General features: G+C 59.4%; 112 protein-coding genes (2 of these 112 only partly in view). 41 read left to right on the forward strand and 71 right to left on the reverse strand.

The features are described 5' to 3' along the window. From AAEO81_RS22320 to AAEO81_RS22330, 3 genes are all read left to right on the forward strand, one after another. A protein-coding gene (locus AAEO81_RS22320) for a MurR/RpiR family transcriptional regulator (RefSeq protein WP_341959061.1) crosses the window boundary here: on the forward strand, positions 1-330 show its 3' portion. The gene continues 594 nt to the left of window position 1, outside the view; only the last 330 of its 924 coding nucleotides appear in the window; the start codon falls outside the window, past its left edge; it ends in the stop codon at positions 328-330. Between the two features lie 1,062 nt (positions 331-1,392). Beyond that, complete coding sequence (locus AAEO81_RS22325) at positions 1,393-2,706, forward strand: PAS domain-containing methyl-accepting chemotaxis protein (RefSeq protein WP_341959063.1); 1,314 nt, start codon at positions 1,393-1,395, stop codon at positions 2,704-2,706. Positions 2,707-3,023: 317 nt separating this feature from the next. Further along, on the forward strand, positions 3,024-3,986 hold the full coding sequence (locus AAEO81_RS22330) for an IS110 family transposase (RefSeq protein WP_341958274.1): 963 nt from the start codon (positions 3,024-3,026) through the stop codon (positions 3,984-3,986). A gap of 42 nt (positions 3,987-4,028) precedes the next feature. Here AAEO81_RS22330 and AAEO81_RS22335 read toward each other — a convergent pair whose 3' ends face one another. From AAEO81_RS22335 to AAEO81_RS22385, 11 genes are all read right to left on the reverse strand, one after another. Next, complete coding sequence (locus AAEO81_RS22335; RefSeq protein ID WP_341959064.1) at positions 4,029-5,036, reverse strand: lysylphosphatidylglycerol synthase domain-containing protein; 1,008 nt, start codon at positions 5,034-5,036, stop codon at positions 4,029-4,031. Beyond that, the gene (gene clsB, locus AAEO81_RS22340) at positions 5,033-6,283 is read right to left on the reverse strand and encodes a cardiolipin synthase ClsB (protein ID WP_341959065.1); all 1,251 of its coding nucleotides are present in this window, start codon (positions 6,281-6,283) and stop codon (positions 5,033-5,035) included. Before clsB ends, AAEO81_RS22335 begins: the two co-directional genes overlap by 4 nt. Continuing rightward, positions 6,280-6,993, reverse strand: coding sequence for an endonuclease/exonuclease/phosphatase family protein (locus AAEO81_RS22345; protein WP_341964599.1), 714 nt, complete (start codon positions 6,991-6,993; stop codon positions 6,280-6,282). The genes clsB and AAEO81_RS22345 overlap by 4 nt, the downstream gene beginning before the upstream one ends. 77 nt (positions 6,994-7,070) lie before the next feature. Further along, on the reverse strand, positions 7,071-7,988 hold the full coding sequence (locus AAEO81_RS22350; RefSeq protein ID WP_341959066.1) for a DUF72 domain-containing protein: 918 nt from the start codon (positions 7,986-7,988) through the stop codon (positions 7,071-7,073). A 230-nt stretch (positions 7,989-8,218) separates the two neighbouring features. After that, a complete protein-coding gene (locus AAEO81_RS22355) occupies positions 8,219-8,854 on the reverse strand; it encodes a CGNR zinc finger domain-containing protein (protein ID WP_341959068.1) in 636 nt (211 codons plus the stop codon). A 125-nt stretch (positions 8,855-8,979) separates the two neighbouring features. Further along, the gene (gene cysC, locus AAEO81_RS22360) at positions 8,980-9,606 is read right to left on the reverse strand and encodes an adenylyl-sulfate kinase (RefSeq protein WP_341959069.1); all 627 of its coding nucleotides are present in this window, start codon (positions 9,604-9,606) and stop codon (positions 8,980-8,982) included. Between the two features lie 20 nt (positions 9,607-9,626). Beyond that, positions 9,627-10,421, reverse strand: a complete 795-nt coding sequence (locus AAEO81_RS22365) for a class I SAM-dependent methyltransferase (protein WP_341959070.1) — start codon at positions 10,419-10,421, stop codon at positions 9,627-9,629. After that, a complete protein-coding gene (locus AAEO81_RS22370; protein WP_341959071.1) occupies positions 10,381-11,568 on the reverse strand; it encodes a hypothetical protein in 1,188 nt (395 codons plus the stop codon). The genes AAEO81_RS22365 and AAEO81_RS22370 overlap by 41 nt, the downstream gene beginning before the upstream one ends. Before the next feature lie 35 nt (positions 11,569-11,603). Continuing rightward, positions 11,604-12,335 carry an SDR family oxidoreductase gene (locus AAEO81_RS22375; RefSeq protein ID WP_341959073.1) on the reverse strand — a complete coding sequence of 244 codons (732 nt, stop codon included), beginning with the start codon at positions 12,333-12,335 and terminating at the stop codon, positions 11,604-11,606. Then, positions 12,332-13,069 carry a sulfotransferase family protein gene (locus AAEO81_RS22380; protein WP_341959075.1) on the reverse strand — a complete coding sequence of 246 codons (738 nt, stop codon included), beginning with the start codon at positions 13,067-13,069 and terminating at the stop codon, positions 12,332-12,334. Before AAEO81_RS22380 ends, AAEO81_RS22375 begins: the two co-directional genes overlap by 4 nt. Beyond that, positions 13,066-14,175 carry a transaldolase family protein gene (locus tag AAEO81_RS22385; protein WP_341959076.1) on the reverse strand — a complete coding sequence of 370 codons (1,110 nt, stop codon included), beginning with the start codon at positions 14,173-14,175 and terminating at the stop codon, positions 13,066-13,068. The genes AAEO81_RS22380 and AAEO81_RS22385 overlap by 4 nt, the downstream gene beginning before the upstream one ends. A gap of 730 nt (positions 14,176-14,905) precedes the next feature. Here AAEO81_RS22385 and AAEO81_RS22390 point away from each other — a divergent pair. Continuing rightward, positions 14,906-15,448 carry a cytochrome b gene (locus AAEO81_RS22390; RefSeq protein ID WP_341959078.1) on the forward strand — a complete coding sequence of 181 codons (543 nt, stop codon included), beginning with the start codon at positions 14,906-14,908 and terminating at the stop codon, positions 15,446-15,448. A 511-nt stretch (positions 15,449-15,959) separates the two neighbouring features. Here AAEO81_RS22390 and AAEO81_RS22395 read toward each other — a convergent pair. Both AAEO81_RS22395 and AAEO81_RS22400 read right to left on the reverse strand, forming a co-directional pair. Then, positions 15,960-17,144 carry an HlyD family secretion protein gene (locus tag AAEO81_RS22395; protein ID WP_341959079.1) on the reverse strand — a complete coding sequence of 395 codons (1,185 nt, stop codon included), beginning with the start codon at positions 17,142-17,144 and terminating at the stop codon, positions 15,960-15,962. Next, positions 17,141-18,811, reverse strand: a complete 1,671-nt coding sequence (locus AAEO81_RS22400; protein WP_341959080.1) for an MFS transporter — start codon at positions 18,809-18,811, stop codon at positions 17,141-17,143. The genes AAEO81_RS22395 and AAEO81_RS22400 overlap by 4 nt, the downstream gene beginning before the upstream one ends. Positions 18,812-19,123: 312 nt before the next feature. On the opposite strand from AAEO81_RS22400, the gene AAEO81_RS22405 reads away from it, so the two are divergent. The 4 genes from AAEO81_RS22405 to AAEO81_RS22420 all read left to right on the forward strand — a co-directional run bounded on the left by AAEO81_RS22405 (position 19,124) and on the right by AAEO81_RS22420 (position 24,295). Then, a complete protein-coding gene (locus AAEO81_RS22405) occupies positions 19,124-19,480 on the forward strand; it encodes a DUF427 domain-containing protein (protein ID WP_166593200.1) in 357 nt (118 codons plus the stop codon). A 56-nt stretch (positions 19,481-19,536) separates the two neighbouring features. Continuing rightward, complete coding sequence (egtB, locus tag AAEO81_RS22410; RefSeq protein ID WP_341959082.1) at positions 19,537-21,681, forward strand: ergothioneine biosynthesis protein EgtB; 2,145 nt, start codon at positions 19,537-19,539, stop codon at positions 21,679-21,681. Between the two features lie 361 nt (positions 21,682-22,042). After that, positions 22,043-23,140, forward strand: a complete 1,098-nt coding sequence (locus tag AAEO81_RS22415) for an enoyl-CoA hydratase/isomerase family protein (RefSeq protein ID WP_341959083.1) — start codon at positions 22,043-22,045, stop codon at positions 23,138-23,140. A 3-nt stretch (positions 23,141-23,143) separates the two neighbouring features. Beyond that, positions 23,144-24,295, forward strand: coding sequence for an acyl-CoA dehydrogenase family protein (locus AAEO81_RS22420; protein ID WP_341959084.1), 1,152 nt, complete (start codon positions 23,144-23,146; stop codon positions 24,293-24,295). Positions 24,296-24,319: 24 nt separating this feature from the next. Here the strand turns inward: AAEO81_RS22420 and AAEO81_RS22425 are convergent, their stop codons facing one another. From AAEO81_RS22425 to AAEO81_RS22435, 3 genes are all read right to left on the reverse strand, one after another. Beyond that, a complete protein-coding gene (locus AAEO81_RS22425) occupies positions 24,320-29,344 on the reverse strand; it encodes a DUF6543 domain-containing protein (protein WP_341959085.1) in 5,025 nt (1,674 codons plus the stop codon). A gap of 180 nt (positions 29,345-29,524) precedes the next feature. After that, a complete protein-coding gene (locus AAEO81_RS22430; protein WP_341959086.1) occupies positions 29,525-34,900 on the reverse strand; it encodes a DUF6543 domain-containing protein in 5,376 nt (1,791 codons plus the stop codon). A 202-nt stretch (positions 34,901-35,102) separates the two neighbouring features. Next, the gene (locus tag AAEO81_RS22435) at positions 35,103-35,957 is read right to left on the reverse strand and encodes a LysR family transcriptional regulator (RefSeq protein WP_341959088.1); all 855 of its coding nucleotides are present in this window, start codon (positions 35,955-35,957) and stop codon (positions 35,103-35,105) included. A gap of 101 nt (positions 35,958-36,058) precedes the next feature. Between AAEO81_RS22435 and AAEO81_RS22440 the strand changes: the two genes are divergently transcribed. Beyond that, positions 36,059-37,168, forward strand: a complete 1,110-nt coding sequence (locus tag AAEO81_RS22440; protein ID WP_341959090.1) for a 2-aminoethylphosphonate--pyruvate transaminase — start codon at positions 36,059-36,061, stop codon at positions 37,166-37,168. Positions 37,169-37,219: 51 nt separating this feature from the next. Then, positions 37,220-38,047 carry a phosphonoacetaldehyde hydrolase gene (gene phnX, locus AAEO81_RS22445; RefSeq protein ID WP_341959091.1) on the forward strand — a complete coding sequence of 276 codons (828 nt, stop codon included), beginning with the start codon at positions 37,220-37,222 and terminating at the stop codon, positions 38,045-38,047. A 117-nt stretch (positions 38,048-38,164) separates the two neighbouring features. Here phnX and AAEO81_RS22450 read toward each other — a convergent pair whose 3' ends face one another. Continuing rightward, positions 38,165-38,728 (reverse strand): NAD(P)H-dependent oxidoreductase, encoded by a 564-nt coding sequence (locus AAEO81_RS22450; RefSeq protein WP_341959092.1) that lies wholly within the window; start codon positions 38,726-38,728, stop codon positions 38,165-38,167. A gap of 316 nt (positions 38,729-39,044) precedes the next feature. Here AAEO81_RS22450 and AAEO81_RS22455 point away from each other — a divergent pair, with 316 nt between their 5' ends. Further along, positions 39,045-39,257 carry a hypothetical protein gene (locus AAEO81_RS22455; RefSeq protein ID WP_341959093.1) on the forward strand — a complete coding sequence of 71 codons (213 nt, stop codon included), beginning with the start codon at positions 39,045-39,047 and terminating at the stop codon, positions 39,255-39,257. Positions 39,258-39,368: 111 nt separating this feature from the next. Here the strand turns inward: AAEO81_RS22455 and AAEO81_RS22460 are convergent, their stop codons facing one another. The 4 genes from AAEO81_RS22460 to AAEO81_RS22475 all read right to left on the reverse strand — a co-directional run bounded on the left by AAEO81_RS22460 (position 39,369) and on the right by AAEO81_RS22475 (position 42,343). Continuing rightward, positions 39,369-39,941: a GNAT family N-acetyltransferase gene (locus AAEO81_RS22460; protein ID WP_341959095.1), complete on the reverse strand. Its 573-nt coding sequence runs from the start codon at positions 39,939-39,941 to the stop codon at positions 39,369-39,371. A gap of 49 nt (positions 39,942-39,990) precedes the next feature. Beyond that, positions 39,991-40,734, reverse strand: coding sequence for a DNA polymerase III subunit epsilon (gene dnaQ, locus AAEO81_RS22465; RefSeq protein WP_341964600.1), 744 nt, complete (start codon positions 40,732-40,734; stop codon positions 39,991-39,993). 344 nt (positions 40,735-41,078) lie between these two features. Beyond that, positions 41,079-41,537, reverse strand: coding sequence for a ribonuclease HI (gene rnhA / locus AAEO81_RS22470; RefSeq protein ID WP_341959097.1), 459 nt, complete (start codon positions 41,535-41,537; stop codon positions 41,079-41,081). A 47-nt stretch (positions 41,538-41,584) separates the two neighbouring features. Further along, the gene (locus AAEO81_RS22475) at positions 41,585-42,343 is read right to left on the reverse strand and encodes a methyltransferase domain-containing protein (protein WP_166593213.1); all 759 of its coding nucleotides are present in this window, start codon (positions 42,341-42,343) and stop codon (positions 41,585-41,587) included. Between the two features lie 97 nt (positions 42,344-42,440). Between AAEO81_RS22475 and gloB the strand changes: the two genes are divergently transcribed. From gloB to fabI, 8 genes are all read left to right on the forward strand, one after another. Further along, positions 42,441-43,220, forward strand: coding sequence for a hydroxyacylglutathione hydrolase (gloB, locus tag AAEO81_RS22480; RefSeq protein ID WP_341959102.1), 780 nt, complete (start codon positions 42,441-42,443; stop codon positions 43,218-43,220). Positions 43,221-43,319: 99 nt separating this feature from the next. After that, on the forward strand, positions 43,320-44,960 hold the full coding sequence (locus AAEO81_RS22485) for a LysM peptidoglycan-binding domain-containing protein (protein ID WP_341959104.1): 1,641 nt from the start codon (positions 43,320-43,322) through the stop codon (positions 44,958-44,960). A gap of 248 nt (positions 44,961-45,208) precedes the next feature. Beyond that, positions 45,209-47,038, forward strand: coding sequence for an extracellular solute-binding protein (locus AAEO81_RS22490; protein ID WP_341959105.1), 1,830 nt, complete (start codon positions 45,209-45,211; stop codon positions 47,036-47,038). Beyond that, positions 47,035-48,927 carry an extracellular solute-binding protein gene (locus tag AAEO81_RS22495; protein WP_341959106.1) on the forward strand — a complete coding sequence of 631 codons (1,893 nt, stop codon included), beginning with the start codon at positions 47,035-47,037 and terminating at the stop codon, positions 48,925-48,927. Before AAEO81_RS22490 ends, AAEO81_RS22495 begins: the two co-directional genes overlap by 4 nt. A gap of 1 nt (position 48,928) precedes the next feature. Continuing rightward, entirely contained in the window at positions 48,929-50,002 is a 1,074-nt protein-coding gene (locus tag AAEO81_RS22500; protein ID WP_166593218.1) for a microcin C ABC transporter permease YejB, read from the forward strand. A 1-nt stretch (position 50,003) separates the two neighbouring features. Continuing rightward, positions 50,004-51,023 (forward strand): ABC transporter permease, encoded by a 1,020-nt coding sequence (locus tag AAEO81_RS22505; protein WP_166593219.1) that lies wholly within the window; start codon positions 50,004-50,006, stop codon positions 51,021-51,023. A gap of 1 nt (position 51,024) precedes the next feature. After that, a complete protein-coding gene (locus AAEO81_RS22510; protein WP_341959109.1) occupies positions 51,025-52,635 on the forward strand; it encodes an ABC transporter ATP-binding protein in 1,611 nt (536 codons plus the stop codon). Positions 52,636-52,653: 18 nt separating this feature from the next. Then, positions 52,654-53,448 (forward strand): enoyl-ACP reductase FabI, encoded by a 795-nt coding sequence (fabI, locus tag AAEO81_RS22515; protein ID WP_166593221.1) that lies wholly within the window; start codon positions 52,654-52,656, stop codon positions 53,446-53,448. Between the two features lie 633 nt (positions 53,449-54,081). Here fabI and AAEO81_RS22520 read toward each other — a convergent pair. The 6 genes from AAEO81_RS22520 to tig form a co-directional block, all read right to left on the reverse strand. Further along, entirely contained in the window at positions 54,082-55,956 is a 1,875-nt protein-coding gene (locus AAEO81_RS22520) for a SurA N-terminal domain-containing protein (RefSeq protein WP_341959110.1), read from the reverse strand. A gap of 259 nt (positions 55,957-56,215) precedes the next feature. Then, positions 56,216-56,488: an HU family DNA-binding protein gene (locus tag AAEO81_RS22525; RefSeq protein WP_003174819.1), complete on the reverse strand. Its 273-nt coding sequence runs from the start codon at positions 56,486-56,488 to the stop codon at positions 56,216-56,218. 157 nt (positions 56,489-56,645) lie between these two features. Then, positions 56,646-59,042: an endopeptidase La gene (gene lon, locus AAEO81_RS22530; protein WP_166593223.1), complete on the reverse strand. Its 2,397-nt coding sequence runs from the start codon at positions 59,040-59,042 to the stop codon at positions 56,646-56,648. 183 nt (positions 59,043-59,225) lie between these two features. Then, positions 59,226-60,509 carry an ATP-dependent Clp protease ATP-binding subunit ClpX gene (clpX, locus tag AAEO81_RS22535; protein ID WP_341959144.1) on the reverse strand — a complete coding sequence of 428 codons (1,284 nt, stop codon included), beginning with the start codon at positions 60,507-60,509 and terminating at the stop codon, positions 59,226-59,228. 115 nt (positions 60,510-60,624) lie between these two features. Next, entirely contained in the window at positions 60,625-61,266 is a 642-nt protein-coding gene (gene clpP / locus AAEO81_RS22540; RefSeq protein ID WP_133751554.1) for an ATP-dependent Clp endopeptidase proteolytic subunit ClpP, read from the reverse strand. 91 nt (positions 61,267-61,357) lie between these two features. Beyond that, a complete protein-coding gene (gene tig, locus AAEO81_RS22545) occupies positions 61,358-62,668 on the reverse strand; it encodes a trigger factor (RefSeq protein ID WP_341959147.1) in 1,311 nt (436 codons plus the stop codon). A gap of 658 nt (positions 62,669-63,326) precedes the next feature. Here tig and AAEO81_RS22550 point away from each other — a divergent pair. Then, on the forward strand, positions 63,327-63,635 hold the full coding sequence (locus AAEO81_RS22550) for a hypothetical protein (RefSeq protein WP_341959149.1): 309 nt from the start codon (positions 63,327-63,329) through the stop codon (positions 63,633-63,635). Between the two features lie 6 nt (positions 63,636-63,641). Here the strand turns inward: AAEO81_RS22550 and umuC are convergent, their stop codons facing one another. Both umuC and AAEO81_RS22560 read right to left on the reverse strand, forming a co-directional pair. Next, on the reverse strand, positions 63,642-64,922 hold the full coding sequence (umuC, locus tag AAEO81_RS22555) for a translesion error-prone DNA polymerase V subunit UmuC (RefSeq protein WP_341959150.1): 1,281 nt from the start codon (positions 64,920-64,922) through the stop codon (positions 63,642-63,644). Then, complete coding sequence (locus AAEO81_RS22560) at positions 64,909-65,340, reverse strand: S24 family peptidase (protein WP_341959151.1); 432 nt, start codon at positions 65,338-65,340, stop codon at positions 64,909-64,911. The genes umuC and AAEO81_RS22560 overlap by 14 nt, the downstream gene beginning before the upstream one ends. A 99-nt stretch (positions 65,341-65,439) precedes the next feature. Here AAEO81_RS22560 and AAEO81_RS22565 point away from each other — a divergent pair, with 99 nt between their 5' ends. Beyond that, positions 65,440-66,147, forward strand: a complete 708-nt coding sequence (locus AAEO81_RS22565) for an SOS response-associated peptidase family protein (protein ID WP_341964601.1) — start codon at positions 65,440-65,442, stop codon at positions 66,145-66,147. On the opposite strand, the gene AAEO81_RS22570 is transcribed toward AAEO81_RS22565, so the two are convergent. Next, positions 66,148-66,738, reverse strand: a complete 591-nt coding sequence (locus AAEO81_RS22570) for a hypothetical protein (protein ID WP_341959153.1) — start codon at positions 66,736-66,738, stop codon at positions 66,148-66,150. After that, entirely contained in the window at positions 66,735-67,229 is a 495-nt protein-coding gene (locus tag AAEO81_RS22575; RefSeq protein WP_341959155.1) for a glycoside hydrolase family 104 protein, read from the reverse strand. Before AAEO81_RS22575 ends, AAEO81_RS22570 begins: the two co-directional genes overlap by 4 nt. Positions 67,230-67,319: 90 nt before the next feature. Here AAEO81_RS22575 and AAEO81_RS22580 point away from each other — a divergent pair, with 90 nt between their 5' ends. Next, positions 67,320-67,835 carry a helix-turn-helix domain-containing protein gene (locus tag AAEO81_RS22580; protein WP_341959157.1) on the forward strand — a complete coding sequence of 172 codons (516 nt, stop codon included), beginning with the start codon at positions 67,320-67,322 and terminating at the stop codon, positions 67,833-67,835. A gap of 7 nt (positions 67,836-67,842) precedes the next feature. On the opposite strand, the gene AAEO81_RS22585 is transcribed toward AAEO81_RS22580, so the two are convergent. The 10 genes from AAEO81_RS22585 to AAEO81_RS22630 all read right to left on the reverse strand — a co-directional run bounded on the left by AAEO81_RS22585 (position 67,843) and on the right by AAEO81_RS22630 (position 78,972). Continuing rightward, positions 67,843-68,340 carry a hypothetical protein gene (locus AAEO81_RS22585; protein WP_341959158.1) on the reverse strand — a complete coding sequence of 166 codons (498 nt, stop codon included), beginning with the start codon at positions 68,338-68,340 and terminating at the stop codon, positions 67,843-67,845. After that, positions 68,337-68,909, reverse strand: coding sequence for a hypothetical protein (locus AAEO81_RS22590; protein WP_341959160.1), 573 nt, complete (start codon positions 68,907-68,909; stop codon positions 68,337-68,339). The genes AAEO81_RS22585 and AAEO81_RS22590 overlap by 4 nt, the downstream gene beginning before the upstream one ends. Before the next feature lie 722 nt (positions 68,910-69,631). Beyond that, complete coding sequence (locus AAEO81_RS22595; RefSeq protein ID WP_341959162.1) at positions 69,632-70,051, reverse strand: hypothetical protein; 420 nt, start codon at positions 70,049-70,051, stop codon at positions 69,632-69,634. Between the two features lie 9 nt (positions 70,052-70,060). Beyond that, on the reverse strand, positions 70,061-70,378 hold the full coding sequence (locus tag AAEO81_RS22600; RefSeq protein ID WP_341959164.1) for a hypothetical protein: 318 nt from the start codon (positions 70,376-70,378) through the stop codon (positions 70,061-70,063). Next, positions 70,378-71,277: a hypothetical protein gene (locus tag AAEO81_RS22605; protein WP_341959166.1), complete on the reverse strand. Its 900-nt coding sequence runs from the start codon at positions 71,275-71,277 to the stop codon at positions 70,378-70,380. Before AAEO81_RS22605 ends, AAEO81_RS22600 begins: the two co-directional genes overlap by 1 nt. Beyond that, a complete protein-coding gene (locus tag AAEO81_RS22610) occupies positions 71,277-76,916 on the reverse strand; it encodes a phage tail tape measure protein (RefSeq protein ID WP_341959168.1) in 5,640 nt (1,879 codons plus the stop codon). Before AAEO81_RS22610 ends, AAEO81_RS22605 begins: the two co-directional genes overlap by 1 nt. 56 nt (positions 76,917-76,972) lie before the next feature. After that, positions 76,973-77,323, reverse strand: coding sequence for a hypothetical protein (locus tag AAEO81_RS22615; protein WP_341959169.1), 351 nt, complete (start codon positions 77,321-77,323; stop codon positions 76,973-76,975). A 55-nt stretch (positions 77,324-77,378) separates the two neighbouring features. Then, a complete protein-coding gene (locus tag AAEO81_RS22620; RefSeq protein WP_341959171.1) occupies positions 77,379-77,768 on the reverse strand; it encodes a hypothetical protein in 390 nt (129 codons plus the stop codon). Beyond that, positions 77,755-78,552 (reverse strand): hypothetical protein, encoded by a 798-nt coding sequence (locus tag AAEO81_RS22625; RefSeq protein ID WP_341959173.1) that lies wholly within the window; start codon positions 78,550-78,552, stop codon positions 77,755-77,757. Before AAEO81_RS22625 ends, AAEO81_RS22620 begins: the two co-directional genes overlap by 14 nt. 57 nt (positions 78,553-78,609) lie before the next feature. Continuing rightward, complete coding sequence (locus tag AAEO81_RS22630) at positions 78,610-78,972, reverse strand: DUF2513 domain-containing protein (protein WP_341959174.1); 363 nt, start codon at positions 78,970-78,972, stop codon at positions 78,610-78,612. Positions 78,973-79,698: 726 nt separating this feature from the next. Between AAEO81_RS22630 and AAEO81_RS22635 the strand changes: the two genes are divergently transcribed. Then, positions 79,699-79,932 (forward strand): hypothetical protein, encoded by a 234-nt coding sequence (locus AAEO81_RS22635; RefSeq protein ID WP_341959175.1) that lies wholly within the window; start codon positions 79,699-79,701, stop codon positions 79,930-79,932. Here the strand turns inward: AAEO81_RS22635 and AAEO81_RS22640 are convergent. From AAEO81_RS22640 to AAEO81_RS22770, 27 genes are all read right to left on the reverse strand, one after another. Continuing rightward, positions 79,921-80,106, reverse strand: coding sequence for a hypothetical protein (locus AAEO81_RS22640; RefSeq protein WP_341959177.1), 186 nt, complete (start codon positions 80,104-80,106; stop codon positions 79,921-79,923). The genes AAEO81_RS22635 and AAEO81_RS22640 overlap by 12 nt on opposite strands. 247 nt (positions 80,107-80,353) lie before the next feature. Next, positions 80,354-80,839, reverse strand: a complete 486-nt coding sequence (locus AAEO81_RS22645; protein ID WP_341959179.1) for a hypothetical protein — start codon at positions 80,837-80,839, stop codon at positions 80,354-80,356. A gap of 79 nt (positions 80,840-80,918) precedes the next feature. Then, positions 80,919-82,079 (reverse strand): phage tail tube protein, encoded by a 1,161-nt coding sequence (locus AAEO81_RS22650; protein WP_341959181.1) that lies wholly within the window; start codon positions 82,077-82,079, stop codon positions 80,919-80,921. Between the two features lie 67 nt (positions 82,080-82,146). After that, positions 82,147-82,566, reverse strand: a complete 420-nt coding sequence (locus AAEO81_RS22655; RefSeq protein ID WP_341959182.1) for a hypothetical protein — start codon at positions 82,564-82,566, stop codon at positions 82,147-82,149. After that, on the reverse strand, positions 82,563-82,979 hold the full coding sequence (locus AAEO81_RS22660) for an HK97 gp10 family phage protein (RefSeq protein ID WP_341959184.1): 417 nt from the start codon (positions 82,977-82,979) through the stop codon (positions 82,563-82,565). The genes AAEO81_RS22655 and AAEO81_RS22660 overlap by 4 nt, the downstream gene beginning before the upstream one ends. After that, on the reverse strand, positions 82,976-83,329 hold the full coding sequence (locus tag AAEO81_RS22665) for a hypothetical protein (RefSeq protein ID WP_341959186.1): 354 nt from the start codon (positions 83,327-83,329) through the stop codon (positions 82,976-82,978). The genes AAEO81_RS22660 and AAEO81_RS22665 overlap by 4 nt, the downstream gene beginning before the upstream one ends. Continuing rightward, on the reverse strand, positions 83,326-84,327 hold the full coding sequence (locus tag AAEO81_RS22670; RefSeq protein WP_341959187.1) for a hypothetical protein: 1,002 nt from the start codon (positions 84,325-84,327) through the stop codon (positions 83,326-83,328). Before AAEO81_RS22670 ends, AAEO81_RS22665 begins: the two co-directional genes overlap by 4 nt. Continuing rightward, positions 84,324-84,848, reverse strand: a complete 525-nt coding sequence (locus AAEO81_RS22675; RefSeq protein ID WP_341959189.1) for a DnaT-like ssDNA-binding protein — start codon at positions 84,846-84,848, stop codon at positions 84,324-84,326. The genes AAEO81_RS22670 and AAEO81_RS22675 overlap by 4 nt, the downstream gene beginning before the upstream one ends. Positions 84,849-84,902: 54 nt before the next feature. After that, positions 84,903-85,316 carry a hypothetical protein gene (locus tag AAEO81_RS22680; protein WP_341959191.1) on the reverse strand — a complete coding sequence of 138 codons (414 nt, stop codon included), beginning with the start codon at positions 85,314-85,316 and terminating at the stop codon, positions 84,903-84,905. 11 nt (positions 85,317-85,327) lie between these two features. Beyond that, entirely contained in the window at positions 85,328-86,287 is a 960-nt protein-coding gene (locus AAEO81_RS22685) for a DUF2184 domain-containing protein (protein ID WP_341959193.1), read from the reverse strand. Position 86,288: 1 nt separating this feature from the next. After that, positions 86,289-86,768, reverse strand: a complete 480-nt coding sequence (locus AAEO81_RS22690; RefSeq protein WP_341959195.1) for a hypothetical protein — start codon at positions 86,766-86,768, stop codon at positions 86,289-86,291. A 9-nt stretch (positions 86,769-86,777) separates the two neighbouring features. Then, the gene (locus AAEO81_RS22695; RefSeq protein ID WP_341959199.1) at positions 86,778-87,902 is read right to left on the reverse strand and encodes a DUF2213 domain-containing protein; all 1,125 of its coding nucleotides are present in this window, start codon (positions 87,900-87,902) and stop codon (positions 86,778-86,780) included. After that, positions 87,899-89,680, reverse strand: coding sequence for a phage portal protein (locus tag AAEO81_RS22700; RefSeq protein WP_341959201.1), 1,782 nt, complete (start codon positions 89,678-89,680; stop codon positions 87,899-87,901). Before AAEO81_RS22700 ends, AAEO81_RS22695 begins: the two co-directional genes overlap by 4 nt. Then, on the reverse strand, positions 89,680-91,005 hold the full coding sequence (locus AAEO81_RS22705; RefSeq protein WP_341959203.1) for a terminase family protein: 1,326 nt from the start codon (positions 91,003-91,005) through the stop codon (positions 89,680-89,682). The genes AAEO81_RS22700 and AAEO81_RS22705 overlap by 1 nt, the downstream gene beginning before the upstream one ends. Further along, entirely contained in the window at positions 91,002-91,826 is an 825-nt protein-coding gene (locus AAEO81_RS22710) for a terminase small subunit (protein WP_341959205.1), read from the reverse strand. Before AAEO81_RS22710 ends, AAEO81_RS22705 begins: the two co-directional genes overlap by 4 nt. Continuing rightward, a complete protein-coding gene (locus tag AAEO81_RS22715; RefSeq protein WP_341959207.1) occupies positions 91,823-92,137 on the reverse strand; it encodes a hypothetical protein in 315 nt (104 codons plus the stop codon). The genes AAEO81_RS22710 and AAEO81_RS22715 overlap by 4 nt, the downstream gene beginning before the upstream one ends. A gap of 119 nt (positions 92,138-92,256) precedes the next feature. Next, positions 92,257-92,589, reverse strand: a complete 333-nt coding sequence (locus AAEO81_RS22720) for a hypothetical protein (protein WP_341959208.1) — start codon at positions 92,587-92,589, stop codon at positions 92,257-92,259. Next, entirely contained in the window at positions 92,586-92,930 is a 345-nt protein-coding gene (locus AAEO81_RS22725) for a hypothetical protein (protein ID WP_341959210.1), read from the reverse strand. Before AAEO81_RS22725 ends, AAEO81_RS22720 begins: the two co-directional genes overlap by 4 nt. Before the next feature lie 139 nt (positions 92,931-93,069). After that, complete coding sequence (locus AAEO81_RS22730; protein ID WP_341959212.1) at positions 93,070-94,437, reverse strand: glycosyl hydrolase family 28-related protein; 1,368 nt, start codon at positions 94,435-94,437, stop codon at positions 93,070-93,072. Between the two features lie 167 nt (positions 94,438-94,604). Next, a complete protein-coding gene (locus tag AAEO81_RS22735) occupies positions 94,605-95,483 on the reverse strand; it encodes a putidacin L1 family lectin-like bacteriocin (protein ID WP_341959213.1) in 879 nt (292 codons plus the stop codon). Between the two features lie 9 nt (positions 95,484-95,492). After that, positions 95,493-95,681, reverse strand: a complete 189-nt coding sequence (locus tag AAEO81_RS22740) for a Com family DNA-binding transcriptional regulator (protein WP_341964602.1) — start codon at positions 95,679-95,681, stop codon at positions 95,493-95,495. A gap of 275 nt (positions 95,682-95,956) precedes the next feature. After that, a complete protein-coding gene (locus AAEO81_RS22745) occupies positions 95,957-96,547 on the reverse strand; it encodes a hypothetical protein (protein WP_341959216.1) in 591 nt (196 codons plus the stop codon). A gap of 31 nt (positions 96,548-96,578) precedes the next feature. Next, positions 96,579-97,034, reverse strand: coding sequence for a RusA family crossover junction endodeoxyribonuclease (locus AAEO81_RS22750; protein ID WP_341959217.1), 456 nt, complete (start codon positions 97,032-97,034; stop codon positions 96,579-96,581). An 81-nt stretch (positions 97,035-97,115) separates the two neighbouring features. Continuing rightward, a complete protein-coding gene (locus tag AAEO81_RS22755) occupies positions 97,116-97,790 on the reverse strand; it encodes a replication protein P (RefSeq protein WP_341959219.1) in 675 nt (224 codons plus the stop codon). Further along, a complete protein-coding gene (locus AAEO81_RS22760) occupies positions 97,762-98,793 on the reverse strand; it encodes a DUF1376 domain-containing protein (protein WP_341959220.1) in 1,032 nt (343 codons plus the stop codon). The genes AAEO81_RS22755 and AAEO81_RS22760 overlap by 29 nt, the downstream gene beginning before the upstream one ends. 2 nt (positions 98,794-98,795) lie before the next feature. Continuing rightward, positions 98,796-99,107: a CII family transcriptional regulator gene (locus AAEO81_RS22765; RefSeq protein ID WP_341959222.1), complete on the reverse strand. Its 312-nt coding sequence runs from the start codon at positions 99,105-99,107 to the stop codon at positions 98,796-98,798. Positions 99,108-99,109: 2 nt separating this feature from the next. After that, complete coding sequence (locus AAEO81_RS22770; protein WP_341959225.1) at positions 99,110-99,346, reverse strand: helix-turn-helix transcriptional regulator; 237 nt, start codon at positions 99,344-99,346, stop codon at positions 99,110-99,112. 112 nt (positions 99,347-99,458) lie between these two features. Between AAEO81_RS22770 and AAEO81_RS22775 the strand changes: the two genes are divergently transcribed. The 15 genes from AAEO81_RS22775 (at position 99,459) to AAEO81_RS22845 (ending at position 109,112) form a co-directional block, all read left to right on the forward strand. Further along, the gene (locus tag AAEO81_RS22775) at positions 99,459-100,097 is read left to right on the forward strand and encodes an XRE family transcriptional regulator (RefSeq protein ID WP_341959227.1); all 639 of its coding nucleotides are present in this window, start codon (positions 99,459-99,461) and stop codon (positions 100,095-100,097) included. Between the two features lie 145 nt (positions 100,098-100,242). After that, positions 100,243-100,488 (forward strand): DUF1654 domain-containing protein, encoded by a 246-nt coding sequence (locus AAEO81_RS22780; RefSeq protein WP_341959229.1) that lies wholly within the window; start codon positions 100,243-100,245, stop codon positions 100,486-100,488. A gap of 1,160 nt (positions 100,489-101,648) precedes the next feature. Continuing rightward, entirely contained in the window at positions 101,649-101,930 is a 282-nt protein-coding gene (locus tag AAEO81_RS22785; RefSeq protein WP_341959231.1) for a hypothetical protein, read from the forward strand. After that, positions 101,927-102,187 (forward strand): hypothetical protein, encoded by a 261-nt coding sequence (locus AAEO81_RS22790; protein WP_341959233.1) that lies wholly within the window; start codon positions 101,927-101,929, stop codon positions 102,185-102,187. Before AAEO81_RS22785 ends, AAEO81_RS22790 begins: the two co-directional genes overlap by 4 nt. Continuing rightward, positions 102,184-102,318, forward strand: a complete 135-nt coding sequence (locus tag AAEO81_RS22795) for a hypothetical protein (RefSeq protein ID WP_341959235.1) — start codon at positions 102,184-102,186, stop codon at positions 102,316-102,318. The genes AAEO81_RS22790 and AAEO81_RS22795 overlap by 4 nt, the downstream gene beginning before the upstream one ends. Before the next feature lie 124 nt (positions 102,319-102,442). Continuing rightward, a complete protein-coding gene (locus AAEO81_RS22800) occupies positions 102,443-102,928 on the forward strand; it encodes a zinc-finger-containing protein (RefSeq protein WP_341959237.1) in 486 nt (161 codons plus the stop codon). Continuing rightward, complete coding sequence (locus AAEO81_RS22805; protein ID WP_341959239.1) at positions 102,925-103,206, forward strand: hypothetical protein; 282 nt, start codon at positions 102,925-102,927, stop codon at positions 103,204-103,206. Before AAEO81_RS22800 ends, AAEO81_RS22805 begins: the two co-directional genes overlap by 4 nt. Further along, on the forward strand, positions 103,203-103,520 hold the full coding sequence (locus AAEO81_RS22810; protein WP_341959241.1) for a hypothetical protein: 318 nt from the start codon (positions 103,203-103,205) through the stop codon (positions 103,518-103,520). The genes AAEO81_RS22805 and AAEO81_RS22810 overlap by 4 nt, the downstream gene beginning before the upstream one ends. After that, positions 103,517-104,323 carry a PD-(D/E)XK nuclease family protein gene (locus tag AAEO81_RS22815; protein ID WP_341959243.1) on the forward strand — a complete coding sequence of 269 codons (807 nt, stop codon included), beginning with the start codon at positions 103,517-103,519 and terminating at the stop codon, positions 104,321-104,323. The genes AAEO81_RS22810 and AAEO81_RS22815 overlap by 4 nt, the downstream gene beginning before the upstream one ends. Positions 104,324-104,334: 11 nt before the next feature. Continuing rightward, the gene (locus tag AAEO81_RS22820; protein WP_341959245.1) at positions 104,335-104,544 is read left to right on the forward strand and encodes a hypothetical protein; all 210 of its coding nucleotides are present in this window, start codon (positions 104,335-104,337) and stop codon (positions 104,542-104,544) included. Next, positions 104,541-105,389 (forward strand): hypothetical protein, encoded by an 849-nt coding sequence (locus tag AAEO81_RS22825; protein ID WP_341959247.1) that lies wholly within the window; start codon positions 104,541-104,543, stop codon positions 105,387-105,389. Before AAEO81_RS22820 ends, AAEO81_RS22825 begins: the two co-directional genes overlap by 4 nt. A gap of 5 nt (positions 105,390-105,394) precedes the next feature. Next, on the forward strand, positions 105,395-105,595 hold the full coding sequence (locus tag AAEO81_RS22830; RefSeq protein WP_341959249.1) for a hypothetical protein: 201 nt from the start codon (positions 105,395-105,397) through the stop codon (positions 105,593-105,595). A 9-nt stretch (positions 105,596-105,604) separates the two neighbouring features. Next, entirely contained in the window at positions 105,605-106,663 is a 1,059-nt protein-coding gene (locus AAEO81_RS22835) for a DNA translocase FtsK (RefSeq protein ID WP_341959250.1), read from the forward strand. 6 nt (positions 106,664-106,669) lie between these two features. Next, entirely contained in the window at positions 106,670-108,424 is a 1,755-nt protein-coding gene (locus AAEO81_RS22840) for an AAA family ATPase (RefSeq protein ID WP_341959252.1), read from the forward strand. Between the two features lie 76 nt (positions 108,425-108,500). After that, positions 108,501-109,112, forward strand: a complete 612-nt coding sequence (locus AAEO81_RS22845; RefSeq protein ID WP_341959253.1) for a 3'-5' exonuclease — start codon at positions 108,501-108,503, stop codon at positions 109,110-109,112. A gap of 42 nt (positions 109,113-109,154) precedes the next feature. Here the strand turns inward: AAEO81_RS22845 and AAEO81_RS22850 are convergent, their stop codons facing one another. Beyond that, entirely contained in the window at positions 109,155-109,364 is a 210-nt protein-coding gene (locus AAEO81_RS22850) for a hypothetical protein (protein ID WP_341959255.1), read from the reverse strand. A 103-nt stretch (positions 109,365-109,467) separates the two neighbouring features. Here AAEO81_RS22850 and AAEO81_RS22855 point away from each other — a divergent pair, with 103 nt between their 5' ends. Further along, positions 109,468-111,141: a DNA cytosine methyltransferase gene (locus AAEO81_RS22855; RefSeq protein ID WP_341959256.1), complete on the forward strand. Its 1,674-nt coding sequence runs from the start codon at positions 109,468-109,470 to the stop codon at positions 111,139-111,141. A gap of 9 nt (positions 111,142-111,150) precedes the next feature. On the opposite strand, the gene AAEO81_RS22860 is transcribed toward AAEO81_RS22855, so the two are convergent. Next, positions 111,151-111,720 carry a hypothetical protein gene (locus tag AAEO81_RS22860; RefSeq protein WP_341959258.1) on the reverse strand — a complete coding sequence of 190 codons (570 nt, stop codon included), beginning with the start codon at positions 111,718-111,720 and terminating at the stop codon, positions 111,151-111,153. Positions 111,721-111,799: 79 nt separating this feature from the next. Here AAEO81_RS22860 and AAEO81_RS22865 point away from each other — a divergent pair, with 79 nt between their 5' ends. Next, complete coding sequence (locus tag AAEO81_RS22865) at positions 111,800-112,171, forward strand: hypothetical protein (RefSeq protein ID WP_341959259.1); 372 nt, start codon at positions 111,800-111,802, stop codon at positions 112,169-112,171. Further along, a complete protein-coding gene (locus tag AAEO81_RS22870) occupies positions 112,168-112,710 on the forward strand; it encodes a hypothetical protein (RefSeq protein ID WP_341959261.1) in 543 nt (180 codons plus the stop codon). Before AAEO81_RS22865 ends, AAEO81_RS22870 begins: the two co-directional genes overlap by 4 nt. 182 nt (positions 112,711-112,892) lie before the next feature. On the opposite strand, the gene AAEO81_RS22875 is transcribed toward AAEO81_RS22870, so the two are convergent. After that, a protein-coding gene (locus tag AAEO81_RS22875; RefSeq protein ID WP_341959263.1) for a hypothetical protein crosses the window boundary here: on the reverse strand, positions 112,893-112,913 show its 3' end. Its footprint extends 480 nt past the window's final position; only the last 21 of its 501 coding nucleotides appear in the window; its start codon lies off the right edge, out of view; it ends in the stop codon at positions 112,893-112,895.

The raw sequence follows: 112,913 nt of genomic DNA on the forward strand, positions 1-112,913 counted from the left end.
CTTGGCGGCAGCTATCGCGAGCAGATGCGCAGCGTGCGGGCGAACGATCTGGTGATCGCCATCAGCTTCACGCCGTATGGCAAGGAGACGCAGCATTGCCTGCGGATTGCGCAGCATCATCAGGCCAAGACGTTGATCATTACCGACAGCAACCTGTCGCCGCTGGCCAAGCGGGCGAATTCGGTGTTGTTGGTGAATGAGGGGAGTTCGTTTGCGTTCCGGTCGTTGAGTGCGACGTTGTGTTTGTGTCAGGCGCTTTTTATCGCGGTGGCGTACCGGTTGGAGTTGAAGGTGGATGAGATGTCGGAGCAGGTGGGGTTTGAGGATTAGGTTTTTGGGTTTGGGTTTGGGTTCTGTGTGAATATCCATTGCTGCGGTCACGGCTACTTAGGGTTCCGCCCTTACGGCGGGTCACTTTTTCCAAGAGCCGAAAAAGTAACCAAAAAGGCCCTGCTCCTGGTTTGGCCCTGACTTCGTCAGGGTCCCTCACTCCGGCGACGCTTCGTGGGCCCGCCGCGAAGGGCCATCCATGGCCCAGCGCGGCTCTCGCGGCATCCATGCCGCTCGACCCACTCCGCGCCGCCTGCGTTCGGCCTGCACCCAAGTCGCGTTCGGCGGTGTCTGGAATTTTTCGGTACAAGATCAAAAGCCAAAGCCAAAGCCAAAGCCAAAGCCAAGCGACGCCTCTGGCTCTTTTAGGTTTAGCGCAAACCTGTGCCGCTCCGCCATTCCCCTGTGGGAGCGAATTCATTCGCGAGGGGTCGGTACATCCGACACATCTCCATCGCCTGAGCGCCTTTTCGCGAATGAATTCGCTCCCACAGTTAAGACCCGTGTACGGATTGAAGCTTTGCGCAGGTCATTACACCGCGAAGAGCGTTAGCTCCAGCCAGAAAAGCTTTTTACCGCGACAGTCCAGACACCGCGAAACGCGACTTGGGTGCAGGCTGAACGCAGGCGACGCGGAGTGGGTCGAGCGGCATGGATGCCGCGAGAGCGCCGCAAGGACATGGATGTCCGTTCGGCGCGGGCCCACGGAGCGTCGCCGGAGTGAGGGAACCCTGACGCAGTCAGGGCCAAACTAGGAGCAGGCACCCTTGGTTACTTGGGGTGCTTTTCCAAGTAACTCGCCGAAGGCGAAACGCTTCTGCCGTTAGGCAGAACCCGCCGTAAGGGCGGAACCGTAATCAGCCATTACCGCAGCATCGGATCTACACACCACTCAAAAATCCTGTACAAACCCGACGAGCTGTACAACACAAACTGTAGCTTTTTGATATCACGTTTGTGATGATCTCTGCACTGCAAAAGGAAACCGCAGCTGAGCATTGACCCATGCTCCATGGCCAAGGAAAGGAGCCCCTCGTTGTTCCATTTGCCTGAGCCGCCATCATGTTTTTCGACTCGTCCAAGAACAAGACCATCCAGGACCTGCAACTGACCGTCGCTCACCAGGCCAGTCTGCTGGAAGCCATCAGCCGCTCCATGGCAAGCATCGAATTCGACCTCAATGGCGTCGTGCTCAGTGCCAACGACAACTTCTACAAAGCGATGCGCTATCGCCCCGAGCAGGTGATCGGCAAAGAACACCGCATGTTCTGCACCCCCGACTACGCCCGCAGCGCGGAATATAGCCAGCTGTGGTCACGCCTGCGCAGTGGTGAATTCGTCTCGGCGACGTTCCAGCGTGTGGCGGGAGACGGCAGCACGGTGTGGCTGGAAGCCAGTTACAACCCGGTGCGTGACGCCAGCGGCAAGGTGGTGAAGGTCGTCAAATATGCGATGGACGTGACTGCACGCATACAGGCCGAAAACGAATCCCGCAACAAACTGCAAGCCATTGACCGCGCCATGGCGGTGATCGAATTCGATCTGGACGGGCGCATTCTGTCGGCCAACGACAACCTGCTGCGCCTCATGGGCTACAGCCGTCAGGAGTTGATCGGGAAGAACCACAAGCAGCTCTGCCCTCCGGACCTGGTCAACAGTTCCGAGTATCAGGACTTCTGGCGCCGGCTGAATAAGGGCGAGTTTTTCAGCGATCAGTTTAAGCGCGTCGGCAAGCACGGCCAGACCCTGTGGCTCGAAGCTTCGTACAACCCGCTGTACGACGCCAGCGGCAAGTTGTGCAAGATCGTCAAGTTTGCCTCGGACGTCACGGCGCGCATTGAGAAGCACGAACAGGACGCCCACAGTGCCGCGCAGGCCTATCACATTTCGGTCCAGACCCAGAAAGTCGCCGAGCAAGGCACGCAGGTGATCCAGCAGGCGGCCGGGGAAATGCGCCAGATCTCACAAAACATCGAGGACTCGTCGCGGATTATCGGCCAGTTGGGCGAACGCTCCGAGCAGATCACGGCCATCGTCAACACCATCCACAGCATCGCCGATCAGACCAACCTCCTCGCGTTGAACGCCGCCATTGAAGCGGCGCGGGCCGGTGATCAGGGCCGTGGATTTGCGGTCGTGGCCGATGAAGTGCGGCAACTGGCGGGGCGCACCAGTCGTTCGACGCAGGAGATTTCGGAGATGATCCAGTTGATTCAGACCGAAACCCGACAGGCCATCGTCAGCATGGACAACACCCGCAGCAATGCTGCCAAGGGCGTGGACCTGGCGGATCAGGCGGGGTCGGCCATCGTGCAGATCAGCAATGGGACGAATGAAGCGGTGGATGCAGTGAGGATGTTTGCGGGGCGGGATTGATCGCGAAACTTCAGGGCTGACTCGGTCTATTGTGGGAGCCGGCTTGCTGGCGAAAGCGGAGTGTCAGTCACCTCATCCTTGACTGGCCCGCCGCTTTCGCCAGCAAGCCGGCTTGTATGTTTAGACTTGATGGGGTGGGAGGGACGGAAAGCCGAATCTGACTCTAGCCAGTACAGACCGTTGGGAGACTTCCAGCCCCACCCTGTCACCTACAAGCGCCGATATGGAATGCATCGGCCTGGACCGACGATAGAAGCAAGCCAGCGCTTACGGTGAACCCCCAGCAAGCTCTTCAACCCTAACTCGGAGGGTGTGACATGGCAATCCTTGATGCAGCGGCGATTGTGGGTGTCGATGTGGCGATGGCGGAACTTGTCACCGCTCAGCGTGGTGTGGATAAAACTCATTGTTTGGTCAATGAGCGAACTTCGATTCACCACTGGCTCAAGACATTGCCTCAAGGCAGTGCCATCGCCCTCGAGGCGACCAATACCTACCATCTGGACCTAGTGGAAATGGCCCATGACATGGGGCACCTGGTGTTTGTCGTCGATGCGGCACGCGTAAGCAAATATCGAGAAAGTCTGGGCAAGCGCGCCAAAACAGATGCGTGCGATGCACATCTGCTGGCTCGCTATCTGGAAAAGGAAGGTGACGAGCTGCGTCAGTGGAGCCCGCCACCCCAGTTGCACACCCAGCTCAAGCATCTGCTGCATCGCAGGGCCTCGCTGGTCAATAGCCAGACGTCACTGCGCCAAGGCTGGAAGGATGAAAAAGACCTCAGGAAGGGGTTCGAGAAGTTGATGCGTCGCTTCAGCCATCTGATCAAAGATATCGAGAAACAGCTCAAGCAAGTGCTGATCAAGTCCGGTGAAATGGATCAGGTCAAACGTTGCCAGGGCATCGAAGGCGTCGGGTTCCTGACCGCCACAGCGCTGTTTGCGGCATTCCTTCGAGGCGAATTCAAAAACGTAGATGCGTACATCGCCTATCTGGGGCTGGATTTGCGGGTGTCGGATTCCGGGAACAAATCCGGTCGCCGCCGGCTAAGCAAGAAAGGCGACCCCGAGGTACGCCGGCTAGGCTACAACGCTTCAATGGCCGCCTGCCGATCGGCGACATGGAAACCGTATTACGAGAAGAAAATAGGCGAGGGGAAAGCCAGAACTGAAGCGTTGACGATATTGAGCAGGAAGCTCGCAGGGGTGGCCTTCTCGCTGATGAAGAAACGGGAAGAGTACGACTCTACGAAACGTTTGGGGGTTGCCCCCCAAACATAGAATCTCCCACAGTTCTAACCGCAGCGTCCCAGACGTATCGCATCAACCCGCCCTGCGCGCCTCGTTCTTGCTGCGCATCGCCTTGGCGCGCTTTTCCAGCACCAGGTACACGACAAGCGCCAGCATCAACGGAATCAGGAAGTAGATCACCCGATACCCGATCAGCGCGGCCAGCAGTTGCCCTTTGCTGAACTGGTGCTGCATCAGGGTGATGAACACCGTCTCCAGCACTCCGAGCCCCGCCGGGATATGGGCGATGACCCCGGCGATGCTGCTGATCAGCAGAATCCCCAGCACGGCCGGGTAGAAGGCTTTTTCCGGCAGCAAAATGTAAATCAGCAGCGCCATCAGCCCCCAATTCAACGCGCCTAACAGCGCCTGTCGCAACGCCTGATTCAGCGACGGCAGCACCAGTTGTTGCTTGCGAATGGTGAAGGTGCGCTTCCTGGAAAACCGGCACGCGGTGAAATAACCGAAGCACACCACCAGCAATACACAGCCGATCAGCTGCAGCGTGGTGTCGCCGATTTTCCAGCCGTCGGGCAGGTCGATGAAACCGCCCGCGAAGACGAACCCCGCCAGCAGCATGTAGCCCAGCCAGTTCGTGATCAGGCTCAGGCTGAGAATCCGGGTGATCGTCGGCACGTCCAGCCCCAATCGTGAATACAGACGATAGCGCAAGGCGATCCCGCCGACCCACGAGCTCAGGTTGAGGTTGAACGCATAGCAGACGAAAGTTACCGGCACGATCTGCGCCACCGACAGTTTGTGCTCGGTGTAGCGCCGGGCGAGTACGTCGAAGCCGCAATAGGTCAGGTAACTCCCCGTCGCCACCAGAAACCCCAACGCCAGGGTGCTGAGCTTGTACGACTCCAGCGCGTGGGCGACTTCGTTCCAGTCCAGGTTCTTCATCAACAGGAACAGCATCACCGGCACGGCGATGAAGAAGAACAGCGTGAACCCGCGCTTGGCCCACGTCAGCCACGCCTTGTGTTTCCCAGCTGCCGCTGGCTTCTCGGCATGGGTCGATGCTTGCGTTACCCCGCTCATGACAATTTCTCCTGATCAGGCGACAGCTCGCCTTTGAGCACTTCGGCTTCGGGCAAGGCATCCGGCGCGCGCACCGGTTTCAGGCGCGGCCCGTGGACCGGGAACAAGCCGGCGATGGCCGGAAAGTGCCGCAGAAAGTGAAAACTGAAGAAGATCATCGGCGCCCGCCACCACTGCCCTTTCGCCAGGCCCTTGAGGTTGGCCTGCTTGCTGTGAGTCGCCGCCAGTTCCTGCAAGTGTTCGTGCAGTTGGTGATTGAGCGCGGGATCGCGGATGAACAGGTTGGCTTCCAGATTCAGGGCCAGGCTCAGCGGGTCGAGGTTGCTGGAGCCGACGGTGGACCACTCCTGATCGATCAGCGCGACCTTGCCGTGCAGCGCCCGCTGTTTGTATTCGTGAATCACCACACCTTCACGCAGCAGCCAGGTGTAGGTCAGGCGCGAACACATGCGCACGAACGGCATGTCCGGCTGGCCTTGCAGCACCAGCGTGACCTTCACGCCGCGCCGGGCCGCGTTGCGCAGTTCGCGCAGAAACCGATAGCTGGGGAAGAAATACGCGTTGGCGATGGTGATGCGCTGGGTCGCACTGCGCATGGCCAGCAGGTATTGCTCTTCGATGTCCGTGGTGTGGCGCGCGTTGTCCCGTTCAGCCATCAACATCCGTGCGCTGCCCGCCCGACGCGTCACCACCTTCAGCGGGGTGAAGGTTTTGCGCACGACAGGGCCGAGCATGTTCAGGGTCGAGCGATAGATGTCGGCGACGATAGGGCCGCGCACCAATACGGCGTAATCCTGCTTGGCGGTGATGCCGGTGTCGGCCATGTGATCGACGCTGTAATTGATACCGCCCATGAACGCCAGTTCGGCGTCGATCACCACCACCTTGCGGTGCAGGCGACGAAACAGATTGGTGCGCATGCCCATGAGTTTCGGGCGCGGGTCGAACAGCTGGATTTGCACGCCTGCCGAGATCATCGCCTGGACGAACGCCGTGCTCAGATCGCTGGTGCCGTAGTCATCGACGGTGATCACCACCCGCACGCCTCGACTGGCCGCTTCGATCACCGCCTGCTGCAAGCCCTCGCCCACCCGGTCTTCGAAGATGATGAAGGTCTCGATCAGCACCTCTTTCTGCGCGGCACGAATGCACTCGAAAACCCGGCCGAAAAAGTCTTCGCCGTTGATCAACAACTCGGCAGAGTTACCGTCCTGCCACACACCACATCGGTCACTGAATGGCTTCACAACGTCACCTCCACCGCCAGCGGCGCGTGATCGGAAAGGTGCGACCAGGGCCGATTCGACAGCACCCTGGGCGCGCGAATCTGCGCATTGCGCACGTAAATGCGGTCCAGCCGCAGCAGCGGAAAACGCGCCGGAAAACTTTTCGCCGGGGCGCCGAACGATTCGACGAACACTTCGCGCAGTCCGGTCGGGAGCAGCGCGGCATCGGCCTTTTGTCGCCAGTCGTTGAAGTCGCCGGCGATGATCACGGGGTCGTCTGGCGGCAGCCGTGTCACCAGATCGGCCAGCAGTTTGAGTTGCTGCTGTCGGTGCCCTTCCTTGAGGCCCAAGTGCACGCAAATTGCGTGGACTTCGCCGAAACGCGGAACGTCCAGCACGCAATGCAGCAGGCCGCGCTCTTCGGTGCCGAGGATCGATATGTCGAGGTTTTCGTGGCGGATGATCGGGTATTTCGACAGCAGCGCATTGCCGTGATGGCCGTGGGGATAGACCGCGTTGCGCCCGTAGGCGAAGTCGTTCCACATGCTGTCGGCGAGGAATTCATACTGCGAGGTGGTCGGCCAGTTCTTGACCTTCTGCGCGTGGTTTTGCTGCTCGCCGTGGACTTCCTGCAGGAACACCACGTCCGCCGACACGCTGCGCACGGCATCCCGCAACTCGGGCAGGATGAAGCGGCGATTGAGAAAGCCAAAGCCCATGTGCATGTTCATGGTCAGCACGTTCAACGTGATCTCGGCCGACGCGGCCTGGCGTCGGCTGGCGATGTCTTCAGGGGTCAGGGCGCGGGTCAAAACGTCACTCCTTGCAGATCGCCGGGGGCGACTTCCAGATCGGCGGTCAGCTCGAAACGTTCCAGCAAACTGCGGGCGTCATAGGGCGCGCGCACTTTGATGTCGTTATCGAAGTAGCAATAAATATCCCGAGACTTGCGTGCCCGAGGGGCCTTGGTTTCGGCGAGGTGCGCGTCCTTGGGTTGCGAGCCGTGCTGCCACAGGTCGATCCGGTCGCCCCAGCGTTTCAGTGCCTTGGGGGTGTAGCCGCTGGCGTACAGCTGTTTGTCCCCGTGCAGCCTCAGGTAGACGAAATCGCAGGTCAGGTCTTCCAGATAGGGCCACTTGCCTGCGGTATCGGCGACCACCAGCGCCACTTTGTAGGTGCGCAGGAGCTTGATGAATTCAGGGACAGCGAAGCTTTCATGGCGGATTTCCACGGCGTGGCGCAGGCGGGCTTTGGCGGGGATGACGAGGTAACCGGGCTTCTCCATCCGCGCGGCACAGCCTTTGGCACAGGCCTTGGCGGCCTTTCCATCGTGGGGCAACTGCTTGAGGAAGGCTTCGAATTTCTCGGCGTCGAATTTGAAACTGGGTGGGAATTGCCAGAGGATCGGGCCGAGTTTTTCCTTGAGCTGGAAAATGCCCGAGGCAAAGAAGTTAGCAAGCGCTTCGTCGATGTCGTTCAGGCGTTTGACGTGGGTGATGTAACGCGGCGCCTTGAGGCTGAACACAAAGCCCTTGGGAGCGTCGGCGTACCAGCGGGCATAGAGGTCCGGCGACTGCAGAGAGTAGAACGAGCCATTGATTTCAATGCTGTTCACCGCTCTGGAGGCGAATTTGAGTTCGTTTTTCTGGGCCAGACCTACCGGGTAGAAATCCCCACGCCACGGCACATAGCGCCAGCCCGATATGCCGATGCGGATATCGCTCATGCAAGTGCTCTCTGTGCTCGACCTCACGGCGGGTGCCGCGACGGCTCTGAACAAGAGATATGAAGCTTGAGAACGGGGCAGGTTCCGTGGTTTTTGTATCAGCTAGGCCGGTTCGCACATCACGGGTGCCCTGGCACCGCCTCCGCCCGATGAGCGGAGGAACGGGCATGCCTTCTCCTTCGGCCTTCGGGCAGAAGCAGAAGGCGTCGGCCTCCAAGACTGTCAGCGCTTCAAACTGCCCCTACCGCCCGCTTCGCCTTTTCCTTGGCCCCGCAGACGTTCATCTGGCACCACCGCCGACGCCCGTTTTTGGAGGTATCCAGAAACAGCCAGTCACAATCCGGGGTCGCGCACACTTTCAATCGCGCCAGATCCGGCGACGTCAATAATCCCGCCGCCTGCACCGCCAGACGCCCGGTAAAGCCCGCGACCATGTCATCCAGGGTTTCGAGCCCACGCCAGCGCCAAAGCACGCCCATCGGCGTTGACACCAGCGTCCGTTGCGCCGCTGTCTCGACCAGCATGGCATTCAGGGTCTCCAGCGCCGAGACATCCGCCGCGCGCCCCAACGCCAAGCCGAGGAACAAGCGATACAGCGACTCGCGGACCGCGATCAGGCCCTTGAAGGCGGTGACCGTATGCCAGGACGACTCCCCCACCACCTCCAGCAATCGCTGATGCTCATCCGGCTCGATCAGACCCGCGTGCCTGAACCAGTGCACGATGTCTTCGAGGTTCGACAGTTTGTCTACCACCTCCGTCAATGAGCTGCCAGGGCGCCGACCGTCGCAACTGTTCAGGTAGTCGAGCACACTCACGCCGCCGACCAACCGGATGGCGTTGATTTTCAACTGACCGATGGACATCGCCCGCCCCTGCCATTGATTGAGCAATCAATAATGGCAGAGATGGCCGCAGTCGCTGACTTTTCTGACGGCCGTGACAGCAACGTCGCGCGTACGCCCGTTTTCGGGCGTCGAGACCCGGAGGGCTATAAACCGGAGGCTACAGCCCTTTCAGGCGCCCCTAACCACTCATCAATCACAGCCGCCGCTTCGCACACCCCAAGCTGGTCGCTGCGAATGTGCACCTCTGGCCACACCGGCGCCTCGTACGCCGAATCGATCCCCGTAAAGCCACGAATCTCACCCTGCCTCGCCCGTCGGTACAGGCCTTTTGGGTCACGTGCCTCTGCCACCGCCAACGGCACATCGACGAACACCTCGACGAAACGTTCGTTGCCGATGATCGAACGGGCGTGATGCCGAGACGCGCGGGAAGGCGAAATCAGCGCCACCAACACCGTCAGCCCTGCATCTGCCATCAGCGCCGCGACTTCCGCGACCCGACGCACGTTTTCCTCCCGATCAAGGTCGGAAAAACCCAAGTCCCGACACAGCCCTGTGCGTACGCTATCGCCATCGAGAATGCAGGTGTTTAACCCGCGCGCCCGCAAGATCGGATTCAGATGGTCAGCCAGGGTGGATTTCCCCGCCGCCGACAGCCCGGTGAACCAGATCACACGCGGGCACGAGACGCCCGGGGTGATCGCGAACGAGCGAAACGGATAGGCGACCAAATGCGTGGCCGCAGGGAAAAAATGCTGGGGACTGTTCATGAGCTCGCCTCCCTGGCGTTTCAGGCGATGGCCTGGTGAATGATGAAGTCCGCGTGCATCGGGTCGTAGACCCGCTTGAAATCACCGAAACTTTGCTGGATCGAGAAGCCTGCCGCCCTGAGTTCGCTGCGCAACTGCGCCGGAAGAAGGGGAAACACCCGCAACTGATAGCGGGCGCCGTCGGCGAAGGTGTAGACAAACTCACACAGCGAGTCATGCAGCGCGCCAATGGTGACCTTCGCCGTCTTGCCGCAGTAGTAATACTGGCCGGATGACGTGAAGTGCCCGGCAAGAATGGCCTGAAAGTTTCGTTGATCGATCAGCAACATCCCCCCCGGCTTCAGCAGGCCGCGAAAGCGGCGCAGCGCCTCGATCCGTTGCTCACGGTCGAAGAGATGGCAGAGCGAGCTGCCCAGGCACACCACGGCATCGAATGATCCAAGCCGATGCCTTCGTTGCAGACGATTGAGATCGGCCCAATCGCTCTGGTAGATCGGAATATGAATGTCGAGCCGTCCCAGGTTGGCCCGCGCCTGCTGAACCATGGTCGGGCTGCCGTCGCAGGCTGTGACCTCGAAACAGGCTTTGCGCAACTGGGCGGCGTGATAGCCGCTGCCCGTGGACGCGTCGAACACCCGGCAGGCCCCGGCGGCGAGCAATAGATCGGTGAAAAAATGCCCCTCACCTGCAGCGCGTTTGTCCCAATCGATCAATTCGTCCCAGCGGCTGACGAAATCGGCGTTGTATTGACGGGCGTAATCAGCGTCGGCCGTATCAGCCAACCTGACGGGTGAAGAGGCTTGGTTGAGTAACATGGCTGGCTCCCTGTTGGCGGATTTTATCGGCGAACGCCTGGTATTTACGGCCCAGTTCGCAGGCATGAGCCGCTGCGTCCTGCACCTTCATTTCGTGCGTGAAGTAGCCCAGCATCGTTTCCATGACGTGCATCTGCTCCCGGCCAAACTCGACGGAGCCATCCGCGTGGATGATGTCGATGCCGTCCTGTTGCTGACCGATCTCGTTGAGTTTGATCGCGACCTCACGCTTGAGGCCGTACGGCAGGCCCAGCAAGACACGCCCCATGCCCACCTTCACCGGATAACCGCCCGGCAATCCGTCCGGACCTGGCGCATGAAGATGGGCCTCGGTGTCGGAAAACAGATGTTCGATCACCGAAACCGCCGACATGGCTGTGAGGTATTGCCCGTCGATCCCGCCGAGTCGCCGGAAGGTGTCGCACACGCAGCCGAAAATATCCCGGTTGCGGAAGTAACCGGTGTATTCCTTGTCGCCAATCCAGTACGTCAGGTCGAAACTGGCGTTCGGTGGCAGCCCGCGCCGTGGCACGTAATGGCTGAAATAATGCTGACCCACGAGTTTGATCTTCACTTCCTGCGGCTCGCACCGGGCCAGCCGTGCAATGGCGCTGCGGGTCGCCGGGACGAGGTTGGCAATGTTGCCAATCCCCACTGTTGGCGCCATGCCCACCTTGTACAGCACGGCGTTGACCGCATCGGGAAACGCCGCGTTGACGACCAGACTTTTCGGACACGCATGTTTCACGGCCCGCATCAAGGCGTAGGCCGGTGCAAGGTGCATGGGCAGCCAAGGCCCGAGTTGAGCCTGATCGAGGGCTTCGAACGTGGCCCTCGGCAATTGCGTGATGATCCGCCAGGACTGGAGCGACGCGCAGTTGAGGATGATGTCCGGCCTGATGCGCGCCAGGGTTTCTGCATTGCGCTCGATGTCCGATTCGATGAGGTCCATCTTCCAGCACTGAACGTGCGCCTGCACGTCCAGTTGCAGTGCGGCCAAACGGACCAGATTGCTCAGTCGTGCGACGTTTTCCGGGTCGCGACTGGCGACGTGAAATTCGAACTGATCGCGGGGCACGAGGATTTGCAGAATCTGCAGGCACAGATTCCCGCCACCGACGATAAGCAGCCTTTTTTTGCGTTGCATGATGAATCTCCAGAAGCGATTACGTTGCGCCGGGACTAGCGCGGGTAGGCCCCGTTATCCACTGCGATGACTTTTCCCGTGAGATGGCGGCTGTGATCGGAAAGCAGAAACATGATCACGTCAGCGACCCCTTCGGGCTCGATGGGGTCCTTGAGAACTTCCTGACGCTCGTACTCTTTGCGGCGATGCTCAGGAATGCGGTCGTGAATCGAGGTATTGCGGATCAGCGCGGGCGACACGGCGTTCACCCGAATCCGAGGGGCGAAATTCCAGGCATTGGCTTTCGTCAGCCCGATGACGCCCGCCTTGGTGGCGCCGTACAGCGCATCCATGCTGCCGACTTCACCGGCCACCGAGGTGATGTTGATGATGTTGCGGGTGTGTGGGGCGTTCAGCTCTTGCTGAGCGAAATCTCTGGACAAGTAGACCAGCGACTTGAGGTTGACCTTCCATATTTCGTCGATCTCACGGTCGCTGTATTCGTTGACGCTTTTGCCGTGGTAAATCCCCGCGTTGTTGATCAGGCCGTGCAAGGCGCGGTGGTTGTATACCCCATACAGTCGGCTGATGAACTCCTTGTAAACGGATGGCCGGGAGAAGTCGGCAACGTGGGTTTCCAGTTGATGGACGGCTATTTTGCTCTGCAAATCCCGCAGACCGGCCTTGTCCTTGTCGGCGGCAATCACGTAATACCCCGCCTCCACGCAGGCCTTGGCGGTGGCTTTGCCGATGCCGTTCCCTGCGCCGGTGATGACGATCTTCTTCATGAAGGCTCCTGCTGCACGAACTGGTTCATGCGCTCATAAAACGGTCGGTGAATGCGGTAGTACGCCATCAGGTGCGGGTGGGTCTGGAGGGGGAGATCGTCGAACGTGTCAGGTGAAGCAACGATGCCACTGCTACGCTCAGCGGCCCGGTGCCAGCTACGCCACGCCATCCATTGCGGCGGGCAGGAGGGTTCCCAACTCAGGGCGTGCGGCAGAAATTCCAGCTGCAAGTGATCGCAGAGTTTGCGCACGGTGTGTTCCGGACGTTTCGCCAGATCATCGCCATTGACGACGTAGGGAATTTTTCCGGTGATCTTGGTTACGCGGCAGAAGATGTCGTAGAGCGCACGATGACCGATGGCGTCCATGGGCATCTGCTCGAACATCGCGAAGTGCGACACGATGCTCCGGGCGGTCTCGCGGATGATGAACACGTGCTGCTGTTCCAACAGAAATTCGGCGTCGGCGCCCAACTCGTCCGGGCAGTGGTAGCACATGTCTTTGTGAAACACATGGCGCCGCTGGCGGGTCGAGCGCAGCAGTGCCTTGACGCCCTCATACGTGCGCGGTAATCCGCAGTTCAGATCGTCATGAGGGATGGCGGACCGTTCATCGAAGGCGACTGAGGCGAAGGGTTCGTGAAACACCTCGAAATCCCCCCGTTCGATAAACACCCGCTCCAACGCCGTTGAACGAGAGCGAGGGTGCGCCCAGAGCGCGATCATGCGATTCATGATGCACGCTCCATGGGCAATCGCATCGGGGCGCTGATTGACCGGGCACGAGGGGTGTACCCTGCAGCAATCCCTTTGACGAAAGCGAGCAACGTGTCCTCCCCGTCAGAAGCATATTGGCTCGCCGTGCGGAACGCCGGATGCGCGGCGAACTGCCAGGGCGCGAGATCGCCTTCAAAGTACGCTTGATTGAAATAAGGAATCGCGATGAGTCGTTGCAACACGCGCTTGGGCATCTGCACCCATCCACCCGCCGGGGTAATCGGCTGCTTCTGCAGTTGACGGCGAATCAGGAACGCGATGATCTGCGGGGTCAGGGTGTAGAGGGTCGTATCGGCTCCCGTGCGTTGCAGGTGCCAGCAGTGTTCCCGGCCGCAGGCATCAATGTCGATTTTCAGGCTGCACAGCAGCAGGCGGGCGGGTGTCTGATGACGCCGCATCAAGGCCTGTATGGCTTGATAGACCGCGATTTCCGCCCAGCGTCGGTCCGATGCAGTCAGCCGCAACCGTCGCCGCTCGGCCTGGTGCTCGAACTCGCTTTCAGCGCCGAGTCGACCGATCATGAAGCTGATCACGTACTGCGCGGAATCGGTGTTGACGCCCCGAAGCCTGGCGCGCAGTTGACCCGCGTTAATGGCCTTGAGGCACGCCGCGACTTGAGAGACCGTGAAGCAGAACGTGTTGTTGATGGAACATCCCTGCGCCACCAAATCTTCAATGGCCTGATAGCCCTCCTCACTGCCAGGCACTTTGATCATGACGTTGGGTGCCAGAGCGGCCAATTGCAGCCCTCGTGCGACCATCGCATCAGCGGTCATCCCCTGCGCACCGGGGATCTGCGCGGACAACCAGCCCTGGCGACGACGTGACGCGACCCAAAGCGGCTCCATTGTCGCGGCACCGAGGGTGATCACGTGGTCGTAGAGTTGGCGTGCCTTGTCGGCATCGCTGAAACTGGCCGGTAATCCGGACAGAAAATCACGCCACCGCCGTGGCTCGCTCAAGACAGCCTGAGTTATTAAACAAGGATTGGTAGTTGCGCCACTGATGCCGTTCAAGCCTGTAGCGAGCGCGTCCGGCATCCACTGTTCAATGACGGCGGACATGCTCGGGTATTTCATGAGCAGTGTGTGTTTAAACGCGATGTATACGGTTGGAGAAGCGTCCCACCACACTTCGGAATCCATATTTCTTAGTTTTAAAAGGCGAACGAATTCTGGGACATCCATGATGTAGAGTCCTTTCTGCGATTTTTTGTGAGTCAACAAAAGGTCCCAAAGAATTCTGGGCAAAATGCCAGTCTATTCAGACTGATAGTCCGGGGCTTTGAACCGTCGGACCTAAAGATGGATCCATGATAATGCCCTGTCAAATCCGTTTTGATGGTTTTTTAATCACGAATAGTTATAAGAAAAAGATAAGACCTCATTAACAATTCAAAACTATTCAACCCCGATTTTTATATTCATTTGAATATCCCCGAACGAGGATGAAACTAAATGGCGTCAGGGTATTGACGATACTTATCAGGACAATCTCAACAAGTCTTACTATTTATTGACATTCTTAATGATGTGAAACCACTCAGTTAAAGATGACGCTCACTTAACGACAGGGCAAAGTTTCACAAGGGCTCTCGACGTATCGGTTTTAACGTTAATCCTGCCCGTCATGATGTTGCCTCAATCAACCCCGACTCGCGATATGCACCCCGGCGCGGCACGCAAATCGCAGACAGTGCTTGAGGTGGAGCGAAACCTGCTGCCATCCTCGCGTTCATAACGCCAAGCCCGGCAAAAGCGGGGCAAAAAACGACCTGAACCAAGGAGACTGGCCGTGAGCACACCTGCAAACACCGAGCGCTACAGCTACAAAGCCCGCTGGTTTCATTGGGTGATGGCCATTCTGATCGTGCTGGCTTACGCGCTGATCCTTAGCCGCAGTCAGTTCGCCCGAGGCAGCGACCTGCGAACCTTTGTGGTGCAAACGCATTTCTGGGTGGGAATCGTGTTGCTGATCATGGCGTTCTTCAGGATCGCTGAACGTCATCGCCACACGCCGCCGGGCATTACGCCGCCGCTCGAAGGTGCCCTTCGTCTGGCGGCCACGCTGTCCCATTACGCGCTGTATGCGTTTCTGTTCATTCAACCGCTGCTGGGGCTCTTCACGGTGTTGCTGGAGCGCGGCGCCCTGCCCGTCCCGCTGACCTCGCTGGCCATCCCGGCACCGTTCGCCATTTCCAAGGAGACCGCCGAGACCCTCGAACACTTTCACGTCCTGCTGGGCACGATTTTCTACTACGTGATCGGCCTGCATGTCGTCGCCGCGATCTGGCACCACGTCGTGCGCAAGGACAACACCGTACGGCGGATGGTGTAAGCCTGACTCACTCCCATCACCGAGGCGCTGTCGTCCCCTGTAGGCGCGAATTCATTCGCGAGACGGAGGTTCAGGCGACACATGCATGTCGCCTGTTCGGGCCTCTCGCGAATGAATTCGCTCCCACAGTTAAAACCGCGTTCGCCGCGATCGGCAGGGTGCCGCTGAACCCTGTGGGAGCGAATTCATTCGCGAGACGGAGGTTGAGGCGATACATGCATGTCGCCTGCTCGGGCCTCTCGCGAATGAATTCGCTCCTACCGTTAAAACCGCGTTCGCCGCTATCGGCAGGGCGCCGCCGAACCCTGTGGGAGCGAATTCATTCGCGAGACGGAGGTTCAGGCGATGCATGCATGTCGCCTGTTCGGGCCTCTCGCGAACGAATTCGCTCCTACGGTTCAAATCGCGTTCGCCCCTCTCTACGGGGCGCCGCTGAACCCTGTGGGAGCGAATTCATTCGCGAAGAAGCCGTTAGGCTCGCACTCATCGTCAGCGTACATCGTCGCCAACGTCACCGGCCCTGATCCACCGTCCCGTCCACCGGGTCAGGCGGCACGGGGCCGTCCTGGCTGGTGTCGATGCTGACCACGACCGACATGCCCGGACGCAAGTGATCGACAGCGTCCTGATCGTTGTCCACCGTGATGCGCACGGGTATCCGTTGGGCGATCTTCACGAAGTTGCCGGTGGCGTTGTCGGCCGGCAACAGGCTGAACTCAGACCCGGCAGCCGGCGAAATGCGCTGCACGCGGCCGCGCATTTTGCGGTTTTCCAATGCATCGACGGTGAAGCTCACCGGTTGTCCCAGGCGCACGTTGGCCATCTGTGTTTCTTTCATGTTGGCAATGATCCAGCGCGGACGCGGCACCAGCGCCATCAGTTGCGCCCCGGCGTTCACATAAGCCCCCAGACGCGTACCAATCTGCCCCAACTGTCCGTCGCGGGGCGCCGTGATGCGCGTGTTGGTCAGGTCGATACGCGCCAGCTCGATGCTCGCTTCCGCGTTTTTCACCGAAGCCTCCAGCGAGCCTCGGTTGACGATCACCGTTTGCAGGTCCTGTCGCGAAATCTCCAGCGACGCCTTGGCCTCGGCCAGCGCGGCACGGGCCTGGGCGTCGGCGGCGCGGGTCACGTCCAGTTCGCTTTTCGACACCGAACCGTCGCTGACCAGTGCCGAGTTGCGGCGCAGGTCGGCGGCCGCCTTGTCGCTCTGGGCCTGGGCACTCACCACGCCGGCCTGACGCTGCAGGATCGTCGCTTCGGCACTGCGACGCTGTTGCAGGTTGTTGTCCAGCGCGGCCTTCTGAATCCCCAGCTGCGCCAGCCCTTGATCGAGATGCTGCTGATAAATGCGATCGTCGATGCGCACCAGCAAGTCGCCCTGCTTCACCCACTGAAAGTCCTGCACCGGCACTTCGTAGACGTAGCCACTCAACTGCGGCCCGATGATCGTGGTCTGCCCGCGCACCTGAGCATTTTCGGTGCTTTCAATAGGGCTGCTGAACGGCGGCAATTGCCAGGCGTACAGCACGATCAGCACGCCTGCCAGTGCGATGCCGCCAAACAGAATGGACGACACCAGCCTGATCCTCGCTGACCGGGGCTGGCTGGTCGCGGGCATGACCGCGGGCGCCGGAGCAGGCCCGGGGGTTTGAGAGGAAGAGGCAGGGCCGGGAGACTTTTCAGATTCTGTCATGAAGGTTGAACGCCGGAAGGTTGTGCTGAAGGTTGTGCAGGGGTGAACGGTGCGACCGGCTCGGTGGTGATCCACAGCCAGGTCGCCCGCGCCGTGATCCAGATCGCCGTGAGGATGGCGATCAGTGCGATCAGCATGAACACGTCGTTATAGGCTAGGGTATTCGCCTCGCGTGTGGCGGCCGTGGCCAGTGCACGAATGCCTTGATTGGTGCGCGCCGAGGGATCGGCAATCGCTGAGAGATAGGCCCCGCTGGAGCTTTGCAGGCGCGATTGCACCTGAGGATTGAGCAGCGTGACGTGCTCGACGATGTGCGCCGAATGAAACTTCTCACGCCACACCTGAAACGTTCCCAGGAGCGCCGAGCCGATCAGGCTGCCGACGTTCTGACAGATCCCGAACATCACCGAAAAACTGACCATGTTGCGCGGGTTGCTGATCACCCCGCTGATCCCCAGCACCAGCGTCGGGCCAAGAAAAAAGGTGCCGCCGAACGCCAGCAGGAACTGGCTGAAATACATCTGCGGGCCTCGGGTCAAGCTCGTGGAAAAGCTGTCCATGATCGAGCCGACCGCCATCAGCGCCAGGGAGATGATCAGTGGCTTGAACAGGTGCTGCGGGTTAATGGTGAGGGCGCTGACCAACAGACCGGCAATGCTGCCGAGCAACATGAACAGGTACAGCGTGTGCAATTGCTCAGTGCCCTGATTCATCCCTTGCAGGAAACCCACGGCGCCGGTGGCCTGTTCAGATAACACGATGCGGGTCAGCAACACACCCAGGGCGAATCGGATCATCCGCCCGCTCCCCAGCCAGCGGGTGATCAGCAAAGGGCGGGTGCGGTTATGTTCGATGCACAATCCCGCCATGATGCTGGCGATGGAAAACGCCAGGGCCAGGCCGATCCAGGGTTCTTCCAGCCACCACTCGATACGCCCCAGCGACAGCGCCGCACACAGCGCGGCAAAGCCGGACGCGAGCAAGGCGAAGGTCAGAAAGTCGAGTTTTTCGAAGGTCTTGAAGCGATCCCCCGGCGGCAATTTGAGGATCAAGACGCAGCCCAGCGCCAACAGGCACATCCCCAGTTCGAACAGGTACAGCCCCCGCCATTCGGCGATCTGCAACAGGTCTTCCGAAACGAGACGCGCCAGCGGCGTCGCCAGTTGTGCCGTGCCGAGGCCGAGCACCAACGCCTTCATCCGCCATTTCTGCGGGAAGGCCTGGATCATGTAATACAGCCCCAACGAACTGAGCGCCGCGCCCACCATACCGTGGGCCGCACGCACAGCGACGGCGGACTCGATGTCGTTGACGAACAAATGGGCAAAGGTGACGAGCGCGTACAGCACCAGAAACACTTCGGTGAACGCTCGCAGGCCGAACTGTTGACGAAACTTCACCAGCAGCAGGTTCATCGAGACATTGGTCATGACGTACGCCGCAGGCAGCCAGGCAATTTCCGCCTGCGTCGCTCCCAGCGAACCCTGGAGGTATTGCAGGTTGGCGACCACCAATGCGTTCCCCAGCCCCCCGGTCAGCGCCACAATCACACCGACGATGGCGTACGCCCATCGCTTGGGATTCGAATGCAAAGGCGTGGACGGCGAGCCCGGTATTGTCGGCCGCTCATGGGGCGCCCAGTCGTGGGGGGTGTACTTGTCGTTCATCGAGCAGACCTGGTGAATGCAGTCCTGTGACCGTGGGCAGAACGATATTACTCACTCATGGACCGGATGCTGTGACGATCAGGTTGTTTTGCAGGTTTTTCGCGGCCGGGGTGAGTGGGAGGAGAGTCTAGTTCCGAGGCGTCTCCTGCGCGCGGCAGAACCAAGACCGCACGCCCTTGGTATCAACGCCACAAAAATCCGACCAACATACGGTTGCCCCTGGTTTTATGCTATTACACTCCCCATCTTCCTCGGCACCCGACCTTCCGACATTCGGGCTGCCGTTTAATCGGTCCAACAGGAGTCATTGCCATGAAAATCCCGGGTCCCGATCACCCCATCACCATCGCCCCGCTGCAAGGCCGCGTCACGGTTCAATTCAAAGGCGTGCGCGTGGCGCAAAGCGACAAGGCGCTGGAGCTGAAAGAAGCCAAATATCCGCCGGTGATTTATATCCCCCGTTCGGATATTTCGATTGAACATTACGTTAGAACCGAACATCGAACGCATTGCCCCTACAAGGGCGACGCCAACTATTTCAGCCTCAGCGCCAACGGCGAAACCGCGGAAAACGCCGTCTGGACCTATGAAGAGGCCTACCCATCGGTCAAGGAAATCGAGGGCCACGTCGCGTTCTATCCCGACAAGGTGACCCTGGAAATTCACTGAAACCGACGCCACTCTGCTCGAAGCGCTTGCGCTACACGACACCCGGAGAGAAACCGATGCGTCACTCACGCCAGCTACGCGAAACCCCCACCACGGACCCGCTGTGCAAGCGCTATCAGAGCGTTCGTGGTCGCACCGAACAGTTGGTCGCGCCGCTCAGTCCCGAAGACATGGTGGTGCAGTCGATGCCCGACGCCAGCCCGGCGAAATGGCACATGGCGCACACCACGTGGTTCTTCGAGACGTTTTTGCTCATTCCCAACGTGCCCGACTACACGCCGTTCGATCCGACGTTTGGTTATCTCTTCAACTCTTATTACGAAGCCGTGGGGCCGCGCCATCCGCGTCCGCAACGAGGTCTGATGACCCGGCCGGGCGTCGATCAGGTCAAGGCCTACCGCAAATACGTCGATGAGCACATGTCCACGCTGTTAATGGGCGGCCTGTCCGATGAGCTGTCGAGCCTGATCGAATTGGGCCTGGCCCACGAAGAGCAGCACCAGGAACTGTTGCTGATCGACATCCTGCACCTGTTCAGCCTCTCGTCACTCAAGCCCGCTTACGACCCAACCTGGCCGAAAGATGCCACGGGCCGTCGCGGCCAGTTCAAGCCGCTGAGCGCGGGGCTGACGCAGATTGGCCATAGCGGCGAGGGCTTTGCGTTCGATCACGAAGGTCCCCGCCATACCACCTATTTGCAGTCCTTTGAAATCAGCGATCGGCTGGTCACCAACGGCGAATGGATGAGTTTCATCGCCGACGGCGGCTATCAAACCGCTGCGCTGTGGCTGTCCGAGGGCTGGACGCTGATTCAGGAACACGGCTGGACCGCGCCCTTCTATTGGCAACATGACGAAAACGGCTGGAAGCGCATGAGCCTGCGCGGCCTGGAAGACATCGACCCGGCCGCCCCGGTCACCCACATCAGCTATTACGAAGCCGCGGCGTTCGCGACCTGGGCCGACGCTCGCCTGCCCACCGAAGCGGAGTGGGAAGCCGCCGCGCGCGCCGGTCTGCTGGAGCAAGTGGATGACGTCGCCTGGCAGTGGACCCAGAGTGCCTACAGCGCCTACCCCGGCTTCAAGCCGTCGGCCGGTGCGGTGGGCGAGTACAACGGCAAATTCATGGTCAATCAGATGGTGTTGCGCGGCGGTGCCAGCGTCACCTCCCCCGATCATTGCCGCCTGACTTATCGCAACTTTTTCCCGACCGACAAACGCTGGGTCATCACCGGGTTGCGCCTGGCCCGCGACAGCCGCCAGCCGGGGGTGGTTAATCCGCAAGACAGCGAATTCGCCCATGACGTGATCGCCGGGTTGTCAGCGCCGAGCAAGATGCTTTCACCCAAATACTTCTACGACGCGAAAGGCTCCGACCTGTTCGAGGCCATCTGCGAGACCGACGAGTACTACCCCACCAACGCCGAAACCGGCCTGTTGAAAGGGATTGCGGGCGAGATTGCAGCGTCGATTCCCGAGGGCGCGGCGTTGGTGGAGTTTGGCAGTGGCGCCAGCGAGAAAACCCGGCTGGTGCTGGACGCAGCACCACAGTTGGCGGTCTACGTGCCCATCGACATCAGCGCCACGGCGTTAAAAAAAGCCGCCAAGGCGCTACGCCAAACCTACCCCAATCTGGTGGTCGCGCCGCAGGTGGATGACTTCACCCGCGTCGTTAAACTGCCGCAGGAAGTCGAGGGCCTGACCCGCGTCGGTTTCTTTCCCGGCTCCACCATCGGCAATTTCACGCACGACGAAGCGGTAGCGTTTTTGCGCGGCGCCCATCAGGTGCTAGGTGAACATGCGCAGTTCATCGTCGGCGTGGACATGGTCAAGGACATCGACACGCTGGTGGCGGCTTACGACGATGCCAAGGGTGTGACGGCACGTTTCAACCTGAATCTGCTGACCCGCATCAACCGCGAGCTGGGGGCTGATTTCGACGTCACTGCCTTCAAACACCTCGCGCTGTGGAACGCCGAGCGTTCTCGAATGGAAATGCATTTGGTGAGTCAGGTCGAGCAAGACGTGACAGTGGCGGGCCATCGCTTTCACTTCGCGGCGGGTGAGCGGCTGCACACCGAGAATTCACACAAGTTCACGGTGGAGTCGTTTACCGGGCTGGCGGCGCGGGCGGGATGGGCGGTGAGTCAATACTGGATCAGCAACGCGCCGGAAATGGCGCTGTTCCGTTTGCACGCGTGATGCGGCACGGCTTGCCGGCGGTGGCGGTGTCGCTGCCGCCGGCACGCCGGACTGCTACAGAACCTGCGCAAGTCTTGAAGCCGTGCAAGGTCTCAACTGTGGGAGCGAATTCATTCGCGAAGGCGGCTGCACATCCGACACATTTCTATCGCCTGCCCCTCCGTCCGCGAATGAACTCGCTCCCGTCCCGCACTTGGCTCTTCGCCGGAGGCGGAATTGTCTGTTCTGCCCTCCCCCGTCTTCGATTCTTCATTTCAATTGCAAAATGTGGCTGTTAGCATCCGGGTTGATTTTCACGGAGTGCGGCCTTCATCGGGTCGCTTGAACGAGCAAGAAGAACAAGAGCCACAGGGAGTCAGCGATGACGGCACAGGTAGTATCGGCCACGTCTTCAGGGCAGGAACCCGCCTGCTACACCGTTCTGTCCGAAGTACGCAATCACATCGGCCACATCACCCTCAACCGCCCGCAAGGGTTGAATGCCATCGATCTGGACATGGTCCGGCAACTGCAACACCAGCTCGACGCCTGGGCCAAGGACGACAAGGTGTACGCCGTCGTCCTGCGAGGCGCCGGGGAAAAAGCCTTCTGTGCAGGGGGCGATATCCGCTCTCTGTACGACAGCTACAAAAACAACCAGACCTACCACCAGACCTTCTTCGTCGAAGAGTACGCGCTCGACCTCACCCTCCATCACTACCGCAAACCCGTCATCGCCTTGATGGACGGCTTTGTGCTGGGCGGCGGCATGGGGCTGGCTCAGGGCGTTGATTTACGCGTGGTTACCGAACGCAGTCGTCTGGCGATGCCGGAAGTGGCGATCGGTTATTTCCCCGACGTCGGCGGCAGTTATTTCCTGCCTCGGGTGCCGGGTGAGCTTGGCGTCTACCTTGGCGTGACCGGCGTGCAGATTCAGGCCGCCGACGCGTTGTACTGCGGCCTCGCCGACTGGTACCTGCAAAGCGCCCGGCTGGCGGACCTCGACCGTCACCTCGACGGGCTGAAATGGACCCTCACCCCGCTCAAGGACCTGCAAGGCGCGCTGGCGAAAATCGCCGTCCAGCAATTGCCCGAACCGCCGCTGGAAAAGCTGCGCCCAGCCATCGATCATTTCTTCGCCCTGCCAGACATTCCGAGCATTATCGAACAGTTGTTGGAAGTGACGGTGATCGACACCCACAGTTGGGCCGTGGACACCGCCAACCTGATGAAAACCCGTTCGCCACTCGCCATGGCCGTGACGCTGGAGCTGTTGCGCCGGGGCCGTCATCTGCCGCTGGAGGCCTGCTTCGACCTGGAGCTGCATCTGGATCGTCAGTGGTTCGAACGGGGGGACCTGATCGAAGGCGTGCGCGCCTTGATCGTAGACAAAGACAAGAAACCGCACTGGAACCCGTCGAACGTCGAGGCGCTGGATGCCGAACACGTGGCGAGTTTTTTCAGCGGTCATGAGGCGTGACCCATGCAAGACCTTGAACTGACCGAAGAACAAATCATGATCCGCGACATGGCGCGCGAATTCGCCCGTAATGAAATCGCGCCCTACGCCCAAGCCTGGGAAAAAGCCGGCTGGATCGACGACGCGCTGGTGAGCAAGCTCGGCGAACTGGGCCTGTTGGGCATGATCGTCCCTGAGGAATGGGGCGGCACCTACATCGATTACGTCGCCTATGCGCTGGCAGTCGAAGAGATCTCGGCAGGTGACGCGGCCACCGGCACGTTGATGAGCGTGCACAGCTCGGTGGGCTGCGGCCCGGTGCTCAATTACGGCACCGAGGCGCAGAAAGAACAGTGGCTGGAGAAACTCGCCAGCGGCCAGGCCATCGGCTGTTTTTGCCTGACCGAACCGCAAGCCGGTTCCGAAGCCCACAACCTGCGCACCCGCGCCGAACTGAAAGACGGCGAATGGGTGCTCAACGGCGCCAAGCAATTCGTCAGCAACGGCAAGCGCGCGCAACTGGCGATTGTGTTTGCCGTGACCGACCCGGAGTTGGGCAAGAAAGGCCTGTCGGCGTTTCTGGTGCCCACCGACAACCCCGGTTACACCGTCGACCGCATGGAACACAAGATGGGCATCAAGGCCTCGGACACCTGCGCGGTGACCCTGAGCGACTGCCGCATTCCCGAAGCCAATCTGCTGGGCGAGCGCGGCAAGGGCCTCTCCATCGCCCTCGCCAACCTCGAAGGCGGGCGCATCGGCATTGCGGCTCAAGCACTGGGCATCGCCCGCGCCGCCTTCGAAGCGGCATTGTCCTATGCCCGTGAGCGGGTGCAGTTCGACAAGCCGATCATCGAGCACCAGAGCATCGCCAATCTGCTGGCCGACATGCACACCCGCATCAATGCCGCACGCCTGATGGTCTTGCACGCCGCACGTTTGCGCACGGCGGGCAAGCCCTGTCTGTCAGAAGCGTCGCAAGCCAAACTGTTCGCTTCGGAGATGGCGGAGTGGGTCTGCTCCAAGGCGGTCCAGATCCACGGCGGCTACGGCTACCTCGAAGACTACCCGGTGGAGAAATACTACCGGGACGCCCGCATCACCCAGATATACGAAGGCTCCAGCGAAATCCAGCGCTTGCTGATCGCCCGCGAACTTCGGCATTACGACCTGTAGCACCGCCCTCTGGCGCCGGGCCTGTCAGGGGCTCGGCACCACAAAGTTCTCCCTTCCGAGCATCAGCATCAACAGCGTCACCGAGTCGGCGTTGCGCATGAGCAGTTGGCTGCGGATCTGAGCGTCGGACAGGAACACATCCCGTGCGTCGTCAAGGTCGTGGGAGCGAGTGACCTTCAGAATCGTCTCGAAACCCCGTCCGTCCTCAGGCTCGATGTCCCGACGCTTGGCGCCATCCATCATCGTGAACAGCGCATTGCGGTCACTGCGATGGGACAGACGTGTCTGGTGCAAGCGCACCACGCCATCCCGGACCCGCTCATTGAAGGGCGTGTCGTCGAGCAGCATGTCCGGGAACGGCGCCATGGCTTCCAGGTACGCGATGTCATGGGTATCGAGCGCCAGATGGGAGAGCTCGTGAAGCAGATTGGCCGCCCGATGATGCACGTCGACCGAAAAGCCCTGGGCCAAGGCGTCGGGTTTGACGGCAAAGGACGGCGAGATGAAGAACTGCTCGGTCAGGTAAATCCGCTGCTTGGGGTCGGCCTTGATCACGAACGCGGTGACCATGTCGTGCCCCGGTCGGGTGGAGCCCACGACATAACGCGACGATGAAAACGGCGACAGCGAGGCGTCCATGATCGCGCTGTACAGTGCCTTCGCTGCACTCAACGTCTCATCCAGCACATACCGGGTCGGCGATTGGACGCCGAAATGATCGGCGATGATGCGACTCACCCGAGGGTCCAGCGGCTGCCCGTTCTGGTGCGGGCTGAGGTTGTCCAGGCAGGTTTCCAGATACCGCTTGGCCTTGAGGTGGGCCTGACCGATACGCCGGGCACGGTCGCGGTAGAGCTGCCGGATTTCGGGCATACCCCGAGCCTCGATCACCAGGATGTCCTTGGCGCTTTTATCGACCTTGCCTTCCTTGATCTTGGTGGCGACGCCACCACCGCCGCGCAACCGCAGGGTGAGGTCCAGGTGCCAGCGCTGGTCGATGTCCATGACCAGCTTCGGCCCGGTGGTGCCGTCCGGGCCGACGATGACCCAGTTACTGTCTTCCTCGATCAGCCGCACCTGATAGACCCGGCCGCTGACCACGGCGTAGGTCTCGCCGCCTTCGGTGTCTAAATACAGGTTGAGCAGGTTGTCGTGGCGCAGGTCGGTCAGCGCGACACCCTGGGCTTCCAGCCGCTGCAGGCGCAACCGCTGTTCGGCGTCCAGTGTCCCGCTGCGCCAGGAAAACGCCGACGACAACGCGTCCTCTTCCTCGGTGAGGGCATCGGCCCCGACCGCGCCCTGATCGTCGCGCACCTGCTCCTGAAGCGTCTGCTCCCGGGCCGTGACCATCACGCCAAGGGCCGCGGAAAACTCCGAAAACGCCTCGCCCCAATGCCGCCCCGACGCCGAAGCCGCCGAGGCCTGAAGCAACGTCTGGCTTTGCCACAAGGTGACCATGGCCGCCAGCTTGCTGGGCAACAGCGTCACCACTTGCTCGAAGCCCAGCGTCGCGAGAAACGCCCGGCCCGCCTGATCCTCCTGCTCGTTGGTGACGGCGTTGGACACCCCCTGGTCCAGCAGCAGCTTGACGGTGCCGCTGAACAGGAACTGCAACGCATTGCCCTTGACCTCGGCCACGTCCAGGGTCACCGGCCCCGGTGTGCCAAAGGGCACATCCCCCAGCCCTTCCACCGAAAACGGCAAATGCGGCTCGACGAAACCGCCATGGGCGTAGCGCCGATGCACCTCGGGTTCGACCCGCGCCAGCAGCAGTTGCTGGAGCGAGGCGTCGGTGCGAATGGCCTCCAGCAGCACCTCGCGGCTCGGGTACTCCTGAAAAGTGAACGGCGAATGGTGCGTGGCGTACAGCACCTGGGTGCCTGACGGGTTGTCCTGCCCGCAGATCAGGTACACGGCGGTCACCGGGTCCGGGGTCATGCCGGCGTCGGCCACCAGTCGCAACGGGCTGATCATGGCCCGCACGCCGTTGATCGACTCGCGGGCCAGGCCATCGGGCATGTCCAGCACCCCCATGATCAGATCGAACGCCGGCGCGCTGAGTTCGCCCTTGAGTTTCTGCGCCAGTGCCACCGCCATCAGCATCGGCGGCAGTTGATCGACGAACAGCCGGTTGCGCAGTGCGTACAGTTCATCGGTGGGGGTCAGCGCCTGACGCAACAGCGTGAGGTAGCCGGCCCCGACGTCCAGGCGCCTGACCAGTTGCCGCACGTACTCCACCGTCAGGGTCTCGGTAATACGGGGATGGTCCGTCGACGTCACGCTCAAGACAGTGCCCTGATGGCTGGCGAAACGGTTGATCGCGTATTCGGTCAATGATTCGCGGTGCACCATCGTGGCGGCGGGCACGGCCGATGGCAGCTCACCGGCGGGCGGGAAGCCGCTCACGTAATCGCGCGACGTGACGGTGATGCCGTCCGGGTTCAAGCCTTGTCCGGGGAAGTCCACGTTCAACTGGGCGAGCAATTGCTTGCGGGTGTAGCCGTGCAGGGACGAGACGCCGAACAGGAAATCCCGGCCGCCGTCGCTGGCCTCGTAATAGCGCTTGAGCAAATCGCAGTAGAGCCCCAGGTCGGCGATGGACGCCTCGCTCAGCCACGGCGGCAGCAGCGCCTCGAACAGGCTGGTCTGGATCTTCACCGACAGCCCGTCGATCAGGCTGCTCAGCGAAGCGTCCACCTCCCACTGCGCCGCCAGTTGCGTGAACACCTTGGCCTCGAACCGGCAACGCCGGGCCCTGACGCACAGCTCTCGCACGTCCTGCAACTCACGCTGCAAGGCCCCCTGCTGCAAGGCATTGAGCGCGTGCCCGTCGATCCGGTCCAGACGAATCCGGATCGGGCCTGGCGCCGGTTGCGCCAGATGGCGCTTGACCCGCAAGCGGTCTTCCTCGCTGAGCAACTGCAACCAGTCATCGCAATCAGGGCCGCCCAGTTTGCGTTGAAGCATGCGTTGCAGCCGTGCGCCCGAGCGAAACGAATGCCAGCCCATGAGCGCAGACCAGAACACCAGCGCGCGTTCCTGGGTCTGCGGCGATTGAAGCACCATGGTGTCGCACAGCAAGACGCTGGACGTTTCACCGAACAGCAACCTGACCTGGAACGCCTCGACCGCCTCGGGGTGGCCTGCCACGCGCAGGGCGCGCTCCGGTTGGTCGAGCATCTGGCGGATCAGGTCTCCTGCGGCGGCATCGATCCACTTCTGCCGGGTAGCCAGCGACGCGTACAGGCGCATCGCGTCCTCGCGCAGGTTCAGCGCTTGCAGTTCAGGCTGCATCGGATGGTCACCGTGACGCTGCCCTTCACGCCGCGCCACCTCGAACTGGCGCACGTAGCCCTCGACGAAATCCGGTGTAATCGTCCGCAGCAGGTGTTCGATCAACGCCTGGGGGAAGTCCCCGGACGCTGCTGCGTCATTCACCCGCACCCGCACCTCGGCAGGCAGGCGCAGAGGGCGATATCCCGTGACGCACTCCAGCAACAGCGACGTGAGGTCCAGCGCCAACGCATTCTGCGTTTCACCCTCAAGGGGCGTCGGTGCTTGCCATTCCAGCCGCACCGCCGACGCGTCCAGCCCATCGGCGCTCCACACGCACAGGTAACGCTGCAACGCCTGTTCGGCATGCACCAGCAAGGAGTTGTCGAGCTGGCGCAGTGCGGTGGCGCGCTGGTCGAAGCTTCGGGTGAGGTCGCGCCAGGACGGCGTCGCCTCGGCGGTCACGGCCTCAGTCACCGTCGGCGCCGCTGAACCGGCCGCCTGGGGTGTTGCCTGAGCAAGTGCAGACGCTGGCGTCAAAGCCGGCGCGGGCTGAAGCCACACCGCCACGAAATCGAACGGTGCCTGCCGACGCCAGCGTCCTGCGGTGAAACGCAGTTGCCGGGGGTCGAGCCACTGACGAATGTCCAGCGCATCGTCGATCATCGCGGCCTGTTGACCGGAGGGCTGAGGCAGGCCCAGCGCATAGATCAGGTTGCGCGCCTGGGCGGCGATGATCGAATCCACCAGCGCGGCGCATGGCGCGGTCTGGATCTGCGCGAACCCGATCCTCACCTCCCCTTCGCGCTGCAACACGGCATGGTCTTCGAGGGCCAGCGTGCGGACGAGCTGCTGGCGCCCTTCAGGTGTCGCGAAATACGCGGTGAGCGCCACCGTGTCGGCGAAGCTGTGCCAGTGATGATCGGGCGAACACCACAGCACCGCGCCTGCCGCGCCCGCCTGCGGCTTGACCACGAACGTCCCCGCCAACGGACAGGACGCGCTGTCGCCGACCCTGATCGCCAGCTGGTAGCAGCCCAACGGGCTGTCGACACGGGGCTGTCCCGGCAGCAGCTGCATCAGCGAGAGCAGCGCGTGGCACGACTGCGGGGTCGACAGGCCGCTGGCGTCGCGACGATACAGCCGGTCACGCACGCTGTTTTCAAACGCTTCGACAGCGAGGTCTCGTGGGCTGGACGCGCCCGTGGTGGCACGCCAGAACGTCGCGAGCCGTTCGCTGTAACGCCCGGTCTGCTCGGCCACGGCCACAGGGGCTGAATCCGTCGACGCCGGCTCAAGCGTGGGCGTCTGCTTCAGTTGTGCGGTCAGGGCTGCGACGCGCTCGGCACCATGATCGACGATGGCCAGCATCTGCGCCTGAAACGGATCGCCGTCGATTTTTTCAGACTCGACGATCGCCTCGCCCTCGCCACCGGCATAGCGGGCGCGCAATGCGGCGAGCAGGCTGACGCGGTCGGCGAACGCTTCGACGCCCAGGCCCAGGGTGTACAGATAGACCTGCGGCGCATCAGTGGCGCCATGACTGAACAACAGCGCCCCCGCCAGTTCGGCATGCCGATGCAAGGGGTCGGCAGCGACCAGGCGGTCGACCCGCACCGGGTCGGGGTCGTCGGCATTGACCGGCTCGATCAACGCCTGGAGCCAGCGCCCTTCATCGACGCTGATACGGCTGCCACTCAAGGCCTCGCTCAGCGCGAAGGTGTAACGCTGGCGCAGTCGGGCGCTGTGGAAATACGGGAGGGTTGCGGTAGACATGAAAACTCCTTTTGCATGACAGCCCCCCGTGTGGCGATGAATCGCAGAGGGGCAACGATGCAAGGAGCGTATGAAGAAAGCCCCGGTGCGCGGCGTTACATAACGCTGCACATCGGGGCGGTTTTTTCCGATTCACTGAAGGTCGTGACCACCCTCACACAGGGCGGCGCGACGGGTTCATCACGGGTTCAACGCGGTGTAATTGTGGCGCCCCAGACGCACAATCATCAGGGTCACCGAGTCGGCGTTCTTGAGCATGATCTGGCTGCGCTTGTCGACGTCGGCGAGGAAGATCGTGCGGGCTTCATTCAGCGTCTTGGCGCCCGTGATGCGCAGGATGCTGGTGTAGCCCAGGGCATCGTTGCGCCGCACATCGCGCCAGTGGTCGTCCTCCTGCTGGGTGAACAGGTCCTGCCCGGGGGTGCGATGGGAGAGCCGGTAATCCTGCAGCCGCTCGATCTGGGCACGGGTGCGAACGTTGGCGGCCGTGTCTGCGCGCAACAGGTCCGGAAACGGCGCGTTGGACTCAAGGTACGCGATGTCCTTGGTGTCCAGCACCAGGTGCGACACCTCGTGAATCAGCGTCGCCCCCTGAAAATGCGGCAGGGTCTCGAACCCTTGCTGGATCGCCTCCGGCTTGAGACGAAAACGCGGCGGACGGAAAAACCGGTCGGTGAGGAAGATGCGTTGCTGCGGGTCCAGCGGGATGGTGAACGCCGTCACATGGCCGCGCCCCGGCCGGTTGGTGCCGACGACGATACGCGTCGACGACAGCGGGGAAAGCGACGCATCCATCATCGCGTCGAGCAGGGTTTTGATCGCCACTTCGACTCGTGTCAACAGCGCCTGATCCGGCGTCTCGACGCCAAAGAAATCACCGACGATGCGCTGCACCCGAGGGTCCAGCGTGCCGTCCGGCCGGTGCGCGTGGAGATTGTCCAGAGCGTTCTCCAGGTAATTTCTGGCCTGGGCATGGGCCTCGTCGATACGCCGTGCCCGATAGCGGTAGGTTTGACGGATCTCGGTCATGCCGCGGGCCTCGACCACCAAGCTGCCCTCGGCGCTAGCGGTGGCGGCGCTGTCCAGGCACCGCGTGACGACACCCCCGCCGCCTCTCAGGCGCAGGCTCAGGTCAAGCTGCCAGTGCTGATTGTCGTCCAGCACGATGTAAGGACCAGGCGAGCCCTGCGCGTCGACGATTTTCCACTCGCCCCGCTCCGTCAGGCGCTGCACCTGATAGACCCGACCGGCGACCACGGCGTAGGGTTTTTCATCCTCGTTGTCGAAATACAGGTTGAGCAATTCGTCATGGCGCATCTCATCCAGCTCGACGTTTCGCGCTTCGAGCCCTTCCAGACGCGCCCGCTGCTCCGCCGTGAGCACGGTTCGGGTCCAGGAAAACGACGTACCCACCGTTTCCGCGTCTTCTGCCGCCTGCCCTCCATGGCGCGTCTGCTCCTCGGGCGGGGCCTCCAGAAGGGCCTGCTCCCTGACCGTAACGACGACGCCCAAGGCCGCGGTGAATTCCGACAGCGCCCGCCCCCACCGATGCCGGGACGCTGAAAGCGCCGATGCCCGAAACAGCGTGTGGCTCTGCCAGAGCGTGACCAGCGCCGCCAGTTTGTTGGGCAGCAACGTGAGCGCCTGACTCAAGGCCAGTGTCGCCAGGAACAGCCGCCCCGCGCGGTCAGCCTGAGCGTTGCTGACCGCGTTGGACACGCCCATGTCCAGCAGCAATTTCAGAGTGCCGGTGAAGATCGTGTGCAGGGCATTGCCTTTGTCCTCGGCGATGTCGATGGTCACCGGCCCCGGCGCGCGAACCGGCAGGTCGTTGAATCCTTCCACCGAAAACGGCAGATGGGGTTCGACGAATCCACCGTGGGCATAACGTCGCTGCACTTCAGGGTCCAGCCGCTCCAGCAAGAAGGCCTGCAAAGCGGTGTCCGTACGCAACGCCTGTTGCAGCGCCTCGCGACTGGCGTATTCCCTGAACACGAAATCCGGGTGATACACGGCGTACAGCACCACCGGGCCCTCGTGCGGCGCGGCCGGGCAGATCAGGTAGACACCGGCGACCGGGTCGGGGCTCATGCCCGCATCTGCCACCAGTTGCAGCGGGCTGAGAATCACCCAAGTGCCGTCCAGCGGTTCGCGGGCGATGCCGTCCGGCATGCTCAGCACCGTTGCAAGGAAGCGATAACCGCGCTCACTGAGCCTGCCCTCGACCTTTTCCGGCAAGGCAACAGCCATCAGGGCAGCAGGCAACTGGGTCACGAACAGGTGTTTGCGTTCGGCGTAATGGGCATCGGTTGGCATGAACGCCTTGCGCAGCAAACCCATATAGGCCGCGCCGATGTCCACCTCCCGGATAAGGGCACGCAGGTAATCGGGCGTCAACGAGGCAGCCGCCTGTGGATAGCGGGCGGATTGCACACTCAGTGCGCCGTCCTGTGCATCGACGAACCGGTTGATCGCATACTCGACCAGCGACTCGGTGCGCGTCAGCGTAGCCGCCGGCACGCCAGACGGCAGCTCGCCCGCCGCCGGCAACGCCGACACATAGCGATGGGACGTGACCGTGATGTGGTCCGGATCGAACGCTTGCTCGGGAAAATCCTGCTTGAGTCGGTCCATCAGCTTTTGATGCGCGAGCTCTTGCAACAACGGGATGCCGAACATGAAATCCTTGCCGTCATCACTGGTCTGGTAGTAGCGCTTGAAGATGTTGTAGTACTCCATCAACTCGGCAATCGAGGCCCTGCTCACCCAAGGCGGCAACATCGCTTCGAAGATGCTGTTGTCGATGCGGATGGACAGCCCGTCGAGCAGATTGACGAGTGGTCGGTCTTGCTCGGTGACCTTCGCGAGCCGCACGAACAACCTCGCTTCCAATCGACAACGCAGCGCTCGCTTGCACAGCTGAAGCACGTCCTGCTGCTGGTGATCGAGCGAAACGTCCTGCATCGCCTGCATCACATGGCCGTCGATGCGGGCCAGGGCGACATGCATCGGCGCGTCAGAGGCGCTCAGCAGATCGGCGCGCACGGCCCGACGCTCACCTTCGCTCAGCAAGACCAGCCACCGCTCGCGGTTCTCGCCGCGCAGGTTCAGTCGCAACGTCGCCTGTAGCCGCTCCACCGAGCTGAACTGCCGCCAGCCGAACTCGCACGACCACAGCAGCACCGGGCTGTCTGCCACAAGGGGTTGATGCAGGATGAGCGTGTCCCCCAGCATCGCGCCCGGCTGATCGCCCCAGGACAACGACACCGAACACGCCTCGACCACCGGTACACCCAACGCTGATCGCAGGCTGCGCACGGGACGGTCCAGCACTTGTCGGGCAAGGGTCATGGCGTGGCTGTCGATCCTGCCTTGGCGCTTGGCCAGCGAAAGGTCGAGGCGCATGGCGTCTTCGCGGATGCCGAGCGCGTCCTGGTACGGCCTGGACAGCACGTCCTCCTGGCGCTGCGGACTCAGTCGGGATCGCCGGAAATCACTCACATAGCGCGCCTCGAAACCGTCCATGGCACCGGTCAGCATGTGCTGGATCAGCGTCACTTCCAGATGCACGGCGAACAACGGCGGCTCCGCCTTGATCTGCGTGCTGGGCTGCACCACGGCAGACCGATGCCCGGTGACGCATTCGATCAACATGGACACCAGGTCCAGCGACACGGCATGAAGCGATTCGCTGACCGTAACCGCATGGGGCTCGACGTCCGAGGACTCAAGGGCGGCCGATTCCAGCCACTGGATATGCAGGTTGCTCGCCCGCGCCTGAGGGCCGATCAGCACGCACACGTAGCGTTGCAGGGCCTGAGTTGCGCAGTGGCTCAGCCTGTCAGGCAGACTCCGCAAACCTTCGGCGCGGGCATCGAAAGCTTTGGCGAACTCGACCCAGGAAGCGGACAACGAGCGGCTGGCGCCGGACACCCCGGAGGTCTCTGTCGCCGACGATACGGCGCCGTTACGCCGGGCTTCGTCGGCAATGGCGTCGAGACCGGCAGCCGTCGCCGTCTCAACGGCCTCGCGGACGGGGGGAAGGTCTGCGTGGCCAGCGGGTTGCTGAGCGTTTTCCTCGGCAGGCGCGGGCGTTACCTGCGCATCGAGCCACGCGCTGGCAAAATCGAACGGTGCGTCCTCACGCCAGCGCCCCGAGCCGAATGCCAGTTGCCGTGGATCGACCAGTGGCCGAACGTCCAGCGCGTCATCAACCATCGCCGCGCGCTTTTCCGACGCACAGGGCAGGCCCAGGGCGAACGCCAGATTGCGCGACTGCAAGGCAATGATCGAGTCGACCCGGTCGGCGCACAGCGGCGCCAGAATGTCGACCAGCGAGACCTGCAACACCCCCGCTCCGCCAAGCATCGGCTGATCGGCCAGCGTCAGCGCCGGTCGCAACTGGTCGCGTCCCGGTGCTGTGTTCAGAAACTCGGTCAGCGCCGCCAGGTCGGCGAAGTGCAGCAACCGGTGGTCCGTGGAAAACCACAGCACCTGCTCATTGCCGTCGTCGGGCTTGATCAGAAACGTCGCCGCCAGTGGACGACCGGGGCCGTCATTGACGCTGAGCAGCAGCCGCTGGCAGCGCAGGTCCGTTGCTTCCGGCGCCGCGTGCAACAACCGTAGCAGCGCGTGCTGCGCGGCGGTATGGGCAGGGCCGTCGTGGCAATGGTCATACAGCTCGCGGCGCAGGCTGCTGTCGAAACCGGCGATGGCCTGGGCACGGCAGTTGCCTGCCGTAGCGTCCGTGCCTTGCCAGAACGTCGCCAGCCGTTCGCGATAACACGCGCCGAGGTCCGTCTGCGCCGCCGCGAACGCCTCGCGCAGCAACGCGCTGTCGGCCGGGGTCGCCAGACGTCCCTGAGCGTCGAGAAAGCGGCGTTCATACCCGGCGTCCAGATTGACCTGGCAGCTGTCGTCGAACGCCGCGTGCGCCAGGGTCTGAACCACAAGATCCGGCTCGGCATTACCATCGTCTGTCGGCGTGACCTGCAACAGGTGCGAGGTGGGGTCGAGAGGCATGTGCGGCAGCAGGCGTTGTAACTGCGCGGTCAACGAAGCGGTCGAGGCGTCCAGCAACGACGGGGTCCGGCTCAGTTGTTCCGTCAGTTGCCCAACGTGTTCGACCTGTTGATCAACGATGGCCAGCATCTGCGCCGTGAACGGGTCGACCTCGATCCTCTCGTACTCGAACAGCGTGTCGGCATTGCCCTGCGCGAAGCGCTCGCGCAGGGCGGCCAGCAGCAGGTGGCGATCGTCAAACACCTCAAGGCCTCTGGCGAGGGTATGAAGGTACACGCGAGGATCATCGGTCCGGGCGTGGCTCAACATCAACGCGGCGGCCAGCTCCAGGGGCCGTGGCGAGCCGTCGCTGAAGACGAGACGGTCAACCCGCAACAGGTCCGGCGCATCGTCGTCCGGGTCGTGGGTGATGCACTGCAGCCAGGTGCGCTGCGCAGAGGTGATGCGGTGGGCCTGCTCGGCCTCGGCCAGCCCCTCTAAAAAGCGCTGCCGCAGGGACGCGCTGTGGAAATACGTGACAGTGGCAGTAGACATGAAAGCTCCTTTTCACAAAATGCCCACGACCGGGTTTGAACCGGCCACGGGCCACATGTGGGGAGCGTAGGGAGAAACACGGGGCGGGCTGCGCTACATAACGCTGTGCACAGCGACGGGATTTTCAGATTGACTGAGCCGCCCCTTTGCAGCAGCGCGGCTTGCCGACGGCAGCGATCCCACTGACGCCACCGCCTGGCTGCTACAGGGCCAATGCGAAAAACGCTTTGATCAGCCGCAGCTCACGGCGTCGTTCCAGGCAGCCGATGAAATGCTGATTCACCAACCCCTCCCCCACCAGCGGCATCGCCACCACGCGCGGGTCGTGGCTGACTTCGACCGACGACACGATGCCGATGCCAAGGTCCGCCGCCACCGCTTCGGCGACCGCTTCACGACTGTCCAGCTCCAGCAACACCCGAGGATTGACCTCGGCCCGCGCACACGCGGCATCGAACGTCTTGCGGGTCACTGACGACGACTCACGCAACACCATGATCTGTCGGTCCAGCCGCTCGGCCGCGATTTCGACCTCATTCGCCCACGCGTGCCCAACCGGCAACAACGCACAGATTCGCGACTGCACGAGACTTTCCAGACAGAGCCCTTTGCGCGATTCCACTTCGGTCAACACCGCCACATCGGCATGCTCCGAGACCAGCGCAGCCAGGGTTTCCTGGGCATTGCCCAAGCGCAGATTGACCGTGATCCCCGGAAATTTCGCCCGCAGCCGAGCCAGCATGGGCATCACCAAGTGCGGCCCATCCGCCACAACTTCCAGACGCCCCGTCAACAATTCACGATGGGCCTCCAGCAGCGCTTCGGCTTCCTCGGCCATGCCGAACATCGCACGGGTGATCGCCGCGAGTTTCACCCCCTCTTCCGTCAATTCGACCCGCCGCGCCGTGCGCCGCAGCAGGGTGATCTGGTAGCGATCTTCCAGCGCCTTCACGTGACCGGTCACGGCAGGCTGGCTGATGAACAGGCGGGCGGCAGCACGGGTAAAGCTGCCTTCACGGGCCACGGCGTCGAAGGCGCGCAGTTGAAAGAGGTTCATGAATCGGCCTGACTTATAGTTCGGATAACAACAAGCAATTTGATTGATAGCCGCCCGAGCGTCAACGTAGCCCCATCACGTTCTGACCCTGCGAGGCCCTCATGAGAAATACGCCACCCGTCCTGCTGACCCCCGGCCCTTTGACGACATCCCTGCGTACCCGGCAGGCAATGAGGGTGGATTGGGGATCGTGGGATGAACGCTTCAATGCCCTGACCGCCAGCGTCTGCACGCAGTTGCTGGACATTCTCAACGGCCACGGCACCCATCACTGCGTTCCCCTTCAGGGCAGCGGCACCTTCGCCGTCGAAGCCGCCATCGGCACCCTCGTGCCTCGCGACGGCAAGGTGCTGGTACTGATCAACGGCGCTTACGGCAAACGACTGGCCAAGATTTGCGACGTGCTGGGCCGCGCGTTTTGCACCTTTGAAGCTCCGGAAGACCAGCCCATCACGGAGGCCGATCTCGAAGCGATGTTGCGAGCCGATTCGCGTATCACCCATATCGCGCTGATTCATTGCGAAACCAGCACCGGCATCCTCAACCCGCTGCCGGAGATCGCGGACGTCGTCGCTCGCCACGGTAAACGGCTGATCATTGATGCCATGAGCTCATTCGGCGCACTGCCGGTGGATGCCGCGAACATCCCGTTCGACGCGCTGATCGCCGCTTCGGGTAAATGCCTGGAGGGCGTGCCGGGGATGGGTTTCGTCTTTGTCCGCAAAGAAACGCTGGAGGCTGCCGCCGGGCGCTCGCCGTCGCTGGCACTGGACCTGCACGACCAATACGCCTACATGGCCAAGACCGGGCAGTGGCGTTTCACCCCACCAACCCACGTGGTCGCGGCGCTGCACGAAGCCCTGCTGCAATACCGGGAAGACGGCGGCTTGCCCGCGCGCAATGCTCGCTACACCGCCAACTGCCAGACGTTGATCAAAGGCATGGTCGAACGGGGATTGCGCCCGTTTCTGCCCCCCTCGATTCAAGCGCCGATCATCGTCACCTTCCATGCCCCACGCGATGCGCGTTATCAATTCAAAGATTTCTACGAGCGGGTCAAGGCCAAGGGTTTCATCCTCTATCCCGGAAAACTGACCCAGGTTGACACTTTCCGCGTTGGTTGCATCGGCCACGTGGACGCCCAAGGCATGCAGGCTGCCGTCGATGCCATCGGTGACGTCCTGCTGGAAATGGAAGTGGTCGACATCTGAGCCTCGCCCCCATTTGAAACCCTGACTTCGCACGACTTTAAGGATCTCCTCATGAACTACAGCAACCCCACCCACCTGCAGGCGGCCATTCTCGACTGGGCGGGCACGGTCGTCGATTTCGGCTCGTTCGCCCCGACGCAGATTTTCGTCGAAGCCTTCGCCGAATTCGACGTGCAAGTCTCCATCGAAGAAGCCCGCGGCCCCATGGGCATGGGCAAGTGGGACCACATTCGGACGCTGTGCGATCAATCACCGATTGCCGAGCGTTACCGCAAGGTGTTCGGCCGCGTGCCCACAGACGAGGACGTGACGGCGATCTATGAACGCTTCATGCCGTTGCAAATCGAAAAAATCGCCGAGCACTCGGCACTGATCCCCGGCGCGTTGGACACCCTCACCCGTCTGCGCCAGCAAGGACTGAAAATCGGTTCCTGCTCGGGCTATCCGGCGGTGGTGATGAACAAAGTCGTCGAACTGGCCGCGCAAAACGGTTACGTGGCCGACCACGTGGTCGCCACTGATGAAGTGCCAAACGGGCGCCCCTGGCCTGCACAAGCGCTGGCCAATGTGATTGCGTTGGGGGTCGACGATGTCGCGGCGTGCGTCAAAGTAGACGACACCGTGCCAGGGATTCTCGAAGGCCGCCGCGCGGGAATGTGGACGGTGGCACTGCTCTGCTCGGGCAATGCGCTGGGCATGACGCACGAACAGTATCAAGCGCTGACACCCGAGAGGCTGGACGCCGAGCGCACACGTATTCACGCATTGTTCGAAGGCTCACGCCCGCACTATCTCGTCGATACGATCAATGAGTTGCCCGAGGTGATCGCCGACATCAACCGGCGTCTGGAGAAAGGGGAAGTGCCGCAGCTGGCATGACACAAACCTGAACCTGTAGGAGCCGGCTCGCTGGCGAAAGCGGTGTGTCAGTGACCAAATGAGCTATCTGACACCGCGCGTTCGCCAGCAAGCCGGCTCCTACAGTTTGGGGCAGCTTCAGGCCTTGACCGTGCGCTCAACGTGCGCCGCAAACGCATCGATGATGGCCTGCAGGAACGGGCGGGTCTTCTCGCTCAGCTTGCCTTGCTCATCGAAGAACGTCCCGGCGTTGCCCAGATACGCCTCAGGTTGCTGCATGCACAGCACGTCGAGGAACACAAAGCTCTGGCGCAAATGCTGGTTCGCACCGAAACCACCGATGGCACCCGGCGATACGCTCACCACTGCCGCAGGTTTGGCCTTGCCCCACGAGCTCTTGCCGTACGGACGCGAGCCCACGTCGATGGCGTTTTTCAGTGCACCCGGCACCGAGCGGTTGTACTCAGGGGTGACGAACAGGAAACCGTCCGCGCCCTGGAGCGACTGACGGAATGCCGTGTAGGCGGCCGGAGGAGAATCCAGGTCGATGTCTTCGTTGTACAGCGGCAGGTCGCCGATTTCGACGATGCTCAGTTTCAGGCTGGGCGGTGCCAACTCTGCCAGTGCGCGGGCGACTTTGCGGTTAATGGAGTCTTTTCGCAAGCTGCCGACGATCACTGCAATGGTATGGGGCTGGCTCATGAAGCTGACCTTCTTCTGATGGAGGAGTGGACAGTTATAGATGAAAGATGCCGTTCAGTCCGCCCTGTTTTTTGGTTGCCACTCATCGAATCCGCCGATCTTCGTGGCGAATCTCGTCGCGTCCACGCCTACCGTTGGTCGAGACTATTTTTTTCCTCGGCGAAAACTCCCCCTCAAAACGGCGGTCTGAAAGGCTTGAGCGAGTAAGGTGCCTACAGATCCTACGGATTTGCCTTACGAGCGGACACGGATTCACGGCGCGCAGTGGTACGATGCGAGCGAAAACGAGCAGTTATTTCCAGAGGTTACAAAGCAAATGGCTTCAGTTCTAGTTGGGCAATTTCATGCCAGAGATGCGGAAGGTCGCATCTACCCGGTGCATGAATTCCGCGAATCACAGCCCGACGAGGCTGACGGCAAGGAGCCCGTGTCCACCTATCGCCTGGCCATTGGCGACCGCGTGAACCACTTGGGTGGCGATGAATTCGAATTGGTGCAGTCAGGGATCAAACTTACCCGCACGAGTTAACAGCCACGAGCTCCGGAGAAGCAGCTGCGAGTTGCAAGTGACGAGCTGCAAGCAGAAGCAGTGCGCGGTGTCTGGGAATGCGTTGTTTGCTTTTAGCTCGTGGCTTGCAGCTTATAGCTCGGAGCTGTCGACGGAGTCGAAAAGCAGGTACCAGAAGATCGCTGATTCTTGCGTCGTCGGGTCGATGGCGCGGTAGCGCAGGTGGTCGATTCCGCCGACCACGAACCCGTAGCGTTCATACAGTTTGCATGCTGCCAGGTTGTTGTTCTGGGTTTCCAGCATGATGCCGGGCAGGTGGTGTTTGCGGGCCCAGAACTGCGCCACGTCCAGCAGCTTTCGGGCCACGCCGTTGCGCCGGGCCACGGTGTCCACCGCCAGCTCATCGATGTGCGCGAAACCATTCCAGTGCTTGCTGATGACGATATGCCCGACCGGGTCCTCGTCCAGCCACGCGACCAGCACGGTGCCGTCGCCACCGTCGCGGTAGTTGCAGAACTCTTCCGAATCAATCCCGTAATTCTTCAGATAAGGTTCGACCGGCGTCACGGGCCATTGCGCCACGGGCTGACCGATCTGCACCTGCGCGTAGCCGGTGACCTCAAAGGTGAATTCGCAATTGAGGATGTAATCCTCGAAGCACTCGTCCGCGACACGAATGCTCAGGGTCGGGCTGGCCATTGTCACCGGGAGCCTCCTGCGCCTTGGATGAACGGAGTCAAGCCTGCCTGGCGGCTCAGGCTTGCTGGGCCTGCGCTTCCAGCAACTGAGTCCAGAGTGCCGGAGCGCCAGCCGACCTGGCGATGACCGCCAGACGCGCTTCGTGCTCGGCCCTTTCGGCCTCACTCGCCATGACGATCCGACCCGGCGTGCGGTTGACGATCTTGCGGACTTCGGAAGGACGGTCCGCACCGCCCTCGCCATCATTGTTACCCGCCAGGGACAGGGCCGTCTGGCCACCGGTCATCGCCAGGTAAACATCCGCCAGAATCTCGGAGTCGAGCAACGCGCCGTGCAGCTCACGACCGGAGTTGTCGACGTCGTAGCGTTTGCACAGAGCGTCGAGGCTGTTGCGTTGACCCGGATGACGCTCACGGGCCATGGCCAGGGTGTCAAGGATCGAGCAGTAGCTGGAAAGATTGGCGCGGTCGTGCTGGCCAATCAGATTGAATTCGTTATTGAGGAAGCCAACGTCGAAGGGCGCGTTGTGGATAATCAGCTGCGCGCCCTTGATGAACTCGTAGAACTCATCGGCGACTTCGGCAAAACGCGGCTTGCCGATCAGGAACTGGTCCGTGATGCCGTGAACGCCGATGGCGCCCTCGTCGCTGTCACGGTCCGGTTGCAGGTACACGTGGAAATGACGCCCGGTCAACCGCCGACCGATCACCTCGACACACCCGATCTCGATGACCCGGTGGCCATCAGTGACGGGCATACCGGTGGTTTCGGTGTCGAGTACGACTCGACGTTCAGTGATGATGTTCTGTGCAGTCATTGCCTGGCGCCTCGGTTGCAGGCGCGGATATTAACACGGGAGTTTTCGGGATGTGTGCACGACCGATTGGATGAAGCCCACCCCCACAGAGTTTATCTGCGCCGCGAGTCTGGGCCAGACGCGGCCCCCACTGTAGGAGCGAATTCATTCGTGAAGGTGGGTCAGGCGATGGAGATGCTCGGCTGCACCGGCCAATCGCGAATAAATTCGCTCCTACAGGGTCCATCTGCGCCGCGAATTCCGGGCTTAACATGGACTCAACTGTGGGAGCGAATTCATTCGCGAAGATGGGTCAGGCGGTGGAAATGTATCGGCCGCACAGGCCATCAACCGTGCTTGATCCCCCGCACCTCATCCACCCCGCGATTCGCCAACTGGTCGGCTCGTTCGTTGCCGGGGTGGCCGATGTGCCCGCGCACCCACTTCCAGGTGACATTGTGGCGATTGACCTGCTCGTCCAGTTGTTTCCAGAGGTCGGCGTTCTTCACCGGTTCTTTCGCCGCCGTCTTCCAGCCGCGCTTCTTCCAGTTGACCATCCACTCGGTGATGCCCTTCATCACGTACTGCGAGTCGGTCACAAGGATCACGTCGCACGAACGCTTGAGCTCTTCCAGCCCGCGAATCGCCCCCAGCAGCTCCATGCGATTGTTGGTGGTGTTGGCCTCACCGCCCCAGAGTTCCTTTTCAACGCCTTTGCAGACCAGCAATGCGCCCCAGCCGCCAGGACCGGGATTGCCCTTGCAGGCGCCATCGGAGAAGAGTTCGACGGTATCGGTATCGCTCATTACATTCGTTCCAGAATTGATGAAGCCCGGCTATCCACCCTAAGGCATCAAAGCTCGGGGGTGCGCCGATTGACCTTGGCCATCGGCAACGGCAGGAGTTTGCCCATGGGTTCCCGGCGGGGCATGCGCACCGGTCGCAGACCGACCACCATCTTGCGCGCCACCAATAGATAGAAGCCGCCACCGGGGCTCTGCCAGCCACCGCCCAGACGCTCAAGGCCTGACAGGCGGTTTTGCCACTTGGGCGAAGCAAGCGGCGGACGATAGCACCCGAACCGGCGTTTCTCCAGCGCGAAGCCCAGCAGATTGAGCCAGTCGCCAACCCGCGATGGCGAGATGCAACGCGCCCGACGCAAGGCATCGTTGGCGAAGAAATGACGGACGCCCCACGTGCTCCAAGGGTTGATGCCGACGATCACCAAATGGCCACCAGGTCGCACACTGCTGGCGGCTTCGCGCAACAGACCGTGGGGAGAAAGACAGAAATCCAGCCCGTGCTGCATCACCACGACGTCAGCCGCGTGCTCGCTCAACGGCCAGGCCTGCTCTTCGCAAACGATCTCAACCCCCGGCAACGGCGCGCCAAGCCGTACGTTGCGCTGCACCTGCTTGGCTTCGGGCGGGTTTTGCGCCGACGGTCCGTAATGCACCAGGTAGCCGCCAAAGAACCGTTCGAGCTCTTCCTCCAGCACCTTTCGTTCTTCTTCCAGCAACAACTGCCCTAAAGGGCCGGACAGCCACTCACGGGCAGCGCTGATCAACTCAAGCCACTCGGGGTCGGCCTGGGCGAACGCTTCATCGGTCATTTCCGGTCTCCATGAGATGGCCCGCGCCAGGAAGGCTCGCGTGGACGCTATTCAGACTCTAAGATTGCGCTTTGTTTCCAGCCAAGTGAATCGCGCCATGATACAGATCGATGCCCTGCCCGCTTTCACCGATAACTACATCTGGTTGTTACAAGACAATGCCAGCCAGCGTTGCGCCGTGGTCGATCCCGGCGACGCTGCGCCCGTGCTGGCCTGGCTGGGCAACCACCCAGGCTGGGAACTGAGCGACATCCTGATCACCCATCACCACGCGGACCACACCGGTGGCGTGGCCGAGCTCAAGGACCTTACGGGCGCTAAAGTCTACGGCCCGGCCAACGAAAAAATTCCGGGCCGGGACGTTGCGCTGTCCGATCACGATGAAGTCACCGTACTCGGCCTGACCTTCGCCGTCCATGCGGTCCCCGGCCACACCCTCGGACACATCGCCTTTTATCACGCCGATCCGCAGACACCGTTGCTGTTCAGCGGCGACACCCTGTTCGCGGCGGGCTGTGGTCGCCTGTTCGAAGGCACCCCGGAACAGATGCATCATTCGCTGAGCCGCCTGGCCGAATTGCCTGATAGCACTGAGGTGTATTGCGCCCATGAATACACCCTGAGCAATCTGCGTTTTGCCGTGGCCGTGGAGCCGGAGAACCCGGACGTCACTGGCCGTTTCGAGCAAGTGACCCGCTGGCGCGAGAAAAACCGTATCAGCCTGCCCTCGACATTGGGTCTGGAGCGCAAGACCAATCCGTTTTTGCGCGCTTCGCAACCTTCAGTAAAACAAAAAGCGGACGAACGGACGGGTATAGACAACGCGTCGCCTGTAGCCGTTTTTGCCGCCTTGCGGGCTTGGAAAGATAAGTTCTAAACGGGTCGCGGATCGGCACAAAAATTCTGAAAGGTTGACCGTTCTTAAGACGCTTTCTAGAATCGCCCGACATTTTCGACTGGAACTATCCCCCAGCCAATGTCGTCATCCATACGCAGAACCTTTAATTCCGACGCATTGACTCGGTTAGCTCAGGCAATCGCGGTGGTCGCGAGCGCAACGTTGGCAGGCTGCCAGACCACCAGCAGCCTGGAGCCCAGTGGCTCGACCAACGTCTCTCACACCCCCGCCGTCGCCAAACCTCAGCCCGTTTTCGTGGCACGCAAACCCGCTCCGCTGGCCCCGCCCCATGATGTGTGGGAGCGCATGCGTCAGGGCTTCCAGTTGCAAGACGGCAACGGCCTCAACCCGCGCATCGACCAACAGCGTCTCTGGTTCGCCAACAACCCGTCGTTTCTTGAAACGGCCGGTGAGCGTGGCAGCCTATATATGCACTACATCGTCGAACGCCTCGAAGAACGCAACATGCCGTTGGAACTGGCGCTGCTGCCGGTCATCGAAAGCGCCTACAACCCGAACGCGCTGTCCCGCAGCGATGCCGCCGGCATCTGGCAGTTCATCCCGTCCACGGGGCGTTACTTCAACCTGCGCCAGACCAGTTTCTACGATGGCCGCCGCGACATCACAGCGTCCACCGCCGCCGCCCTTGACTACCTGACCAAGCTGCACGACATGTTCAACGGCGACTGGCTGCTGGCTCTCGCGGCCTATAACGCCGGTGAAGGCACCGTCAGCCGCGCCATTGAACGCAACGAAAAGCTCAATCTGCCGACCGACTACTGGAACCTGCCCCTGCCGCAGGAAACCCGCGACTACGTGCCGAAACTGCTGGCCCTGTCGCAAGTGGTGATGTCGCCGGAAGCCTACGGCGTCAACCTCAACCCGATCGACAACAAGCCTTACTTCGAAGTCGTCGAGCTGAACCAGCGCATGGACCTGTCCAAAGTCGCGCAGATGGCCAACATCGATGAAGACGAGCTGATGCAGCTCAACCCGGCGTTCAAGAAGCGCCTGACCATCGACGGCCCTCAGCACCTGTTGGTGCCGACCTCCAAATCACAATTGCTGACCGCCAACCTCTCGAACATGAAGCCCGAAGAGTTGGTGGACTGGCAGCAATACCGCGTGCGTCCGGGCGACAGCCTGGCCAGCATCGCCAGCCGCTACAAGGTGTCGACCAGCACGCTCAAGGACTTGAACAAGCTCTCGGGCAATCACCTCAAGCGCGGCCAGGCCCTGACCATCCCCGTGCAACCGGGCATGAAAACCGCGATGCCGGTGTTCGAAGAAGTGGCCGAGGTGGATGAAAAGCCTGTCCGCATGCGCACCTATAAAGTGAAGAAGGGCGACACCCTCGCGCAGATCGCCCGCGTCAACAAGGTGGACGCCAAGGACCTGCAGCACTGGAACAAGCTGACCGGCCACAACATGAAAGTGGGCCAGACGCTGGTGATGCAGGACAACAGCAAGCCTGCCCCTGCGCCAACCACCAAAGCCAGCGCTCGCGCGGTGGCCAAAGCCGACACCGGCAGCAAGGCCAAAGGCAAGGCTCAGGACGCCGAACCGAAGGCGATGCAGTACAAGATCCAGAAAGGCGATTCGATGTACGCCGTGGCCAAGCGTTTCAACGTCGAGATGCAACACCTCAAGCGCTGGAACCCGCGCAGCGGCCAGGCGTTGAAGCCTGGGCAGACGTTGACGGTTTATTTGCCGCATTGATCTACCGACACCGCCCCCTCCGCAGAGCGCGATTGCGTTGAATCCTTCAACGCATCATTCGCTGACACGCTTCTGAACCTGTAGGAGTGAGCTCGCTCGCGATAGCGGTGTGTCTCTGACACATCGGTCGCCTGAAACACCGCTATCGCGAGCAAGCTCACTCCTACAGGTTCGATGCTGGCCACCACCCTTTTTCCAGCCCATACAAGCTGTTACTGTGACCGACCGCTGCCTGGATCGAACGCCATTTGATACGCCTCCTGCTGCTGACTTTCAGCCTGGTCTTGAGCACGACAGCCGCCGCGACCATCAGCGAAAGCCATGGTTACGCACAGTTCGGTGTCCTCAAGTACCCGGCCAGCTTCACCCATTTCGACTGGGTCAACCCCGAGGCGCCGAAGGCTGGCACCTTGCGAATCATGGCCAACGGCACGTTCGACACGCTCAACCCCTACACTTTCAAGGGCAGCAGCCCGATCTCGACCCCCAATTTCGGCCAGTACGGCGTCAGTGAGCTGAACGAGCCGCTCATGGTCGGCACCGGGCAATACGACCCGTCCGGGGACGAACCGACGTCAAGCTACGGCCTGATCGCCAAAACCGTCGAATACAGCGAAGACCGCAGCTGGGTGGTGTTCAACCTGCGCCCCGAAGCGCGCTTTCACGATGGCAAGCCGATTACCGCCTACGACGTGGCGTTTTCCTACAGAACTCTGTTGAAAGACGGACACCCGCAATACCGCACGGCGTTGCAGGAAGTGCAGCGGGTGGACATCCTCAACCGCCATCGCATCCGTTTCGTGTTCAAGCGATCCGGCAATCCATTATTGATTCTGCGCCTCGGCGAACTGCCCGTGCTGCCGCAGCATTACTGGAAGAACCGCGACTTCAAGGCCACCACCTTCGAGGCGCCGCTGGGCAGCGGGCCGTACCGCATCACTCAGGTCCGTCCGGGGCGCAGCCTGGTGTTCGAGCGGGTCAAGGATTACTGGGGCAAGGATCTGCCGGTCAATCGCGGCAAGTACAACTTCAACCGCGTGGAAGTGGAGTTCTACCGCGACGCCGACGTCGCCTTCGAAGCCTTCAAAGCGGGCGAATTCGACATCTACATCGAGCATCAGGCCAAGAACTGGTTCACCGGCTACGACTACCCCGCCGTCAACGAAGGCCGTGTGATCAAGGCGCAGATTGCGCACCAGATCCCGACCCAGACCCAGGGCCTATTCATGAACACCCGGCGCGGCACCTTCGCTGACATTCGCGTCCGGGAAGCCTTGGGCCTGATGTTCAATTTCGAGTGGACCAACCGCACCCTGTTCAACAACGCCTACCAGCGCTCGACCAGCTACTACCCCAACAGCGAATTTTCCGCGACCGACCTGCCGTCCGGCCGCGAATTCCTGATGCTGTCGCCCTATCGCAATCAATTGCCCGCGCCGCTGTTCACCCAGCCGTTTGCGGTGTCGAAAACCGATGGCGGCGGCGTGCCCCGCGACACCATTCGCCGCGCCCTCGGCCTGCTCGCCGACGCCGGTTGGAAATTCACCGACCGTGGCCTGACCAACGCGGCCGGTCAGCCGTTGCGTTTTGAAATACTCCTGGTCAACCCCAGCCTCGAACGAATCCTGCAGCCCTACATCGAAGACCTCACGCGAATCGGCATCGAGGCTCGGCTGCGCACGGTCGATCGCGCTCAATACAAGCAGCGGCTGGACCAGTTCGATTTCGACATGATTCTGATGACCCTCAGCCAGACCCTGAGTCCGGGCCTGGAGCAATGGCAGTACTTCCATTCCAGCCAGGCGGGCATCAAGGGCAGCAAAAACTACGCGGGCGTCGCCAATCCGGTGGTGGATAGCCTCCTCAGCCAGTTATTGTCGGCGAAAACCCGTGAAGATCAGGTCGCCGCGACCAAAGCACTGGACCGCGTCCTGCTCTGGCAGCATTACATGATCCCCAACTGGTACCTCAGCACCCATCGTCTGGCGTACCGCAACAGATTCGCCTTCGTCACCACCCCGCCCTATACCCTGGGCCTGCGTGCGTGGTGGCTCAAGCCTTCGGAGAAAAACCCATGACTGCCCTCCGCTCCCTGACGCGGGTTGGCGGCTTGTTGCTGAGCCCATTCCTGCTGACCCCACTGCTGCTGGGGATGGCCACCTCATCCCAGGCCGCGCCGCAACATGCCATCACGCTCTACAACGAAGCGCCCAAATACCCGGCGGACTACAAGCACTTCGATTACGTAAACCCCGACGCGCCGAAGGGCGGCATCCTGCGCAGCGCGGGGTTTGGCGGCTTCGACAGCCTCAATCCGTTCATCAGCAAGGGCGTGCCCGCCGACGACATCGGCCTGATTTACGACACCCTGATGCGTCAGGGTCTGGACGAGCCGTTCACCGAATACGGCCTCATCGCCGAGAAAGTCGAACGCGCCCCGGACAACAGCTGGGTGCGTTTCTACCTGCGACCTGAAGCCAGGTTCAACGACGGCCACGCGGTGCGTGCCGACGACGTGGTGTTCAGTTTCGAGACATTGATCAAGGACGGCTCGCCGCTGTACCGCAGCTATTACGCCGATGTCGATCAGGCGGTGGCGGAAAACCCCACCACGGTACTGTTCAAGTTCAAGCACAACGACAACCGCGAGCTGCCACTGATCATTGGCCAACTGCCGGTGCTGCCTAAACATTGGTGGGCCACCCGCGATTTCAGCAAGGGCAATCTGGAGATTCCGTTGGGCAGCGGGCCGTACAAGGTGGTCGACGTCAAACCCGGACGCTCGGTGCGTTACGAGCGGGTCAAGGATTACTGGGGCAAGGACCTGCCGGTCAACAAGGGCTTCTACAACTTCGACAAGCTGTCCACCGACTACTACCGCGACAACACCGTGGCCCTCGAAGCCTTGAAGGCCGGGGCCTTCGACTTCTGGCAGGAGATGACCGCGAAAAACTGGGCCACGGCCTACGACGTGCCCGCCGTGCGTGAGGGCCGTTTGATCAAGGAAGAAATCCCCAACGGCAACCCGCAAGGCATGCAGGGTTTCATCTTCAACCTGCGCAAGCCGATGTTCCAGGACGTTCGTGTGCGTCAGGCCCTCAGCCTGCTGCTGGATTTCGAGTGGACCAACAAGCAACTATTTTTTGGCACCTATACACGTACAAAAAGTTATTTCGACAACTCGGACATGGGCTCTCGTGGGCTGCCGTCCGAGGCCGAGCTGAAAATCCTCGAACCGCTGCGTGACAAACTGCCGCCCGCGCTGTTCACCGATGAATTCAAACTGCCGGTCACCGATGGCAGCGGGATCATTCGCGAGCAACAGCGCAAGGCGTTCGCGTTGCTGAAAGACGCGGGCTGGAAGATCGTCGGCGACAAGATGGTCGACACCGAAGGCAAGCCGGTCAGCATCGAATTCCTGCTGGCTCAGACCGAATTCGAGCGCGTGCTGTTACCGTTCAAGCGCAACCTCGCGGACATCGGCATCAACCTGGAGATTCGCCGGGTGGACGTCTCGCAATACATCACCCGCCGCCGCTCGCGGGACTACGACATGATCGTCGGCAGCTTCCCGCAATCCAGCTCGCCGGGTAATGAACAGCGCGAATACTGGGATTCGTCCGCCGCCGACAAACCGGGCAGCTACAACCTGATCGGGCTCAAAGACCCCGCCGTCGACACGCTGGTCAGTGGCCTGATCAACGCGGACTCGCGTCAGAGCCTGATCGACCACACCCGCGCCCTCGATCGCGCCCTGCTCTGGGGCTATTACGTGATCCCCAACTGGCACATCAAAACCTGGCGGTTGGCGTACTGGGATCACCTCGGTCATCCGAAAAAATCCCCGCTTTACGACATCGGCACCATGACCTGGTGGGTCAAACCCGACGCGACTCCTGCGATTCCGGTGCAAACCACGCAGGACGCCGCCGGGCCTGAAACGCCATCCAAGGACACGGAGCAATAACATGCTGGCGTACATTCTGCGGCGTTTGCTGCTGATCGTGCCGACCCTGTTCGGCATCCTGTTGATCAACTTCGTGATCATCCAGGCCGCTCCCGGTGGCCCGGTGGAACAGATGATCGCCAAGCTCGAAGGCTTCGAAGGCGCCACCAGCCGCATCGCCGGGGGCGGCGCGGAAGTCTCGGTGGCAGGCTCGACCTACCGCGGCGCACAGGGCCTGGACCCGGCGCTGATCAAGGAAATCGAGCACATGTACGGCTTCGACAAGTCGGCGCCGGAACGCCTGTGGATCATGGTCAAGAACTACGCCCGGCTCGATTTCGGCGACAGCTTCTTCCGCGACGCCAAGGTCATCGACCTGATCGTCGAGAAGATGCCGGTGTCGATCTCGCTCGGGCTGTGGAGCACCCTGATCATGTACCTGGTGTCGATCCCGCTCGGGATCGCCAAGGCCACGCGACACGGCAGCCAGTTCGACGTCTGGACCAGCTCGGCGATCATCGTCGGCTATGCAATCCCGGCGTTCCTGTTCGCCATCCTGCTGATCGTGGTCTTCGCAGGCGGCAGTTATTTCGACTGGTTCCCGCTGCGGGGCCTGACCTCCAGCAACTTCGACGAGCTGAGCTGGCTGGGCAAGGTCGGCGATTACTTCTGGCACCTTGTACTGCCAATCACCGCGTTGGTGATCGGCAACTTTGCCACCATGACCTTGCTGACCAAAAACAGCTTCCTCGATGAAATCGGCAAGCAGTACGTGATCACCGCCAAGGCCAAGGGCCTGACTCAGCATCGCGTGCTCTACGGCCATGTGTTTCGCAACGCGATGCTGCTGGTGATCGCGGGTTTCCCGTCGGCGTTCATTGGCATTTTCTTCACCGGCTCGCTGCTGGTGGAAGTGATCTTTTCCCTCGACGGCCTCGGCCTGATGAGTTTCGAAGCCGCGATCAACCGCGACTACCCGGTGGTGTTCGGCACCCTCTTCATCTTCACCCTGCTGGGGCTGGTGGTGAAACTGATCGGCGACCTGACCTACACGCTGGTTGACCCACGTATCGACTTCGACCGCAGGGATCATTGATATGACGTTGTCCCCTCTCAATCGACGCCGTTTCGAACGCTTCAAGGCCAACAAGCGCGGCTGGTGGTCGCTGTGGCTGTTCCTCATCCTGTTCGGCCTGAGCCTGGGCGCCGAGCTGATCGCCAACGACAAGCCGCTGATCGTGAAATACGACGGCCAGTGGTTTTTCCCGGTGTTCGAGCGCTACCCCGAAACGACCTTCGGCGGCGAATTCCCGCTGGAAGCCAACTACAAGAGCCCGTACATCAAGGAGCTGATCGCGGCCAAAGACGGCTGGACGTTATGGGCGCCGATCCCGTTCAGTTACCAGAGCATCAACTACGACCTGAAAGTCCCGGCCCCTGCCCCGCCGTCCCGCGAGAATCTCTTCGGCACCGACGACCAGGGCCGTGATGTGCTGGCCCGGGTGATCTACGGTTTCCGGGTCTCGGTGCTGTTCGCCCTGACGCTGACGGTCCTTAGCTCGATCATCGGCGTCATCGCCGGAGCCTTGCAGGGCTTTTACGGCGGCTGGGTCGATCTGGTCGGCCAGCGGTTTCTGGAAATCTGGTCGGGCCTGCCGGTGCTGTACCTGCTGATCATCCTCGCCAGCTTCGTGCAGCCCAACTTCTGGTGGCTGTTGGGCATCATGCTGCTGTTCTCGTGGATGAGCCTGGTGGACGTGGTGCGCGCCGAGTTCCTGCGCGGACGCAACCTCGAATACGTGCGCGCCGCCCGCGCCCTGGGCATGCAGAACGGCGCGATCATGTTCCGCCACATCCTGCCCAACGCCATGGTCTCGACCATGACCTTCATGCCGTTCATTCTCACCGGCGCGATCGGCACCCTGACCGCGCTGGACTTCCTGGGCTTCGGCCTGCCCGCCGGCTCGCCCTCGCTGGGCGAACTGGTCGCGCAGGGTAAATCCAACCTGCAGGCGCCGTGGCTGGGCATCAGTGCCTTTGCCGTGCTGGCGATCATGTTGAGTTTGCTGGTGTTCATCGGCGAATCCGCCCGTGACGCATTCGACCCGAGGAAATGAGATGAATCAGGACAATCTGATCGAAATCCGCAACCTGTCCGTCGAGTTCGTCACCGGCCAGAACACCCAGCGCGTGGTCGAAGGCATCAGCTTCGACATTCGCAAAGGTGAAACCCTGGCGCTTGTAGGCGAAAGCGGATCGGGCAAGTCAGTTACCGCCCACTCCATCTTGCGACTGCTGCCATACCCTTTGGCGCGACACCCCACGGGGACGATCCAGTACGCGGGCAACGAGCTGCTGACGGTCAGCGAGAAACGCATGCGCGCCATTCGCGGCAACCGCATCGCGATGATCTTTCAGGAGCCGATGACCTCGCTGAACCCGCTGCAATCCATTGAAAAGCAGATCAACGAAGTGCTGGGGCTGCACAAGGGCTTGACCGGCAAGGCGGCCACCCGCCGCACGCTGGAGCTGCTGGAACTGGTGGGCATCCCTGAACCGCTCAAACGCCTCAAGGCCCTGCCCCACGAGCTCTCAGGCGGCCAGCGGCAGCGGGTGATGATTGCGATGGCGCTGGCCAACGAGCCGGAATTGCTGATCGCCGACGAGCCGACCACCGCGCTGGACGTCACGGTGCAGCTGAAAATCCTCAAACTATTGAAAGAATTGCAGGCCCGACTGGGCATGGCATTGCTGCTGATCAGCCACGATTTGAACGTCGTTCGACAAATTGCCAACCGAGTATGTGTCATGCAGCGCGGTTGCATCGTCGAACAGGCATCGTGCGAAGAGCTGTTCCGCGCACCGCAGCATCCGTACACCAAAGAACTGCTCAGCGCCGAGCCCAAAGGCGGCCCGGCGAACAATGTACCGGGCGCGCCAATGCTGGAAGTCGAAGACCTGAAAGTCTGGTTTCCGATCAAGAAAGGCGTGTTCAAGCGCACCGTCGATCACGTCAAGGCCGTGGACGGCATCCACTTCAGTCTGCCCAAGGGCCAGACGCTGGGGATCGTCGGCGAAAGCGGCTCGGGCAAATCGACGTTGGGGCTGGCGATTCTCAGGTTGATTCGCAGCGAAGGCAAGATACGCTTTCAGGGCGATTCACTGGCCTGCCTCAAGCAGGATCAGGTGCGGCCGTTGCGGCGGCAGATGCAGGTGGTGTTTCAGGACCCGTTCGGCAGCCTGAGCCCGCGCATGTCGGTGTGTGACATCGTGGGCGAAGGCCTGCGGATTCACAAGATCGGCACGCCGGTCGAGCAAGAGGCCGCGGTGATCGCGGCGCTCAAGGAAGTGGGTCTGGACCCGGAAACCCGACACCGCTACCCCCATGAGTTTTCGGGCGGACAGCGGCAAAGGATCGCCATCGCACGGGCATTAGTGTTAAAACCGGCGCTGATTTTACTGGACGAGCCCACATCGGCCCTCGACCGGACCGTTCAGCGTCAAGTGGTGGAGCTTTTGCGCTCCCTGCAAACCAAGTACAACCTGACGTATTTGTTTATCAGCCATGACCTGGCGGTAGTCAAAGCGCTGAGCCACCAACTGATGGTGGTCAAGCAAGGCCAAGTGGTCGAACAGGGTGTGGCAGAAGATATTTTCGCCGCACCGCAACATCCTTATACACAGCAGCTGCTGGAGGCCGCGTTTCTGGCCCCAGCAACTGTCGATTAACCTGAAGAGGAAAAAACCATGGGTTTTCTCGCCGGTAAGCGCGTCCTGATCGTCGGTGTCGCCAGCAAATTGTCCATCGCATCCGGTATCGCTGCCGCCATGCATCGCGAGGGCGCTGAGCTTGCCTTCACCTACCAGAACGAAAAACTCAAAGGCCGCGTCGAAGAATTCGCAGCGGGCTGGGGTTCGAACGCTGATCTGTGCTTCCCTTGCGATGTCGCCAGCGACGAAGAAATCGCCAAGGTTTTCGAAGAACTGAGCAAGAAGTGGGACGGCCTGGACTGCATCGTGCACTCCGTCGGCTTCGCCCCGGGCGACCAACTGGACGGCGACTTCACCCAAGCCACCACCCGTGACGGTTTCCGCATCGCCCACGACATCAGCGCCTACAGCTTCGTGGCCCTGGCCAAAGCCGGTCGTGAACTGATGAAAGGCCGCAACGGCAGCCTGCTGACCCTGTCGTACCTGGGCGCAGAGCGCACCATGCCGAACTACAACGTGATGGGCATGGCCAAGGCCAGCCTGGAAGCCGGTGTTCGTTATCTGGCCCGCAGCCTCGGCCCGGACGGCACTCGTGTTAACGCGGTATCGGCCGGTCCGATCCGCACCCTCGCCGCTTCCGGCATCAAAAACTTCCGCAAAATGCTGGACGCCAACGAAGCGCAAACCCCGCTGCGCCGCAACGTCACCATTGACGAAGTGGGCAACGCAGGCGCGTTCCTGTGCTCGGACCTGGCGTCGGGCGTAAGCGGCGAGATCATGTACGTCGACGGTGGTTTCAACACCACGGCGATGGGTGATCTGGAAGGCTGATCTTTCAAGCTTTGCGCGATAACTGAAAAGCCCCGGTTCTCTCGAACCGGGGCTTTTTTGTTTTAGGGGCTGACGCTGTACCTGTCGGAGCGAATTCATTCGCGATGGGCCGGTACAGCCAATACATTTCCTTGCCTGAACCCTCCTTCGCGAATGAATTCGCTCCCACAGGATCATTCACCGATCTTCCTCGCGCCAGCCTCAGCTCTTCAGCTTCAGCTTGAGCTTGAGCTTGATCTTGATCATGATCTTGATCTTGGGACGCGCCCTCACAGACACCGCAGAACGCGACTTGGGTGCAGGCCGAACGCAGGCGGCGCGGAGTGGGTCGAGCGGCAGGGATGCCGCGAGAGCGCCGCAAGGACATGGATGTCCGTTCGGCGCGGGCCCACGGAGCGTCGCCGGAGTGAGGGAACCCTGACGAAGTCAGGGCCAAACCAGGAGCAAATGGTTTTGGTTACTTTTTCCGAAAAAAAAGTGACCCGCTGTAAGAGCGGAACCGGCACCAGCGCCACCCATGGCAACGGATATGCCCCCATCCCAAACGCCACTACAAAATCTAAAACCCAAAAAACAAAAAGCCCGGTTCTCTCGAACCGGGGCTTTTTGTTTTTCAGCAGGTATTACGACGGATCAGTACTTCTCGATCTTCGCAGCGGATTGCAGCTGTGCCTGATACGACTCGAAGTCCTGACGGCCCTCACGGGACGCGAGGAAGCGACGGTACTGGGTCTTCTCGGCGTCAGTCGCCGGAGCGGCCTGATTCACGCCATTGAGGCGCACCACCACGAAGCTGCCATCGGCAGCGGTCAGGCTGGCGTAAACCGGCTTGTCCTTGCCTGCAGGCTTCGGCATACGGAACAGCGCCTGCAGCACCTGAGGGTCTACACCCTCTTGGCCACGAGAAGCGGCTTCGACAACTTTCCAGCTCTGGCCTTCCTGTTTGGTCGCGGTGTACGGCACCTTGCCATCGCGCAACCCGGCCAGCAGCGCTTCGCCCTTGCCCTTGACGGCATCGCTGGCGTGGTTTTTGACCAGCTGCGCGCGAATGGCGTCAGAAACGGCTTCCAGCGGCAACTGTTCAGGTTGACGGTGCTCTTTCACGTGCACCACCACCACGGTTTCAGGATCGAGTTCCAGCGCCGAGCTGTTGGAACCCTCTTCCATCACTTCAGGGCTAAACGCGGCCTGGATCACAGCGCGGTTTGCTGCGACGCCTTCGCCACCTTCACGACCGAACGGCGCCGTGGTCTGAACCTTCAGGCCCAGGTCCTGTGCAGGTTGCGACAGATCCGAAGCTTCGTACGCCGCATCCTGCAATTTCTTGCTGGCGTCAACATACTGCTGCTCGACCTGCAGCGATTTCAGCTCGTGGGTCAGTTTGTCTTTCAGGCTGGCGAAGGTCGGCACCGACGGCGCTTCAACACCTAGCAATTTGATCAGGTGCCAGCCGAACTGGCTCTTGACCGGGGCGGACACCTGGTCCTTGTTCAGCGCATACAGCGCGTCTTCGAAGCTCGGGTCGTATACGCCCTTGCCTGCATAACCCAGATCACCGCCTTTGCCTGACGAACCCGGGTCTTGCGAGAACTCTTTGGCCAGTGCCGCGAAGTCCTCACCCTTGGCCAGACGCTGCTGGATCTCTTCGATCTTCGCCTTCGCCTGGGCGTCGGTGGTCTTGTCGTTGACCTCGATCAGGATGTGCGCCGCACGACGCTGTTCGGCCAGGTTGGCGATCTCTTTCTGGTAGGCGGCCTGAAGGTCTTCGTCCTTCACCGACACCTTGTCGAAGAACGACGATTTTTTCAGCTCGATGTAATCCAGGACCACTTGCTCAGGGCTCAAGAATTCCTTGGCGTGCTGGTCGTAGTGCGCCTTGATTTCGTCGTCAGTGATTTTCACGTTGGACGGATCGGCGGGCAGAGTCAAAGTCGCGAAATCGCGGGTCTGTTTTTCCAGACGGGCGAACGCATCGACCTGGGCGTCTGTGACAAAAGCACTGCCGCCGATGCCTGCGCGAATCTGGCCGATCAGCATTTCCTGACCCAGAATCTGGCGGAATTGCATGCGGCTGTAACCCAACTGACGGACGACCTGATCGAAACGGTCAGCATTGAATTTGCCGTCCACCTGGAATTCAGGGGTCATCAGGATCTGCTGATCCAGCGCCGCTTCCGAGAAGCCAAACTTGGCATCCGCGGCGCCCTGCAGCAGCAGCTTGCGATCAATCAGGCCCTTGAGCGCCGACTCCCGCAGCATCTGTTCATTGAGCATCGCCGGATCGAAATCCTTGCCCAACTGTTGCACGAGCTGGCGGCGTTGCATCTCAACGGCCTGACCCAGGTCGGCCTGAGTGATTTCGTCACCGTTGACCTTCGCCGCGTCCTGGCTGTGGCTGGTGGCCCTGAAAATGGCATCGAAACCCGTCAGCGCCATCAGCGCCATGACAACGCCGATGATGGTCTTGGCAATCCAGCCTTGTGAATTGTCCCTGATATTCTGCAGCATGCGTCCCCCAGAGGGTTGTACTCAACTCACCAAGCTGCGACACACGGAGCGGAGCGTGGGTGTATTCCGGATAGAAGAAAGGCGCATCCGAGGATGCGCCTTCTCGTAACTTTCAAAAACGGGCATAACGGGCGAAGCGGGCAGGGTTCGATGTTGCGTTCCCTGGGGTGACAGGCCAGCGCTTGACCAACCGCACTTGCCGCTTCACGCCCGGAACAGAGGTAACGCTGTCCCGGACGGGCAAAGGTAACAAAGAAACTTAGTTGACCGCTTCTTTCAGCGCTTTACCGGCTTTGAAGCCTGGCTTCTTGGCGGCAGCGATTTGCAGTGCCTTGCCTGTCTGAGGGTTGCGGCCGGTACGGGCAGGACGATCAGTTACGGAGAAAGTGCCGAAGCCAACCAGTACAACGGAGTCGCCAGCCTTAAGAGCGCCAGTGACGGATTCGATTACTGCGTCCAGCGCACGGCCAGCAGCAGCTTTCGGGATGTCAGCGGATGCGGCGATAGCATCAATCAGTTCCGACTTGTTCACTCTAAGTCCCCTTATATCTATCTATATTGAGTATATTTTCTAAGTTTTTTGGTGTTGCCAAACGAACGCTATGTGGCCTGCCTATAAGGACAGTTTGGGCTTGAAGAGCCGCTTTATAACAAGGGCTCTAAAAAGCTGTCAAGGAAGGCCCCACGGACTAATGCGTGCTAATTCTTTCCTTAGACTCAGACTCGCGTTTTTCATCCTTTGCAACCATCTCCGGAGCCACATCCGGCAAGGGCTCCGGCGCGTATTGCAGCGCAATTTGCAGGACTTCGTCAATCCATTTAACAGGTTTGATTTGCAGGTCTGCCTTGATGTTGTCAGGAATTTCCTTCAAATCGCGTACGTTTTCTTCCGGAATGATCACCGTTTTAATTCCGCCACGGTGTGCGGCCAGCAGTTTTTCCTTCAGACCACCAATCGCCAGCACTTGACCACGCAGGGTAATTTCACCGGTCATGGCCACGTCGGCACGCACAGGGATCTGTGTCAGCGCCGAAACCAGTGCCGTGCACATGCCTACACCCGCGCTAGGGCCGTCTTTGGGCGTCGCCCCTTCCGGCATGTGGATGTGCGTGTCGCGCTTCTCGTGGAAGTCCAGAGGGATGCCCAGGCTCTTCGCACGACTGCGCACCACCGTGAGCGCCGCGGTGATCGATTCGACCATGACGTCGCCCAATGAACCCGTCTTGATCAACTGCCCCTTACCCGGCACCACGGCCGCTTCGATGGTCAGCAATTCGCCGCCCACTTGCGTCCATGCCAAGCCAGTCACTTGACCGATCTGATCCTGCTGCTCGGCCAGGCCGTAGCGGAATTTACGCACGCCAAGGAAGTTTTCCAGCATCGCGGCGGTGACCACAACAGTGAAACGCTTCTCGCCAGCGTGCTCTTTGACCGCCTTGCGGCAGACCTTGGCGATCTGACGCTCCAAACTCCGCACACCCGCTTCACGCGTGTAGTACCGGATAATGTCGCGTATGGCCTCTTCTTCGAACTCGATTTCGCCTTTTTTCAGGCCGTTGGCAGCGATCTGCTTGGGCGAGAGGTACTTGGTGGCGATGTTGATTTTCTCGTCTTCGGTGTAACCCGGCAGACGAATCACTTCCATACGGTCCAGCAAGGCCGCAGGAATGTTCATCGAGTTGGCGGTGCAGAGGAACATCACGTCCGACAGGTCGTAATCGACCTCCAGGTAGTGATCGTTGAAGTTGTGGTTCTGCTCGGGGTCGAGCACCTCAAGCAGCGCCGACGCCGGGTCACCGCGCATGTCGCTGCCCATCTTGTCGATTTCGTCGAGCAGGAACAGTGGGTTGCGCACGCCGACCTTGGTCATCTTCTGGATCAAACGACCCGGCATCGAACCAATGTACGTCCGACGGTGACCACGAATTTCAGCTTCGTCACGCACACCACCCAAGGCCATGCGCACGAACTTGCGGTTGGTGGCGTGTGCGATCGACTCGGCCAGCGAGGTCTTGCCCACGCCAGGCGGACCGACCAGACACAGCACCGGACCACGAATCTTCTTCACGCGCTTTTGCACGGCGAGGTATTCGAGAATCCGCTCTTTGACTTCTTCCAGACCGTAATGATCAGCGTCGAGGATGTCCTCGGCCCGCGCGAGGTCCAGACGCACCTTGCTCTGAGCCTTCCAGGGCACCTGCACCAGCCAGTCGATGTACGAACGCACGACGGTGGCTTCAGCCGACATGGGCGACATCTGTTTGAGCTTGTTCAGCTCGGCAGTGGCCTTGGTCATGGCGTCTTTCGGCAGGCCGGCGGCATCGATGCGCTTTTTCAGCTCTTCGATTTCGTTGTGGCCTTCGTCGCTGTCGCCGAGCTCTTTCTGAATGGCCTTCATCTGCTCATTCAGGTAGTACTCGCGCTGGCTACGCTCCATTTGTTTCTTCACACGACCGCGAATGCGTTTCTCGACCTGCAACAGATCGATTTCGGCATCCAACAGGGCGAGCACATGTTCGACACGGGCGCCCAGGTCGATGATTTCGAGGATTTCCTGCTTCTGCTCGATCTTCAGCGCCATGTGCGCGGCCATGGTGTCGACCAGACGGCCAGGCTCATCGATGCTGTTGAGCGACGACAGGACTTCAGCCGGGACTTTTTTGCCCAGCTGCACATATTGCTCGAACTGCGACAGCAGGCTGCGCACGAACACTTCGGATTCACGGTCTGGCGCTTCGACTTCGTCGATCAACGCCACTTCGGCGCGGCAATGGCCGTCCACTTCGATGAAACGCTCAACGGAGCCGCGCTGCTCGCCTTCGACCAACACTTTGACGGTGCCGTCCGGGAGCTTGAGCAGCTGCAATACGGTTGCAATGGTCCCTACGCTATAAAGGGCGTCTTCACCGGGATCATCGTCTGCAGGATTTCTTTGCGCGAGCAGCAGGATCTGCTTGTCACCGGTCATCGCAGCTTCAAGGGCCTCGATCGACTTCTCGCGCCCCACGAACAGTGGGATCACCATGTGCGGATACACCACGACATCACGCAATGGCAAAAGAGGCAGTTCAATGGTCGTCTTCATGATTTCGCCTCTACGGCGGCCTTAAGGCCATGGACAGATAGAAATGAGCTGAAAACCAAGATGGGGGTACCGATTCAAAAAAACAAGCGCCGGTTCGAGTTAATGCGAAAGGAGCCCTTGAAACGCAAAAAGGGCCCGAGGGCCCTTTTTGGTTTCCAGTTGCCCGGTGCGAAGCCGCAAGGCTTACGCGTCGGGTGCCGCCTTCGCAGGTGGCTCAATGTTTTCGTAGATCAACAGCGGCTTGGACGTACCTTCAATCACGCTTTCGTCGATCACCACCTTGCTCACGTCGGATTGCGACGGGATTTCGTACATGGTGTCGAGCAACACGCCTTCGAGGATGGAGCGCAAACCACGGGCGCCGGTCTTGCGCTCCAGCGCGCGACGGGCAACCGACTTGAGTGCGTCAGTGCGGAACTCAAGGTCCACACCTTCCATTTCGAACAGCTTGCCGTACTGCTTGGTCAGCGCGTTTTTCGGCTCGGTCAGAATCTGCATCAACGCAGCTTCGTCCAGCTCGTCCAGGGTCGCGAGCACCGGCAGACGGCCCACGAACTCAGGGATCAGACCGAACTTGACCAGATCGTCAGGCTCGACTTCACGCAGGGATTCGCCAACCTTCTTGCCCTCTTCCTTGCTGCGAACCTCGGCGCCAAAGCCGATGCCGCCTTTGGTGGAGCGATTCTGAATGACCTTCTCCAGGCCAGAGAACGCACCGCCGCAGATGAACAGGATGTTGCGCGTGTCCACTTGCAGGAATTCCTGCTGTGGATGCTTGCGACCGCCTTGGGGCGGAACGGAAGCCACGGTACCCTCGATCAGTTTCAGCAGGGCCTGTTGCACGCCCTCGCCCGAGACGTCACGGGTAATCGAAGGGTTGTCGGACTTGCGCGAAATCTTGTCGATTTCGTCGATGTAGACAATGCCCATCTGGGCCTTCTCGACATCGTAATCGCACTTCTGCAACAACTTCTGGATGATGTTTTCCACGTCCTCACCCACATAACCGGCTTCGGTCAGGGTGGTGGCGTCGGCGATGGTGAACGGTACGTTGAGCAAACGTGCCAGCGTTTCAGCCAGCAGGGTCTTGCCGGAGCCTGTAGGGCCGATCAGCAGGATGTTGCTCTTGCCCAGTTCAACGTCGTCGTTTTTCTTGTCGCGCTGGTTCAGACGCTTGTAGTGGTTATACACCGCTACTGCGAGAACCTTCTTGGCACGCTCCTGACCGATGACGTACTGGTCAAGGATGCCGCTGATTTCTTTCGGCGATGGTAATTTATGCGCGCTGCTCTCTGCCTGTGCTTCCTGCACCTCCTCGCGGATGATGTCATTGCACAGGTCGACGCACTCGTCACAGATAAATACCGAGGGGCCGGCAATCAATTTGCGCACTTCATGCTGGCTTTTGCCGCAGAAGGAGCAATAAAGCAGTTTGCCGTTGTCCTCGCCGTTGCGGGTGTCAGTCATTCGATCGATCCAATCCGGTAGGCTTGCAACACAAGATGAAGGCAATTGCGGGCTTTTTCAAGTCCGCAGGTGGCACGGGGGTCCCGACCACCTGGGATTACTGCCAATCAAGCAATCATTTGATCATTTGACGTTTGTCGAGCACCGCGTCCACCAGACCGTATTCAGCAGCGCGTTCGGCGCTCATGAAGTTGTCGCGGTTGGTGTCACGCTCGATAGCTTCCAGCGACTGACCGGTATGGTGCGCCAGCAGCTCGTTCAGACGCTGGCGAATGTACAGGATTTCCTTGGCGTGAATGTCGATGTCCGACGCCTGCCCCTGGAAACCGCCCAGTGGCTGGTGAATCATCACGCGGGAATTCGGCAGGGCAAAACGCTTGCCCTTGGCACCACCTGCCAGCAGGAACGCGCCCATGCTGCAAGCCTGACCCATGACCGTCGTCGAAACGTCCGGTTTGATGAACTGCATGGTGTCGTAGATCGCCATGCCCGCAGTCACCGAACCGCCTGGGGAGTTGATGTAAAGATGGATGTCCTTGTCCGGGTTTTCCGCTTCAAGGAACAGGAGCTGCGCCGAGATCAGGTTGGCCATGTAATCTTCAACCGGGCCGACCAGGAAGATGACGCGTTCCTTGAGCAAACGGGAGTAGATGTCATAGGCGCGTTCGCCACGGGCGGACTGCTCGATAACCATCGGGACCAGGCCGCCAGCGGCCTGGATGTCAGAGTTCTGCTGAATATAAGAATTGCGGGACATGTCTCGCATTCACTCCCAAATAGTCATGTCTTGAATACGCATAAGCCAGCGCGAAGGCTGGCTTATGGTGTTTTCGAACGAGAGAAAGAAATCAGTCGGCTTGTGGAGCTTCTACCGGCTTGACGGCTTCTTCGTACGAGACCGCTTTATCGGTCACGCTCGCTTTCTGCAAAACAGTATCCACAACTTGCTCTTCCAGCACAACCGAACGCACTTCGTTCATTTGCTGTTCGTTCTTGTAGTACCAGGCCACGACCTGCTCTGGCTCCTGGTAAGCGGAAGCCATTTCCTGGATCAGCTCACGAACGCGGGCTTCGTCAGGCTTGAGGTCGAACTGCTTGACCACTTCAGCGACGATCAGGCCCAGCTCGACGCGGCGCTTGGCCTGCTCTTCGAACAGCTCGGCTGGCAGTTGGTCAGGCTTGATGTTGCCGCCGAACTGTTGAACGGCTTGAACGCGCAGGCGGTTCACTTCGTTTTCCAGCAGGGCTTTAGGAACTTCGATCGGGTTGGCAGCCAGCAGACCGTCCATGACCTGGTTCTTGACCTTGGACTTGATGGCCTGACGCAGCTCGCGCTCCATGTTCTTGCGAACTTCGGTGCGGAAACCTTCCAGGGTCGCTTCCTTGATGCCGAACTGATTGAAGAACGCTTCGTTCAGTTCAGGCAGGGTCGGAGCCGAGACGGTGTTGACCGTAACGGTGAACTCGGCGGTTTTACCCGCCAGTTCCAGGTTCTGGTAGTCCTCGGGGAAGGTCAGGTTCAGAACCCGCTCTTCACCGGCTTTAGCGCCAACCAGGCCGTCTTCGAAGCCAGGGATCATGCGACCCGAGCCCAGCACCAGCTGAGTGCCGGTGGCCGAACCGCCAGCGAATGCTTCACCGTCGATCTTGCCGACGAAGTCGATGTTCAATTGGTCTTCGTTGGCAGCAGCACGGTCGGCGGCTTCGTAACGAACGTTCTGCTTGCGCAGGATTTCCAGCATGTTGTCCAGATCGGAGTCAGCGACGTCAGCGGACAGACGCTCGACGTTCACGGATTCGAAACCGGCAACGGAGAATTCAGGGAACACTTCGAAGGTGGCGACGTATTCGAGGTCTTTGCCTTTTTCGAAGGTTTTTGGCTCGACGGAAGGTGCGCCAGCCGGGTTCAGCTTTTGCTCTACGACAGCTTCGTAGAAGGTCGCCTGGATCAAGTCGCCCAGTGCTTCTTGACGAGCACCGTCTTCGTAACGCTGGCGGATCACGCTCATAGGCACTTTGCCTGGGCGGAAGCCCGGGATCTTGGCTTTACGTGCGGTCTGCTGCAGACGCTTGTTGACTTCGGTCTCGATGCGCTCAGCTGGCACGCCAATGGTCATGCGGCGCTCAAGAGCGGAAGTGTTTTCAACAGAAACTTGCATGGATATTCCTCGTTGCACAGACGTTAGCCGGCCGTTTCCGACCCCAGAATCAAGGGCAAGCATTCTAGTGGGTCAATCTCAAGAAGTCACCCTACTGACGAAGGGTAAATACAGTGGAATGCAACCAGGGGGAAAAGGACGAAGATTCAAAGCTTCGCAAGCGGTCTGGAACGCACTTCCCGCGCCCCTATATAAAGGAAGCGAAGCACGACCGAATGTCGATCCAATCCCTGGAAACACTCCGGAAAAGCCCATCATCAACAGCATGGCGGACTCGTACCGGCATGAAACCAATACGCTGAAACAAAAAAAGCCGCACTAGGCGGCTTTTCACTCCCCGGAGTGCTTGACGCACTTCCCAGGGTTGTAGCTGGTGCGGACGGAGAGAACCGAAATTAAGCCACAAAGGCCCGGCCACATTGGCCACTCTTGAATTCGACAAACCAGATGTACTAATTGCTGTACTAAAAAAGTACCGCTGGACCAACTCAGCCAGAAGCGATCCGGCGCGCATCCTACACAATGAGGCACGCCAATAGCCACCCCGCCCTTCCTTTATATGGTGTGGTGCGCATTTCGTCACCACGGCTGGCATTTCACAACCCATCTCGATTACTGTATATCCAAACAGTATCTTTGGAATACGAGGGAAGTGCCGATGCTTGGGGACAACACCAAAGCAAAAATTGTGGACGACCACATTCTGATCCCGGCATACGACTGGAGCGATATCGGCATGTTTCATTGGTCAAAGCAGTGGACGCTGGCCACCGCCGGTCGAATCTGCTGCACACAGTGCGCGGCCACTCAGCCAGCCAGCAAAAATTACGAGCCATTCGTCCACCAGGACATATGTCCCGAGTGGGGGAAACGTGACCAATACCCGTGGGCGTCATTGCGGAAAATCATCGACGGTCTACCAACAGAGGCTTTTCAACCGCCGACCGGTCCCGGAAGGCTCGTGTGATATTGTTCACTTGCTCTTCACCGTCCACAGCTGATCAACTTTTGTCGTAAAGCTCTGGCTCATCAGCTCTCGCCGCATCGCCCAATCCGGGTTCGCCGGGACGCTGGCAGCACGCAACGTTCCCCGACCCCACCGGCCGTTGATTTCGTCCAGCACGCTCATCACCTTTTCGGCCTCCACCGGTTGCGAGTGGGCGAACAGGTCGTCAGTGAACTCGCCGGGCTGACGTAGATCCAGCAGCAACACCTCCGCTTTGCTGTATTTGAAGCCGGGGCGAAACAAGCGATTAACAGCCTCTGTTGCTGCCTTGGTCATCAGTCTTACGTCATTTGTGGGGTACGGCAGTACGACCAAGGCGCCGTTCGCGTACTTTGCCTCCTCCGGATTGAACATGCCCGTACGGATGCTGACCCTAATTTTTTTGCACAGCGAACCCTGCGCCCGGAGCTTTTCCGCTGCGCGCTGGGTGTAGGTGGCTACGGCTTCCTTGATCGGCTCGATGGTCGTCAATCGATTACCAAACATTCGGCTGCAGCAGATTTCCTGTTTCGGCGGATCGGCTTCGCCCAGCTCCAAGCACGGAGTTCCGGCAAGCTCGCGCGCGGTCTTCTCGATCACCACACTGAATTTCTTCCTCAGCGTCCAGGCATCGGCGTTGGCCAAGTCCATCGCGGTCTTGATACCCATCGTTTCGAGATGCGCCTTCATCCGCTTCCCGACGCCCCAGACTTCGCTGACGTCAGTGTTGCGAAGAGTCCAGTCGCGCTTGAACGGGTCGCAGATGTCGACCACGCCGCCCGTTTTCGACAGCAGCCGCTTCGCCGTGTGATTCGCCAGCTTCGCCAAAGTCTTCGTCCGCGCTATACCGACCCCCACTGGAATACCTGTCCGCTGATAGATGGTCTCGCGGATCTTGCGGCCGAAGGCGGTCAGGTCGCCGGGAATACCAGTCAGATCTGCAAACGCTTCATCGATGCTGTACACCTCCAGCGCGGGCACCATCGACTCGATGACCGTCATCACCCGCTCACTCATGTCGCCGTACAACGCGTAATTGCTGCTGAACGCCACCACTCCGTGTCGGCGGAGGTGATCTTTGATTTGGAAATACGGCTGACCCATTTTCACAAAGGGCTTGGCGTCGTAACTGCGCGCGATGACACAGCCGTCGTTGTTCGACAGCACCACAATCGGGGTCTTGGCGAGGTCGGGCCGAAAGACCCGTTCACAGCTGGCGTAAAAACTGTTGCAGTCGATCAGGGCGAAGACCGGGTCAGGTGTGGTCATGATCGCGAACGCTGTATTTCACAACGCCCCACATCATCAGTTCATCGCCTTCCATGATGTACCGCGAAGGAAACTTGCTGTTCTCCGACATCAGGATGATGGTGTTGCCGAGCTTGTGCAGACGCTTGCACACAGGCTCCCCATTCACCGAGGCGATCACGATATCCCCGTGCACCGCATTCAGGCTGCGATCGACGATAACCAGATCGCCGCAAAAGATCCCGGCCCCTTGCATGCTGTCGCCTTCTATCTTCACCAGGTACACATGAGGCGCGCGTATATCGAATAGCTCATCGAGGGAGATGTGCTTTTCGATGTGGTCGGCGGCCGGGGACGGGAAGCCCGCCGGAACCTTGAAGCCGTAAAGGGGGATTTTCTGGCCGGAGCTGGCCAAAGGGCCAAGGATCGTGACGCTCATGATGCGAACCTGTGAGTGGATGACTGTATGCATATACAGTTAACGTTCTGGTTCGTCTGTGGTCAATCTGATATTGGGAAAATTTCGACGGGTGACATCATGTGCGGACGCTACTCGATCTACGAGTCGATGGATCACTACCTGAAAGAGCTGGCGCCAGAGCAGTTGGTGATCAACGGCTACGACCTTTGGCCGATCGAGCGCTACAACGTCGCGCCGAGTACCAGGGTCGAGATCATCCGTCCGGCTGAAGGTGGATTGAGCGTGGATAAGGTTAAGTGGGGATGGTCGCCGTTTTGGGCGAAGAAAGATGCGAAGCGCCCCGCACCCATAAACGCCAGGGTCGAGACGGTGATGACAGGGAAGTACTTCAAACAACTGTGGCCGAACGGGCGCGCACTGGCCCCGGCCAACGGATGGTTTGAATGGGTCAAAGACCCGGACGACCCGAAAAAGAAACAGCCCTATTTCATCAGGCTGAAAGAGGAAGGCCCGATGTTCTTCGCTGCGCTGGCAGAAGTGCATCAGGGAATGGAGCCGGACCCGCAGGATGGATTTGTGATCATCACTGCGGATTCAGATCAGGGGATGGTAGATATTCACGACCGGCGCCCGGTGGTGCTGAGCCCGGAACATGCGAGGGAATGGGTCGACCCAGAAACCACGCCGGAGCGCGCCGCTGAGATCGCCAAGGAGTGCTGCCGCCCGACCGAAGAATTCACCTGGTTCGAGGTCAGCAAAGATGTGGGGAATGTGCGGAATCAAGGGCCTCAGCTGATCCTGCCAACCAAGGCCGATGACGAGTGATCACTTGTCGGGCTTTGATACGCTGCCCGGCGTCACGGCGAAGTCTGTGATCACAGCCGACTGCTTCTGCGATTCCTTGGTCATGCCGAACCAGAACCCCATGACTTCTTTGGTCATCATGAACCAGGCGCCCATGACGTTGCCGACGGTGAGTGCGGCCGTGGTATTGGTCACAACGTCCAGTGCCCAGCCGGTCATGATCGCAACAATGATGAAGAGCGACCCGGCCAGCATCAGGATCGTCAGCCCGGGGCGAACGAAGTCGCGCGGCTGACTGGCGGCGAGCTTCCGCGCACTGTCCCGGTCCGCGGCTTCGGCGGCGTACTGCGCAGCCTCGGCCTGCAATCGGTTGTTCTCCGCTGTCACGGCCAACTGCTGAAGCTGGACCTTGGCGTTGATCTGCAATTCTTGCACCTTCGCCAGAGCGTCAGGGTTAGCAGTCAGCACCGCATTCACTGACTCAGGGTCATTCGGCACGTTCAGTGCGCCTGCTACCAACGCGCCCACTGCCGCGCCTGCCGGGCCGCCGAGTAGCGTGCCGACTACCGGCGCCGCCCGGCCTACGATATTTCCGATGTCGGACCAGTTCATGCGAGCACCCCACCCGCAGCCTGATACCGCGCAATGAGGTCTTCAAGCTTGTGCTCATGCTGGCCATAACCGGCACCTGGCAGGCTCGCCCAAATGTTCGACACCTTGCTGATAGCCTCAGCGATGTTTCCCACCATGACGTCGTGCAGCGCGCCACGTTCGCGGATCTGCTGAATTGCGACCAGATCCTGATTGACCGGTGAGAAGTCTTTCAGCGCCAGCAACTTTTTGTACGGTGGCCACCAGCGTTGCAACAGTTGATACCGGCCAGCGGCACTGGACTTCAAGCCCTTTGAGTTGACCGTGACCAGCACGCCGGGGTGATCGGCGTAGCTGGTGAAGGTGTTCGGACTGTTGAGGCCACCCACGATCACGTCGTAGCCGTCATCGCGGGTGAATCGGCTGGTTACGGTCCCTTCGCTGAAACTCAGCATGTCGAGGAACGCCAGCACGTTGCGACCGCCAGCAGCCTTTTCAGAAATTCGAGCCATTACTTTTCTCCAGACGTAAAAAAGCCCGCGCGGGGCGGGCTGGTATATGGGATGGTTTAATCTCAGTTCGTGCACTTACAGGAGTTCGAAATGAAACGGATCGGAGAAAGGTTGAGACAGGAGCGGATGCGCCTAGGGTTAAGCCAGGCGGCGATGGCAGCAATCGGCGGAATCCAGCCCAATGCACAGGGTGCATATGAGACAGGCAAGCGGAGCCCCCGGGCGGTTTACCTATCTAAAATCGCAGCGGCTGGCGTTAATCCCATCTATGTACTCAACGGCAATCCGGTTTCAGACTTACATTCGGAAGCTGAAGGCGAATCTAACCCAGCAATTTTGGAGGTCCAGACCTCCCCTAACTTGCTGAATGACGCCGAACGCAGGATGCCAAGTGAGCATGCCCAGCAGATAATTACGCAACTGCGGCGGAGCATTTGGACGACTGCAGATGCCATAGCAGAATTGAGCCGCCTCGCCGATCCATCTGACTCGCGGACTGCTCGCGATCACATCGCGCATTATCTATCTGATCTGGATTTGCCGAATCAGCGGCTCGCCGATGAGATCTTGGCTAGGCCGAACAGGGGTGAAGGCAAGCGCAACTGATCTCAGCTCAGGTAAAAAACCCCGGACTGGCCGGGGTCTTGGTGTAGTGGCTTGCGCCAAATATTCGGACGGCGGGATAGAACAGGCCGAGCGTTCGCCATCGGGCTGTGCCGTCGCCGGTATGGTTGGCCCGTTCGTACATCGCATCACACGCAGCGCGGGGCAGCTCCCCGATTGTGTATTCGTAATCGTGCAGGATTGACGACCGCATGCCGTAGCCGACAACCAGGCCGTACAGCGCCAACGCGATTACGGAGATGAGCCAGCACGCAACGCTGAACCATCCAGGCAGGAACAGAGCGCCAACGATTGCCGCCACGGCTGCCCACCGGCAGATCTCGCGCAGAATCCGGATCGAGGCCAGGTTGCTGACGAAGCCAGCCGGAACGATGCGCAGCCCATTTACCGGGTCGTTGAAAATCAGGTCTTCGAGCAATTCGAACTCCCATCGACTGATCTGGCGCGTGGCCACGCCAGCACCGAACTTCCCAATGGCCGGAATCATGACGGCAACTCCAGCGCCGGAAGGCCCGCGAGGAAGGTGTCGAGGTCAGGCTGAGGCTTTTCACCGGCCAGCACCGCATTCAGCTCGGAGTGCGCGTAATCCCACACCAGCGAGCGCCAGCGGCGGAAGGCTTGGCCGTCGGCTTGGAAGCGCGGCACGGCTGGTTCGTCAGCATAGGAGATTGCGGTGAAGATGCTGTCGTAGCCTGCATCCCGTGCTGCACCGTCGAGCTTGGTCTGAACTGCCTGCTCGAACGCCGCCGTTGTCGCAGCCTGAATCGCGGCATCGCGTTCTGCCTTCTCGGCAGCAGTCATGTTGACCTGCTTGTGGGTGACGATCACGACCTTGCGTTCAGGATCGAGCGTCAGCACCTCGGCGCCCCACTTCTTGTTCGTGCCCAGTGGTGCATCGGCGTTCTCTTCGGACCACCATGCGGCGTTCTGCACGCCCAGCGACGGGTCGGTCCACGACAGGTCGGCCAGTGCCGCGATAGCTTCGGGCGTGCCGGACTGATCGAGGAAATCGGGGATTGGTTCGCGGGTGGGGATGTTGTTTTCTACTTTAATCATTAGGGTAACCCAGTGATTTATGATTCAAGGCAAGTATTCAATTATTACTGCGGCTGGTCCGCCGGCTGCGGGAATAATCGCGTTAGCAGCCCCTGCCGTGCTTGCGCCAGAACTACCCATACCCGGTCCTACTCCCGAAAGACCATAAAATGCGTTGGTTGTAGGTTTCCCGATAGGTGCAGTCAATCCGATCTCTTTCGCATATTGGCTGATCGCCCCATCACCAGCCTTACCGGAAGGTCCTCCTACGCCGCTACTGCCCGCACCGCCCGCGTAAGTCTCGCCCATGCCGGGGGTAATGCTCGCTGTACCGCCGTTGCCGCCTGCTCCACCGCTGCTATTTGTCGGGGCGCTAGTGCCGTCCGCCCCTGAGTTAGCCGTTATGCTTAAGACCCCCGAAACACTTACTACAACAGCGGTTGTGTATAGGGATATATCTATGGGCGCCGCTTTAATGATTTTACTTATTGCTTGTCCGCCTGCGCCACCTCCGCCACCGGCGGCGTATGTTGCATTACTAATGCCTCCGCCATCGCCGCCTTTACCGACAGCAGTTATTTTCATGCGACTGAAACCGTTTGGGGGAATAACTGGACTCAAAACTTGTGTTGCCGGTGGGACTGGCAAGGTCAGTACAACCACCCTAGTGTTTGAGTTGTTACGCGCCAACCCCAACGGATTCCCAAGCGGATCTACAAACGGGTCATGCACACTCAGGCCCATTAGAAATTCGCCCCTTCAGAACGGAATTGAATACCGGCAGCGAGAAGAACTTGCGAGCCGACATACAAGCGCTCGCCAGCCTCAAGCCGCAACGGAGTGGATGGACTGATGTTGCCAAATGCGGTTTCCGGAATGGCTGTCGTTACGGCCATGGTGTAGGCCGGCATCAGCTCCGAGTCGACCAAGTTGTACGACGCGCCGTTATCTTTGCTCGTGTACAGCAGCAGCGATGACGCAGTGACAGTCGCGCGCGGCATTGCCGTAATTTTGGTGACGAGCGCGCCATTGACACCCGCAGCATCGCCCAGCGCTACCAGGTTGGTCGGTGCGTTGGTGCCAATGTTGCCGACTGCTGCGGTGACCACAGCAGATCCGGTTTTCTGCGTCTGTACGTATGCGGGTAATGGGGTGTTGGCCATGGTCGTTCCTTATGAGGCGAGCGCGATTGCGTAGATGAGTGCGAGGTTGCCAAGAGAGCCCTGAGCGGATTCGGCAGCGGTGGCAGAGGCCTGGGCTTGAGCCGCGTAAACAACCGCCGCATTCTTCGCCGCAACAGCAGTAGCCGAGGCCTCGATGGCTTCGTTTGCGTCTACTGCTGTGTCGTTGATGAACTGGAGGGCGGTGTTTATTTCCGGCACCATCACCACTTCAGCGGTAACAAATACGCCTGACTTGCTGGCAAATACTTCAGGAGTGTCAGACGGCGTAGGTGGAGGCGGAAGTAGCGTGATTTGTGGAACTGCCATTAGTTAAGCCCCAATACAGAGATTGAATATTCAACCAATGCCTCGTTCGCAAAGGTCAGGTTAAAGTTTTCCAACTTTCCGACGATGATTGTTCCATCCACGTCCTCGCTGCCGATGTACATGGCTGCGGTGTCTTTTACCGGCCTGAGAATTCGTTTGAGGTTGCCAACCTGATTCTTGTAATTCCGGCAATCGAAGTCGATGGTGTCGCGACTGCCCCTCTCTGTAGAGGTGATGTTTCCGAAGTCATCGCTCTTGGAGAGGGAATAGTTTTCCAGGCCGATCTGAGTTCCCCAGATGGCCCAGCCAATATCGGCTTGATTGCCGAGAATCATCATCCCGACCTCTGCGGTCTGGCCGGTGTTATCCACCAGCACACGGATCTGCGCGCCGGAGTAGGCAGGCAGATCCGTATACGCCAGACTGTCACGGGTTACGAAGTCACCGTAGAAGTAGTCGTACCAATTCGTGGCCGTCTTGGATGAGGTGACCATTTCTTTCGAGTACACCGTCTCGCCGCCGACGATCATTTGAACCGTAACTTTGGTGGCAACAATTCCTACCAACCCAACAGAGTTGATGGTTCTCCCAGGTGAGAAAGTGATATCGATGGTGTTCGGGTTTTTCGTGCTTGTACCTATCAGCCAGGTCTTCCCTGTCTTCTTGTTGAACATGGCCCATTTGTTAGATGGGCCGAGGTTGAGCCACTTCACACCGCCCTCAGTCGCAGGGTTATTGCCAACATTTCCAGCGGCCAAAGACTCGTAGTCGTACTGACCAACCACCACCAATGCACCAAGCGCATAGGTGGTGGTCGACGACCACGGAGGATTTGGTGACGGCGCTACGTTGTAGCTCGTAATGATTCCAGTAACGTCAATCGGGGCAACTAGTTTCATCAGGTCACCGATAGAGCAGGAACGCCCTGGATTGTTTGCCGGTTGATGGCGTTGAGGATTTGGTTCAGCAACTTGTTGGTCCATGCTTGGCGCTGCGCGAGCTCACCGCTGTCTGACTGAGAGCCCGATGAAGCAAGCGCCTTCGCAGCGTCCCGATTACTGATGATCCGACTCGCACCCGTCAGCTCGATCTCAGGCCCACGCTCGCCCACCAGGCGAATGCCTCCTCCGAAGTCACCGCCATTGGCAAAGGCCGGGACTTTGCCCGAAGCCAGCGCCGCCGCGCGCGCTTTGTCTGCCTCGCTCGCGTACTTGAGCATGTTGGCCGCGATCTCGCTGTACGGGAGGTTCCCGGAGCTGAGGCGGTCGGCCCAGTACTTATTTTCGCCAGCATCGGGGGTGCGCCCGAACAACTGCTGGTACAGCGTGTCGACGAGCGTTGAGTTGTTCCCTGGAGTGTTGGACGAACCGCTTCCTGCACCTTTGGACGGCAGTCCGCCGAGCGCAGCGACCACTGCCGCATTCATCGCGTTGATTGCCGCCGTCACGTCCAGAATCGAGTTGTCGACGCCGTTGAGCGCGTCGAGCTGCGACTGCCCGTAGGCCAACTGGGCGTCGTACTGCGCCATCTCTGCGTCGTATGCCTTCTTGGCTTGATCAAGCTGATCCTGAAGGGTTTTCACCGTCTTCTCGGCGGTGGTCAGTTGCTTCCCATTCAGCGCGTTGAGTTCAGCCACGACGTTCGCGGTCCTGCCCTGGTCTCGATTGAATTCTTCGAGAGACGAGTACAGGTCGGTGTTGTTGTTGCTGACGGTGTCGAGGGCGTCGTCCAGTCCGGGGAAGTTCGCGAGCGAACCGCCCGCCTTGGCAGTGGCAAGCGCGTTTTGCAGCGTGGCTTGGGCCTGGCTACGCAACATCGCAATGGCATCTTCAGAGTCTCCACGCAGCGCCTTCAGTGCTGAGCCGAGGTCATTGCTGACGCCAGTCAGGTCGCTAACACTCGTATTCGCAGTGCCAAGCATGTCGTTCAGCGAGGCGACGCGAGCGTTATAGGCGTCTGTGGTGGTTTTCTGTTGAGAGGCAATCGAGCGTTGCAGTGCGCTGTACGCATCGCTTGCTCCCTTCATCAACGAATCAGTGATTTTCTGGGCAGCATCAATAGCAGCCTGCTGCGCATCCTTCGATTTCTGATCAAGCGTTGAGTAGTAAGAATCAGCGTTCGTGGCCAGGCCTACCAGCGTGGCGAACATCGCTTGCCCGGCCGCCGTAGTGACGTCAATGTCCTTGACCATGTCGCGGTAGGCTGTACGTGTATCGGGCAGCTCCAGCCCAAGGCCAGAAAACGCGCTCTGAAGGCTTTTGGTCAGATCGGCAAACTGTTCGTCAGCGGTGTAAAACTTGGAGTAGTAAGTCCCCACAGCGGTGTTAAGCGCGTCGACCTTCTCCTTAGCGGTAGCGGTTGTCGTGTCCAGGTCAGACATGGCGCCGATCATGTTAAGGATGGAATCAGAGGCCTGTAACCCGGTGTTATCGAGCTTCAGATTGTTTACGCCGATCAGCGTCAGCGCATCGTTCACTCCGTTGAAACGGGTAAAAACCCCCTCAATGGCCTTGATCACCTCGTCTGCTGTCGTGTCCCAGTCGTTTGCGAACTCGGTGAACTGCGCACGGAAGTAATCCGGCAGCGACTTCGAACTCACGATTGCCTTCGCGAGGAAGGTGCCCATGATGTCGTCGTAGTTGTGCTGAAGAGCTTCCGCAGCGTCGGCCGCGTTGAACTGCTGATGGATGTTCAAGTCATCCAGACCACCGCCGTCGATGGTTGCGCCGAAGGTGGTCGAGTACTTCCCTGAGGTCTTGCGCACCTGGAGCAAATCGTAAGCGAAAACCTTGGCGGTGCTCCCGAAAGCGGTATACAGGCTCCCGAGTGTGGTCGTGAACTTGTTGACCGTTGCGTCGAGCTGAGAATCTACCGCCGAGCCGTACTTCGGAGCCTTGGTCTGCCAGCCTTGGACAATGCCACCGGTGGTGTACTGCCCATTCTCAAAAGTGCCCTGCGCAGACGTGCTCAGGTCCGGGTATTTCTCGCCGCTACCGAAAAGCTTACTGGATGCAAACGATCCCACCACGGCGCCGATTACCGCGCCAAAAGCAGTACCGATGACAGGCACCACCGAACCGATGGCCGCACCCGCCGCGGCGAATCCCGCAGTAGTAGCGCCGCCCTTGAGACCGTACTGCTGAAAGGACTGGATAACCGAGTAGACGGCACCTACATAGCTCAAGGTGCTGCTGAGTGTGGCAAGGCTGGATGCAGCTGACTGGCTCGTAACTGCCGAACTCAGCGCGCCATCAAATGCTCCTTGTCCTGCAACTCCAGTACCGAATTGAGCGGCGTAATTCGCGTACCCCTGCGAAAGCGCTGCGGATGTCGTTTCAGAGGTGAAGATGGACGCGGCTGTAGCCGACCCCGTAGCAAATGCACTGGTAACAACAGATTTGAAATAATCCGCCCCATTGGAAAAGGCTCCCTGTAATCCGCCAATGACACCTTCACCTCCGTTCCAGCCAGCCAGCACAGACTGGCCGAAACTGCTCCCAGCTACCGAAACCACATCCTTGATCGAGCTGAGCATTCCTCCGATGCCGCTGCCAGAACCGCTGAAGATAGAGCCAATGGCGCCGCCAGACCCAGTACCTGTGGCAGAGTCGCCGCCAATCCCCAATGCAGCCAAGATCGGCGTCACGATGTAGGCTTTGGCCACAATCCGCGCAAGATCAGCAATGATGCTGTCGGCCAGACTCTTGAAACTCAGCTTGCCGGTGGTAGCCGCATCGACGAAAGCATCTTCCACACCGTGCAACGAGTCACTGAACAGGGTGTAAGTCTGGCCTGAGACATTGCGGGTCTCATCGATGTAATCCTGTAGCGCGGCGTTGGCACCGTTGACCCAGTCAGCCTGAGCAGCATCGACCTGACGGTAATAGTTTTGCTGGGCAGTCAGGCGCTGCTGGAGCGCATTTTTTACGCTGGTAGTCTCCTTGTCATACAGGTCGGTCTGTTCGGACGTAGGATTTACAATGTTCTGGTAATCGCGTTGAAGTTTCGCCAGTTGTCGCTGGTAGTCCTCGCGAATTCGCAAATCCTCTTGAATTCGCTCACGCTCTTTCTGGCCCATTCCAACGCCAGCGACCTGTGAATCTAGACCGTCCTGCGCGAGCCGCAGCGAGTCGTTAAGCTGATCTTGAAACGCAGCGAGCTTTGCAACGTTCTCCAAACGAATCTTGGAAAGATCATTTTCCTTTTCTAACGCTGCGTTTCGTTTGAGCTGCGCTGTAATCAAATCCTGACTGGCAAGAAGAGCCTTTTGATCATTCGTTAAGGTTTGCTTGCCCTTGATATCGGCGATTTCCTGTTCCCACTTCGCCAGAGCTTGGGCTGCAGCACCCAGTTTTGCCGTGTCATTCGCTTGACCATCAATCACCAATCTTTGCTGCTGGAGGACAGCATATTGCTGGCGCGCTTGGTCCAGCATTTTTGTTCCAGCGTCTTCGACGAAGGCTTTATGTGACGTGGTGATCTTGTACTGCTCTTCCGCCGCCTTTCTTAATTGGTCAATCTGGGCTTGAGAATAATTGACCCCTTGAGATGCTGCAGAAGCAACAAGCGCATCGATTTCCTTATATCTAGCGGCGAGCTTGCTCTGTTTGCTCGCTGTGTCTGCGAGATCTGCATTGAGGCGCTTAACAGCCTCTATTCCTTCCTGATTTTTTGAAGCAGCCAAGTTTGCACGCCATGCTGCTTCGGTTTGGTCTTGGTATAACTGAAGGGTATCGGTAAGCTCTTTTTGCAGACCTTTCTGGCCTTTACCAAGGTCACCTAGATTCGGGTTATCGCTGAACACTATCGGTGTCGTATTGCTCGCATCTGCCAATCTTTGCTTCAGTTTGTCCAGCTTTTGATCGAAAGTATCTTCGCGGCCGATATCGAGTGCCGCGTCCCAGGCATTTTTGGCAGCAGATTTCACAGCGTTCCACGCTGTTTCCACGGTGCCAAGGTTCTGTTTGATGGCATCAGCTCGACTGGACAGGGCATCGGCATAGAGCTTCTCGGCGAGGTTTGCCGCCTCTTGCTGCTTGCCCTGGCTGACTAGGGCATCGATCTGAGAATACTGAGCAGTAGTCAAATAATTTAGGGAGTCATTCAGCTCTTTTGAATACTTAACGGGATCCTTGGCGAGCTTCTCGAAGTCAGCCACAGTGGCGGACGCGGCTTTGCCCGTTGCTTCCTCCATTTTCAAGGCTGCAACGGCGATGTCTCCAAAAGCGGTTGCGGGGATCTTGCCTGAAGATGCCAACTGGACGAGCACCGCTGACGCTGCCCCCACGGTGCCAACTGACTTTGAAATGTTCCGCGCGACCGCCGTCAAATTATCCGAGGTAGTTCCCGCTGCATTGCCAGTGAGGACCAGAGCGCTTTGGAAAGCCGTCTGCTCTTGAGAGCCTTGATAATACGCCAGCCCCAGCACACCGACTGCAGAAGCTGCCACGGTGAATGGATTGATCAGTCCAAGTATGTAGCCACCAAGCGCTTTTACTGCCGGGCCGATACCACCAAACATGTCCTTGAGTTGCCCACCTTGCTGCAGAAACACCGTGAGCGGAGCTTGACCGCCTTGCAGCGAAACAAAAATGTCGGTGAATTGCGCAGGTACACCACGAAGCGCCGCGGCGGTTTGTTTCGCAGTGTTGCCAGTCCGATTTAAGCCATCGTCAAAGCGGGTCAGCGCCTGGCGAGTTTGATCGATCTTGGTCTGATACTTGTTGAACGTCTCATCGTCGATCGAACCAATTTTCTTTTGCCGAGCGAGTTGGCTTTCTTGCTCATCCAGCCGGTTGAGCGCTCTGGTGGTGGGGTCAATGCTCGCAAGCAAATCGCTCAAGCTATCCGCTTGGGCACGCGTCGTTTGGGTAGCCTGTTTAACGGCGGCAGCCGCCTTATCGGACGACGAAGCGATATTGGAGTTGCCTGCCGCCACCGCGTTCGACGAGATGACTATGCCCTGCTCTGCTTCCGACAATCCAACGGCGGTATTCGTGAGATTGCGCTGTGCTTGGGCAGAGTCAACGGATGCCTGGGCGATGGCCAAGATACGGGCCTTGGCCTCATCCACGCTTTCGCCCAGGGCCTTCTGTGCTTTGGTGGCGCCGGTGAGAGCGTTGAAATTTTCTTGCAGCTTCTGGTTGTATGACTCATACACGGCAAGGTTGATCTGACCTGAATCTCGGGCCTTGATGAGCGCGATTTCCTGCGCCGCCAACTGGTTGAGCTGCTTGGTCAGCGGGTTGATGCTCCCCAGCAACGCATCCAATTCTTTACGCTGTGCAGCGGCTGCTTTGGCGGCATCCTCTACTGTTTTATTGACTTTGTCGGATGAAGCAGAAGTCTTATCGTTTGCTGCCTGGGCGCGTGACAAAGAGAGGGCAAGGTTCCCGAACTCACTGCTTGTCTTGTCGAGCGCGCTGTTTACGCGCAGCCCGTAGGCCTCAAGCTCTGCGAGGGCTTGACGCATCTTGACAACGTTTTGCTCAGCGCCTGCACTGTCCACCTCAAGTTCAAGCCGTGAAGTTAAGGCCATGGGTTTTCTCCAGACGAAAAAAAACCCGCCGGAGCGGGTTTCAGTATGAGCAAGGCTTAGAACTTGTAACCCTTCTGCTCGCAGCTTTGGCGCATAGTTACGCTGCGGACGCTTTCGGGGTCACTGGTCCCAATTCCCATAAAATTGAACAGGGTCGGCGTGACTACGAACACTTGAAAAATCGCGTCTCCAGCATAACCACCGTAGGTATTCTTCGAGTTGACTAGCCCACAATATATCTGCCCTCCCTGATAAGGAGGCAGCTTGAATTTAGCGCTGTCAGCGTCGAGTAACTGCTGCTTGACCGTGTCTTTCAGCTTGGCCTGCTGTGCCGGCGAAAAATCCCTTGCGCTGGCTGAGACGGTAAGCCCCATGATCAAAAACGCGCACGCGATTGCTGATTTCATTCACAACTCTCCCTTTTAGACGACGGCAATCTACCACCACCCCCTGCAAAAACGGCTATGGACCTACCACCGCCACCACACTGCGAATGTTTTGGAGATTCGCAGTAAGTTCTTTGCAGCTCATGACCGTCTCAAGCGCTTGATCACGAGAAAATTCCCCGTTTATTTTGTAATCCGCGTAGTGCCGAATGTTTTTCATGTCGCGAAGCATGCACGCCTGTGTTTCGTAACCTTTGGCTTTCAGTCTGCGCATAACCTGATCGTGCGGACCTCCACGACCCTGCGTGTGCTCATCAGGAAACAGTATGCTTTTATCAAGCTCGTCAGCCGCCAAAAATGCGGCATAGTAAGCTCTGCTTGCCGCTGACCGATGATGAGCCTCAGAAAACTCATCATCTGCAAGAGCCTGAGCAAGAGCCAGTAGATCAGAGCTACACACCGACATGGTAAATCCTCGATGGGTCATCGCGGACTTCGGGCGTAAACGGCATCGCATTGATCGTTATCGCCATGTCAATTGGATCGTCAAAATGCTCAAGCCGATGTTTCACGATGCGTTGGTTCAGATCGACGATTTCCGGAATGCTTTTTCTGACAGCGAAGCGATAAAGAAAGCAGTCATGCTCACTGTCTGCATAGCACTCGTACCCCAACAATGGATGGTCGATTTCTTTCGAGATCATCTTGGCCACACTGTCCAGTCTCGCGATCAGATCATCCCCCGTGACGCCATATGCCTCCAAAATCTTCAGGGTTTCTGATCTTTGGCTACTACGAGGGTCAAAGTACGCAGATCCGAACTTGTCAAATGCACATGCAATTTCCGCCTGAGGCATCACCCCGGCTATTTGCTCGTCGCTCAGCTCAGTCATATCAATCGTCTCCAAGGCGCGAACTGCATCACTGATGTCGCCACACATGTAGAAAGTGATTGAGCGATCGAGTGCCAGGGCTACGCCGTCAAAATCAAGGTTCGCTGCCGATTCGAGCGCACGAATCGCGTTTATCGAGTCGCGTTTGTACCCATAAAGATGGGCCATCTCGCCATAGAGAGAGGCCCTCTCCCCCATGGTCAGCTCGGGTAATCTCAGAGCGGATTTGATATCTCTCAGCAACCTGGCAATTGACATCTCATCAACTAAAAACGATCGGTAGAGTTCAGTTTCTATCCTGTTCCGAGCGTCAAATATCTGCTCGGCCTTACGCTTCGGCGCGACCTGCATATCCATTCATCCATGCTTTGGTGTCCGGCAATCTACCACCACCCAGCATCCTAACGAAGCGCCTCAGAAGCCTATCATCGTCTTGGCAACTGCCGCTGCAGCGGCCTTGATAGTGCTGAACGATAGTTCCAGCCCCTTTTCCTGAACCATGCCGACGGTCTTGTTCCACAGCGTTTTCGAACGTATCTGATCAAGGAACTCATGCCCTTCCCAAGTCAGTTCGTACGCAAAACAGGCTCGGGGGTCACTCTGGTAGGTGAAACATGTTGCTTCCAGAAGTCCCGCCTCTTTCAGCAAATGGATGTGATAGGAGACCAGTGCTGGATCGTGGCCGGGAATGTCCTCTCCCGACACCTGCTGGTCGTGGCCCTGAATATCTTCGACGGCGATCAGAATCTTCCTGACCAACTCCCAGTCACGTTTCATAAGACCTCTCGTGATCTAAAAAGCAAAAACCCCACCGAAGCAGGGTTTACGCTGGGAAATTCTCGATTGATTTGATTCGAGGTATCAAGCCGATGGCTTAGCAGCAAGCGCAGCGGCGCCCCCTGCCAATCCCCCGGTCGCCGCGCCCGCGCTCGCAACCACCATAGTCCCTGCGGCCATTCCACCACCTCCTGCAGTGAGGGCTCCGCCCCCTAGGGCGGCTAGAGATGCGTTCGTCGCCGCAGCCCCAGACAGCGTTACTATCGGCGTTCCGGTGCTTGCGGCCCCGAGCAAACCAGCGCCTCCCATAGTGGTAGCGATGGCAGGTGCAAAAGCGAACGCTGCGCCTCCGGTAACCACAGCAGCGACAGCAACCGAGGCAACTGGATTTTCTTTCACAGTATCTTCAACTGCTTGGGCGGCATCTCCGACATGCTTGACCACGGTATCTCCGGCAGATGTAAATGCGCGAAACCCTGAGTCTATCCCCCGACCGATTGAATCAAAGACATCCCAGAAGCTCATGATTTTGCCCCAAAGCGAAACGCCACTATTCGGCCAGATCATATCGACCGGATCCAATTCCGCCAAGCTGTGCGCCCATACAGCCTGTGAAAAAGCTCAGTGGCGGTCAAAGCGGCGGCCGTAGTAGCGTTCTGACTCCAACAACTGGCCCCGCCCAGTGACTGAGACCCATGGACGGGGCGCTATGAAAATGGAGTTCACATGTCAGAAAATTTTACCGCTGAAGAGCTGCTACTTGCTGAGCGCATCCTGTCGCGTACAGAGGCTTTGAGCAATCCAAAAGATGAGCAAAGACGCCTGGGGCTTCGTCATGATGAATCCAACGATGCTCTTCTCAAATGGCAAATAGAGAACAGTTACTACAACTGCCTGGACCGAACCATTTCTCAGCTTAAAGATGTGGCCAGGGCCGTGAGAGCCAAATCAGGAGAGTGACCACCGCTGCTTCCAGGCTTCCGTCATGTCCATAAAGCATGGCGGCAGGCCTTTCTCATCCCACTTTTTGAAAATAGCTGCGGTTGTCCTCGTTTCCTCGGCGATCTCCTTCAATGACTCCGCAATTGACGCAAGGCTTTTAGCTACATGAGCCTGGTAGTCTTTCTCGTTCATACCGAATCCTCTGCATGTTCAGACATCACAATCTCATCCAACGCAAACATCACCTCGTCCACCTCATGCCTGGGCATCGGCGACGGGTGCGCTTCCAGCCAGTCGCTGATCTCCCGCGCGGAGAGGCGCAGCGGCTGTGCACCGGTAAGTGAGACCAGGATGCGACGGCCACGGCACACGTTGCGAAAGGTATTCAGCAGGTATGCCGTGATCGGATCGCGCTCGGGCTCTTCTGGAACCCGGATGTTCAGGCGGTCATAGATGAGCCGTCGTTTTTCGGTTTGGCCCGCCCATTCCTTTTCCCAGTGGTATCGGTCGATGACTTTCCCACCGTCTCTTCGAGGTCTTCCTTACTTTCAGCAGTGAATTCGGCAGCCGATCGCAAAGTGAAAATGAAGAAATCAACATCACCTTCCAGCATCTGAGCGCCGATGGTTGGGGTGTACTTGATTGGGTTGCCGGACTCGTCTTGCGCGCCTTCCCAGCCTTTGACGATGAAGTGCGCCAGCAGCAGACAGTGGTTCTGGTGCTCGGTTTTCTCACCATCGACCACACCGACTGTGCCTTCATTGAATCGCTCGTCGTTCTTCCGCAAGCGCCGACGCATGCGTTCCAGTCCGATCTGGTAATCCGGGTTATCGATGCCCGCTACTTCGACTTTCGTGTCTTCGTCGTAGTCGAACCACTTGGTGGTGCCTACAGGCGCTGATTGCTTTTTCAGTTGCAGAGCCATTTGTAAAACCTCGACGCCACGCCAAAAAAAGACCGCCCCGGCCGGCGTCATGTGCCGGGGCAGTCAAAAGGAAGAGCGATTACGAAACGGTGATGGTCGACGAACTGGATTTGCTGCCGTCTGAAGTGCTGGTAGCGGTAATTACCGCCGTGCCAGCCGATACCCCTGTCACCACTCCGGTGCTACTGACCGTGGCAACACTCGGCGTAGCACTGCTCCACGTGACGCCTTGCGGCGAGCCGGAAGGCAGTACGGTTGGAGTCAGTTGTCGGGTAGCGCCCACGGCGACATTCGCAGTCGTAGGAGCCACAGCCACACTGCTCACAGACGGAGCAGGCAGGCGCGTAATGGTCGGAGCGACCTTCGATACGGTGTAGTTGAGCGTTACCTCGATCAGTTCGCGCTTACCGCCGTTCGGGAGGTCACCGTCGATCTCAAGCGCCGGGAATTTGAGCGTGTACTTGTTTCCGAGGCTGTCAGTGATCGGGAACTCGACCGAGATCGGCGCGCGCGTGAACTGATTTTTCCAAAGCTGCCAAGCGCTTTTCGACCACGCCATGGTGATATTGCCGTTGATGACTGCCTCTGTAGCGATGTGAGCGCCGGGCCCAAGCCTGTCCGCGCCCAAGCAACGTTGGGTTTGCAAGCTGTTGTCCAGACTGAGAGTCAGCGCCGAGACGCAGGCCGAGCCTTCCAGTGACACCCCATTCACCAGGATGGTGCCCAGGTTGATGTTCGACATAAACGGCGTGGACGTCGGTGCGAGGATGTTCGAAACCGAGCTGGTTTCGCCATCGGCGTAGTCCAGCCCCATGAGGCTGAAGGTTGCCGTGATCTTGCCGTCAGACGGGATGTTCAGCGCGAACTTCGAGACATGCATCCCTTTGAACAGGGCGTACACGCTGACGTCGTTGTAGTTCTTCGCAACGGTGAATGTGTGACGGGTATCGCCAACCGTAAGCACGTCACCTGTCCAGGTGCCGTAGAACGCCGCTTCGATCAGTTCATCAAACGATCCGTACGACAGCTCGGCTGCCAGATCCCCTTGGATATCGACACTGGTGGCCACCGACCCCTGGCTTACGCGGGAATCGGTGATTTCGTCACTCGCCTGGGTATTCACTTTCGGCGACAGCGTGTTGCCAGTGAGGCGCAACGTCTTCCAGTTGCCAGTGGTTGGTGTCACGCCTGGCGTGACCTCAGAAATCAAATAACTCGTAGCTTTTGCGCCAGACGACATGGGTATGTCTCCTTTCTGCGGGCATAAAAAAACCCGCACATGGCGGGTGGGTTCGGGTGGTGCAGGTTCAGCCGGCGCGGAACCGGACGTTCACGTTGATTTGGTAGAACGACTCGTAATCGCCCACCACGACCTGACTGGCTTCCATGCATTCGATTTCGCCAGACTGCCACGCTTGGAAATGGTCAGAGAGCGCATCAGCCAGCTTATTGATAGCGGACAGCCCTTCCCTTTTCAGGCAGAAGCACTGGATAACGATCTGACCAGGTCGTCGATACTGCGGTTTGTCAGCCATGCCAGCGAGGAACGCAGTGGCGTACAGGATCTCGAACGCACACCAGAGGCCCGTGGTGGGCCGAACGAACAGCCCCGTAGGCGAGCTTGGGACTTTGGCATTGGCGTACTCGACCCGAGACTGCTCAATGCCCGTGAACGCTGCCATTCGGCCTGTCAGGGTGAGGCGGACTGTTTCGAAGGCCACCGTCATTTGTTCGCCTCCGCGACTGCGATGAACGAAAGCCCGTAAACACCCTTGGGTGCCATCCGGCTGTAGCCAGCGTCCGTGACCTTCAAGGACGGCCCGTTGTAGCCGCCGAACTCGATGATCTCGCCGTAAGGCACGTTGTTCTGAACGAACACCCGGGCGAACGGCTTCAGATCGAACAGTGCGGCAGCGGCGGCTCCACGGGTGGCAGTCCCGAGGATGTCGTGGTTGGAGCTGATCGAGTAGTTCGGCGAGCCAACAGACACGATGTTGTTGGCCATGTACTGCCCGCTGTCGATCGGAGCATGTGACGTGATCTCGTCGACCAGGTCCACGACGATCTGCTTTTGCTTCGTTACCAGACCATTTTCAACTTGGTCGGCGAACAACGTGGGGGATATCGACCAGCCCATCACACAGCCCTCAGTTGAATCTCGTAATGCACACCGGCCGGGTCTGGTCGGACGTTTTTGACCGAGAATCCGTTGATGGTGTGCCCAGCCGCCGGCATTTCCTCGATCTCGTCGGCCAGCACGATGAGTTTCGTGTCAGTCGCCTGGATGTTCAGGCCATCGATTCTACTGGTCTCGAACTGCGTCATCACGCCACGACCGCTGTATGTCACCACCTCGACGGCGCCGGCTTCCGTGACAGGGTCCCAAGCGGTCGCCTTTTCGTACGTGCAGACGAGCTGGGTCACCGCCTCGGCGAATGCTCCATCGAGAGCGGCGCCAAACGCAGGCCACATTGTGGATTTGAAAGTCATCGGTCAATCCTCGTCGCGCTGTATTCCGCGGCGCATCGGCAATTCACAATTTCGTCCCGGGGCGCGCCGAGCGAGGTGTCGCCCGGGTACATCAGCCGTGCACCGCTGGGTGACACGAAAGGCTGATCCTGCTGGACCTTTTGTTTGTTCAGCGCGACGTGCGTGCTGCGCACATGGGCATCACCCTTCGAATTCCACGTCTTCGTAACCAGGAGCCGATTGTCTGCGCGGTCATTGGCCTGACGCCAGGCCTGATCGCGCCCTTCTGCGATCGACTGAGCCAAAAAGGTCGTCGCGGCGTTCAGTGCCTGAGTGTCCAGCAGCCGTTCGCTATAGCGATCAACAATCGTGTTGATCGAGTCGGCTGTGAGCCTCTTCCCGAATTCAAGCGCGGTCCGCACGGCCTTGTCGAAGATCGGGTCGCGACGTCCGCGCTTCAGGTATTTCCTGAGCTGCGCCGGATCATTGCTGCTCAGCTCGGCACGGGCGGCAATGACCGCCTGTGTGAAAGGGGCACTTAGGCCCAGCACTCCACCAGAACGGCGCCCAGTTTGCTTGTTGACACGGCCGATCAGGTCCATCGCAGTCGTGCTCGCCGACTGCCCTCGCGTGCGTCCAGCCTCAAGAATGGCTCTGATCGCGCTGGCACGGTCGGCAGCGGCCGTGGCCAGGAATCCGGTACGCTGATCTCGCAGGAAATTCGCGGCATCAGTGTCATAAGCGTCGAACTCACGCCCGATGAGCAGCCCGACAACACGAACGTCGCGCAGCTCGGTGGAGCCGCCTCTGACGAACGCGGATCGAAGCAACTCAACAAACCCGGCAAATAAACCCACCGGCAGCAGTGCCATGACCTTGTTGTCGTCGTGCTGCTCAATGGCCCGCTGCACCTCCGCCAGCGTAGCGGCACTGATGCTGTCCGATATCTGCGACAGATAGGCCTGCTGTGCGGCTGGCGTCATGCCGTCGATTGCCTGGATGACCTCCGTGGCGTTCATACAACGAACACCGCGATACCGCAGTACCGCTTACTGCCCAGCAACGGGGCGACGAGCTCATCCACTACGGTGATGACCGGGCGGGTAGGCACAATACCGGGGGCAGCTGCGGGCGCCTGATACTCGATTTCCAGAACGTCCAGCTTCTGCCGCTTGATCGCGGTTGTGGCCACGTAATCGGGACTCAGGCTTCCCGGCGTGACGATTTCGCGCAAAGCAGCCTCATAGGTGGCCTGCTCAATCTCGATTGGCACCTCGTCGGACGGAATCGAATGCCCTTCGTTGTCCGTGGCGTCGTTGCGTGGCCATTGCAGCGACTGAGAGCGGCCACCGGCTTTCGTGCCGGAAAAAAGCGACTCCCACCGCCCGTTGCTATTTTGCGCCTGGTATTTCCCGTCAATGTAAGCCGACGCCCGAATCAGGGCTGCCTGCTTCGCGGCCGGTTCACCAGCCCACGCAGCGTTCGCGCGCGCAGAGTGATAGGCGTCAGCGGCATCGACTGAACCGTAAAAATCGGGCATCGGGATATCTCGAATAGGTGGAGCGGCGAACGCTCCGGGTGTTGCGAGGGGTTGTTACGCTTTTGCAGCAGCCAACTTGGCTTGCAGGTCCGCGACCGGCGCGGATTCGTCGAACTCGACGTTCAGGCCTTTCAGCTCAGCGACAACAGCGCTTTTCTGCTCGGCTTCGGTATCAGCAGCAGCTTTCGCCGCCAACGCTTCATCCAATTTTTTCTGAAGAGTATCGACACGGCTGTTGGCACCCGCATCAATGCCCAGCGCCTTGAGCTTGGTGAGCAGATCCTGCTTTTCATCGGTCGGGGCCGATGCCAGTTCGTCAATCTGCAACGCCTCGATCGAGCGGTTGTGCTCTAGCTCAACATCACTCATTGGCACTTCGCGAAAAGCACCGACCGCAACCAGTTTGATCGTCCCCATGGACCATACGCCGCGTGGGCACTGGCCATTGTTCGTCACTTTCACTTTCATGGCTTTCCCCTTTATGCAGGCTCGGACACACCGTCCATGTAGGCCATCGCACCTGGCAGGCGTACTTCGACGCCACCGGTGCGCGCGATGATGCCGGTCTCGAAGCCCATGATGCTCTTCTGATGAACCGGCAACACCAGACGCGGCATTGGCAGATGGAAGCGGATCACGTCCACAGCCTTGCGGTACGCAGTGATACGCCCGCCGCCGTCAGCGCCTGCTTCCGACGACGCGGCGGCAGTCAGGATGGTCAGCGGCCGACCTGTGCGTGCTGTGTACACGTTGGAGCTGATGAAGCGCTCCAAAATGGTCGGGCTGTTCGCTTCGGTGCCGACGAACACTGTCGAGATGTAGTCCATGACTTCCAGCGGCAGCGCGATGGTGTCGGCCAGCTCGACGTTGTTGGAAGCCTGGGGAACCAGCTTCAACAGGTTGTTCAGGTCCGCGAGGATCTGTAGCGGGGTCTTGTTGACAAACAGCGTCGAGTTTCCAGTGCCGACAGGTGCGGCAGTGATGGTTTGCACGTTGCTTTGGTTGACGAACCCGCGCCAGCCCTTTTCTGTGCTGCCAGTGACGGCGATGTCGTACAGCAGGCGCTCTGTGGAGCGGCTGGCAGACAGTGCTTTCAGGTCGTTGAGGTTGCGACCGTACAGAGCGGCCTGATTGACCTCTTCCAGATCCCATTCCCAGCCCGATCCGATCATGGCGTAGTCGTGCGAGCCGTCACCGAAGCTCACTTGGTTGTACGGCATGTCGTTGGCGGCGCCAGAAATGAACTTCGCCTCGCCCGCCAGTTGTTGGCTGTAGAACTGCGTACCAATTGCCCACTGGTTGCCTTCGGTAACGACGGGCATCAGATCGCGATAGCTGTACTCAGGGTAGCGAGCTTCATAAATTGCTGTTTCGATGTTGCGACCTTGGGCCACAACGAAAGGCAACGCCGCTTGAGCGTCTTCAAAAGCTTGTCGCATGTTATGCGCTCCGGTTTTTGATGGAGATTTCCACGATGTCGCCCGCGGCACCGGTGGTGTCGAAAAGCACGTTCGGGAGTGGGCCAACGATGCCGGTCCCGGCGGCGTTGGTGTAGGTGTTGGACGAGCTGACGAAATACACCTGGTCGCCATCGGCTACGGCCGTGCTCACCTGGACGTACATTTGGCCGCGCTCACGGATAGCCCCGGTGGAGTTCTGCGGGTAGCCATCGACCAGGTTCGAACCGGCGGCTCGGGCAGGTACTGCCGGGTTCAACTTCGCGATGCCCACGAACTTGCCGCCTGCAGCAAACGGCACGACACCATGATCGCCGGCGCCGCGCTGCACAGGCTCGCCGAAGCGCACACCGGCGGCGTTTTCAATGGTGCGGCTGATATCGTTCTTCAGCTCTTCGTTTGCCGACGCCCCGTGCAGCCCCTTGGCAGGACGATCCGGATAAGAGGTTTGATAAGTGCCCATGAGGCCTCCTTATTTGGCTGGCTGAGTGGAGTTGAAGTCGGCCAGCATCTTGGCGCGAGCATCAGCGACAGGATTGCCCGTGTTATGCCGGTCTTCCGCCTGGAAGTGGTTACGAATCGGGTCATTGCCCTTATTCGCCGCGTCCTCGACCAGAATGTCGAAGCGAGCCTTGATGTAGGCCTCCGGCTGACTGGCCACAGCGGCATCGCCGAACTTGGCGTGCACCACGGCTTTGCGGATTTCCTCAGCGGATTTGCCGGTGTAGTCGGCGTCGTGCAGCGACTTGGCAACGGTGACCAGATCGGTGCGGACCTTTACCAGCGCATCGACTTGGGCGTCGGTCAGCATCTTGGCCTTGGCGTCGTCCAGAGCCGCGGTGATCTTCACGATCTCGGCATCTTTCGCTGCCAGCGCCGCAGCATGGGCGTCGGTCAGCGTTTTGATGTTGATGCCCGCATCCGATAGCTGCTTAGTCAGCTTCTCGATCGCCTGGGCGCCTTGTTCCGTAACCTCGATGGTGAGGCCGTCGACAAGGAGTTTTCGAAGTGCATCAGCCATGTCATGGCCTCCTGTTGGTGTGGGTTGCTTGTTGTCGCCAATGCGCAGCTGATCGCCTCCACGGGCGCGGTGCTCAAGGCTGAGATGGTTCATTTTCATGGGGCCGAGATAGCAGTCGTATTTCTCGCCCTCGGGTGACTCGCCGTCCTCAAACACCACTTCGGCGCCGTAGCCCATGGACAGCTCACGCTTTCCAGACTCGTAGTCCTCGATCGCCTTGGCATCCATCAGAACGAGCGGGACTTTCACAAATTGGCCGTCACGAATGACCTCGCCGCCGGTGTTGCCGATGGCGACGTCTTTCCAGTTCTTGGCCGTGACGCCGTCGCCGCCAGGATGGCCGTTCGTCATGGGTCGGTAGGCGTAGGAGCGCATTGCATCCGCGTGAAACACAGCACTCTCCGGCCGGTAGACGCGGACAATCGGCTTGTCGCGCAGGCCATGCTCGTTATCTGGGTCGATCTCAGTGCCGAGATAGTCCTGAATGCCCGTGCGGGCAACGCGCGCTTCTGCCACCAGGTAACCGTCGTCTGTGCGACGGACACCCGATACCGTCACGGCATCGGTGAAGATCATGATTTGACCTCTTCGAAAATCTCCGGCCCCAGCTCAATCGCGCCACGGTAGGGCTCGACCTTGCCGATATCGACGGCGCCGGGGTCATAGGTGAAGGTGATGTGAGGTTGGTATTCCGGCCAGTCCCATGAGGCCCCAGCCTCGACGATCGACACGTGCCGCCAAGCCAGTTCCGAACTGTTGAACAGCAGAACGATGGCGCCTTCGCCGAACTTATCGATCAGGCGCGCGCCGCCGGGGGCTATTTTCAGCAATCCTTTGCTATCGCCTGACCAGGACTCGCCGACCTTCATCCAATCAACGAGCTGGGTGCTGTAAGCGATGGTGACGTGCAGGTCTTCGGCTGGAACCGGGTTCGCAAAGCCCTGCGACTTCGCCCACGCGATGATGTCCGCACCATTCGTGACCTTGCGGGAAACGTACAGCGTTCGCGGAGCGGCGTCGGTGATGGTCTTCTGTGGCGGCAGATCGTCGTTGCCTTGCCCACCGTCTTCCTCGAATTCGATCTTGCCGTACTGATCAATCGCGGCCTCAAGACCTGGCATTACACCTTGCTCAACCAGCATGGTGGTGCCTACCTGGCTCAGAACCTCTGGCGGCCAAAGCTTGGTGTCGCCCAGCACTTTCAGGGTGTCAGCCGTGGTTTTGCCGATTGTGGCCCGGTCAGTTGCGGTCGGCTGCCAGAGCGAATGCCAGACGTAGTGGATCTCGTCAGGCCGCAGGCCAAGTGCAGAGCGAATCAGACACTCGTCGAGGACCGACATGGCCGGTCCCACGTCCAGCTCTTGCATCGCCTGAATCCGGTCGTAGTAGTTGCGTAGGTCGGACTCACCCGTCGAGTTCAGACCCGACGGCGACTGGCTGAGCAAGCGTGTAGCCGGGATGTCAGCAGCTCCGGAGACCTGCTGTAGAAAGCGATCCATAATGTCCGGCAGCCCGCCGAAGTTGACTTGCTTGCTGTCGTAGTCCTCTTGGGCGTCCAGTAGGATCGCGCCGTTGATGCCTTTCGCGGTATTGGCCAGCCGGATCCGCTGCAACACCTGCTTGGCAAAGGCCGGATCCTCTAGCTGGCGCATAAAGTCCGGGATCTTGATCACGTCGACCTTCGCCTCGAACACCAGGCTGGCTGCGTTGGCCATCGTCCCATCTGACTGTTTGATCGCTTCGAACAGCGCTTGAAGCACCGAGTCGCCCCATCCGGCGCTGGCATCCATAGCCTGAGATGGATCCGGATGTTCAGCTCCGGTGAAGATCACCAGTCGCGATGGGTGGATGTCGAAGCCGCTGCCAGTGAGCCGGTAGCCTTTGGGCTTCCCGAACAGGTCAGATAGCACGTCCTGATCGATTTCGGTCGCCACCAACTGTCGGCGGCTGAGCACGGTCAGATATTTGATTCCGGACAGTCCCAGGCGGTCGGCTTTCAGAGGCTGGGATGTATCACGCTCGCCGGTACCAATCAGGATCGCCGCGCCACCCAGCAGCCGAGCCCTGGTCATCGCCGTTTTGATCTTACGCCGGACGTCGAGCCGCTTTTCCTCGGCTTCGATCTTCTCGATTTGATCCTTATCGGCCTGCCACCCCCGCCAGCGTCGCGTTGCATCCAGAGCTGGGATATCGACGATCTTCCGAGGGAGCCAAGCCCCACGGTAGGCATTGATCAGCTCTTGATCCGTCAGAACGGTCTGCTCATAAACCGAGCCGGATGCCTTATCGCGGTCCGTGCCCATCGATGAAACCAGGTTGACGAGCTTGTCACTCAAGTTCGTGATAAAGCCCATTAGGAGACACCTTCATAAGAGAACCGGCCTTTCGCTGGCCATTCGTAGTCGACGCAGTAGCCGATTGCGGTTGTGATGTGCTGATACTGGTTTTTCTGGTCTTCCTGGAACGTCGAACCGCCTTGCAGCTGAACCGTACTCAGGCCTTTGTCGCACCATTTGGCGGTGACCGGGTTGACGAACAGGCTGGAATCCCCAGAAGCGGTCAGGATCTTGGCTCGCACCGCGTTCTGACGGTCTTTGATGGGCGGGTGAGCAGGTTTCACCAGGCGCGTGTACCGCCAGTGGTGCGCCTTCAGGACGCCCTCGATGTCGGTGTAGTCCGAGGCGTGACCGTGCTTCTCCCCTGCTTTGCCCGCTGGGTCACCGTAGATCAGCACATGCTTGTTCTTGTGATCCTTGTACCGTTCGACGAATTCGACCGCCGACTGCCGGGAAATTGCGCTGGTGAGCACGATCTCGTCCAGTAGGTACAGATCCTGACCGTTGTTGCGCCGAACGCCGATGGCCGAAGACAGCGGCGTGAAGTTCTGGTCGTGCATCCAAAGGAGCTGTTCGTGCGGCTCAATGCGCGCCGTGGTGTGGTTCGCCTTGCTGTAGTCCTCGTAGATCCGGCCAGATGCCGTCTCAAACGAGGCTTCGAACTCCTGCTTGAACTGTTTTGGCGACATCACGCGCTTCATCGAGCTGATGACGTCAGGCGGCAGGATCTCAGCAGACTTCCAGTGAAAGACCTCGAACTCGGGGTCGGCGCCGGACTCGGCCTGCGTGCAGAGGTCGTAATAATGGTTCAGGCCATCAGGCACGCCCAGCAGCCAACACCATGCGCGGTAATCCGGCCGCGTTGGGTTGACCGTGTTAAGCGCGGGCAAGATATTCGCTTCCCACGCGTCAGGCTTGATGTCAGCGAACTCGTCGATGCCCCCGCCAGTCCACGGTATACCCTCGATCCGCTGCGGCTTGTCCAACCCGATAACGTGGATTTCGCTGCCGTTGTCGAGGTAAATGATCAGGTCCGACTCGGAAGGCCGGTGACTGTGCATGCAACACAGCGTGAAGAGTTTCAGGTCGTCCCAGAAGATCTTTTTGGCCTGGGCGTGGGTGGGCGCCGCAGCGAAGTACATTCCGGGGTAGGCGAAGGCCTGTTTCACCAAGAACCGCTTGAACCGCTCAGTCTTGCCGCTTCGGCGCCCGGCAGGCACCAGAGGAAAGCGAATGCCGTTTCGTACCGCTTCGACCAGGGCGAGCTGGACAGGATGGTCTTTCAGTGGATACCAGCGGGCCAACTGGCGATCAAGGATCAGATTGCCGGTTTCCGCGATCATGACGGGAGCCTCGAAATCAGGTCTGCGAGCAGTTGAGCGTTGGAGTTTCCGCCGCCGCCCTGCAGGTTCTTCAACTCAGCCTTCCGCTTCTCGATCTCCAAACGCCGGATTTCTTCGTCCAACGCGTCCTGGCCTTTGTCTACAAACATCCCGAGGTGTCGCGCGACCATGTTCAGCGCAGCCAATTGGTCGTGCGTGACGATCTCGAACCCTTCCTTGGTCTTCTTCACACGCGCGAACAGCGCCTTGGCACCCGGGCTGGCGTCACGGGTATCGCCCCACAGCACGTCGCCGTGGCCCTCGCCTTTGCACTTAGGGCACTTCGGATGCGGACGCTCGGTCTTGTCGTAGCCGTAACCGCCCTCGTCGGTCGGCAACGTTGCGCCCTTGGTCTTCCCCGCTTGAAACACGGCCTGTTCGAACTCGCCCTCGTCCGTCCACTGGTACGCATGGCCATCGCCGAAGCAATGACGGCAGCACACGCGGCGATGAAGGGACAGCTCGTTTGGGTCGGCGGTGGCGATCATCCAGTAGCGCGACAAAACTTGCTCTTGGGTGATTCGGGTTTTCTCGGCGCGCTCGGCCATCGCTTGCTGGATGGCCTCTGAAACGTCCGGTCGCTGCATGAGCTGGTAGGCATATTCACGTGCGCGCTTTGGGCTGAACCCGGCCCGGATCGCCGCCTGCGTGGCGTTCAGATCAATCAGGTACTCGAAAACGAAGCGCTGCTGTTTTGCTGTCAGCGCCATATGAAGTCCTTGGAACGTAAAGGCCCGCACGAGGAGGAAGCCAAAAACTTCCTCGTGCGGGCTATCGGTCAATACAAGCGAAAGATCGGTACAACGAACCCCGATTCAATGATCAAGGACTTGACCTCAGCAGGATCAAGAATGTCGTTAGAGTGCTGAATGTCCACAGAAACGAGAGGTTCAGAGATCTTCCCTTTTATCTCGGCGAGACCCAGCGAAAATGCCTCGGCAGCGGTATCTGCCTGCTCAACCTTACGATTTACATACGTGCCATCTCGCACGTATTCAACTGAGGTTATTGGGGAGTCGATGTGGCGATTGAGCTGAATCTCAGTCTGGTTTGTTGCAGTGTTGAAACGGATGATTTGAATAGCTGTTTGCATTGGGTACTTACCTTTTTAAAGTCGGCCGGAATTGGCTGACAAAGGTATTTAGTGCAGCAAGTCAGAAATAATGCGACGTAAAATTGCTTAATTGCGACATATGGGTGCCGCCGAAAACCTTAATTCGTCCCGGTTGCCTTTTCGACCGCTTCCGTGGCTTTTTGCGCTGCTTGGTCGGCTTTCTCAGCAGCGGCCTGGACCTTGGGAGTAACACCGCGAATCAAGTCGATGTTCGACTGATTTAGCTCGCGGATACGTGCTATGCGGATAGCGTCCTGTCGTTCGTGGGAATCGACCAACACCTTCACCGTCTGCGCCGTACTGGCAGCATTGAACGCGCTACCCGCCATGAAGCAGCAGATGCCGACAAAGCACAGCAGCAGCCAACTGCCGTGATGGTCCCAGAATCTCCTGCCGCGACCTTGGCGGCGTTTCAGTTCTTCGTCACTCATGGGGCAATCCTCGATTGGATCTGCGTCTGAATTTGCGCTTTCAGACTCGCGATCTCGTCGGTCAGATAGCTGATCTGCAATGTCATCTTTGCGTTTTCCGCCTTGATGTCGGAGAACTCGCGGATCAGCGCGTTGTTTTGCTCCCGCTCTGCGTCGCGTTGGCTTTCGACGTCTTTTCGTAACGCTCGCTCTTCGGCGAGCGCGGCTACCAGGCGGTCGATCTCGCGGTTGTCGCCACGGCGCTCCGACCAAGCCTTGGGGAAATAGAGAACGGCTGTCACGCCAGCAGCAGCCACCCAGCCGAGCCAGCCTGACAGCGTTGTTGGCAAGGTCTCGAACATGGAAGGTCCTTGGTTTAAGCCGGAACAAATCTGCCAATTGATGGCTGACACAGAAAACAAAAACCCGACCTTTCGGTCGGGCTGTGATACTCACAGGGAAAGGCTTTGCGAAAGCCGAAGCCCAGTCAACGGACACTCATCAAGAACGCATCCAGTGCCAGGTCGGGGCGACGCTGTAGAACATGACCATTGTCGATCCGGCCCTCAAAGTGAACGTGCCAGTACTCAGGCCAGTGGCTTCTTCGTTGATGTATACCGCAGCATTCCCACCCGAGATGTAGACGTTTACGTCGAAACCTTGAGTGTTTGTGATGCGTACTGAGTTGCCAGGCAACGCCGGCGTGATTGCCTGGATGCTGTCCCCGGCGTTGTTGCTGAAAATCGTATCCACACCATTGATAGGACCGCCACCACGGTAGATACCGCCGACACGCCCCCCTACCAGGTTGTTCGATACTACGGCGCGAGTGAGGTTGGCGCTTCCGATACCCAATCCATAACTGTTGGTGCCGTTCGAGCCTTTGCCGCCCAGATCGTTACCTTCGATGATGAAGTCGTGTGTCCCGTTCACATACAACCCAACCCCGCCGTTGTTGGCAAGGTTGTTAGTTGCCATCTGACAGCCTGTCACTTTGAATTCGTTGCAGTTGATCAGCATGCCGTTGTAGGCGTTTGCATAAATGATCGAGTTGCTGATATTTACGTTCGTGTTATTGGCCGTGACGAAAACACCGATGGCACCTTGATCGACAATCGTGCCGGTCGACGGGTTGGTGCCCGCATACTCAACAAAGCCGTCTTGAAAGGTGATGTTGCGACCATTGGAGTCGATGTATACACCGTGGCTGTTGCTGTACGAGGATACGAACCCCCGCATAAACACATCATTCATCGTCAACGAAGCTGAGCCTTCGATGCGCAGGTTGTTGGTTGTGTTGTTATAGCCAGTGCAATCGTAGAAATAACCGCCAGCGTTGTTGTTGGTTGCCCAGTAGCCATATTTGTTGCTGTTCGCGTAGCAACCTGTGACCAAAAGGTTTGGCGCATCCAAATGGAAGCCTGCGCCCGCATTCTGCTCTGCGAAGCAATTGACTACCCAAGCACCTGCAGTGAGCCCCACGTAGATACCGTCATCGCAGTTGGAAACCCGCAGGTTCTGGAGCGTAGAGACATACCCTTGGTCCTGTACGTGCAAACCGTGGCTACCCGATTGGAAGGCTACGGGTGAAGGACGGGTGATACCGAGGTCCTTAATAGTCCCTTGAAAGAATTGCGTGGTGTTCAATACTGCCGTGCCGCTTGCTGTACCGACGATCACGCTTTTATTCGGTGCGATACCGAAGGCACCTTGGAATTGGTTTTTTAGCGTCAGGGTGGAAACCTTGTATTTCCCTTCCGGGAAAAAGACATCCAAGCCCGTATTGATACATGCTTGACACGCGGCGGTATCGTCCGCAATGCCATCGCCAACTGCTCCAAAATCTTTAACGCTGTTGAAGTTAGCCATCTTTAAACCTGCCTACTGAGTCGAATGAGTTGGATATGCGGCTTTAGCCGCTTTCATGTCGCTCATGGCGATAGGTTGAGGCTCAAGGCCTTCACAGGATTCGCGTGCCCTGTCGGCAATACGAAAGGCTCGGCCTAGTAAGGCCGAACCTATTTCAGCGCTTTCGACTAGAACTCGTACCCGATGTGGCCGTAGGTTGGGAACGGATTAGTACCGTTCTCAAGCGGGTCAGTGTGATCAGGGTAGAACACTACCCGGGGTGGTCGAGGAAGTTGCGGCGTGAAGCCGAAGCGGGCCCAGAGAGTCACACCTTTGCAAATGACGAAGTTGCCATTCGACTGGATTTGAGCAAATGCACCGGGATTATTGTAGGTACCGCTATTCCACAGTGCGGAACCATTAGCATCGAAGATGACAAAATTGCCGTCTGTCTGCATCGTCGCTCGCGCAGCACCTTTGCTACCCGTAGCGGTGTGCCACATGACGAAACCGTCATTGCGATAAACAACCAGGTTGCCATCGTCCTGGAAGATCAGGAAGTAATTGCCCGCGTTGTACCGTTTGCCCCTTTCCAGATCGACACCAGGACCGATCACATTCGCATCGCCAACGCTCGGAGTCAGTGGAATATTGGTGTTGTAGGCCCACAGAGCGATGATGTCGAGGAGCACCAAGTTTCCGTCATCCTGTACCGAAAGGTGGACACGCTTGTCCTGCCCTTCGTAGAGAGTGCCTGCCGTGATGGTCGAGTACCACTGGAACGATTTCGGGCGGTTGTTCACGTAAAGCACTCGGTCAGTGAATACTTCAGCGATACCGTAAGGACCCAAGGTTACGACCGAGCCATATGGGCTACTTGAATCGCCCACCCACAGAGCCTTGCCCGCTGGGTAATCGTACAGCACGAAGTTGCCATCATCCTGTAGAACAGCTCGATACCGGCGGTTTGGTGACTGGATGTATTGATTCGGTCGAAGCGACGTGAGGGGCGGCAGCATTGACGCGCCGCTGTTTGTGAAGGGTACCGGATTTGGATAGCCGGACATAAATTCACCTTAATACGAATGATTTTTCACGGAGGACTCCGCATTCATGTCGCTCAAAGGCGATGGCTCGGGGCTCTTGGCCCTCACATGATTCAACGTCCCGCATCGGGAACACTTGATCTGGAGCTCGGTCATCTCACCGATTCGGGCGAGAAGTCTTTTGCACTTTCCACATCTGCAATCTTTTAACATCTGCAAAGCCTTTTGGTTTTCTGCTAGGCTCCGCCCCGCTCGCGCGAGCAGTGAGGGCCTTGGCTGGCTTGCAGGCTGGTTCTGCGATCTGGTGACTCTTTTGGGTGTGTCCGCACCCTCTGGAGTCGCCCTCTCTTTTCCCGCACAAATGAAAAAGCCCCGATCATGTCGGGGCTTTTTTGTTTCTCGCGGGCAACAAAAAACCCGGCTTTTGGCCGGGTTTTCGTATTCAGGTGCAACTTCGCAATATGGGAAAATGATGTCGCTAGCCGAGCGGGAAGTCAAGCGGCTGTTTTCATCTCGTAAATCAGCCCAGCAACCGGGCTCAGTGCCATGCGGTCAAGATCCTCGCAGCACTCGAAGCAAGTCTTGATAAATCCCTCCCATTCCCGCGCCCAGCGAACCGATTCAATCCTTACCCCGTAGTGATCAAACAGCCACGCCCGGAAAGTCTCCGGCTTGGCCAACGGATCAGGGTTCGCGGACTGCCCGCCCTGGTGCATGTGCTGGTAGCGGTACATCACCCCCTTTGCCACGAACACCGCCTTGGCCTTCTTTAAGGCCGTCATGCGCGGCATCTTCGACAGGGTCATGCCGTAAACCACCTCCTCCGCCGCCTCTCGGATGTCCTCGTCGCGCTGGGCCGCGTACATGAAATCCCCGAAGACGCGAACCTGTGGATGGATCTTGTCGATGACCGACTGAAACCAGCCCGCCAACGTGCTATGTGCGGCGAGGTCTGCGGTCACTCCCCGGTCGGTGATCTGAACCGCCGTGCCGAGCAGGCAACGTTCCTCCAGTCCGACCAAGCTACTTCGAAACGGGTTGTACCCGCAGTCATGCCAAACCTGCCTGGCTGAGTTCAAATTCACGCTGGCTCCCCCCTGCGTAGTTTTGTGTAGATCACGACGATTCGCCCATCAACGGGACGACGCGCACGGACACACCTGGTGTTTCACCGAAACGCTTGCTCTTGCTGACATTGACGACCTGTACATCGTCGACCCACACCACACCGTTCATGCCGTCGAAAATTGCTTTCTCAACATTATCAACGTCCGGTTTCTTGGTCGGCATGACGGTGCCGGCGAGCGCCATCGCGGTTTTCTTCTTCGACCAGGACGCGGCCACGGCGACGATGATTTTCATCTCGACCAGCACAGGCCCAGCGATGAGTGCGCGTCCGGCCATGGCCTGCTGTGCGGTGATTGCGATGAGCGACTCGTAGTTCGCGGTTTTCTCTGGTGTGTATTGACGGGTGAACACTTTCCCATTGACGACACGGGATGAGGACTTGTGCCGCCCCTTACCGACTGGTTGGCCCGGCACAACAAAATTCACCGGTGTGAAATCGATCATGGCAGCGTCACCTGGTATTCGGCCGGTGTTACGGGTTTCTGGTAGGCGCGCTCCAGCACGGTGACGATTCGTTTCACCAAGTCACGCATGTGGGTCTCTCCGGATGTGCAGCTGCTTGAGCAGCATTGCGCGGGCGGCTTTGGGGTCGGTCGGGATCTGCAGGTCGTGGATCACCATTTCGGCGAGCTTGTGCGAGTGCTCCAGCTGGATCTGCTCACGCGGGCGGGCGGCGTCGTTGCCGATGCCAATGGCGATGTGTCCTGTCAGCGGCTGGCCGGTCTGGGCGCGGCGCAAGACGATTGCGTAGTTGCGCTCGAACCGCTGGAACAGCGCTTTGTCGCCTTGTTTGGCGGTTTTCAGGTCGAATGTGCTGGTGGCGATTGCAGCCACGCGCACCGCTTCGTGCAGGTACTTGCCGGTCAACGCTTGGTCCCACGCTTCGCCGGTGGTTGGCAGATCGTCGACGCGCTTGCACATGTCTGCGAAGTCGCTGGGTGCCGGTGGGAATTTGCATTCCTGCACCATCCGGTGCAGGCCGCGATTGATCGCCTCATCGCCAAAATCCTTGATCACCGACAGCCAAACGCGTCGAGCCATCTGCTCGGCTTTTTGGTCGCCGTAGTGCTTCTCGTACCAAGCCGGGAACGCGGTTTTCAAAGTGGCGAACACGCGCCGCACGGCCTGACGCGCTTGGGTCTCAAGCGGCGTGACGTTCTCCGGCACCGGCTCACCAAGATGTGTCTGTGAGGATGTCATGAGCGTTGCGCGTGCGGCTTCGAGCAGATCGTCCACTGGCTTCATGGCCAAGGCCTCCGGATTGGTTTTTGACGTGTTGGTGTTTCAGTTGCTGGGCGAGCTTGTGCTCCCACTGCGCCTGGGTCTTGAGGTCGCTGGGGCGACTGATCCAGTACGAGCGGAATTCAAGAAGCTGGTCAGCGCGGAAGGTTTGTCCTGCAAGACCATTGCGGGTCAGGACAGCAGTGAACGTTCGAGGATCAGGCTCCCACGCATCGGTCATGGCGAACTTGGGGCGCTCGGAATCATCGTCGGGGGGTGGAGCGCTTTGCTCGCGCACGCGTTGTGTGTGTTCTTTTATATCTGTATCTGTATCTTTATTTGTAGTAGACGTAGTAGCACTACCGTAGTCGCCAACGTAGCTACGTAGTTCATCTACGGTAGTAACTACACCGCCTGAAATGGCCTCAATCAGCCCTTTTATCGCGTCAGTTTTGTGGAACCACTCACCGTCGGCGTGAAATTCAGTCAGCGCTACGTGAACTGGCGTCTCTGACTTTTCTACGGTTTTTATCGTAGCTACTACGGAAAGTGCTACGCCGTGACTACGACGAAGCTCACTCAGACGAGCCCACGGGTTCTTCGAATAGCCGACTTTGACCAAGTCAGAAGATGGGTCGGTAACGAAATAGACGTAGCCCTTGTAACCGGTCAGCGAATCACCACCGGGTAAACTTTTACCGCGAGGTTTGGTTGTCACCGTTTCGATATCACGCTCGATTCTGAGGTGAATCCACTGCTCGCCGTCGTCTTCGAAAAACTCGGACAGTGCGCTCTCGATGTCTTTCCAACGATCGACAGGAACGCGTGCAATCCGGGAAAGCCGTCCCTTCGGAATCGGCTTGCCGGTCTGCCAGTAGTTGAAGATCAGCAACAGATAGGCGCCGTGTTCTTCGGTGGTCAGATGCATCGTGTCCGCGAGGTAATCGGCAACGTACAGCTGCATGTATGGAAGCGCGGCCATCGTCAATCCCACCCTATCGGGCCAGGCCGCTTCTTCTCGGCCTTCAGGCCAAGTTCAGCCAGCGTTTCAACGGAGTGCAGGTAGGAGGCATTCACGACCACCGCCGTCTGCGGTACGAGCTGGATGCCGAGCAACGCAAGTACCTTGCACCAGCGCTCGATGTCGCCCTCTTTCCAGCGACTGACAGTTGATTCACTCAACCCGATTGCGTCGGCCACAACCTTCTGTCCTGCGGACAAGAGACGACTCAAGACCAAGGCTTCGAACTCCCGTGCTCTTGCGTCTACTTCGGGGCTCAATGAGGGCGTGGTCATGGTCAGGCCACCGACCTGGTGAGAGGCTCTACAGATTCTGGTTCCGGAAATGCATCAGCCAGACTGCAAGCGGCTCCCAGTTCGTTCAGCGCCGCCACGATTTTGCGGCACTCGCTGAGCCCCGGCTTTCGCCTGCCAGTTTCGTAGTGGCCAATCGCGGCTTGGGTCAGTCCCACGCGGTCAGCCAGTTGGGTTTGAGTCACACCCGCCTGCTTGCGGATGGCTTTCAAGGCGCTCATGGCGGTCCTCCTCTGGATAGATTCGGCAAAAATACATTTTGTATTGATAGCCTGCAAAGATTAATACATGACGTGCGTTGTGTTAAAAAATACGGTCTGTAGCATTTCGCACATGACTGATTGGATAAAAGCTGTCCGCGATGCCATGGCTCGCCTGGACATAACGCAAGAGAAGCTCGCTGAGCGGATGGGGAAAACCCAAGGCGCGGTGGGCCACTGGCTGAATGGACGTCGTGAACCTGGTCTGACCGATATCAATCAGATGCTCGACATCGTCGGCCTACCACCGCTCGCGATAAGCCCTGGTTTGGAGGATGGGAGCAATCTCGGGCCAGCACTCCAACCTATTCGAGAGCCGCGTGACTATCCGCTGATCAGTTGGGTCGAAGCGGGAGAAGTCACCGAAGCTCCAAGCCGGATCGGCGGCACACACGCTTGGATTGAATCGACCGAGAACGCGGGCTACGAGGCGTACTGGTTGACCGTGAAAGGGCACTCAATGACCAGCAACGGGAATCCCTCATTCCCAGAGGGCTCGCTGATCTTGGTGAAGCCTGATTCCGAGATTATCAACGGCAAATACTACGTCGTTGAGATGTTGGATACTGGTAAAAAAACTTTCAAACAGTACGTTGAAGACGCTGGCTACCGCTACTTGCGCCCGCTGAACGACACCTACCGGACAATTGAAATCGACCACAATTGCCGATTTCTAGGGCGCGTCGTAGACACGAAAATGACTGGACTTTAGTCGCCAAAGTATCGATTTAGACGACCCGGCCATGATGCCGGGTTTTTATCGCCGCCATAAGAGTACATTCGTACTCCTAAGTATTGCATTCTTGGATCCCTTCAAATACTGTTTATTTATACAGTAAACGCAAGGAGGTATCTCGATGTCTGCCACATCACGCAAGCCTGCAACAAACCCTTACCAATCGCTCGTCAATCGCATTCAGCGCGCAATCATGGCGCCCGCTGCGCAGCTTGAGCGAACCGTTTGTCTCTATCGATCCCCCGATGAAGACGAGGGTCTATGGGACCAGCTCATCGACGAAATGAGCGAGGCCGATTCCGTCCGCACTGAACGCCTAGAAGATGGCGGCGTGCGCGTCACGTGGGATCCTCCGACAGACGACTGACCTCCCGCGCTGAAAGGAAGCCCGCCAGATGAGCGGGCTTTTTCATGCATCGCAAAAAATAAAATACGTTTTGTATTGACCACAACAAATACATTTTGTACTTTTGATTGAGCGCCAACCACATACAAAACGTATTGGTGCGAACGCAAGCGAAACACGGCGAAAGCCACGTTCTTTAGTTCGACCCTCTGCCGGATCACCACCGGCCAGCAACATAGGTAGCGAGCCGAACACCTCAAGTTCGGTACAGGGGCGCCTCACCCCGTGGCCAGCAGCGTAGATGGCCCTGGATCAAAGAGTGCTGACGGACGGGTATGCCATACGTGGTCTGCGTCGCGGTTAGCTGTCGGGATTCAAGATCCCCCGAGAATGAGAATGCCGGCCCGCCGAGTGTGGGCCGGATGCTCTCCAGGTGGCCCTGCATTAGGGCCACGCGGAAAGCAGGAGAGTGAGATGAGACGACTGTTTTGCAGGTTCGTTTACTGGCTGATTGAGCCGCTGCTTGAACGGCTAGATCGGCGACGCCGCATGGCTCAAATCGTCAACGAATCGACCGGAATCACTTTGGGATTCCAAACTGATCAATCTTCGGAGCCGGAACATCGCTGCCAGTGACGATGCCGGAGAACACACCATGTATGTGTCCGCATACAGCGCAAAAGCAAACTTGAAAAAGGGTTTGATTGGTTTTCGATTTGTGCGGTGCTTTCCCGGCAGCGATTTTGTCCAGCCCTTCAGCTCCGCAGCCAGGGCACTTCGGTTGCGCGATTTCCATTCGGTATTGCCTCAACGGTTGTAGGGACCATGAGGCTAGCACGGCCCGGCGTGGGTAAATATCCGGGCACCCAACAACGATTCACCACCCTGCACGGAGAATTTGCAGCCATGCACCATTAAGCGATTCACCTGCGTGTCGCCGTAAGCCTGAAGGCGGCGACCCAACATCCGGAGCAGGCAGCGGACAACTGGCCGTCGATGTCACCGCGCATCGGCCGAGAGGTAGGCCAACCCAAAGCCAAACGAACGGATCAGTGCCCGCACATGCGGAACCCTCCCCTCCCCCAACAAACCGCATTGGCAGGTGCCGGACTGGCTTTTCACGCCCAGCTTGGTCCCTGGTGCCCGGCGCCTGACCAATGCGGTTTCACTGAGGCCAAATCATGGAATTCGAAATTGTCGTTGAAGGGTTCGTCCTTGACGTTGAGGTCACCCATTGCATCAACCAGCCGGCATGCCCGCACACATGGGACAGCGACCGCGACTTCTACGGCGAGCGCGAGATTGAGTTTCGCGTTTGCTCGGCCATCACCTACGACCGCAACGGCAAGCGGCAGCGCGTTTCCTGCCAGCATCCAGAGATCGATGCGCTGACAGCGCAGATCGAAACGGCGCTTTGGTTCGAGATCGATAGCCGCAACCGGCGCGCACGGTGGGCAGCATGAGCAACCACCACGAAACCGCCGTCACCATGATCGAGCGGCAAATCGAGCGGATCCGGATTTCGGATTACCCGAACAGCGAGTTCTGCCAAGGGATGATCCAGGCCAACTACGCGCAGGGCTTCATCGATGAGCAGCAGCTCGAAGCCTACGAGCAGCTCGCGTCAGATGCGGTGCTGACCCGCCGCCGCGCAATCCGCACGGCTGTAATGGTTCGCAAACTCAGTTCACTTCACCAGCTCCACGGGGCCCAGTCATGACGATCACCGCCAAGACCTGCAGAGAACTTGCAACGGCCCTGAATCATCGGGGCTTTTTTTTGGTCACCGACCTGCCGCGCGGCACACGCATCGAGTATCGCCGCGGGGCGATCATGGCGAAGCTGCCATGACCGGGCGGCATCGGGCCACCCGTCGCGCCATCAGGCTGGCGTCGTTCATCACCGGCGCCGTCTTCATCACCATCACGCTTCTCGGCCCCGCGCTCGGCGGCCTCATCACTCAATAGGAATTTCCATGTCAATCGATCCTCGGGCTCACAGCTCCGAGCGCATTCCTGCGCCTGAGCCATTGCCACATGTGAGCCGCCGCGCGTTGAAGCGCGTGACGAACCCTCTGCCGGTGCCCACTCACTGCCGTTACTGCGGCGGTCATGTGGAGCTGATCAACAACAGCCGGATTTACAGACGCGAATACGGCGAGGCCTACGTCGGCCTTCATCCTTCGACGGATATTCCGCTCGGCACGCTGGCCACCGCTGCGCTCAGGAAAGACCGCAACGACAGCAAGGCGATCTTCCACAAGCTCAAGGAACAGCGGGGGTTCAGCCGGTCACTGGCTTACCAGTGGTTGGCCGGAAAGATGGGAATCACCGTCGATAAATGCCACTTCGGCTGGTTTGACCAGGACGAATGCGCGTTGGCCGCAAAGCTGTGCACCGAAGACCTGGCCGCGAACAGCGCAATGGCTGCGGCTTTCAAGAAAGCGAGGACCAGAGCATGAGCAATCACACCCCCGGACCATGGGTTGTTCGCGAAGTACCAAACTTTGGCCTTCCTAGCCAAGTTGGATATGCAATCGACTTCAACGAAGACCAAGAGCAGGTCGTGGACTTCGTGTACGAGAAGCCCGATGCCCACTTGATCGCAGCGGCCCCCGAGCTATTGGCCGCACTGGAGCAACTGCTGGGCAAGGCCTACAAGCAAAACTGGAACGACCTCTACCCCGATCAGTTGGCTGTCGCAGAAGCGGCACTTGCAAAGGCGCGAGGTGATTTATGAACAAGCACACTCCCGGCCCTTGGTCCATTAGCGAACCTTTCCGCGAGTCAATAGGCCTTTCCGTCTACATCAACGCACAAAACCACGACGAACTTGCAGCCGTGGTGTGGCGGATGGGGTGGGACTTTGCTGTCGGCAAGCCCACACAGGTATGCGAAGCCAACGCGCATTTGATCGCCGCCGCTCCGGAGCTGCTGGAAAGTCTCTCCAACCTGGTAGGTCTGGCAGAACTCGGCGCGGCCCGCCTCGACAAGTACAAAGCCGCGCTGGACGACGCGAAAGCCGTCATAGCGAAAGCACGGGGGCAATCATGAGCAGCGTCACCACCGTCCGGGCCTCGTCATGGGGCTCGCTGTTCGACTGCGCGTACAAGTGGGAAGGCGTCCACCTGCTGGGGATCAAAAGCCCGAGCAGCCCCCGCGCCCACCTTGGCACCTCCATCCACGCCAGCACGGCCGCGTTCGACGTGGCGCGCATCAACGGTAGCCACCTGAGCGCTTTCGACACCGCCGAGCTGCTGATTCACACGCTGCGCAACCCCGACCGGGAAGTGAACTGGAAGGCTGACAACCTCACGTTGGCCGAGGCTGAGCGCATCGCGCTGCCGCTGCACACCAGGTACTGCAACGAAATCAGCCCGCGTTACGAGTACGTCGCTGTCGAGCGCACCGCTACGCCGCTGGAAATCGACTGTGGCGGCGGCGTGATCATTCGCCTGACTGGCCAGCTCGACCGGGCGCGAATCTGCAAGACCGGCGACGGCAAGGGCATTGCCGACGTGAAGACTGGCGGCGCGGCCGTCAGCGAAGGCGTCGCGAAGACCAAGGGCCACGCGGCGCAGATCGGCACCTACGAAATTCTTGAAGAACACACCACCGGCGAGCCCTGCACCGCACCGGCCCACATCATCGGGCTGAAAACCAAGGGCAAAGCCGAGGTTGGCATCGGCGAGATTCGAAGCGCCCGCCAGATGATGGTCGGCACCGAAGACTTCCCCGGCCTGATCCAGATCGGCGCCGAGATGTTCCGCACCGGCCTGTTCCCGCCCAACCCTCAGAGCTTCCTGTGCAGCGCGAAGTATTGCCCGCGCTGGTCCACCTGCCCATACCACGAATAACGGAGTTCCTCATGACGTCCTCTGACATGTACATCCGCCTGACCGACCCGACTGGCCGTCGTGCAACGACCATCAGCCATCACCGCGTGTGGGACCGCGACAAGTTCTACAGCGCCCAAGTGAAGCTCCACGAAAACCCAACCAAACCGATTGAGGACCGACGCCTTGTGTCGGTGGCCACTGAAGCCGATTACAACGAAGCCCGGAAGGTGCAGAAATGACCCAAACACTTGCTGCTATGCAAACCAGTGCTGTCGCGTCGCCAAAACAAGAGCGCGCCGTAGCAATGAGCTTTTTCGACCTGGACGGCTTTGCGCTCATGCAGCGCATTGCCAATGCGTTCACCCAGTCCAACCTGGTGCCAAAGCAGTATCAGGGCAACCTGCCCAACTGCATGATCGCTTTGGACATGGCCCAGCGCATTGGTGCCAATCCCCTGATGGTGATGCAAAACCTGTACGTGGTGCACGGCACGCCCAGTTGGTCGAGTAAGTTTCTGATTGCAACTGTCAACACCTGCGGCCGCTATAGCACGTTGCGGTACGAGTGGCAGGGTACGAAAGGCAAGGACGACTTCGGTTGCCGCGCATGGGCGATCGAGAAGGAAACCGGCGAACGCCTGGATGGGATCTGGGTGACATGGAAGATGGTCAAGGCCGAAGGCTGGTCCAGCAAAAACGGCAGTAAGTGGCTGACGATGGAAGATCAGATGTTCATCTATCGCGCCGCCGCCTTTTGGCAGCGCGCTTACGCACCTGACATCGGCATGGGGTTGATTACTGAAGAGGAAGCCCGCGACACCTTCGACGCTCAGCGAACTGCTGACGGCAGCTACTCAATCGGGCTAGCGGATCTGCAAATGGTCACAGCACCTGTCGTCAACAAGGAAACCGGCGAGATTACGGGCGCCGAGCTGGCCTCAGAAACCGCGAAAACCGATGCAAAAAATGCAGAAACCGCGTCAGAAAATGCAAAAACCGAGGCAAAAGATGCAGAAAGTGCGTCGGTTGATGCACCGGACGATGAATCCGGTCCCGCTGACACCTCTGGCCTTGAGTTCGACTGACCGGCATGGCCAGCCAGAACGTAGATGAACTCTACGACACCGTCGAAGAGTTTGCCGCGATCCTCGTTGCCGCTGAGCTGCATGCCAGCGGCGCTTGGGAAATCACCTTCACCGAAGACATCCGGGCCAGCTTCAAACGCTACGGCCCGCGCACCCAACTGTCCGTCGCTCAGCAAACGCAGCTTGAGCGCATCGCCAAATACTGAGGATTGCCCATGAAAGCGGAACATCAAGACGCTATCGAACGCGCTCGCCTGCATGACGTACCACCGTCGATTTTCGCCCACGGGCTGTTGGTGCGCGACTTGGTCGACGCGGCGCTGTTCGAACTCAAGAACATCCACTCCCCGTACAGCAAGCTGAACGAAGGTCAGCAGCAAGAGGTGATCGAGCGTATTACCGACAAGGCAAAAGCCGCTGCGCATAACGCCATCGCAATCATCAGCTCGCGCAACGTCTCGACCATCGAAGTGACGATGAAAGAGGTCAAGTTCAACTCGAAGCAGCTCACGCTCACCTCGATCGTTGACGCGAAAGACCCTAACCGACATGACCTGATCGACAGTGCCGGTCGCCTTTGCCTGCTGGTGATGGCGCCCAACGACTACGACGAGGGCCTCGACTCCATTGAACCGGATCGCGATCAGCCAGACCTGCCCCTGCACACCAGCGAGCTGACAGGCAGCCTGTTTGATCACGCGGCATCGAGTCGCGACGAGCCTGAGTTCGAAGGCCCTGATCCGATTTACCAACAGGCAGTTCAGTTCGTGATCGATACCCGCCGACCATCACCGTCGGCGGTTCAGCGCAAATTTAAGATCGGGTACAACCGCGCAACCCGCCTGCTTGAAACCATGGAGCAGGACGGCGTTCTGAGTGCGCCGGACTCGCACGGCAGCCGCCAAGTGATCAGCGAGCCGAATAAACCAACTGGCCCTGATGAACCTACCTGGACGGACGATGACCAGAATCTCGGGCCTGAATTCGCCGAGGTAGGCGAGTTCGTCGATCCCCTGGCCAACATCGCCGGCGCCGCGCCGAAAGAGTTCGGCGAGTACACCTACGAAGACGCGTCACAGCTGATCGTCCTGCACGCCGCTAACGTCAATGTCGCGTGGCTCCAGCACCGCCTGGCGATCGACAGCGACACCGCCACCAGCCTGATCCTGCGTCTGATCGACAACGACGTGATCGTTCTGCATTCCGAAGGCGAGGCGTCCATCGACAACATCTACCAGGTCAAGGCGAAGCTCTCTGACCTCGTTCTGGAGTGACCAGTCATGCACATCGAATCCATCTACGTCGAGAACTTCCAAGGCCTGCGCAGCGCTAATCTGACCCTGAGCACGCCCATTACCATGGTGTGCGGCCTGAATGGCGCCGGCAAATCCAGCCTGAAAGAAGCCATTGGCCTGGCCTTGGGCGAAAGCGCCCGAGTCGCCAAAAAGGGCGACTACAAGATGCTCGTCACCGAGGGCGAGAAGAAGGCCCAGATCATCATCGGTCATGACGGCGCCGCCAGCTCGATCACGCTGCCGAGTGGCAAGGCAGAGCGCACCGACATCGCCGGTCAGGACTATCTGCCGTTCGTGCTGAACCCTGACGCGTTCGCGAAGCTGGACGACAAAGCGAAGCGCAGCCTGCTGTTCGCCCTCACCAAATCCAGCGCGAAACCGCAGGTCGTAGCTGAAAAGCTGGTTGCCCGCGGCGCCGACGCCAAGAAGGTTGAAGCGATCAAGCCGCTGTTGCTGAGTGGCTTCGCCTCCGCTCAGGATCAGGCCAAGACATACGCCGCCGAGTCGCGCGGCGCCTGGAAGGCGCTCACTGGCGAAGCCTACGGCAGCGAGAAGGCCGAAGGCTGGACCGTCACCGTACCGGAACTGCCTGAGGGAGTACCGGAGGTGACCGAAGCAGATCTTGCCGAAGCACAGGCTACGCAGGGCAAAGCCGCTATCGAGATTGACCGTGGCAATCAGTTCCTCGGTGAACTCAAGGGTCGGCTTGGGGCGGTTGATGCCTGGAACAAGCGCAAAGCCGATCTCGAAGTAAAAGCTAAATTGGTGGACCGGGAGCGCGCCAAGCTGGTGGCCACCGAAGAATCGCTGGCCGAATGGCAGCCGAAACTGAAGGAGTGGGGGGACGCGGTCACGGCCTACAACGGCGAGTCGCCGTGCGAGTGTCCGTCCTGCCACGTCAAGTTGAAGGTCATCGGCCTGCGCGTTGAGGTGTTCAAGGGCAAAACCGCCGATTCCAAAAAGCTTGCGGAAGCCCAAGTCGAGCTTCAAAAGGCAAAGGACGCGGTCAAGCTCTTGGAGAACACCCGCGGCAATGATCGTCTACGCGTCGATGTGGCGTTGGCCGCGCAACGCGATTTGGCCGCGCACATTGCCGTTACCCCCGGGAGTTCATCCGAAGCCGAAATCACGCGTTGTGAAGCCGCGATCCAAGTGCAGCGCGACATTCGCACCCGCGCCGAAGCGAAGGCGACCATGATCAAGGACCGGCTCGACATGCTGGTCAACGCCGACAAAAAGGCAAATGACGCGGCAGGCCACCATGCCGACGTGCTCGCTTGGGTGCTGATCGAAAAGGCATTGGCGCCCGATGGCATTCCCGGCGAGATCCTGGCCGGTGCGCTGGAGCCTATCAACAGCAGCTTGAAGCGTTTGTCGGGACTCGCGGGCTGGCCGCAAACCGCGATTGGCGCCGACATGGCAATCACCGCCGGCGGACGCAATTACGTGCTGCTGTCTGAATCGGAGAAGTGGCGTTGCGACGCGTTGATCGGCCTGGCCATCAGCAAGCTCGCCGGCCTGAAGCTGATCATGGTTGATCGCGCCGATGTGCTGCTGCCGCAAGTTCGCGCCCAGTTCTTGGGAATGCTGCTCACGCTGGCCAAGGCCGGCGAGATTGAAACCGCCATCGTCTGCGGATCGCTGAAAGAGAAGCCCGCCAAGCTGCCGCCGGAATTTGCCGCTGTTTGGATCGAAGGCGGCGTGGCCGGCGGCGACGTGCCGCTACAGCAAGCGAGTTGACGCAACACCCACGCAACACGTGCAACACCCACAAGCGCCTTCGGGCGCTTTCTTTTTGCCCATAGGAAACCCACTCATGTCCGACCTGATCTACTTCTTTGATACCGAAACCACTGGCCTTCCCGCTTTCAAACTCCCAAGCGATGACCCGTGTCAGCCTCACATCGTCGACATTTGCGGCCTGCTCTACACGCCCGAAGGCGAGTTGGTCGATTCGTTCGAGGCGATGATCAAGCCTGATGGCTGGGTGATCCCCGATGACGTCGCGGCGATCCATGGCATCACCACCGAAATCGCCTCAGCCCAAGGCATCCCGGAAGGAAAAGCGCTGGAAGGCTTCATGGAACTCTTCCGGCGTGCAGGCATGCGGGTTGCGCACAACGTCTCGTTTGACGACCGCATTCTGCGCATCGGCTTGAAGCGCTTTTTTGGCCAGGAAGCGGCGGACGAGTTCAAGGCAGGCCCGAGCTACTGCACCTGCCTGAACAGCACAAACATCGTGAAGTGCCCGCCCACCGAGAAGATGATCCGTGCCGGCCGTGGCCGTCAGTTCAAGATTCCGACCGTGACCGAAGCACTCAAACATTTCACCGGTGAGGACCTGGTCGGTGGCCACCGTGCACGTCCGGATACTGAAGCGTGTGCGCGGATCTACTTTGCGTTGCAAGCGGCCGCTGCGGCCGCTTGATCACCGGCATCGCACTGCGGGGCCATGCTTACATTGAAACAGCTAGACCACCTTTCCCCGGTTCTCTTCGCAAAAATTGAACCAGTCGTTGCTGGCTTGGCATGCTTCCTTTTGGAGCTTTTCGAACTCTTCCATAGCTCCTGGTTTTGAAAGCTCCATATCTCGGGCACGGAACTCTTTCGTCGCCCGCAAGCACGCAGCGAGCTTTGCCTCGAAGTACTCGGACCGCTGATAAAACTGCTCTTTAGTCATGCATTCTTCCTGATTGGACCCTAAACCAATCACGGTGATAACCCAACTCAACCCAAATTGCCACCATCAGAAGGATGGGCGGCGCCTGCGTGGAACCCTTCTGATGCTCAAACGAATCCTCAAGCACTTCCATTTCTGCTGCGGCCTCGGCGGCGGCGCCAAGGGCTTCAACAAGGCCAAACCCGTGGTCGGCAACATGCAGGCCGAGTGGCAGTGCATTGGCGGCATAGACGTTGACCCCGCCGGCTTACGCGACTTCGAACGACTTTCCGGTGTGCCTGGCACGCTGCTGGATCTGTTCACACGCGGCATGTACACCGCTTTTCACGGTCAGGAGCCGCCAGCTGACTGGGTTGAAGCAACGCCGGACGATGTCCGCAAAGCCGCAGGCTACCAGCGCCCGAACGCCGTGTTTATCTCCAGCCCGTGCAAGGGCGCGTCGGGGCTGCTGTCCGAGACGATGAGCCTGACGCCGAAATATCAAGCGCTCAACGAACTGACGCTGCGCTGCGTGTGGCTGATGTGTGAGGCGTGGAAAGACGACCCGGTAGACCTGATCGTTTTCGAGAACGTGCCACGCCTGGCCACCCGCGGCCGGCGCCTGTTGGACCAGATCAACCAGCTGCTGAGTTTCTACGGCTACGCGGTCGCTGAAACCACGCACGACTGCGGCGAACTGGGTGGCCTGGCCCAGAGCCGCAAACGCTTCCTGCTGGTGGCCCGCCACATCGAGAAGGTGCCGCCGTTCCTGTACGAACCGGAAAAGAAGTCGCTCAAGTCCGTGGGAAGCATCCTCGGCCGCATGCCATTGGCGGGTGACGTGGAAGCCGCAGGCCCTATGCACCGTGTACCGGCACTGCAATGGAAAACGTGGGTACGGCTTGCCTTGGTCGAAGCCGGTAAAGACTGGCGCTGCCTGAATGATCTGGCGATCGAGGATGGCTATCTGCGCGACTTCGCGATTGTTCCAGAAGCGTATGCCGGCTATTTGGGGGTCAACGACTGGCGGGACTCGATGGGCACGGTCGCCGGCCGAAGCAGCCCAACCAATGGCGCGTTCTCGGTGGCAGATCCACGGGCGAAATCTGGCGCGCTGCAGTACCAACAATACGGCGTGCGCCGCTGGGACCAAACGAGCGGCGCGGTCATCGGTGTGAAGTCGCCCGGGCAAGGGACGTTCAGCGTTGCCGACCCGCGCGACCCTGGTATCGGCCACGCGAAATACAACGTCGCCAAATGGGACGGCGCATCGCGCACCGTCATATCAGGCAGCACGACGGGCCAAGGTGCGTTCGCCGTACAGGACCCGCGACCAGGTATGAAGCGCAGCAAGGGTGATGCCTATCTCACCGGCGGGCATTACGGCGTCGTCGGCTGGAGTGAGCAATGCGGCGCCGTTTCCGCCAGCGCGCGGCAGGACAACGGGCGTTGGTCGGTGGCAGATCCCCGCATGCCCGAACCCAACGAGCGACTGACTTGCGTGATCGAGAGCCTCGACGGCACATGGCACCGGCCGTTCACCACGCTGGAGCTGGCAGCGCTGCAAAGCCTGCTTGAGCCAGAAGAGTGGTTCGAACTGGACGGGCTGAGTGACCAGGCATGGCGCGAACGGATCGGAAACGCCGTGCCGCCCGACGCTGCCGAGGCGATTGCCTCCACCATGGGCACCACCCTGTTGCTGGCCGGCGCCGGCGAGACGTTCATGCTCAGCGCCATGCCGATATGGGTTCAGCCGGTCGCTATTGCGCTCAGTGTCGCCCAGCACACAACCTCATGATCGTCAGGGTCAGCTCTTCCCATCATCTGCAGATAGAGAGTAAAGGCCACCACCACTGGTGGAAAATGGACTTTCACCTAACCCGCTCGATGAGTTTAGTTCGGTGACAAGTAGTTTGACGTCGTTAAGAGCTGACTCCGCGGCTTCGGGAGTCACCACCGATCGCCATCCTGAAACATCGAAACTAAGCGCTAGGGGAATGGTTCTATCTTGCGTATCAACGTCAATTTCGTTGTTCTCTGTTCGTCCGTGTGCCATGGAGTTTCGAAAATTCAATAGCTGCGCGACAACGGGATATACATCCTCAATGCTTGCTGGAGGTAACCCACAAAGCTTGCGAAGCTTTTTGTATTTTTTCCAAATACTGTCTTTCTCGAAGCTTTTGAATGAGTCCTTTAAAAGGATTTCCCCAAGATGGTTCAGGTAGGCCTCCACAGTGAAAGCGGCCATCACAAGGCTATTCAATGATTCGTAGAAGCTCCCGTCCTCAATCTCCTTAGCCGTTCTAAGCGAGCGCCTAGCGCTCGCGAAGAATATTGAGAACGTCAAAACCTTCTGTCTTCCGCGCAATCGAGGCACATCGTCACTCCTGTTTTTTATCAGCGCCAACTAAACCCTATCGCTTTCCAGATATCCACAATTAGTGGAAAGGATCCTCATGAACCCTATCGCCCAACAGGCCCTTAATCGGGCGCTGCGCTTCCCCGTGTCCATCATTCCACCATCAGCAACGCCCAAGCCACAGCGTGAACCGGCCGCACCAACGCCCGCTCCGGCGCCGGTGGCGATTCCAGCGCCTGCCTTCGCCATACCTGGCAAACCAGACGCGCCGCCAAGGATCGACCGATTCGGTTTTATGGAGGGCAAGAACTACGCCCTCGACGCCGTCAGGTCCATGACCGCGCTGCTGTCGCGACCAGAGGGGCGGCAAGAAATCATCCAGAACCTGAAACGCGCGAGCGCGGGACGACCGGTCAGCCAGGCGCTGGGCATCTGGACAGTTATCGAAGCGATCGAGGCTGCAGCATGAAAGAGCGTCCGATTCTATTTTCGGCCCCGATGGTGCGCGCCATCGTGGATGGCAGCAAGACGGTGACGCGGCGTGAAGTGAAGAAGCGCGCAGCGCTTGATTGCTTGGCCGCTGGATTTGAACCTGCTTTTCTGACGCTGTCCGGCAATGCTGACCTTTGTCCCTACGGCCAGCCGGGCGACCGATTGTGGGTGCGGGAGACTTGGGCGGAGGTCGGCATCGCGCAAGCCGACCCAGACAAAAAATGGTTCGTGTATAGGGAGTGCGACAACCTGACCGATTACGGCGGGCCATGGAAGCCCAGCATTTTCATGCCGCGCCGAGCCTGCCGCATCCTGCTGGAGATCACCGCAGTGCGGGTGGAGCGGCTGCAGGACATAACCCAGGAACAGGCAGAGTTGGAAGGTGTTGCGTGTGATATGTCGGCCTGGACATTCAGAGACCACTTTCAACAGCTATGGGAAGCTATCAACGGCGCCGGAGCCTGGAACGCGAACCCGTGGGTCTGGGCCGTCGAGTTCAAACGGGTGAAGCCATGACTGCCTTTCGCCGCAAAACCAGCCTACACGGGCGCCCGATGCGCCCGCTCAATCACCCGGTGATCTGCGACCAATGCGGGCGGCAACGCGCCCGCGGCAATCACAAAAAATGCAGCAAGGCACGGCAGCTCGCTTCGCAGATAGAGCCGTACAAACCATGCACAGCTTTTGAGAATGCCTGGTTAATGGTCGAGCCTGAGATA

Source organism: Pseudomonas sp. RC10, assembly GCF_038397775.1.
Taxonomy (GTDB): Bacteria; Pseudomonadota; Gammaproteobacteria; order Pseudomonadales; family Pseudomonadaceae; genus Aquipseudomonas; species Aquipseudomonas bambusae.

Excerpts from the sequence above, each read along its gene's own strand:
- AAEO81_RS22325 (WP_341959063.1), top strand. The coding sequence starts at position 1,393 with ATGTTTTTCGACTCGTCCAAGAACAAGACCATCCAGGACCTGCAACTG.
- AAEO81_RS22330 (WP_341958274.1), top strand. The coding sequence starts at position 3,024 with ATGGCAATCCTTGATGCAGCGGCGATTGTGGGTGTCGATGTGGCGATG.
- AAEO81_RS22335 (WP_341959064.1), bottom strand. The coding sequence starts at position 5,036 with ATGAGCGGGGTAACGCAAGCATCGACCCATGCCGAGAAGCCAGCGGCA.
- AAEO81_RS22345 (WP_341964599.1), bottom strand. The coding sequence starts at position 6,993 with ATGAACATGCACATGGGCTTTGGCTTTCTCAATCGCCGCTTCATCCTG.
- AAEO81_RS22350 (WP_341959066.1), bottom strand. The coding sequence starts at position 7,988 with ATGAGCGATATCCGCATCGGCATATCGGGCTGGCGCTATGTGCCGTGG.
- AAEO81_RS22355 (WP_341959068.1), bottom strand. The coding sequence starts at position 8,854 with ATGTCCATCGGTCAGTTGAAAATCAACGCCATCCGGTTGGTCGGCGGC.
- cysC (WP_341959069.1), bottom strand. The coding sequence starts at position 9,606 with ATGAACAGTCCCCAGCATTTTTTCCCTGCGGCCACGCATTTGGTCGCC.
- AAEO81_RS22365 (WP_341959070.1), bottom strand. The coding sequence starts at position 10,421 with ATGTTACTCAACCAAGCCTCTTCACCCGTCAGGTTGGCTGATACGGCC.
- AAEO81_RS22370 (WP_341959071.1), bottom strand. The coding sequence starts at position 11,568 with ATGCAACGCAAAAAAAGGCTGCTTATCGTCGGTGGCGGGAATCTGTGC.
- AAEO81_RS22375 (WP_341959073.1), bottom strand. The coding sequence starts at position 12,335 with ATGAAGAAGATCGTCATCACCGGCGCAGGGAACGGCATCGGCAAAGCC.
- AAEO81_RS22380 (WP_341959075.1), bottom strand. The coding sequence starts at position 13,069 with ATGAATCGCATGATCGCGCTCTGGGCGCACCCTCGCTCTCGTTCAACG.
- AAEO81_RS22385 (WP_341959076.1), bottom strand. The coding sequence starts at position 14,175 with ATGTCCGCCGTCATTGAACAGTGGATGCCGGACGCGCTCGCTACAGGC.
- AAEO81_RS22395 (WP_341959079.1), bottom strand. The coding sequence starts at position 17,144 with ATGACAGAATCTGAAAAGTCTCCCGGCCCTGCCTCTTCCTCTCAAACC.
- AAEO81_RS22400 (WP_341959080.1), bottom strand. The coding sequence starts at position 18,811 with ATGAACGACAAGTACACCCCCCACGACTGGGCGCCCCATGAGCGGCCG.
- AAEO81_RS22405 (WP_166593200.1), top strand. The coding sequence starts at position 19,124 with ATGAAAATCCCGGGTCCCGATCACCCCATCACCATCGCCCCGCTGCAA.
- egtB (WP_341959082.1), top strand. The coding sequence starts at position 19,537 with ATGCGTCACTCACGCCAGCTACGCGAAACCCCCACCACGGACCCGCTG.
- AAEO81_RS22415 (WP_341959083.1), top strand. The coding sequence starts at position 22,043 with ATGACGGCACAGGTAGTATCGGCCACGTCTTCAGGGCAGGAACCCGCC.
- AAEO81_RS22420 (WP_341959084.1), top strand. The coding sequence starts at position 23,144 with ATGCAAGACCTTGAACTGACCGAAGAACAAATCATGATCCGCGACATG.
- AAEO81_RS22425 (WP_341959085.1), bottom strand. The coding sequence starts at position 29,344 with ATGTCTACCGCAACCCTCCCGTATTTCCACAGCGCCCGACTGCGCCAG.
- AAEO81_RS22430 (WP_341959086.1), bottom strand. The coding sequence starts at position 34,900 with ATGTCTACTGCCACTGTCACGTATTTCCACAGCGCGTCCCTGCGGCAG.
- AAEO81_RS22435 (WP_341959088.1), bottom strand. The coding sequence starts at position 35,957 with ATGAACCTCTTTCAACTGCGCGCCTTCGACGCCGTGGCCCGTGAAGGC.
- AAEO81_RS22440 (WP_341959090.1), top strand. The coding sequence starts at position 36,059 with ATGAGAAATACGCCACCCGTCCTGCTGACCCCCGGCCCTTTGACGACA.
- phnX (WP_341959091.1), top strand. The coding sequence starts at position 37,220 with ATGAACTACAGCAACCCCACCCACCTGCAGGCGGCCATTCTCGACTGG.
- AAEO81_RS22450 (WP_341959092.1), bottom strand. The coding sequence starts at position 38,728 with ATGAGCCAGCCCCATACCATTGCAGTGATCGTCGGCAGCTTGCGAAAA.
- AAEO81_RS22455 (WP_341959093.1), top strand. The coding sequence starts at position 39,045 with ATGGCTTCAGTTCTAGTTGGGCAATTTCATGCCAGAGATGCGGAAGGT.
- rnhA (WP_341959097.1), bottom strand. The coding sequence starts at position 41,537 with ATGAGCGATACCGATACCGTCGAACTCTTCTCCGATGGCGCCTGCAAG.
- AAEO81_RS22475 (WP_166593213.1), bottom strand. The coding sequence starts at position 42,343 with ATGACCGATGAAGCGTTCGCCCAGGCCGACCCCGAGTGGCTTGAGTTG.
- gloB (WP_341959102.1), top strand. The coding sequence starts at position 42,441 with ATGATACAGATCGATGCCCTGCCCGCTTTCACCGATAACTACATCTGG.
- AAEO81_RS22485 (WP_341959104.1), top strand. The coding sequence starts at position 43,320 with ATGTCGTCATCCATACGCAGAACCTTTAATTCCGACGCATTGACTCGG.
- AAEO81_RS22495 (WP_341959106.1), top strand. The coding sequence starts at position 47,035 with ATGACTGCCCTCCGCTCCCTGACGCGGGTTGGCGGCTTGTTGCTGAGC.
- AAEO81_RS22500 (WP_166593218.1), top strand. The coding sequence starts at position 48,929 with ATGCTGGCGTACATTCTGCGGCGTTTGCTGCTGATCGTGCCGACCCTG.
- AAEO81_RS22505 (WP_166593219.1), top strand. The coding sequence starts at position 50,004 with ATGACGTTGTCCCCTCTCAATCGACGCCGTTTCGAACGCTTCAAGGCC.
- AAEO81_RS22510 (WP_341959109.1), top strand. The coding sequence starts at position 51,025 with ATGAATCAGGACAATCTGATCGAAATCCGCAACCTGTCCGTCGAGTTC.
- fabI (WP_166593221.1), top strand. The coding sequence starts at position 52,654 with ATGGGTTTTCTCGCCGGTAAGCGCGTCCTGATCGTCGGTGTCGCCAGC.
- AAEO81_RS22520 (WP_341959110.1), bottom strand. The coding sequence starts at position 55,956 with ATGCTGCAGAATATCAGGGACAATTCACAAGGCTGGATTGCCAAGACC.
- lon (WP_166593223.1), bottom strand. The coding sequence starts at position 59,042 with ATGAAGACGACCATTGAACTGCCTCTTTTGCCATTGCGTGATGTCGTG.
- clpX (WP_341959144.1), bottom strand. The coding sequence starts at position 60,509 with ATGACTGACACCCGCAACGGCGAGGACAACGGCAAACTGCTTTATTGC.
- clpP (WP_133751554.1), bottom strand. The coding sequence starts at position 61,266 with ATGTCCCGCAATTCTTATATTCAGCAGAACTCTGACATCCAGGCCGCT.
- tig (WP_341959147.1), bottom strand. The coding sequence starts at position 62,668 with ATGCAAGTTTCTGTTGAAAACACTTCCGCTCTTGAGCGCCGCATGACC.
- AAEO81_RS22550 (WP_341959149.1), top strand. The coding sequence starts at position 63,327 with ATGCTTGGGGACAACACCAAAGCAAAAATTGTGGACGACCACATTCTG.
- umuC (WP_341959150.1), bottom strand. The coding sequence starts at position 64,922 with ATGACCACACCTGACCCGGTCTTCGCCCTGATCGACTGCAACAGTTTT.
- AAEO81_RS22560 (WP_341959151.1), bottom strand. The coding sequence starts at position 65,340 with ATGAGCGTCACGATCCTTGGCCCTTTGGCCAGCTCCGGCCAGAAAATC.
- AAEO81_RS22565 (WP_341964601.1), top strand. The coding sequence starts at position 65,440 with ATGTGCGGACGCTACTCGATCTACGAGTCGATGGATCACTACCTGAAA.
- AAEO81_RS22570 (WP_341959153.1), bottom strand. The coding sequence starts at position 66,738 with ATGAACTGGTCCGACATCGGAAATATCGTAGGCCGGGCGGCGCCGGTA.
- AAEO81_RS22575 (WP_341959155.1), bottom strand. The coding sequence starts at position 67,229 with ATGGCTCGAATTTCTGAAAAGGCTGCTGGCGGTCGCAACGTGCTGGCG.
- AAEO81_RS22580 (WP_341959157.1), top strand. The coding sequence starts at position 67,320 with ATGAAACGGATCGGAGAAAGGTTGAGACAGGAGCGGATGCGCCTAGGG.
- AAEO81_RS22585 (WP_341959158.1), bottom strand. The coding sequence starts at position 68,340 with ATGATTCCGGCCATTGGGAAGTTCGGTGCTGGCGTGGCCACGCGCCAG.
- AAEO81_RS22590 (WP_341959160.1), bottom strand. The coding sequence starts at position 68,909 with ATGATTAAAGTAGAAAACAACATCCCCACCCGCGAACCAATCCCCGAT.
- AAEO81_RS22595 (WP_341959162.1), bottom strand. The coding sequence starts at position 70,051 with ATGGCCAACACCCCATTACCCGCATACGTACAGACGCAGAAAACCGGA.
- AAEO81_RS22600 (WP_341959164.1), bottom strand. The coding sequence starts at position 70,378 with ATGGCAGTTCCACAAATCACGCTACTTCCGCCTCCACCTACGCCGTCT.
- AAEO81_RS22605 (WP_341959166.1), bottom strand. The coding sequence starts at position 71,277 with ATGAAACTAGTTGCCCCGATTGACGTTACTGGAATCATTACGAGCTAC.
- AAEO81_RS22610 (WP_341959168.1), bottom strand. The coding sequence starts at position 76,916 with ATGGCCTTAACTTCACGGCTTGAACTTGAGGTGGACAGTGCAGGCGCT.
- AAEO81_RS22615 (WP_341959169.1), bottom strand. The coding sequence starts at position 77,323 with ATGAAATCAGCAATCGCGTGCGCGTTTTTGATCATGGGGCTTACCGTC.
- AAEO81_RS22620 (WP_341959171.1), bottom strand. The coding sequence starts at position 77,768 with ATGTCGGTGTGTAGCTCTGATCTACTGGCTCTTGCTCAGGCTCTTGCA.
- AAEO81_RS22625 (WP_341959173.1), bottom strand. The coding sequence starts at position 78,552 with ATGGATATGCAGGTCGCGCCGAAGCGTAAGGCCGAGCAGATATTTGAC.
- AAEO81_RS22630 (WP_341959174.1), bottom strand. The coding sequence starts at position 78,972 with ATGAAACGTGACTGGGAGTTGGTCAGGAAGATTCTGATCGCCGTCGAA.
- AAEO81_RS22635 (WP_341959175.1), top strand. The coding sequence starts at position 79,699 with ATGTCAGAAAATTTTACCGCTGAAGAGCTGCTACTTGCTGAGCGCATC.
- AAEO81_RS22640 (WP_341959177.1), bottom strand. The coding sequence starts at position 80,106 with ATGAACGAGAAAGACTACCAGGCTCATGTAGCTAAAAGCCTTGCGTCA.
- AAEO81_RS22645 (WP_341959179.1), bottom strand. The coding sequence starts at position 80,839 with ATGGCTCTGCAACTGAAAAAGCAATCAGCGCCTGTAGGCACCACCAAG.
- AAEO81_RS22650 (WP_341959181.1), bottom strand. The coding sequence starts at position 82,079 with ATGTCGTCTGGCGCAAAAGCTACGAGTTATTTGATTTCTGAGGTCACG.
- AAEO81_RS22655 (WP_341959182.1), bottom strand. The coding sequence starts at position 82,566 with ATGACGGTGGCCTTCGAAACAGTCCGCCTCACCCTGACAGGCCGAATG.
- AAEO81_RS22665 (WP_341959186.1), bottom strand. The coding sequence starts at position 83,329 with ATGACTTTCAAATCCACAATGTGGCCTGCGTTTGGCGCCGCTCTCGAT.
- AAEO81_RS22670 (WP_341959187.1), bottom strand. The coding sequence starts at position 84,327 with ATGAACGCCACGGAGGTCATCCAGGCAATCGACGGCATGACGCCAGCC.
- AAEO81_RS22675 (WP_341959189.1), bottom strand. The coding sequence starts at position 84,848 with ATGCCCGATTTTTACGGTTCAGTCGATGCCGCTGACGCCTATCACTCT.
- AAEO81_RS22680 (WP_341959191.1), bottom strand. The coding sequence starts at position 85,316 with ATGAAAGTGAAAGTGACGAACAATGGCCAGTGCCCACGCGGCGTATGG.
- AAEO81_RS22685 (WP_341959193.1), bottom strand. The coding sequence starts at position 86,287 with ATGCGACAAGCTTTTGAAGACGCTCAAGCGGCGTTGCCTTTCGTTGTG.
- AAEO81_RS22690 (WP_341959195.1), bottom strand. The coding sequence starts at position 86,768 with ATGGGCACTTATCAAACCTCTTATCCGGATCGTCCTGCCAAGGGGCTG.
- AAEO81_RS22695 (WP_341959199.1), bottom strand. The coding sequence starts at position 87,902 with ATGATCTTCACCGATGCCGTGACGGTATCGGGTGTCCGTCGCACAGAC.
- AAEO81_RS22700 (WP_341959201.1), bottom strand. The coding sequence starts at position 89,680 with ATGGGCTTTATCACGAACTTGAGTGACAAGCTCGTCAACCTGGTTTCA.
- AAEO81_RS22705 (WP_341959203.1), bottom strand. The coding sequence starts at position 91,005 with ATGATCGCGGAAACCGGCAATCTGATCCTTGATCGCCAGTTGGCCCGC.
- AAEO81_RS22715 (WP_341959207.1), bottom strand. The coding sequence starts at position 92,137 with ATGCAAACAGCTATTCAAATCATCCGTTTCAACACTGCAACAAACCAG.
- AAEO81_RS22720 (WP_341959208.1), bottom strand. The coding sequence starts at position 92,589 with ATGAGTGACGAAGAACTGAAACGCCGCCAAGGTCGCGGCAGGAGATTC.
- AAEO81_RS22725 (WP_341959210.1), bottom strand. The coding sequence starts at position 92,930 with ATGTTCGAGACCTTGCCAACAACGCTGTCAGGCTGGCTCGGCTGGGTG.
- AAEO81_RS22730 (WP_341959212.1), bottom strand. The coding sequence starts at position 94,437 with ATGGCTAACTTCAACAGCGTTAAAGATTTTGGAGCAGTTGGCGATGGC.
- AAEO81_RS22735 (WP_341959213.1), bottom strand. The coding sequence starts at position 95,483 with ATGTCCGGCTATCCAAATCCGGTACCCTTCACAAACAGCGGCGCGTCA.
- AAEO81_RS22750 (WP_341959217.1), bottom strand. The coding sequence starts at position 97,034 with ATGATCGATTTCACACCGGTGAATTTTGTTGTGCCGGGCCAACCAGTC.
- AAEO81_RS22755 (WP_341959219.1), bottom strand. The coding sequence starts at position 97,790 with ATGACATCCTCACAGACACATCTTGGTGAGCCGGTGCCGGAGAACGTC.
- AAEO81_RS22760 (WP_341959220.1), bottom strand. The coding sequence starts at position 98,793 with ATGGCCGCGCTTCCATACATGCAGCTGTACGTTGCCGATTACCTCGCG.
- AAEO81_RS22765 (WP_341959222.1), bottom strand. The coding sequence starts at position 99,107 with ATGACCACGCCCTCATTGAGCCCCGAAGTAGACGCAAGAGCACGGGAG.
- AAEO81_RS22770 (WP_341959225.1), bottom strand. The coding sequence starts at position 99,346 with ATGAGCGCCTTGAAAGCCATCCGCAAGCAGGCGGGTGTGACTCAAACC.
- AAEO81_RS22775 (WP_341959227.1), top strand. The coding sequence starts at position 99,459 with ATGACTGATTGGATAAAAGCTGTCCGCGATGCCATGGCTCGCCTGGAC.
- AAEO81_RS22780 (WP_341959229.1), top strand. The coding sequence starts at position 100,243 with ATGTCTGCCACATCACGCAAGCCTGCAACAAACCCTTACCAATCGCTC.
- AAEO81_RS22785 (WP_341959231.1), top strand. The coding sequence starts at position 101,649 with ATGGAATTCGAAATTGTCGTTGAAGGGTTCGTCCTTGACGTTGAGGTC.
- AAEO81_RS22790 (WP_341959233.1), top strand. The coding sequence starts at position 101,927 with ATGAGCAACCACCACGAAACCGCCGTCACCATGATCGAGCGGCAAATC.
- AAEO81_RS22795 (WP_341959235.1), top strand. The coding sequence starts at position 102,184 with ATGACGATCACCGCCAAGACCTGCAGAGAACTTGCAACGGCCCTGAAT.
- AAEO81_RS22800 (WP_341959237.1), top strand. The coding sequence starts at position 102,443 with ATGTCAATCGATCCTCGGGCTCACAGCTCCGAGCGCATTCCTGCGCCT.
- AAEO81_RS22805 (WP_341959239.1), top strand. The coding sequence starts at position 102,925 with ATGAGCAATCACACCCCCGGACCATGGGTTGTTCGCGAAGTACCAAAC.
- AAEO81_RS22810 (WP_341959241.1), top strand. The coding sequence starts at position 103,203 with ATGAACAAGCACACTCCCGGCCCTTGGTCCATTAGCGAACCTTTCCGC.
- AAEO81_RS22815 (WP_341959243.1), top strand. The coding sequence starts at position 103,517 with ATGAGCAGCGTCACCACCGTCCGGGCCTCGTCATGGGGCTCGCTGTTC.
- AAEO81_RS22820 (WP_341959245.1), top strand. The coding sequence starts at position 104,335 with ATGACGTCCTCTGACATGTACATCCGCCTGACCGACCCGACTGGCCGT.
- AAEO81_RS22825 (WP_341959247.1), top strand. The coding sequence starts at position 104,541 with ATGACCCAAACACTTGCTGCTATGCAAACCAGTGCTGTCGCGTCGCCA.
- AAEO81_RS22830 (WP_341959249.1), top strand. The coding sequence starts at position 105,395 with ATGGCCAGCCAGAACGTAGATGAACTCTACGACACCGTCGAAGAGTTT.
- AAEO81_RS22835 (WP_341959250.1), top strand. The coding sequence starts at position 105,605 with ATGAAAGCGGAACATCAAGACGCTATCGAACGCGCTCGCCTGCATGAC.
- AAEO81_RS22840 (WP_341959252.1), top strand. The coding sequence starts at position 106,670 with ATGCACATCGAATCCATCTACGTCGAGAACTTCCAAGGCCTGCGCAGC.
- AAEO81_RS22845 (WP_341959253.1), top strand. The coding sequence starts at position 108,501 with ATGTCCGACCTGATCTACTTCTTTGATACCGAAACCACTGGCCTTCCC.
- AAEO81_RS22850 (WP_341959255.1), bottom strand. The coding sequence starts at position 109,364 with ATGACTAAAGAGCAGTTTTATCAGCGGTCCGAGTACTTCGAGGCAAAG.
- AAEO81_RS22855 (WP_341959256.1), top strand. The coding sequence starts at position 109,468 with ATGCTCAAACGAATCCTCAAGCACTTCCATTTCTGCTGCGGCCTCGGC.
- AAEO81_RS22865 (WP_341959259.1), top strand. The coding sequence starts at position 111,800 with ATGAACCCTATCGCCCAACAGGCCCTTAATCGGGCGCTGCGCTTCCCC.
- AAEO81_RS22870 (WP_341959261.1), top strand. The coding sequence starts at position 112,168 with ATGAAAGAGCGTCCGATTCTATTTTCGGCCCCGATGGTGCGCGCCATC.